Below are 112,770 nucleotides of genomic sequence, written 5' to 3'. Positions count from 1 at the left end.
AGGCCAGGCGGCGTGGTCAGGGTCTTGCCGGCCAGCGCCGTGTCCGGCCAGTCGAACAGGCGGGCGTGGACGTAGCGGGCCGGAAAGCGCGAGGTGAACCAGGCTGGCAACACGAAACGACCGTCGCCCCACAGCACCAGCGCCTCCCGGCTGCCCAGGTTGTGCCGCACACCCTGCAGGGCCAGGGCGCTCTTGCCGCCGACGTGCAGGCCGGGCACGCGCTGTTGCAGGAACTTCAGCGCACCGTAGACCCCGAACTCATCGTTCGGGAAGGCATAGACGCCATGGGCCAGGCGCACGAGCCACCCGCCGTCGGCATAGTGGGCGGCGAGCTGGGGCGACACCCCGAACTGGCTCAGGGTGGCAAGGTCGAACGGCGCCCCACGGGGGAGTCCCGCCTGCAGTCGCTTGATTACCTGGTGCCGAGAATTTCCATTCATGCTATAAAAATAACACAGAATCCAATCGACCCTAGAGCCATTGCAAGAACGTGCAGGGAAAGTAGCATAAGGTTTGATTTATCGCTCAGAATCTAATCGACCTGCGGCCCGAGCCAACCCGGCTCTGCCGGCCGCAACCCGCCCTCCTGATCGCGGTCTATGCTGGAGGGCAGGCCACGACCGGCCGCTCCGCGAGGTGAGGCACCACTGAAGCCGAGGCATATGAGCATGAGCACCAACACGCACAACGGGCGCTGGAGCCACCGGCTGGGCCGGGGGGCTGGCCGTGCCTGGCGTGGATACCTGCGCCGCGAGCAGCGTGTCGCCGGCTGGCTGGTGACGCGCGGGGTGCCCGCGGGCGCGGCGACGGCGGTGCTCTGGATCGTCAAGCTCGCCGTGCTCGGTGCGCTGCTCTACTCCGCGTTCTGGCTGGCCCTGCTGCTTGCCTTTGCGGTGACTGCTGCATGGCTCGTGCAGCACGACGACTCTGATCAAGAGGAACCGCAACCCGAGTGGAGGGAAGGCCCCAACGGCTTCGGGCTTTATGACAAGAGCGACTGGCGCATCGACCCGCATGTGACCGACGACGACTGAACGGCGGTCACTTCTTCGATACGGCGCTCATTGCCATACCAGCGCCACGCCCCCCAGCGCCCTTGGCGTCCGAGGTGGCGGTGGACAACCCCTGCACGATATTTCCCGTGCGAACGCCTGCCCAAGCCAATGCCATGACCCAAAACGTCGGCAGCACGATGAACATCATCGCCATGACGAAGTTGAGCAGCATGTCGCCAAAGGCGTTGTTCAAGCCGATCAGCGGATCGAAGTTCGTGTGCGGCCTGTCGGCGCCAAACCCCCAGCCGTAGAGCGCGTCCAGGATCGTGCTGTCGATCCAGCGCGCGAGCTGGAACCAGAAGTCCACGAAGAACAGCGCGAACTGGACGCAGCTCACCGTCACCACCGTCTTCAGGTCGTAGGTGCCGATCAGCAGCACCAGCGGGATGCAGATGACGAGCGCCATCTTGAGCATCGTCAGCACCATCGGCAGCGCCTGGCGCACCACGTCCATCGCCGGAAAGAAGCCCAGCGAGCCGACGGTCAGCCCCAGGTCGCTCGCGCCGCGCGTGACGATGTTCGGCAGCGTCTTGTCGATCTGGCCGCCGTAATCGGTGTAGACGGCGCCCTGGTTCATCTTCTGCTGCCGCGGTGAGACGACGGCGCGGATCACCGAGTCATTGACCTCGCTCTGCGACAGGAAGCCCACCCAGCGCCCGATGCGGGTCAGCAGGTCCGGGTCGACCTGTGCCAGCAGCCGGCTGCGCAGTCCCTGGCCGCCATCGGCCCACCACTGCCGGCAGGACGGATAGCCGCCGCCGCTGTCCACCTGTGCCAGCCCCGCATCGCGGGTCGCGTCGTAGGGCCAGGCCGTGCGTGGGGTCCTGGCGCGATAGGTGTCATAGAAGCCGGGCGTGTCGAGGAAGTAACTCGACCCGATCCAGGTGACGTCGTTCATCTGCTCGTCGGAGAGCGTCGGCCGGTTCATGAACAGCTTGGCGCGCGACGGCCCGTAGCAGTCGTGCGTGAAGTCGGCGACCTCCTGTGCCAGCACCGGATCGTCGATGCGCGTGGCATCCACATCCATGCGAATCTGACGCAGGTCCGTGCCGCAGGGAATCGCCGCCACCGCGGAGCCCGTCACGGCTTTCGACAGCGCGTGCATGAAGAACCACCACACCGGCACCAGCGCGCTCTGGTCGTTGAGCGCCGTGTAGACGTTGGACCAGCCCGTGTCGTTGGGCAGCGGGACACTGACCTGGCATTGCGCGGAGCGCGTGGTGTCGAACCTGATCGTGGCGAGATCCACCGGGATGAACGGGATGCCGGCGAACATGATGACCACGATCGCCACCCACACCCGGTTCTCGATGCGCATCGACGACAGCACGCCCTTGTTGCCTTCGTCCGCACCTTCGCTGCGGGCCTTGAGCCACTCCTGGATCACGATGGCCACGAACGGCAGCGCGAACACGCCGCTGGCCACGAGAATGCTCCAGATGCCGTTGTTGACCACCCAAGCCACCAGGGTCAGGTAATACTCCAGGTAGTCCGTGGTGTAGAGCGTCATGCCTGCCTCCCGGTCTCAGCCGTGCCGCAGCAGTTGGCTGGCTTCCAGCGCGACCACGGAGATCACGGCCGCGATCTCCGTGCGCAGCAGGCGCTGATGCGTCTCGCGGGACGGCTCCCGCCGCAACAGGCGCCGACGCATCCACCACCAGCCGTAAGCCGTCGCTCCGTAGAGGCACAGCCGCCACACGAAGAAGTGGCCGGCGTGCGCCTGCAGCCAGTGCTGCCAGCCCTCGACGCCGCCGACCACGTGGATGCCGGCGATGTTCACCGCCACCGCGGCGGCGACCACGAGCAAGGTCCACAGCAGCGCCACACCGACGCGGCGGTTGAACAGCCATGGCAGCCGCAGCCAGGCCAGCCGGCTCATGGCGTACCGCTCCGCGGCCTCTGGACTTCCCGCAGACGGTCGCGCGTGGTGTCGCCCTCGAAGACGCCGCGCGAACCGGCAGCGCGGGTGCTGTGGCGCTGGATGATCGCCATCGCCGAGTTGCCGGCCAGCGTGCGCCGCAGCTCCAGCTCAGTCTTGAGGTTGTTGATCTCCTGCTCCAGCGCGCTGTTCTCCTGGTCTACCGCCTGCACGGCCAGTTCGTTGGCGGCGACGTTCGGCTCCTTCTTGCCAGTGAGCAACGTGCGTTGCAGCAGCAGGGCCTTCTCCAGCACGCTGGACAGCGCCGCCTCCGACGCCAGGCGCTTGCCCAGCACGTCCTGGTCGGGTTCGTCACGCAGGGCCTCGATCACGCCGCGGGTGATCGGCAGCGAGCTGCTGCCGGCCGCGTCGAGATTGGCCAGCGTCGTCGGCCGGGTGCCCGTCACCAGTTCCTGCAGCGCCTGCAGCTTGGTCTCGTACTCTTCCTGGATCATTGGCGTCAGCCCGACGCCAGGCGTGGTCTGGGTCTTCGTGCAGTTTTCGCAGGTGCGCTGCTCGCGTTCGCCCAACACGCGGGTCGCCCAGTCCGCGGCCGCCTGGGGCGAGGACCAAGTTTGGCAGGTCAGGCGGTTGCCGCAGGCGCTGCGCGCGATCGACGAGGTATCGGTGGCGCTGCGCCCGTTGAGCAGGTTGTAGCCCGCGCGCGTCACATCGCCGACCACCTTGATCGAACTCTGACCGGAGCCGCCCGCGTTGCCGCCGCCGACCCATGGCACGCCGTTGTTCCCTTTGTTGGACTCGGCCTGCTCGATGGCGGAGACGGCATCGGTGCTGCTGACCGCATCCCGCAGCGCCATCCCTTCGGCGAGCTGGTCCCAGCCGGCCTGGCCTCCGGCCATGTCCGCCATGCGATTGGCGATGGCCCGGCAGGTCATCTTCGAGCGGTCGAAATCCAGGCGCGCCTGGAGGATGCCGTTGGTGAGCAGGTTGTACAGCCCCGGGTCGGCGCGCTGGATGATCAGGGCCGGCAGCGAGGCCACGGCGCTGGTGGCGTTCTGGATCACGTTGCTCATGATCGTCTGGAAGCCGTTGGTGATGCCGTTGAGCTGGTTCTGCAGCGTCGTGGTGATGCTCATGTCGCCGCAGATCAGGTTGCTGTTCCAGCCGACGCCGACGCCGATGCTCTGCATGTTGCCGGCACCACCCATCGACACGGCCCGGCCGCCGCCGATGCTGTAGAGCACGTCGTCGCCGATCACGCTGCCGCTGACGTTCACGCCATTGGGATCGATGCGGGTCTGCGCCCAGGCGACGCTGACGACCAGCGTGATGGCCGCCACGAGCAGCGTGGCCCGCAGGGGCGACTTCGCGCGGCGCAGGAAGTGACGGAGGGAGGCGGTCATCGTGGGTTCCTCACATGAAATCGACGCTGCCGAGGAAGACCTGGCCACGGCGCCGGCAGCAGGAGTACGGCCGCCACAAGGCCCAGGCGTAGTCGCCTTGCTGGGCCTGCACGCGGGTGCGGCTGTGCGGGAAAACCACGCAACTGTTCGAGAGCGTGGGCGTCAGCTCCTGCCACTTGCCCGTCGAGGCGTCGGTCTCCATCAGCGCGCCGGCCGGCCAGTAGCCGTCGCGGGCGTTGGCCAGCAGAGGCTGGTACACGTGAATCTGGTTGCGGCGCGTCACGATGTCGCCCGCGCGCTGCGCGACCACGGCGCCGCTCTTGTGGTCGTCGGTCTGGTGCAGGAAGCCACCGCGGGGATACACGTTGCCCCAGAGGTTCAGGCCGGTGCGCGTACCGATTTCGCGCCGGCCGGGGATGAGCGCTTCGGGGTAGAACGCTTCCGGGATGTTGTAGCGCCAGGCGATCGTGTCGAGCGTGCTCAGCAGATACGGCATGAAGGCCGTGCCAGCGCCTTCGCAGGTGTAGCCGGAGGCGCTGGCGAACTGGCTGAACACCAGCCCGGCCGGATGGCCGATGACATCGGCGTTCTTGAACTTGGCGAGGTTGTTCTCGTTGTCGTGATTGGTCGTGCCGTCACCGCCAGCCTTGGCGGTCGGGTTGGGCATGCTCATCGCTCTGACCTCCAGCCACGGGTTTTCGCCAGTGTTCGAGTAGCTCGACACCACCGCATCGGGGACGTAGTGGCGCACCTTGACGGAAGTGCGAACCGAGCAGCCGAAGGGCGTGCAGTACAGCCAGTAGCAGATACCGACCACGCGGTATTCGAGGCAGTCGGGGGACAGCGCCGACGAGACGATGGTGGCGGTGTCCAGGGCGAACGTCGACGTGGCCGTGCTCAGCAGCAGCGAGGCGACGGTGGCGCGCAGGCGCCGGCGTGCCAGCAGGAGGCTCATGGCTGCGTGCTCCGGTAGGCGTTGATGCGCGCGACGGCGCGGGGCACGTCGGGCTCGCCGTAGACCACGTAGCGTCGATCGACCACCACGGCGGGAATCTTGGCGATGCCCAGTCCCCAGGCATCCGCGACACCTTGGTAGGCGTGGCCGATGCGGCGTTGAAGGGCCTCGCCGCCGTCATGCAACCGCTGCCGCACCAGGGCTGCAGCCTGTTGCGGGTCGGCCGGTAGGTGCGCGGCGAGTTCGACCTCGATGCGCGTGGCCTGGTCCAGCTCGATGATCCGCACGCCGGCTGGAGCCTGCACCGGATGACGGCTGTCGGTGACGACGAGCACGTCGGCTGCTGCAGTCTGGGTAAACATGAACAGCACTGCCCACAGTCCGGGCGCAATGCTGATGGTCGGCAGCCGGGGCGAAGCCTTGAAGACGGGGGCCGGCATATCGGGCGTCCTTGGAGTCGATCAAAGTCACAGTCGACTTCAAGTGCCGATCTAGCGCGACAAAGAAACCGCATCCGGCCCCTGCCGGTTTCATACCCTATGCCGTTGTGAGCGTTGTGATTGCCTCCTGTCGGAGGCGGAGATCAGGTGCGGGACGCTGAGGTGCCCGCGAACCCAAGAAACGCATGCTGTAAGCGAATCGGCATCGACGGCTTGGAGCGTGCGTGTAGGCTCTGCCAAGTCCCGTCACTGATGTCGCTCGGGGCGAGGCGATCTACCGAGCGCGAAACTCTTCTCAAGTAAGCGTTGACGCCATCCGCGGATTCCGAAGGAACGCCGGCAAGAACGTACCCCACCATGAAGCCGATAGCATGGTTCTCGCCGTACTTCTCCTGGATGAATCGATCCATGCCCTCGACGACGTACTCTCGACACAAGTGAGTGTCCGACCCGGCGATTCGTTTGCATTCGATGATCGCGTGCGGATCATGCTCCTGCGTGCGCAAGAAAATTTCGACGAACGCCAGCGGGATGTCGGTACGTCCGTCTGGCAGCATCACGTTGCTTTTAGATCGCGATTCCGTGCCAGGCAGCACCATGATCTGCTTCCACGGGGAGTTCTTCAGCGCAATGCGCATCCCGTCCCGCAGGCGCTCGGTCATGATTACCTCTCCAGCGTTGGCATTCACGTCCTCGGCTGCGCATGCTCGCTGCCAACCTGCGGCCAGTGTCAGCAGAATGACCGCCACAACCTCGGGCTCAAGTTCAATGAACTCTCTGCCCAGTGCAGGAGGTGTCTCATAGGGGATCCTCAAACTTTGCCCCCTGAAAAGCTCTCCGCGACCACTGCATCGGCATCTTCCAGTGCCGCTATGCCCATCCAGTAGCGCCGCGCTGCTGGCTTGATGATCACGACTTCGTTGCGTCCGTGTACTCGCAATTCCCGCTCTGCACTGAGCGCGGTCGCAATCTTGACTTTCAGGCGCCTGCCGATACGTGCCAGTACTTCACCCAATTCGCCTTGTGGTGCCACGACGCTCACGCTCGCATTACCCGGCCCCTCTTCCAAGACAAAGCGCACGACGCGCAAGGCCGAACTGCTTGGCAAGTCGAGCACTTCGGCGCGCATGTGCCGCTTATTGCGAACGGAAAGCCAATCCTCGATAACGGACAGGAACGTCTTGGCATACGCCGTGACCTCAGTACGACTGTCCGATGGCTCCACGGATGATTCGCGGCCGGTTTCCCATTGCCACCCGGCGCGAAGGAGGCCGTCTCGAATGACAGTTCGGTCGGCATCGTTCAGTTCGTACAGATCGAAGACAGCTTCGTCCAGTTCAGCCCATCCCCTCTCGTCGGTGCCGTTGGCGCGCAGATTCTTCTCAATCTGCAGCAGGCGCTGGCCAGCCTCAGATTTCACTGCGCTCGTGAAATTAGGCACCGGTAGGAAGCTGAGGTCGCGAGCCAGCAGCTTCCTCTTGTAGATTCCAAACTCTGCAGCGGTCAGATAGAAGAACCATGTCGCAAAAGCAGAACTCAACACGGTGGCAAGCAAATGTGCCGTCCGCGTGTGCCCTCTCGGAAGAGACACTGCGAAGTATGAGTTCGTGAAGACGAGATCCCGCTCGGAGACGGCCGCCAAGACGCGTGGACTCCCCAGAAGCATTTCCTTCACGATGAGAAGCGGGGCTTGATATATCTCCCGCGATCGTGGCCATTGTGCCTTCGATTGGCTGAAAGTCGGCAAATCATCGGGAATGTTGAAGTGCTGCATGTCTTTGACTTGCAGTACATCCAATCCTTTTAGCGGGCGAGCATCGCGCGTCTGATTCTCTGGGGCCCCGCGAATCAATCCAACCTGGAAGGTAGTGTCGAGTAATGAGAGTTGCTCGCCCAGATTTCTGTGGGCCGAAGTCAAGTCATCCAGCAATAGGAGGTCACGGCGCCGGCCAACGGCTGCTGCCTTGAGCTTCAACGGCTGTTCTTGGATCTCGTCGAGTGTCAAAGTGATGACGTCACTCGGCGCCACCTCGAACGAATGAGTCCTTGCACCGCTGGGCGTCCACGGGATCTGAACGACCGTGACCTGATCCGTTCGCTGCTTCGGTCGATGACGGGCAAAGAGAACCACTGCGGGCATAGCCGCTGTCGCGAAGAGCCAACTGCACAAATTGGACAGATTTACCAAGGTGATCGGAGCCACGGCTCGCATCACATGCTGAGCTGCTGCCATGCCGGTGCCGCTGCGGCTGAAGAACGGCATCGCGCTAAGAATGATGCCGAAACGGGTCTTCTCATGTGAGAACTCCGCCGCTCGCAACACGAAATCCAAGCCTTCACCGCGCGGTTGCGCAGGTACGCCCGCAACCCTGGTCTTGCGCCGCGCTTCGGTTCCTGTCTGCCCCCTAAAGCTCCAAGGGGGATTGCCCACGATAAGGTCGAACTGCTTCAGCCCTGTCGGCGTCGCCAGCACGGCCTTGCCATCTCCATCACGTTCGACAGTACGAGCGTCACCGACGAGCAATGTCCTGCCGATCAATGGCTGGAACTTCAGGGACTGCGGTGGTTGCGGGTCAGGGTCCAGCTCAAGCGCAGCCAGGTACAGGCTGAACGCAGCGACGCGAATCGCGGCTTCGCTAATGTCTACGCCATACACCTGCCCGTAGAGCGTCGAGCGGATCAGCTCCCTCGTGGGCGGCTGACCTTGCGAGCGAAGATGAACCAAGCGCCGCAGCGCTTCGACCAGGAAGACACCGGAGCCGCACGTCAAATCCAGCACCGACTCCCGTCCAGATAGACCATCCATGACCTCATCGAGGACCAGCGAGACGACGGACAGTCGCGTGTAGTGCACGCCGTTTCGCAACGCTTCTGTGCGCTTTCCTCCAGTCTGCGGCTCAGCATGTGCAAACTGCTCGTAGATCGAGCTGATGAGCTCGACCGGAATCACGTCGAACTGGTAGGGGAAGAAGCTGAGTTGCCCGCTTTCAGGATCGACAGCCTCCAGGAACTCCGCAACCCGCGTCAAATGGTGAGCGGCTGGTGTCGTTTTCACCGACGAGGGCGGAAACATATCGCCGTTGAAGGTCTGGGCCAGCCATGCGAACAGCTTGCTGGTCGCTGGCCGGTCGCGCAGGATCGCCGGCAACGCCGTGCGGCCGCATACCCGCTTCAACCGCGCCGCACTGACGATCTCGCGGTCAATCAGGTACTGGGTGAAGATCACGCGCCCAATCAAGGCCTGCGCCGCATCGCGCGCGAGATTGCCTGCGACCAAATCGCGTTCGAGACATCCAAGGTCAGACAGGAGCTTCTGATCGACGCTGGTCTTGCGATCGATGGCCGGCACCTGGGCCCAGAATTGGCCCGTCTCGATCGCCAGTCGGCCGGCCAACTCGTCCAGTTCATGAAGCGAAGCTTCGATGTTCTCGAAACGCCGAATCAAATGTCTCTGGGCATCGCCTTCTTTCGCGGGTGTGCCGAAACCGTTGTACAGGTCGATACGCTGCGGCGAGATCACCCACAGCAACGGCGCGAACCCCTCGTTCCAGACCTCTCGTCGCCACTGGCTGACCAGATCGTCTGCAGGCGCGCTTTGCTCAAACTTGAAGTAGACGGTCAACGACGACGCGCTGCGCCACAATGCGTCCGGAACAAAAACGCGGCCGTGGCGCGAGGACTGCGCCTCAGCCCCCAACCGAAGGCCGGGCGCGGGTCGCCCGTCCGGCAGGTAGCCGGTTGCGGCGAGCACCTGTTCCAGCGTGGCAGTGTTCACGCCCTACTCCGGATAGCTTCGGGTGGAAACGGCAACGCTGCCTGGCTCGGCGTCGGGACGATCGGCAGCATGTGCTGCTGAAGCCGCATGATCAACGGATCGAGCGGGATCACGAGAGTCGGTTGGGCCGGCGCCGGCCCAACCCCCTCGGGGCCGATATCGCACAGGTTCGCCAAAGTGGGCGTCACGAACGCCACAGACCCGTTCAGCGCCAACGCGCCACTGGTGCTCAGCAACCGAAAAAGCGCGTCCACGCCGACGCTGACGGTGGCGATGTGCACGCCCAATGAGCTGACCAGCTCATTGGTAACGGCCAAGCCAAGGAGATCGGCGAAGGTGAATCGGGCAGCCTTCCCGGTCTTGGACGCCAAGTAGGGCACGGTCTTGCGCCAATGCCGCACCGTTTCGGCGGACACGCCAGTTAGCGTGCGCATCTGATCCTGAGTGTACTGGATGGCGGTGACGGCAGACATTCGCGTTGCTGGCAACTAGAAAATACGCACATTCTGCCATGTAAAGGTGTGCCTCTCAACAAATAAAGGCCGGTTCAGCCGCGTATCCCGCAAGCTTGCAAGCTTCCGAAATCGTGACCATCAGAACGCATCGCCAAGGTGGCAACCGGAACCGTTCATGGCAGTTCTTGTGGAGAGGGGCAAGAGGAACAGGCGCCCCCGGAGGGACGCCTGCGGACTACAGTAAGCCGGCTTCGGCGAACGAGTACGGGCTGCCCTTGCCGACGATGAAGTGATCCAGCACCCGGACATCGACGGTGGCCAGGGCGCTCTTCAACCGCTCGGTGATCGCACGATCAGCGGCCGAGGGCTCGGTGTTCCCCGAGGGGTGCTGATGCGCCAGGATCAGCGCCGAAGCGTTGAGCGCCAGCGCACGCTGGACAACCACCCTCGGATACACCGAAGTCTGGTCGACCGTGCCCTGGAACAGCGGCTCGAAGGAGAGCACCTGGTGCTGGTTGTCGAGAAACACGACGGCGAAGATTTCGTTCGGCTCCGCGACCAGTTTCAGGCGCAGGTAGTCGCGCACGGCGGCGGGACTGCCCAGCGCCGGACCGGCCTTGAACACGCGGTTCTCCAGCAGGGTAATGGCCTGCTGGATGATCCAGTCTTCGTGCTGGGCGGCGATCAGGGTGAGCGACTCCGGGCGGGAGTCGGCGATGACGAGAGACATGGCGAACCTCCAATGGATGAGATCGGAGGGCGCCTGCCCCTGGAGGGCAAACCCTCCTGGGGACGATGGGGATGGAACGGGTGACGAGCGGGCATCCACCACCGCGGATGCGGTGGCTGTTCGCGTCAAGGGATGCGATGCGAACGGGTTTCGATCAACGCGGACAAGCCGCGCCGCAGCCTTGAAGATCGATGGCTACCTGGGCATGTCACCGGCAACGCCGGCGGGCATGTCTGGGGAATGGGCGGGTTCGGCTGCGGTCGTGCTGCCGGCGGCAAGCAGGTCGATGGCCGACAGCAAGGCGTCGCCTTCGACGGGGCCGTGCAGCAGGAGGGTCTTGCCGGACTCGCGGTCGCGCAGTTGCAGGGCCGGCGTGGCCGCGATGCCCTGCTGTGCCGCTTCCGCCGCCTGGGCACGGATGACGGCATCGGGGCGATCGCTGTCGAGACAACCCTGCATGGCTGGTGTGAGGTCGGGATAGCGCAGGCCTTCCGGCAGGCCCTGGCCGTCGCCACGGGTGTTCGCGTAGAGCCAGGCCACGGCCTGCCAAAACGCGGCGTGTCCGCCCGTCTCGCCCGCGCACTCGGCCAAGCGCGCCCCGGCAGTCGCGGCCGGCTCGTGCATGGACAGCGGCAGGTGGTGCCACTGCCAGTTCACCTCGGGATGGGCGTCGATCCAGCGCTTGAGCGCGGGGAAGTAGGCCCGGCAGTACGGACACTCCAGGTCGGCGTACCCGACCACCGTGAAGCGCGCATCGGCACGGCCATACAGCCAGGGCGGGCCGGCCGGTTTCGGCACTTCGGACCCGGCGGCGACCAGGGACATGGACTCGGTTGCCGGATGCGGCGCGCGCAGCAACATCCACGAGGCCACCGCAATCGTCGCCACGATCAGCAGACCGATCCGGGGATGACGGCGGGCGAAGGAAGGCATGCGCATCGTGTCGCTCCCGTCAGGCCAACGTGTCCAGCGCCAGAGGTTCGATGCCCCGCGCACGGTCGATCTTCTCGGCCACGCGGAAGGCGGCATCCAGCTCGCTGATGCCGTGCTGCTGCATCAACTGGAAGCGTTCGGCCTTCTCCTCGGGCTCGGTCATCGCCATCGCCAGGTAGAGGCTGGGCGGCACAGCGCGGAACAGCACTTCCATCGACTTGGACAGGATGACGCCCTCGCTGAACTTGCCGGCCTCCTTGCGGGCCGAGAGCATCAGCGCCTTCTGCGAAGCGTTGAGTTCGCGGAAGCGCGCGATCTTTTCGACTTCATCGGGCGGCATCGACAGGCAGATCCACCACTCGATCATGTTGAGCATGGGCTCGGCCGCTTTCGGCAAGTCGTCCAGGTTCTGCGTGGCGAGCCAGAACCAGGCGCCGAGCTTGCGCCACATCTTGGTGATCTTGACCACGTAGGGCGCGAGCAGTGGGTTCCTCGTGATGATGTGGCCTTCGTCCGTCACGTTGATGATCGGGCGGCCCAGAAACTGGTCGCGCTCGGCGATGTTGTTGACGGTGTTGATGAGCGAGATGTAGGCGATCGAGAGCTGGGCGTTGTAGCCCTCGCGCGCGAAGGTGGCCAGGTCCACGATGGTGATGTCCGCCTCGGGCCACGGCGTGCCGGACCGGTCGAACATCTCGCCGTCCACGCCCTGGCAGAACATGTCCATGGCGTCGGCCATCTCCAGCAGCCGTGCGCGCCGCATCTCCGGCAGCGTGGCATCGCGGGCGCGCTCGCGCAGCGCGTCGCGCACATCGCGGGTCAGCACCGTGCGCTTCTCCGCTACGCAGTGCTGTGCCGCATCGAGAATGCACTGGCGGATCAGGCTGCGGTCGGCGCGGGTCATGCGCGCTTCTTCCTTGTCCTCGCCGCCGGTGATCATCAGTCGTGCGGTGATCTCCAGTTCGCCGAGCACGTCACGCTGCTCATCGCCTTCCACGGCCATGCCGGCATCGGTCTGGTCCTCGTCGAGCGCATCGGCGTCCAGCGTCTGTACCTGGCTCGGCGTATCGACCAGGCGCCAGGCATCGGCGAACGGGGCCAGACTGACGCCCGCACCCGGCGCGAGCTTCACCCGATGCACGGTGAGGCCCAACCGTGCCGCGAAGTCGCCGAACAGGCCGAAGCTGTTGCCCGCCTCGACGATGAACAGGCGCGGCCGATAGATCGCCGTCACCTGATTCAGGATATTGTTGAGCGTCGCGCTCTTGCCCGACCCCGTGGGGCCGAACAGGAACAGATGCGCGTTCATCTGCCGGTCGAGACGGTTCAACGGATCGAAGGTGATCGGGCCGCCGCCGCGGTTGAAGAACGTGATGCCCGGATGCCCCGTGCCCTGGCTGCGGCCCCAGACCGGCGCCAGGTTCGCCGCATGTTGCGCGAACATGAGCTGGGTGTACCACTGGCGCTTGTCGGCAGCCGGATCGAACACGCACGGCAGCCAGCGCAGATAGCTGTTCAGCGGCGCCACCTCGTCCTCTTCGCGTACCGGTTGCAGGCCGGCGTTGAGCATCACGTTGACGAGCTGCAGACCGCGCGCATCGAGCTGGGCCAGGTCGCGGCCGCGCAGGTAGAACGCCAGCGCGCCGCGGTAGAGCTTGTGCGCGCTGCCGATCAGGCCGCGCGCCTGCTGCACGTCCTGCCGGGTCTGCTCCGAGGCCAGGGTTTCGCCGACGGCCTTCCTGGCGAGGTGGTTGAGGTGCGCCTCCAATACGTCCTGGGGTGTGGCGACCAGCGTCAGGCACATCACCGTATCCTCGGGCATCTGGTCGAACAGCGCGTTCATGGCATCGCCGCCTTTGCGCGTCTCGCCCGTCAGATGGCCGGTCACGGGTGGCGTGCGCAGGCGATCCATCACGATCACCCGATGCGGCATGCTGTCAAAGAACCACAGGCCGTTGGGCACGTCCGAGCGCGGTTGGCCGAAGAACAGGCGCTGCGCGAAGTCGGTGCCGCTGGCGAGTTCGATCTCGCCCTCCTCCTGCTCTTCCGGGTAGCGGGTCAGCGCGTAGAAGCGTTCCCGATCTTCGGCAGTGGTGCCGAGCAAGGTCGGATTCGGGTTGAACCAGCGCAGCAGCCAGGCGTGGATGTCCGCCGCGCCGAGACGCCGAGCCTTCACGCCGGCATTCGCCAGCCCGCCGGCGAGGCGGTCGCAGATCGTGGTCAGCGCCTGCTCGGGCGACTGGCCACGCCGCGGGGTCGTGGCCGCGGACGTGCGGCGGTAGACCACCATGCGCACGCGCCGCACCTGGCCGCGCCACGGCAGGCGCGTCACCGTGGTGTCCTCAAACAGGCCACCCGGCTTGGCGATGGCCCGCAGGTGATGGGCGAAGAAGCGCAGGTAGAAGTCGCTGAACGCGCTGCCCTGCGCACGCGGCTGCAGATAGTTCGCCAGGGAGCGCAGATAGTTGTCCCAGTCGGCCTCGTCCTGGGCGTAGAGCTGCACTACCCAGGGGTTGTCGTCCAACTCGTCGAAGGAGTCCTGCAGGGCGTTCTCCAGCGCATCGCGCGCCTGCCACAGCCAGGCCATCTCGCGGCCCTCGGTGCCGACCGGCGCCAGTTCGAAGAAGGCCGCCACCGACTGGCCGTCTTCCAGCAACATGCACTTGCTGCCGGGCAGGTACTCGACCCAGGGCAGCAAGTCCGCGAACGACGGCGCGACGCCATAGAGCGCATCGTGGTCGGCCTGGGTGGCCGGTCTGCGCCGGCCCCGGCCGAGCGCGCTGCCCGGCTCGGCGACACCCTGTGCCGCCAAGGCCGTTACGTGCCGTGCCCAGGCATCATCGGTCGCATCCGCGGCGTCAACAGGCGATGCGTCGGACTTGCGTGACCACGGCAGCGACCAGGCCATCAATAGTCCTCCACGCGCTCGCCCGGCATCGCGTACTGCACGCGCTGGTAGAGCGGGAACACCGTGCTGTAGCCGGGCACCGGCACCGGGTCGGTGCCCGCCAGGTGCGGGAACACGTACATCACCAGGTCGGGGTTCGGCAGGCGGTGGAACTGGCGGTAAATCTCGTTCTGCGCGGTGCGGGTGTAGCGCGCCTGCACGCCGGGCGCCGCCTGCACATCGGCATCGGCCAGCGGCCGGCGCAGGCCCTGGCGCGCGTCGAGCAGTTGCCGCGCAGCTTGGCCCCCGCCTGCGCTGCCGCCGGTCTCCTGATGCCAGATGTCGAGCATGGTGCTGTCGCCGTGCGGCAGCAGCTTCTCCTTGCTGGTGGCGCAGCCGCCGAGCAGGGTGGCCGCCAGCAGCACGGCGGCCGCGTCAATCCAGATCCGAGGCATGGGCTTCTCCGGTGCGGTGGTGGACCCGACGCCCCTTGGCGTCGTAGTCGATGTCGAGCGGCTGCTCCAGGTGCACGGCCACTTTGGCGCCCGGCTGCACGTAGACCGCCGCGAAGGCCTGGCCGTAGAGCTTGTTGACCCAATCGGCCATGTCGCGCACGCCGCCCGCGAGGATGCGGCCCATCGCTTCGTTGCCGCTGATGCCGACGGTGCCCAGCGAGCCGTTGCTGTTGGCGACCACGGCCACGCTGCCGTTGTCGGACTTGATGAGCGAGGCCGCGCCGGCGCCGGCCGCGGTGATGAGCGCCTGGCTGCCCAGGTACTGCTGGGCGTTGCTGCGCCGCTCGCCGCTGACGCAGGGAATGCCGTAGGGGTCGCTGATCCAGCCCAGACCGCCTTGGATGCTGGCGCCGTTGTGCCCCGAGTTGCCGCCGCTGCTGCCGCCCTTGCTGCTGTCCTCCGGCACCGTGCGGATGGTGCCGTCCTGGAACACGAACGTGACCGAGCGGATTTGCCCGCGCACGCACGAGAGCGTCCAGTCGCCCGAGGCCGTGCCGCTGACCACGGCGCCGGCCACGTCGGGGATGTCGATGCCGTTGGCCGTGAGGTTGTCCGGGCCGATCAGCACCTTGAACGGATAGGGATCGTTGACGGTTCCATCGATTGGCACGCGCCCGATCAGCGCCGTCATGGCAATCGACCCCATGAGCGTCGAGTTCGACGGCACGGTGTAGACAGCCTTCGTGGATGCGCCCACCGCGCGGCTGCCGACGTCGGCGACGGATTCCACTGCGGCCGACAGGCTTTTCTGGGCCGGCCCGAAGCTCAGGGGAAAGCTCGGCTCCTTGCTGCTGTTCTTGGCGTCGACCTTGGCATCGTCGGGCTCGACCCACTGCGTGCTAGCGACGCCGCGGTTGAAGCGCTGGCCGTCACCCTCTTCGAGCCCCAGCCCGACGGGCAGATCGGACGGGCCACCCTTGCCGGAAAGGCCGTCCAGTTGCCGCTGCAGATCCTGCAGCAGCCCCTGGGTCTGCTGCCTGTCGCTGGCCACCTGATTGCGCTCCTGCTCCAGGCGGCTGCGCTCGCCTTCCAGCGCGCTCTGGATGCGTTGGTCGATCGCGCTTTCCCGCGCGCGCAGGCGCTCGTTCTCGGCCTTGTGCTGCTTGTTGTCGCCCAGCGCGCTCTGCAGCTCGGTGCGCAACTGCTTCACCTGGGCCACCAGCGTGGCGACGGTATCGCGCGGCGTGTCGCCAGCGATGCCCAGGGCTTTCATCTCCTCGGGCGTGAGCGTACTGGCCGCGCCCTTGGGAGCGGGCTGGCCGCCGGGCGCGCCGGAGAACAGCTTGATGCCGACGAACACCAGCAGCAGCGCCATCGGGATCAGCAGCCACTTGAGCAACGGATTACTTTTCATCGCGCGCTCCTCCGGTCGAGCCGGCCGCGGCGGCCGGCGGCAGGTTCACGCTGGCGTCGATCGGGCTCAGCGCCGGCAGCAGCGACTCGGCCAGGCCGTGGCCGCGCGTGACCAGGTAGAGCACCGTGGTGTCGGACGCGGTGCCGGCCGGCCCCAGGTTCGGATGCTGGAAGGTCGCCGCCACGAAGTTCCCCTGCAGGGCGCGCGGGTCGAGGTCGAGCCAGCGCGCCGAGGTATTGGTGAGTCGCACGGCCGTCACCCACTGGTCTTCCAGGCGCCACGCGGCCAGTGCCCGCGCGTGCACCGGCAACGTCGGCAGCAAGGTGTCCAGCGCGAGGCCGCGGCGCAGGTTTACGCGCCCGATGCCGGCGACCGGCTCGACGGTGCGCAGCGGCGCGTACAGGTTCTGTGCGGCATGGCGCGTCAGCACGACCGGTACCGGCGTTTCGCGCCGGGGAACGGATTTGCCCGCGGGCGCATCGGCCTGCTCGTCCGCGCCGCTTGCTGCACCGCCGCCGTAGCGCTTGGCGGGGGCTTCCGCATCCACGATGCGCACCGGCTCCAGCGGCGCCTGGCCGTCCTTCGCCGGCTCGGCGGCGATGTCGAGCAGGATCAGCGCGCCGGATTCCACGTCCTGCAGTTGCAGCCGCGTGGGCGGAATCGGCTCGCTCGCCCGCAGGTAGATCGCGCCGCCCGCACTCTGCACGCGCAGGTGATCGCCAACGCTGGCCGGCACGCCGACGCGCACATTGCGGTCGATGAAGACCACGCGCTCCTGGCCGACCACCAGCGGCACCGGCAGGGGCAGCCGCTCCCAGCGCAGGATTTCCACGGCTTGGCTGGCCGGCACGAAACCGAGGATCAGCAGGACGCCGGCCAGGGCCGACAAGGCAACGGACTTCATGGAGAGTCTCCCTGCAGGTGGCCGGAGGCGTTGGCGGGCGCGCCGGCCTGGGTCGGCGTCGGCGGCGGTTCGATGCGCTGTGGTGCGCCGGCGTAGCAGTCCAGCGCCAGGCCGAAGGGGTTGCGCTCGGGGTCGATGTCCAGCCGGACGACCTTGATGGGGTAGCGCACCAGGGCGCGCTTGACTTGCTCGGAGCCGTAGTACTCGTCCGCGCTCACGTCGAGCATGACGATCCAATCGCGGTCGGAGACCATCTTGACGCGCGAGGCCGGATCATCGCCGTAGCCGCGGCCGGGAATCTCGTAGATGCCGCGCACGCGCTGACGCAGCTCGCCACTGGCGCGTCGGTACTCGTAGTCCTGTTGCAGGAAGGCCCGGCAGCTCGGCGTCAGGTAGGCCGACAGCGCGCGTAGGTTGCGCGGATAGTCTTCCTCGCCGTTCGTGGGCCAGCGCTGCACCTGCTGCCAGATGTAGAACGAGAAGGCATACACGCTCTCGGGCGGCACGTCCCACCACTTGCGCGTGCTGCCCGAGCGCAAGTCCGGCGGCACATGGATGGTGAGACTCTTCGGCGCACTCCACCAGCCGAAGCCGAGCAGCAGCGCTACCACGAACAACGCGCCGGCCCCCAGGCGCAGCGTCTTCACGTGCGCCTGCAGGTGCGCAACCTCGTTCTTGAAACGGCTCATGGCGCACCTCGATCGGCGTTGCGCCGGGTCGTCCAGTAGCCCGAGCGGGTGATGAGGCGCTGCCCGCCCAGGAGTGCCGCCAGCGCCGGATACCGCAGGGCCAGCCGCCACTGGAGCTGCCGGTACAGCCAGGTGTCGGGCCGGCCGCGCTTCTGCGCGCGCAGGAAGCCGCCGCCGACGAAGACGCCCAGCGCGATACCGGCGACGATCAGCGTCGGCACCATGGCGATGCTGTGCGTGAGCCAGGCCAGCGGCAGGCCGAGCGCGAATCCGGCTGCGGCCGACAGGCCGGTGCAGATCCACAACTCGTCGGCGGTCAGCCCGCGCACGACCACCGGCTGGCGGTTCAGCCGGTGCGGCAGGAAGGTCACCAGCGTGTCTTGCGGGGTCTCCGAAGGGACGGCCATCGCTTGCCGCCCTCACAGCACGCCGGTGGCCTTGGTGAGCAGCCAGATGCCGACCACCAGGAGGATCGCGCCCACGGCGACCGTCAGGCCGAACTGTCCCCAGGTGGCGCGGCCGGTGTGGATCTCCGAGTAGCGGGTGTAGGCGTGATAGCAGACACCGACGAACATCGAGGCGACCACGAGCAGCGCGATCAGCAGCACGATGTCGTAGCCGTAGTTCTGCAAGGTCTGCAGGATGCCGCTGCCCTGGCCGCGCGAAGGGTCCTCCATGGTCGGCAGGCCCTGCGCGAAGGCCGACAGCGGCAGGCCCGCGAGCGCCAGCGGCAGCAGCGGTGCGACGATGCGGGACGGAATGCGATGGGATGTCGTTGGCGTGTTCATGGCGTATGGCCCTTCGTGACGGTCAGGAGAGGAGGAAGAACGTCAGCACCAGGTACATCGCCACGAAGCGCACGACGACGGCGAGGAACTGACGTTCGGTGATGCGGTGCTCGGCCCAGCCGACGTAGGCGGTGCGCATGGCCCACACGCCCCACAGCAGCAACACGGCGAACACGAAGCCCAGCACCACGGCAGCGACGGCCGAAGGCGCAAAGCCGCCGTTGGCCTGGAAGGCGGCGACCTGATCGGCAGAGGGCGTCATGGCGATGGCGCCTCGTCGTCGGCGCGGTCGTGGCGGACGTAATCGCCGGCCAACGGGACGGGATCGCGCGGCTGGGCGCGCTGGGGCACGAGGTAGTCCTGCAGGCCGGCGCGAACGCGCTTCAGGTCTGCGCGCAGCCGGGCGTAGTCGAAGTGGTAGCGGGCGCGTTCCTGGGGAGCGGTACTGGCGGCGTGCTCGGCGATGCGGTCGATCAGGTCGAGTTGGCGGGCGAGCGCAGCGAGCTGCTCACGCTCAGGAGCGTCGTCGGCAATGGCGGGCTGCAGGGCCGAGAGCGACACGGCCAGCAGCACGACCAGCGAAGGCCATGCGGATGCGCGGCGGTTGGTCTGTCCCATCGTGCCATTCCTTCCAGCTAAGGCAATGGCGTGATGGTGTGGAAGAGCGGATGTCCATGCTGCAAAGAATCGGAACCGGTGCCGTACCGGATTCCCGGTCTCACCTCCATATGTCAGGCCCGAAGCTTCACGTCATGACTGGCTGCGTCTACATGCTGAGCCCGGGTGAGATATGAGGCCGTCAAGTCCGATGAAATCCGCTCAAACCAGGTCCAATCGGGCTAATTCGGCTGTTCAAGTGGGCCGGTTGATGTAATATCTCAACATTGCCCGTACTCCGCCCCACCCTGTGATGGAAGCTCATGTCATGTCAGATCGCTGGTTGTCGGTCGAGGAGATCGCAGAGTATCTCGGCGTCAGCAAGGACACCGTCTATGCATGGATCAGCAAGCGGAACATGCCGGCTCACCGTATCGGCCGGCTGTGGAAATTCAAGACCGAAGAAGTGGATGAATGGGCCCGTTCTGGAGGGGCGGCGGATGCCGAGAGCAAGGGCAAGGAATGAGGTACTGGTTTGCCATGGGTTTCGCCTACTTCGTTCAAGTATCGAAGTGGAAGCAGGAGATTTGATGTGACAACGATTTCTTGTGTGGATTTGTTCTGCGGAGCGGGCGGGCTGACGCACGGCTTCGTGCTGGAGGGGCTGCCCGTGGTTGCCGGTATCGATCTGGACCCGGCCTGCCGCTTTCCCTATGAAGCCAACAACCAGGCCCGATTCGTCGAACGTGACATCAGCAAGGTCACCGCGTCTGAACTGAAAGCGCTGTTCGGCGACGCCGACTTGACGATTCTCGCGGGCTGCGCACCGTGCCAACCTTTCTCGACCTACGCACAGCGCTACGAACTCGACGGAAAGGATGGCAAGTGGGGCTTGCTGTATGAGTTCGCGCGTCTCGCCAAAGGCGCCAAGCCCGATGTCATCACGATGGAAAACGTCCCTACCGTCGCGAAGCACGAAGTGTTTCATGACTTTGTCGATACGCTGAAACGGCTCGGCTACAACGTTTGGTTTGATGTCGTGGACAGCTCCCGCTATGGCGTGCCGCAGATGCGGCGACGCATGGTGCTGCTGGCATCAAAACATGGTGACATCACGATGATCGAACCGACCCACGAAAAACCGAAGACGGTTCGTCAAGCCATTGGCCGCTTGCGCCCATTGAGTGCTGGTGAAGCGGCTCCGAGGGACAAATTGCACGTCACTTCGACGCTATCGGAAAAGAATCTCAAACGGATCAAGGTATCGAAACCCGGTGGCACCTGGCGCGATTGGCCGGATGATCTGGTCGCCGACTGTCACCGCGCCGAGAGCGGACGCACCTACCCGGGCGTCTACGGCCGCATGGAGTGGGACAAACCCGCCCCGACCATGACCACGCAATGCTACGGCTTTGGCAATGGCCGTTTCGGGCACCCAGAACAGGACCGAGCCATCTCGTTGAGGGAGGCAGCGATCCTCCAGAGCTTTCCACGCGACTACGCGTTCGTGCCGGATGACGGCGAAGTGAGCTTCAAGGTTCTCGGGCGGCTCATCGGCAACGCGGTTCCCGTCGATCTCGGTCGTGCCATCGCGCGCAGCATCAACACGCATATCGCATCGGTCACGGCCCGATGACGAGCTGACGAGGGCTTCCGATGTCGCGCATTCAGCCCTCGTCCCCCGAGACCAGTCGCCGCATGGCGAAGGTTCGGCAGAAGGGAACCGATGCCGAGATCGCATTGCGAAGAGAGCTTTACCGAAGGGGCCTGCGTTACCGGATCGACTACGAGGTCCTGAAGAAACCTCGCCGCGTCGCAGACGTGGCATTTCCGGGTTTGAGGATCGCCGTCTTCGTCGACGGGTGCTTCTGGCACGGGTGCCCCGAGCATGCCACCTGGCCGAAGCAGAACGCCGAGTTCTGGCGGCAGAAGATCGAGACGAATCGCCTCAGGGACGCCGACACGAATTCGAGGCTTCTCGAAGTCGGTTGGACGGTACTGCGATTCTGGGAACACGAGTCCCCGATCGAAGCCACGGAAACCGTCGCACAGGCGGTCGCCATGGCGAGAGCGAAGCACTGCACATCGCCTGCTGGCGCGCACAAGAAGAACTGAACAGGAAGATGGCAGACTGCATGGAAATCTCGAACGATCAGAAGCACCACACCTACCGTACCCGTCCGGAGCCCGGCCAGCTGGTCGAGGTTCGCCGGCGCCAGTGGGTCGTGGCGGATGTCGCCTCCTCGAAATTGGAATCGGCTTCGGCGTCGCAGAACTGCGTGACGCTTTCTTCCATCGACGAGGACGGCCTCGGCGAAGAACTGGAAGTCATCTGGGAGATCGAACCCGGCGCACAAGTCATCGAGCGTGCGGGCCTGCCTTCCATTACCGGGCAAGACCACTCCGACACGCTCGAAGCCTTCCTGGATGCGGTGCGATGGGGCGCCGCCACCAATGCAGACCGAGGGTTTCTGCAGGCACCGTTCCGCAGTGGCGTCAGCATCGAGGACTTTCAGCTCGATCCTTTGGTGCGCGCCATCGACATGGCGCGCGTCAACCTGCTCATCGCCGACGACGTCGGCTTGGGCAAGACCATCGAGGCGGGGCTGGTGATCCAGGAGATGCTGCTCCGGCACCGTGCCCGCACCGTCTTGATCATCTGTCCTGCATCCCTTCAGGAGAAATGGCGCATCGAGATGCTGGAGAAGTTCGGCCTCGACTTCCGCGTGGTCGACACTGCCTACATCAAGCAATTGCGGCGCGAACGCGGCATCCACGCCAATCCGTGGACATCTCATCCGCGCCTCATCGCCTCGATGGACTGGGTCAAGAGTGGCGAGGGGCTGCGCGCCATGCGCGATGTCCTGCCGCCCCATGCCGGCCATCCGCGCAAGTTCGATCTACTGGTCGTCGACGAAGCGCACAACATCGCCCCCGCCGCCGGCGCGCATTACGCCCTCGAGAGTCAGCGGACCCGCTTCATCCGCGCGATCAGCCCGCATTTCCAGCATCGCCTGTTCCTGACCGCAACGCCGCACAACGGCTACACCGAGTCGTTCACCTCACTGCTGGAGTTGCTGGACGATCAACGCTTCGCCCGGAACATCCTCCCCGACGAGAAGCAGCTGAGCCAGGTGATGATTCGTCGCCTGAAGAGCGATCTCGTCGATGCTGACGGCAAGCCCCTGTATGCCCAGCGAAAGCTCCAGGCGCTGGCGGTCCCACACACGGACGAGGAACGGGAGATCCACCAGAAGCTGAACGATTACTGTGCCAGCCGCGAAAAAGACGCGGAGAAGACCGGCAGCACATTCGGCACTTCGTTCGTCAATCAACTGCTCAAGAAGCGCCTCTTCTCGTCGCCCGCCGCGTTCGCTTCCACGCTCGAGAAGCACGTCGCCTCGCTGTCGAATGGCGCCAAGCCCAAGGGTCGAGATGCCATGGCCGAGCGCATCCTGCGCAAAGCCATCCTGAAAGCAGACGAGGATTACGCCAACGACCAGGAAGTCGAGAATGCTCAATCGGAGGCCGTCGAGGAGGCATCACGCCGTTCCCAACCGCTTACGCAAGAGCAACAACGGATTCTGGCCGACTTGAGGCAATGGGCACAGCGCGCCAAGAACCAGACCGACTCCAAGGCCAGAGCCATCCTAGATTGGCTCTCAGCCAATCTGAAACCGGGAGGTCAGTGGAATGACCGCCGGGTGATCCTGTTCACCGAATACCGCACCACCCACCAGTGGATGCACGAGATCCTCGCCAGCCATGGTTTCGGTGGCGAACGACTCGGTCTGCTCCACGGAGGACTCACTCAGGATGAGCGGGAGCCCATCAAGGCAGCCTTCCAGGCATCTCCCAAGGATTCCCCCGTCCGCATCCTGCTCGCCACGGATGCGGCCTCCGAAGGTATCGACCTGCAGAACCACTGCAATTGCCTCATCCACCTGGAGATCCCCTACAACCCCAACGTGATGGAGCAGCGCAACGGGCGTATCGACCGTCACGGACAACGCGAGAAAGAGGTGCTGATCTGGCACCCCGTCGACGGCGGTGACAAAAGCCATGCATCGGTCGGTGGCCATGGTGACGACATTCTGCGTGCGCTGCGCAAACTGGAGTCGATGCGCGCCGACATGGGCAGCGTCAATCCGGTCATCGCGCCCCAGATGTCCGGGCTCATCGAAGGCTCGCTGAAGGATCTGGACACCCGCCTCGCGGAGGCCAAGATTGCCAAGGCCAGGCGCTTCGTGCGCGCCGAACGCGAGCTGAAAGAGCGCGTCGCCAAGCTCCATGAACGACTCCTCGCCACCCAGCAGGATTTTCACCTCACGCCCGATCACATCCAGATGGCGGTGAAGACTGGTCTCGCGCTAGCGGGCCGCCCCCCGTTGGAACCCGTCGCCCTCGCAGATGCACCCCAAGGCAGCGCATTCAGGATGCCACCCCTATCGGGATCATGGGCGCGCTGTCTGGAGGGCCTGCGTCACCCGCATACCCAGCAGATACGCCCCATCACCTTTGACCACGCTGTGGCCAAGGGGCGAGACGATGTCGTGTTGGTCCACCTGAATCATCGACTGGTGCAGATGTGCCTGAGGCTGTTGCGCGCCGAGGTCTGGGCGCAGGATGACGTGAAGAAACTCCATCGCGTCACCGTGCGCACATTACCGGATGGCAGCATCGAGGGCCCGGCTGTGGTCGTCATCTCGCGGCTGGTCATCACCGGTGGCAACCACCATCGCCTTCACGAGGAACTGACCGTCTCGGGCGGCTATCTGCGCGATCAGTCGTTCCGGCGCGAAGAGGGTGTCACGCGTGTCCAGCAGTGGCTGGACGAGGCGCAGCCAGTCACTGCGAGCGATTCGCTACTCGATGCCATTCGGGTGCGCTTCGATCGCGCCCAGCCCGCCATCCTGCAAGCGGTCGACGCCCGCTCGAAGGATCGACTCAAGTTTCTGGCCAATACTCTGCAGACCCGCAAGCAACAAGAGATGGATGACATCGGTACCGTGCTCGACGAGTTGGAGAAGGCTATCCAGAGCGAGTTGAAGAAAGACCAACAGCCCGAGCAGCTTTCGCTGTTCACCGAGGACGAGCGCACTCAGCTCAGACGCGATACCGCCGCGCTGGAGGCACGCCTCGCGCGCATCCCGGCCGAGCGCATCCAAGAGGTCCAGGCCATCGAAACCCGCTATTCCAAGCTCGACGATCGCACTTTCCCTGTTGCCGTCGTCTTCTTGGTTCCCGAGTCAGCCATGCAAGGGGATGCAGCATGAGCAATCACGACCTGCACCACGACTGGCTGGCGCTCATCGAGATCTCCGGCCCGTTCCTCGCCGTTCCCGTTCTCAAGGAAGCCTTTCCCCAAGGTCTGGAAGAACTCGACGGAACCAAGCGCAAACGGCTGCGTCAGGCCTACGAGGAATGGCGCGAGGCGCTGGAGACGGACGATCCGCAGTTTGCCGAATTGCACGCTGCGTGGATTGATGAGGTGTTGGCGCGCGGGCTGGAACTCGACGAGGATGGCAAAGGCGACGTTCTGAAGCGCGCCGACTGGTGCGCGGCCGAACTGAATGTGAGCCTGCCAGAACACGGCGTGACGCTGTCCCCGGACCTCGCCGTCATCGACGAGCAACGGGCCGACAAGCCGCAGATGCTCATCCACACTTACGGACAGGATGTCGATCTCGATGCCACTCTGAAGCTGGACGGATGGGCCGCCACCCCGGCCGATCGCATGGTTCAGTTGTGCCGCGCCACCGGCTGCCGCCTCGGGCTGGTGACCAATGGCGAGCGCTGGATGCTGGTCGACGCCCCAGTTGGTGCCGTCACCACCTTTGCCAGCTGGTACGCCCGCATCTGGAGTCAGGAACCCATCACCCTGCAAGCCTTCGTGCACCTGCTGGGTATTCGTCGCTTCTTCGTCGATGAAACCGAGCAACTGCCGGCACTGTTCGACCGCTCGCTGAAATATCAGGACGAAGTCACCGACGCCCTCGGTGAGCAGGTGCGGCGCGCCGTCGAAGTGCTGATCCAGGCCCTCGACAAAGCCGACCAGGACCGCGACCGCGAGTTGCTGCGCGACGTGAAAGAGCCGGTGCTCTACGAAGCCGCGCTGACGGTGATGATGCGGCTGGTGTTCCTGCTTTCCGCCGAGGAACGCGGCTTGCTGTTGCTCGGAGACGAGCGCTACGAGGCCAACTATGCGCTCTCGACCCTGCGCATGCAGTTGCGCAAGGAATCCGAGGAGATCCTCGAACGCCGCTGGGATGCCTGGTCGCGCCTGCTGGCGATCTTCCGTGCCGTATTTGGTGGCATCGAACACGAGAACCTGCGCCTTCCAGCGCTGGGCGGCTCGCTGTTCGACCCGGATCGTTTTCCCTTCCTCGAGGGCCGCGCCAAGGGCTCCGACTGGCGCACCGACCCGGCCAAGCCGCTGCCGATCGACAACCGCACCGTGCTGCTGTTGCTCGAAGCCATCCAGCAGTTTCAGGGCAGGACATTGTCCTACCGTGCGCTGGACGTCGAACAGATCGGTTACGTCTACGAGGGCCTGCTGGAACGCACCGTCAAGCGCACCGCCGAGGTCACGCTGGAACTGGATGGGACCAAGAATGCCAAAGCCCCCTGGGTCAAGTTGGCCGAGTTGGAATCCGCCCGCCTCGACGGTGCCGAACGCCTTGCCGAACTGCTCCAGGAGCGCTCCGGCAGTTCTGCCAGCCGCGTGCGCAACGATCTGGTAAAGCCTGTCGACGATACGCTCGCCGACCGTCTGCTGGCCGCCTGCCATGGGGACACCAACCTCCGTAATCGCATCAAGCCTTTTGCCTACCTGGTACGCACCGATCCATGGGGTTATCCGCTGGTCTACCCCGCCGGGGCCTTCATCGTCACCACCGGCTCTGACCGTCGCGAGACTGGCACCCACTACACCCCAAAATCGCTGACCGAGACCATCGTCACCGAGACGTTGACGCCGATAGCGTACGTAGGGCCATCCGAAGGTACCCCGCGTGAGCAGTGGGTGTTGAAGTCACCCGCCGAACTGCTGGACCTGAAGATCTGCGACCCTGCCATGGGCTCAGGCGCCTTCCTGGTGCAGGCCTGCCGCTGGCTGGCCGATCGCCTGGTCGAGGCCTGGTCACTGGCTGAAGGCAGTGGAAATCCGGTGAGCGTGGATGGCGAAGTCCTGGATGTGCCGCACACCAAGGAGCCTCTGCCCCGCGACACCGAGGCACGCACCGTGATCGCCCGCCGCCTCATCGCCGAGCGCTGCCTCTACGGCGTGGACCTAAATCCGCTGGCGGTCGAACTCGCCAAGCTCTCCATCTGGCTGGTGACGCTGGCCAAGGGGAGGCCGTTCGGCTTTCTGGACCACAACCTACGTTGTGGCGACAGCCTGCTCGGTATTCATCGGCTGGATCAGCTCACCGAACTCACCATGACGCCGACCGGGAAAGGTCAGCAACGCCTGTTCGGGCAGAACATCGAACAAGCCGTGCGCGAGGCGATCGAATTGCGGCAAGCGCTGCGCCAGATGCCCATCCGGGACATCCGTGACGTCGAGGCTATGGCGCGACTGGATGCCGATGCACGCCAGAAGCTCGACGTGCCGGAGCGCATCGCCGATGCGTTCATCGCCGAAGTGCTTTCTTCGGGAGGGAATGCCAACGTCCTGTCCAGTACCGTCGGCACGCTCGCGATTCACGCCGGGCAGGCCGTCGATGGTAAGCGCGACGCGATAGAAACCATGATTCGGCGAGCGCACAACGCATTGAGCGCCGATCTCCCTCCTGAAAAGACAAGACGTTTGCCGTTCCATTGGCCACTGGAATTTCCAGAGGTCTTTGCGAGATCGCTCTCCGGATTCGATGCTCTCGTCGGCAACCCGCCGTTCCTGGGCAACCGCCTCTGGAAAAGCGCAATGGGTGACAAGCTGCAATGGCAGTGCCAGATGGTCTTGGGTGCATCTCCGGGCAAGATCGACTTGTGCGTGGTCTTCCATCGTCGTGCCGTCGACCTGCTGCGAACCGATGGCTGTTATGGGCTGCTCGCGACCAGCAACATCGCCGAGGGTAGTGCCATCGATGTCGGCCTCGGTGTAGTGGTTCAGAACGGCATGATCTATTTCGCCAAGAAAGGCATGCCTTGGCCCGGCACGGCAGCCGTGGTGGTTGCCATCGTTGGTTTCATCAAGGGCGAATGGCCGGCCGAATGCGATGCCGATGGCCGGAAGTGTGCTCGCATCGGACCGAGGCTGGAGCCAGAAGCCTCGGATGTCTGGGCCCCACAAACCCTGCCGGATGCACTCTTTGCTTTCGAAGGTGTAAACAACAGCAAAGGTCTGGCATTCGTCATCACGCCGGACAGCCCCTGGTTTGAGCGACTCCAGAATGAACCGGACAGCCTGCTCCGTCCTTACATCACAGGTGACGACATCACGAGCTCGGCGCTCAATCGCATCGGTCGATGGGCGCTGGATATCGGTGATCGCAGTTTGGACGAGATCGCCAGACGATGGCCGATCGCCCATCGCTTCATCGTCGAAGAAGTGCAACCGACTCGCACGGTCGCCGCTCTCAAGAGTTACAAAGGTTTGATCGATCGTTGGTGGCAATTCTGGAACCACCGCGCCGACCTGATGCGGCGCATACGGCAGCGCGGAAATTTCATCGGCTACTCAAAGAACACAAAGTACCCGGTTGGCATGCTCGCTCCGTCCGATTGGATCTACACGAACAAGGTACTTCTGATCGGAATGGAGCGGGATGACCTCTATGCCATCTCGCTAAGCACAGGCTTTCGTGCGTGGCTCGAACGATTCAGCGGTGGGAATCTGGGCGAGACGCTATCGCTTTCCATCAGCGAGTCGGTCGCCAAGTACCCAGTTCCGAGCAGTGAAGTCTCCCGGGCGGGCATCGATGCGGCAAAGCGTTTCAACGACTTGGCGGTTGCATTCGGCGCTGCGCACGAATGCGGGTTGACCGACGTCATGAACGCCATCCATACCCCTGGCGAGGAGGATGCAACGATCGTCGAGCTGCGGCAGTTACTGGTCGTAATCGATAACGAGGTGACAGCGGCCTATGGGTGGGATGACCTTGAGATCGTCTACGACTTCCGTGAGATCGATGGAGGCTCCGCCAATGATCCTTGGCGTTGGTCTTTGTCGAGCGACCTTACCGCTGACCTCCTTGGACGGCTGACCGCACTCAATCGTGAACGCTTCGAAGCAGCTGCGAGTAGCAGCAGCGGCGCGTCCACAACAACAAAGTCCAAACGCGGACGCAGACCGAAGGCGGCCTCTCCCGCCACCCTCGACGGGCTGTTCGGTGAGGGAGAGCTATGAGCGACAAATACAGAATGACGGTCGACCTGAACGTGCTCGACCACCTCGGGATCAACCTCTACAGCAACATCGCCGCCGTTCTGACCGAGGCCGTCGCGAACGCCTGGGATGCCGACGCCGAGACCGTCGACATCAAGATCGATTCGGACGGCAACCGGATCGAGATCCTCGATGACGGTATCGGTATGTCGGTCGATGACATGAACGGCAAGTACCTGCGGGTCGGTTATCGACGGCGAGATGAAGATCTCGAGCATGGCAAGACGACTGCCAAGGGCCGACCGGTGATGGGCCGCAAAGGGCTGGGAAAACTCTCGCTGTTCTCGATTGCTAACGTCATCGAAGTCGAGTCAGCCAGAGATGGCTCAGCTCATGGCCTCCGCATGACCGTGGACGGAATCCACGAATCGGTTCAGAAGAGGGAGCCCTTCTACAGCCCCGAGTCCCTGCCCGCCGATCAGATCGCGGTAACCAAGGGAACACGAATCGTTCTGCGCGATATCAAGCGCCAGCGGCTCGGTCGTGGTGCGCTGGCTCTTCGCAAGCGCCTGGCGCGCCGCTTCTCTGTGATCGGGGAGGCCCACGGGTTCAAGATCGATCTCGATGGGCAGCCCATCACACCCTCCGATCGTGGCGACCTGCCGATGGTGCAGTTCCTCTGGCAGTTCGGTGACGACGCACTCGACCTGAGTCCCGCCGGTCAGCTCCTGGAGAAGGAATCGCTTCCGAACCGCTTCGATGCTTGGGATACAGGGTGGAAGGTCAGTGGCTGGATCGGCACGGCTAGGTTCCCCAAACAACTGGATAGTGAGGATGCCGGCAATCTGAATGGCATCGTCGTGTTCGCCCGTGGCCGCCTGTTTCACGAGAACATCCTCGACAAACTGAACGACGGGCGGCTCTACACGAAGTACCTCACCGGGCAGATCGAGGCCGATTTCCTAGACGCCGACGACGCACCAGACATCGCGACCAGCGATCGGCAGCGCGTGCAGGAGGATGACCCCCGATATGGGCAGCTGATCGCTTTCCTGAAATCACGTCTTACGCAAGTCGAGAAGCGCTGGACGGAATGGCGCAAGAAGCACGAGGTCGAGAAAGCGAAGGAAACATCGCCCGCCCTCGCCGAGTGGCTCGATACGCTCCCCGAGGGATACAAAAAGAGCGCGGAGACGCTGATCGCCAAACTCAGTGCGCTGCCGGTCGATGAGGAAGAGGATCGGAAGCTCATGTACCGGCACGGCATCCTGGCATTCGAGCGCATGAAGCTGCGCGGCTCGACCGAGGAGTTTGTGACGAGCATCGAGAGTGCCGACAGGCTGCTGGCCGTGCTCGCCGACAGAGACTCGCTTGAGGCATCCCTCTACCGGGACATCGTCAAATCGCGTCTGGATGCCATCCGGGATTTCCAGACCATCATCGATGAGGACGCAAAGGAACGGGTGCTCCAGAAGTACCTGTTCGATCACCTCTGGTTATTGGACCCGGCATGGGAGCGTGCCACGGGCAGCCCGATCATGGAATCGCGCCTGACGACGGAAGGCGTGCTGATCGAAGACATGACCGAGAAAGAGCGCCTGGGCCGCGTCGACATCGCCTATCGCACCAATGCGGGCAAGCACGTCATCGTCGAGCTCAAGAAGGTCGGCCGCAAGATGGGATTGCTCGAACTGGTGGAGCAAGGTCAGACCTACGTCGACAAGCTGAAAAAGATCCTGCGCGAGCAAAACGATGTCAGCCCCAATATCGAGGTGATCTTCGTCCTTGGCAAGACCGTCAACGAAGAGGCATCGAACCCCGACCGCCTCAAGTCATCGATGACATCGATCTCACCGGGCAGCCGCATCGTCCATTACGACACCTTGATTCGGGGCGCTCAAGAGGCGTATTCGGCATACATCGAGAAGAGCAAGTCACTCGACAAGCTCGAAAAGATCGTGGACAGGATTTGAGGTGACCAAGGTATGACGAAAACTTCCAACGCATGGATCGCCATCGATCATGGCCTCGGCACCGACCACAGGCTCGCGCCCTATATCTTGGTTCTGAAGGGTGAGCGTTCTCTCTATCAGGCCATCGAGGAGGACGACTGGGTTCTGGTCCTGAACCCCGTTGGTAGCATCACCCGTGTCGGGCGTGTGCTGCGGGTTCGTTCCGATCTCGAAACCACCACGCTCTATTTCGACCGACTGCTGTCGATCACAGACCCCGTCTCGATCGGCCTCACTGCACTCACGCCACCGTCTTCGAGCAGCATCGGTCGGGTCCAGTGGACCGATTTCGTCGAAGCCCTGCCCAAGGCATTGCACAAGACCATCGCCGAAGTGCCGACGGTCGGTTCCGATCCCAGATCTCCCCAGCATCAGCAGGAACTCGCCTACATCCGCGAACTGCTGCAACTGGCCGTGATGGACGACTTGCTCGGCCCGGCTGGCGGCCCTCATGAGCGCATCGTCGACATGGGTGTGCGGGATCGCTATCTGGTGGGCAAGCTCGCCCCGCGTGAGGCGGCACAGGGTGGCATCGAAGGGCTCGAAGGGCCACTGGCGAACGACGAGGTCGAAGAGCCCACCGACCCGAAGGCGCCCGGCCAGCATGAACCCGGTGCGGAGTTCGGCACGGCGACGGGGCGTGTCGAGCCCGAGTCTGACGCCGCCGATGAGATCGACGCTGCCAGCAATCAATCGTTGGTACCGAGCAGCCTGGGCATGACCTTCTGTGTGGATGGTGACGCCGAACGGATCGAAATCGAGGTGCGCTGGGGTCGCTACGAGCGCAGCGATGAGCACGAGATCTTCCGCATCCGCAAGAACAAGGAGACCGGCGCCGAGGAGCAGACCAAGGCCAAGGTCTGGCAACGCATCCCTTGTGGCGGCAAGCTGGTGCTGCCGCTCACCGAAGGCGTGATCCCTCATCAGGCGCCGGACAAGACCTATCCCGAAGTGCGGGTGCAGGGCTCCGTGCGCGCCAAGAACGCGAATGGCGATCGCTTGGTGACGCTGTTCCTGGTCAACGCACAGGAAGAACCCGAGACCAACCGCGATACCGCCTGGGTCTTCCAGCCGGAGCTGATCGTGCGTTCGGAAGCTGAAGCACCCAAGCGCGCAATCTTCCGCCGCCGGCCTGTGCTGGATGCGGACGGTATGGACCCGGAGCGTGAATCGCTGGAGATGATCTACCGCAACCGGGTGGAGTTCGCGGTGGGGCACGGCGTCGCCGTCCATGCCGAAGCGGCGGATGACGTGACGCTGGCCACCGAGGTGCGCATCACTGTCATGCCGCAGTACGAGGTGCAGGTCACCGAGACACCGGGGCTGGACCCCGCCGACCGGCCGGCGATGAAGGAAATGGTGAGCAGTGGCCTGCTCGACATGCAGCGCCTCGCCACACTGGACATCGATCCGCTGGTCGACGCCCTCAACCTGTTGACCAAGGATTACGCCGCGTGGATCGATGAGCAGCGTGCTCGGGTCGGCATCGACGTGCTTGGCTACGACGCGCAGTCGCAACAGGCAATGGATCGATGCCAGGAGATCCACACTCGCCTGCAGCAGGGTATCGATACGCTGAAGAGCGACGCGAATGCCCTGGCGGCCTTCCGTTTCGCCAACCGGGCAATGGCCACGCAGCGCGTGCGTAGCCAATACGCCCTCGAAATCCGGCGTGGCAAGGACGTCACCGTCGAGCAGTTCGACGTACTGAAGAACCGCAGCTGGCGCCCGTTCCAGTTGGCTTTCCTGCTGCTGTCGATCCCATCGCTGGCCGACCCGACGCACCCGGATCGTGTGCAACCGGTCGAAGCCTATGCCGATCTGCTGTGGTTCCCTACCGGCGGTGGCAAGACGGAGGCGTACCTAGGTGTAGCCGCCTTCACCATGGCCATTCGGCGCATGCAGGGCAACCTGGGCGGCTACGACGGCTCGCGCGGTCTGGCCGTGATCATGCGTTACACCCTGCGCCTGCTGACGCTGCAGCAGTTTCAGCGTGCCACGGCACTGATCTGTGCGATGGAGGTGCTGCGTCGCGAGGCGCTGGCCAAGGGTGACGAATCGCTCGGCATCGAACCCTTCACCATCGGACTGTGGGTGGGCAACAAGGTGACCCCTGGCACGACCGAGGACAGTCATCGGGCCATCGAGGACATCCGCAATCCCGGTAAGTACAACGCCGGCGCGGCGTCTCCTGCGCAACTGACCAGTTGCCCTTGGTGTGGCTCGGAAGTCGCCCCAGGGCGCGACGTGGAGGTCGACAAGGGGCGTGGGCGCACCTTCGTCTACTGCGGCGACAAGAAGGGCCGTTGCGACTTCTCGAAAGGCAAGTCCAGCAAGCTCCCGCACGCGGGCATTCCGGTACTGGTCGTGGACGAGGAGATCTACCACCGTCCCCCGACGATGATGATCGCCACCGTGGACAAGTTCGCCATGATGGCGTGGCGGGGCCAAGTGCGCACGCTGTTCGGTCGGGTCGGCCAGGAATGCGAGCGGCACGGCCTGCTATGGCAAGGCGCGGACTGCCATGGTAACCACCAGGCCGGAAAGGGGCTCGCTGCCACCAAGGTCAAGAACATCAGCCCGATCCGACCGCCGGACCTGATCATCCAGGACGAGTTTCATCTGATCAGCGGGCCGCTCGGCACCATGGTTGGCCTGTACGAGACGGCCGTGGACGAGCTGTGCGGCTGGAAGCTCGGCGAACATATGGTCAAGCCGAAGATCATCGCGTCGACCGCCACGGTGCGTAAGGCCCGCGAGCAGGTGAACAACGTCTTCATGCGGCGTGTGTCGGTGTTCCCGCCGCACGGGCTGGACGTGGAAGACAACTATTTCTCGGTCCAGCGACCGATCGAGGACAAGCCGGGACGGCGCTACCTCGGGGTCTGCTCTCCCGGAAGTTCACGACCTGCGATGCTGATCCGCGTCTACACGGCGTTCCTGACTGCTGCTCAGGCACTGTTCGATCACTTCGGCGAGCCAGCAGATCCGTACATGACCATGGTCGGCTACTTCAACTCGCTGCGCGAGCTGGGGGGCATGAAGCGCTTGGCCGAGGACGACGTGCAGACGCGTTCCTACCGGGTGCAGATGAGCATGGTCGAGCGGCCCGCGTTGGCGCAACGCAGCGTCAGCAACATCCGCGAGCTGACCTCACGGGTCTCCAGCCAAGACATCCCGAAGTACCTCGACAACCTCGAGGTGAAGTTCAAGTCCGAGTTCGATGCCGCAGCCGGCAAGTACGTGACCAAGTGGCAAGAGGGCGACACCCGGGCGATCGATGTGGTGCTGGCCACCAACATGCTGTCGGTGGGGGTCGACGTCAATCGGCTGGGACTGATGGCGGTCAACGGCCAGCCCAAAGGCACGGCGGAGTACATCCAGGCCACCAGCCGAGTGGGTCGTTCCTTCCCCGGCTTGGTCTGCACAGTGCTCACCTGGGCACGACCACGAGATCTCTCGCACTACGAAACCTTCGAGCATTACCACGCCACTTTCTACAAGCACGTCGAAGCGCAGTCGGTGACGCCGTTCTCGCCGCGCGCGATGGACCGTGGCCTGACCGGCTCGCTGCTGAGCCTGATGCGTCTGGAGAACGATGTTTTCAGCCCCAACGAGGGGGCAGGCAAGTTGGACAAGTCAGACCAGACCGAGATCACCGATGCCATCGATGTGCTCGTCAGACGAGCCTGGAATGTCAGCGAGCTGTCCAGCACCAAGGGCCTGGCCGAACAGGAACTCAAGGAGCGCGCAGATGAGTGGGCCAAGGAAGTAGGCAAAGGTGGCCGCATCCTGGCCTATGAGAAGCGCGGCCCCGAGAAGGACAAGACAGTTGCATTGATCAGGTCACCGGGCATCCAGGCCTGGGACAACTGGACCGTACCAATGTCGATGCGCGAAGTGGAGCCCGGCGTGCGTTTGATCATGAATACAAGCCACATCACGGACGACCACGATTGGAAGCCTCGTCCCGCGACGAAGGATGAGGACTGAACATGACGACGAGTAATAAGACTCCAGTCGGAGAAGTAAGACCCAGCCAGTTGCTCTGGACCTACGGGCCAGGGGCGTTGATCGATCTGCCGAGCCTGTCCGTCGTGACGCTTGGCATCGACCGATGGGAAAAGGACCGCTGCCAACCGATCCAGGAAGCCAGACTGCTGGCCGCCGTTCGGAAGGTGCTTGGAGCACAGGTCGAGAACTTGCGGATGCCGCCGTTCCAGAAAAGCGAGCTCGTCGATGTCTGGTCGGCCGAGGCCAACATCGGCGTTCCCGTCCGGCCATTCCCGCGCTGGATGCGCTGCGTGAAATGCGGCCTGCTGTCCCCCTTCGATGCCGGACTGTTCGAGATCAAGGAGAACCGCTTCAGGCCCGAGCGAACCCGGTTCGTCCACAAAGGATGTCGGGGTTCGAAGGGCGATCAACCCGCCAAGGACGCCGATGCCGTACCGGCACGTTTCCTGTTGGCCTGTCGCGATGGTCACCTCGACGACTTCCCTTGGCACTACTTCGTCCACGGTGGAAACAGTTCATGCAAGGGCACGCTACGCTTCTTCGAGAGCGGCGCCTCGCTGCAGACGGAGAATCTATGGGCGAAATGCGATACGTGTGGTGCGTCGAGGAGCATGGCCCACGCCTTCGGCAAGGCCGGAAAAGAGAATCTGCCGGGTTGCCGAGGACGACATCCCCACCTCGACCACTTCGACAACGAATGTGACGAGGAAGCGCGGGCGGTTCTGTTGGGCGCCACGAACAGTTGGTTCCCAATCACACTTTCGGCGCTCGCGATTCCCCAGACCAAGGACCCACTCAGTCAACTGATCCAGGATGGCTGGGAGTTCTTTGAAGAGCTGGAGTCCGAAGCGGAAGTGTTGGTGACGGCGAAGACGCTTAAAAAGACCGGAGCGCTGCCAGGGATCGACAAATATCCTGCGGCGTCGATCTGGTCGGCTATCGAGGCGCACCGTAGCGGTGGCGGACAGGAGGTCGTGGGTGAGGCCGATATCAAGGGCCCCGAATGGGACGTGCTGACAGAAGCGAATCCGCCCACGGACTACCCGCACTTCATGAGCAAGAAGGTCGGCACGCCACCGGCTTTTGCGAAGCACATCGGCAGAGTGCTGCTTCTGGAGCGACTGCGAGAGGTCAATGCCTTGCTCGGTTTTACTCGGGTGGAGGCGCCCGAAGAAACTGGCGACCCGAACGAACGGCCCCAGATGGCCAACCTCTCACGAAGCAAACCGGATTGGGTTCCCGCGAACCAGGTACATGGTGAGGGTATCTTCATCCAGTTCGATGAACCGGCGCTCGTCGCTTGGGAAGCACTACCTGCCGTCGCGCAGGTCGACAAGATGCTCCGGGGCGGCCACAGGGGATGGCGCAATTCACGTCATCTCGATCCTGACGAGGGCTACCCCGGCATTCGCTACGCCCTGCTCCACACGCTATCGCACTTGCTGATTCGTGAGCTGGCGTTGGAGTGCGGCTACAACGCAGCGAGTATCCGCGAGCGAATCTATGCCGACACCTCGGGCGAGAGTCCGCAGGCCGGTATCCTCATCTACACGGCAGCGGCGGACTCCGATGGAACGCTGGGCGGTCTCGTCGATCTCGGCAAGCCGGAGAATCTGGGTCGCCTATTGGAACAAGCCTTGAATCGCTCGAAGATCTGCTCCTCTGACCCGCTTTGCTCCGAGCACGATCCCGAGAAAGATCGCTCACTTCATGCTGCGGCGTGCCACGCTTGTAGCCTGGTGGCCGAGACCTCCTGCGAGCGCGGCAATCGCTACCTGGATCGGTCATTGCTGGTTCCGACCCTGGAACGTATCGACGCGGCTTTCTTCAAGGGCTTGTGACATGGAGAGGCTCTTGGACGCCGTCGCAGCTGTGGTCTGTCTGGTCTCTCCTGAGAAGGTACAGGCCATAGCTAGCCGGATTCGTCGGACCGATGCCAGCAAAGCAGCCGGTGCGCTGTCGGGCGTGGTCAGCACCCCCGTTGCTGCTGAGGTTGTGGATCAGCTCATCGATGCTTGGCGAGCCAGTGAGGTCAGCGCCGATGAGCTTGCATCGATGCTGCTCGCCGCCGGCCATGTTTTCACCAAGGCTACGAATCAACAATCCACCGAACTCGTGTGGACGGGACCGACGACACCCTTCGTCTCGGCTCGACGAACCGAGCAGACGCTACTGCAGGTCATCAACGCCGCTGAGCAGACCCTGTTCATCACCAGCTTCGTGGCCTACAACGTCTCGACCATCGTCAAGGCGCTGAATGCGGCAAGTGATCGCGGAGTGGTCATCTCCATGCTGCTCGAATTGTCTCAGGACCACGGCGGCAGCATCTCGTTTGACGCGATTGGCAAGATGAGCACGCTGGTCTCCGCTGCGAGGCTTTATTCCTGGCGAGACAAAGCCGCCCCGTTCTCTGACGGGCGCGTTCACGCCAAAGTCGCCGTTGCCGATGGCAAGATGTGTTTCATCACCAGCGCCAACCTGACCGGCCACGCGATGGAGCAGAACATGGAGGCCGGTGTGCTTCTCACCGGCGGGCAGATTCCCAAGCTGCTACTAGACCATTTGCAGGCGCTGGTAGACACGAAGACGGTTTCACCCGTCTGAATCGCTACTTCGAAATCCATCTGCCTGCCGAAACGAATGCGTCCTGCCGGATCAGTCCCAGACGACTTCGCAGCCGAGATATTCCCGAAGGACGATTTTCACGGTCAGCCCATTGGCTTGGCTGGTATGGAAGCGATAGTTTCCTTCTTGCACGGCCAACCATCCCTCGGTGAAAGTGTCGGTGCCCGCCACAAGCAGCCTCTGCATCGCACGGCTCCCGACTTCCGGCCAGACATCGAACGCGTCGTCATCGCTTTCGAATGCGGTGCGCTCTTTTTCCGTCATGAGCGACAGCGGCTTGAATCCGAGGCGTGATGGTTCGTGGAGTTGTGGCTCGTTGAGTTCGAATGCGGCATGACATCGAGCCAATTTGAGGATGACGCGACTCACGCGGTCGTTTTCGGCTGCCCAGACAGGGCCTTCTGCACCATCTGTGCGTGCCCGCTGCAATCGGGTCAACAGCGAGGAGTTCGCACGCAAGATACGGCCAATCTTGGCCCTGTGCAGTTTTTCGGGTGCGATGTCCCCGGCGATGACACATTCGAGCAAACAGGCCAGATATTCTTCCTCGAGTGAAAGGCCGTTGTTGCATTCACGGCACGCCGGAGCCGCCATGAGATTCTCTGGATACGGCTCATCCAAGAGAACTTTCGACGGGACGTGATCGATGGTTTCGCTTGGCCCGCCGCAATGCACGCAGAACCCATTGTTTCTGTCGTCGCCGTAGCATCGCAGCTGCTGCATCTGGCCTGCCTCCGAAGCTGTAGGTGCGAGTCGCGCCGCGTGCCTTGGGCAACCCCTGCTGATTTCAGATGGTACAGCACTCGACGAAAGCACAAGGAGAAACTAGCGGAACCAGTGAAATTAGTGCCGTGACAAGCACTTGCGGCTGATTTTGTCCGGCGAAATTAGCGACAGAATCCCCCGGTCAGTTCGCAGCCCAGCCGGTACACGCGCAACAGTGCGCCCGGCGCACCGCTGCGCGTTCGCCCCACTGAACCGGCGTGAGTGACGCTCCTGGGTGTTTCACAAGTACTTCTTGAACGTCGCCGCCGCGATGCACACCGCCACGCCGAGCAGTGCGGCGCTGGGCAGCAGGATCAGCAGCGGGTTCACGCTGACCGGCAGTGCCAGGTAAGTCACCCACGGCAGCACGGCCAGCGGGATCAGGCTGGCCCTGGCGCGGTGATAGATGAACCCCGATTCGCGTCCCGCGCCGAAGCGGCGGATGTCCCGGCGCACCAGGCCGTCCACCAGTCCGACGAAGGCGGTCATCAGGAACAACGGCAGGGTCAGGCACAGCACCAGCAGCCGCACGAGGAAGACCAGCGTCGTGTAGGCCGCCGCGATCAGGTAGCTCTCCACGTTCACGTAGACCAAGCCGATGTAGTAGCGGAAATCCTTGGTCGGGCGATGGCTGCCGGCGCCGGCCTGCGCCGAGGCGTCGCGTATCCAGTCCAGCAGACCGCTCTTCACGAACAGCCAGTCGTAGCCCAGTTCGACCAGCCGGTGCGCGGTGCGCCCCGGCTCCTGCACCAGCGCGCTGCGCGTGAAATGCGTGGAGAGCTGATCCAGCTCGTAGTGCAGCATGCCCTGCGCGTGGCGCCAGCCCTGCTCGGGCCAGAAGAAGTGCATGCCGACGCATTCGATCAGGATGCACAGCAGCAGCGCGCCGCACAGCACGCCGAAGAAGCGGAACGGCAGCGTGACCAGGCCGGCGATCAGCCCCTGCTGTCGTTGCTGCTGGCGCTGGGCAGCGACGGCCGGATCGCTCATGCTTCGGCCTCTTCAGCGGCGGCCATCCGCTTGAAGTCGTCCAGCAGGTCGTCGGGCAGCGCCTTGTCCTGCAGGCCGGGGATGCCTTGGTTCTCCCACCAGTCTCCTGCCTCGACGTAGTGCTGCCGCATGTAGCCGGCCAGCTCCTGCAGATCCTTCGGCATGGCTTCGTCGGGGTCGGGTGCCGGCAGCGGCATGCGGACTTTCCAGAGGTTGCCGCCCTCGATCAGCGCGAAGCACTGCCCCTTCGGTAGCGCCACCACATGCGCGGGCTCGATCAACGGCACGCTGGTCGTGCTGATGCGGTCCTGCGTGTTGGACGTGAACGCGGTATTGCCGTGCGGGTCGGAGCTGTCGGTGGCGCCGCTCATCAGTGCCGTGGCGTACACCTCGACCTTGGGCAGTTGTCGCGTCAGCAGCTCGGCGGTGGCGGTCTCGCGCACGCGCAGCATGAACAGGTTGTTGAAGTTGCCGACCACCTGGCCGGCCTTGGCACGGTTGCCGATGCGCGCCTCGATGTCGCTCAAGGTCTGCGTGTAGGCCGTCACCTGTACGCCGGCACCGCCGCCCTTGTTGACCATCGGAATGAACTCGTCGCCCATGAGTTCATTGAATTCGTCGGCGTGGACGTTGATCGGAATCTTGGCGCTCACCGCGGCGCCGGGCAGCCCGTCATCGATGCCGAACTTGTAGATGTGGCCGGCCACCGAGACCAGGTCGCTGAACATCGAGTTGCCCACCGCTGCCGCGACTTCGGCGTCGGACAGCGCATCCAGCCCCACGTAGACCACCGCGCGCTTGCGGATGACCTGCATCCAGTCGAAGATCGGCCGCGGGTCGGACAGGTCGGAATAGTTCGGTGCGAGCAGTTGCGCGATCTTGCCGGTGGTGAGCTTCTCCAGCAGCGGCAGCAGCGAAGCGACGATCTTGTCGAAGTACGTCCGGTCGTAGCGCACGGCGCTGCGCAGGCCGTCGAGCACCGGGTCATAGATGCGCACCTGGGACAGGTACTGTTCGAGGGCCACCACGCGCTTCTCGCGCCCGATCATGTTGCGCGGGATGTTCTTCTCGTTGAGCTTGCCTTCGAGCTGGACGATGACCTCCCAGGCCTTCGGCTCGTTCTTGGCGAAGTAGTGCTGGGCGTACTCGATGAACAGCGCGTCGATGTTGATGACGTGGCGCTGGATCAGCAGGTAGTCCGGACGCTGCCCCAGCTCGACCAGGGCGCGCGCGATGATGTTGACGAAGCGCCAGGCGAACTCGCGGAACGCCGCGCTGTTGCCCTCGCCCGAGAGCTGTCCGGCGATGCGCGTGGCCACCTCGGAGATCCGCCCGAACCGGCCCACGGCGTTGTAGCGCGCCGAGATGTCGGGCCAGCCCAGATGGAACACGTAGAACTCGCCTTCGCGCCCGGCGCGCTTGGCCTCGACGTACATGCGCTTCAACAGGTCGGCGTCGCCCTTGGGGTCGAAGACGATCACCACCTCGTGCTCGCCGCGGACCTTGCGGCGGATGTCCTGGGTGATGAACAGCTCGGCCAGCCGCGTCTTGCCCACGCGCGTGGTGCCCAGCACCAGGGAGTGGCCGACGCGCTCGCCCAGCGGCAGCGTGACGTCGACCTCGTGCGGCTCGATGCCATGCAGGCGTGGCAGTCCGCCGACCGGCGGCAGCGGTCGCGCCGGGTTGAGCGGGCTGTCCCAGGCCAGCGCGCGCGCCAGTGTCGAGACGGGAAACGGCGCGAACTCAAGCCGCTCCTCCAGCCGCCGGGCGGCCCGGTAGATCGCCGTCGGCTCGACATAGCGGCGGAACCCCGGCCGGTAGGTCTGCATCAGCCGGTGCGTGTGCCGCTGCTCCCAGCGAAAGCCTCGGCCGACGAACAGCCGCTGTTGGCTCACCGGCACGTCGCGGCTGGTCATCACGTAGCGCGGCAGGCGGCGGATGTTGCGGCGATAGCGCAGGATCGCCCAGGCATCGCGCAGGCGAATCGCGCCGAAGATCAGGAAGGCCAGTGCCGAGCCCAGGCCGAGCAGCGGGTTCAGCGCGAGCGACCACGGTGCCACCAGGCACAGAATCGCGGCGCCGGTGCAGACCGCCACGGTATGAAGCTCCACCGCTGGCCGCAGCAGAACCTCGACCGCATGCGGTTGGGCCATTTGCGCACCTACTGCTCGACGCCGGTGGACGTGATGAGCACCGGGTAGTGGCGCAGGCCCAGGCGCTGGGCCAGGTCGTCGCCGGAGGCCGGCGAGAGGCTCAGGCCGGGAGCCAGGCTGCGCAGCGCCGTCAGCGCGGCCATCGACTCCACGTTGACCACCAGGCCCACGGCCTGCAGCTCGCGCAGCGCGGTCTGCCGCTGCCGCAGCCAGGCGCGCGAACGCTCGTCGTCGCCGATCAGGAACAGCGCCGTCAGGCCCGGCGCCCGGTTGACGCGGCGCTGCACCTCGCCCGGCGACAGTTGCGTCGAGCGCACCGGCAGCATGGCGGCTTCGGCGTCGGCCGCATTGCCCACGCGAGGGGCCGGCATCGGGGCCGGCGGTGTGGCCTGATCCGGCTGAGGATTCAGCGACTGGTAGTACGGCAGCGCGGAGTCGCCGCCGCGGTCTTCGACGACGATCAGCGGCCCGGAGACGGTCTGGGCGAAGATGGTGGTCGTGGACAGCAGCCCGATGGCGGCGATGAGGACGGTGTGGTTCATGGCGTGGTGGCCTGGAGAGTTGGAACGGGAACGCCGGGGTCGAGTACGCGGGTCAGGTGCCGATGCACACTGCGCCGGTATCGCGCCGCGGGTGCCCCGCCGGCGGGCCGGTGGTAGCGGCCGATGGCAAGCAGCCAGTCCTCGCCCGGCGTGTGCTGTTCGCGCAGGATTTCCGCAGCGATGGCGAGGTTGCGGTACGGGTCCAGCAGCTCGCAGGGCTGCGTGTAGCGATGCGTGTGGTAGCCGAGATTGACCTGGCCGAGGCCGGCGTCGATGCGATTGGCCGGCGTGTGGGCGAGCGCACGGTGCAGCCCCGCGCAGGCCTCGACGCGGGTGGCGTAGCGCTGTGGCGAGCCGGCGACGTTGAGCGTCCACGGCCAGGGGATCAGGCGCCCGCGCAGCATGGCGCCGCTCTCCTGCAAGGCCACCGCGTACAGCACGGCCGCCGGCACGTCTGCACGATGCGCCGCCAGTTGATAGGCCGGCGGCGGCACTTCCCGCGCCAGGGCGGCCAGCGCCCAGCCGACGGTGGTGAGCAGCAGCGCGGCGCTGGTGCAGCGGATGGCGACGCGGGACGGCCGGTGCTCCCGGCCCGGAGCACCTATTGCCGCTGCCATTGGCCGTTCACCTCGCGCACCACGGCCGGCAGATCGCCGGGCAGGCCGAGCGACAGCCAGCGTCCCGCATCGTGGTTGAGCGTGATGGTGCGGGCGCGCACCCTGGCCGGGTCGATGCCCGCCTGGGTGGCCCACTGCCGGATGCGCGCGTCGTCCTGACGGCTGCCGACCATGTAGAGATCGAAGGCCGTGCCGGCCGCCTGCAACTGCTGCACGCGCTGCGCGCACGGTGCGCAGTCGGCCTTGACGAAGACCGCCAGGCGCCCGGAGCCGGTGTTGCCGGCACCCTGCGCCTTGGCGCCGGGCAGGCTCACGCGCGGCTGGCCGGGAAACAGGCGCTGCCACGCCGCGTCGTAGGCGCGCTGGTAGGCCAGCGTCTTGCCGACGCGCTGGGCCTCGGCCTGCACCTGCAACTCCGCGTAGCGCCTGCGCTCCTCGTCGCTGCGGGCCTCGATGCCCAGCGCCGTGAGCGGATCGAGCTGGGGCGAATAGACCCCGAGCGGCCCCTGCATCAGTTGGCGGTAACGTGCCCACTCCTCGGGCTGAAGCCCCCACTCCCGCGCCTGCCTCTCGTCGAGCGCGGCATCAGCGCCCGGCTGCACCTGGGCGGGCACCATGCGCGAGTTCGTCACCGGGGCCGGCTGGGCGGATGCGCCGAAAGCGGCGAACAGAACGACGGTAGCGAGCAACGGCCGCAGGTTCATGGTCAGCCTCCGCCGAGCCGCCTCAAGGAGGCTGAAGCCCCCTCGGGGGGCTGCGAACGAAGTGAGCGTGGGGGTCATGGCACCTCCTACGGCACCGCAACGCGCTGCGTCTGGCCGTTCACCTGGAACACGCCGGCCTGCGCCTCGATGGACTGCAGTTGCCAGCCGCCCTCGGCATCGCCCTGGCGCAGCAGCCGGGCGCCCGCAAGCGAGGCCGCGGCGGTGGAGGTGATCGACAGAAAGCGCTCGCCGCCACGCAGCTCCACGCCCAGCACCCGGAACGGCGGCTCCGGCACCTTGGGCTTCGTCGCAACCGGAATGCGCGGGCGAGCGGCGGATGCCACCTGCCGGGCCTTCTCCAGGCGGGTTTCGATTGCGTTCACGCGCGCCTGCAGCGTCTGCAGGTCGATGGCCAGAGCCTTCGCCTCATCGGCCTCTTCGAGACGCGTCATCCGTTTGTCCAGCGCCTGCCGCGCGGTGGCGAATTCGGCCTGGCTGATCGGCGCCGGCCGGCGCTTGTCCGCATCGGCCTGTTGTTCGAGATCGGCCACGCGCAGGCCCAGCGCGTTGACCTGCGCATCCTGTGCGCTGCCCTGGGTCTGTTCGGCGAGCCGCGACAGGCCGACGCTGTTGATGAGTGCCACGGCACTGATGAGCAGTAGCCAGAAGGCTGCGGCGATCTTGAGCCAGCGCGTGCGGGAATGGCGCTCGGATGGCGCTTGGGGAAAGGTCATGGCTGCATCTCCTCGGGCCGGTCGGCGTCCGGCACGGGCGTGGCGGTGCCGGGCGGGTCAGCGGAAAGGAAGGTGGGAGCACCGTGCCGGCTGAAGCAGACCTGGCGCCTCAAGTCATCGACCGACAGCTCCCAGGCCGGGCCGGCAAGGGTCAGCAAGGCATCGCGCAGCATCAGCGGGCCCAGGCGCAGGTGTGCGGCAGGCAGCGGCAGCGCGTAGAGCGCGGCGGCCTCGGCCGCATCGCAGAGCCGGTAGCCCGAGCGCAGGAGCACATGGCGCATGGCATCGCCCACGCTGGCATCGAGCATGGGCGGAATCGAGACCTCCACCGCCTGCTGCAAGAGATCACGCTGCGCGGGCTCCGGCACCAGCTCGACCAGGGTGTAGCGGCCGTAGCGGGCCACCGGAACGAAACCTGGCTCCGGCGCGACGGCGGTTGGCGATGCGGCCGGCACCGCTGGCACAGACGGCGTGGCGGTCGTGGCGCAGCCGGCGGCCAGGACGGAGCTGGCTATCGCGCCGTAGATTGTGGGAGGGCTACGAAAACGGGCGAACAGTCGCATGGTTCGGCTCCCCAGAATGTGGAGCCGTCACCATCGCTGCCGTGACGAGCGCTGGCAGCAAACAAAGGGAACTGGACGCCGACCGATTAGTGCGGTGGGTCAAGAAATCGTTGCCCTGGACAGGTACCTACGTGGCAGCGACTTTCAGCAATACCTTCGTGAATGCTTCTGGTGCAAGGAGGAACGATTGGAAGCCATCAGCCCACACCGCCGCTTTGCCACGGGCATCCACAGTCCAGCCGTCGTCCGCTTTGAAGCGTGCTTCAGCGACGTTTACCAGATCGATGCCTAGTTCATGGAACAGCGCGATGTCACGATCTTCCAACTCGAAATGGATGGTGCTGTAGAAGTCCAGCGCCTCTCGCCCCCAATAGCCGACGTAGAGAATCGGCACGTCGGGTCTGGCACGCCGGGCAGCCTTCAGGAACGTGTTCAGATGGAGATCCGCTAGCCCGCTGCCTAGCACCAGAATCAGGTCTGCCTCCATGGCCTCCCGGTTGAGCGCCGAGTAGTAGAACGCATAGGGCGACTGCTGAAGGCGGCCGAGTTTGTCCAATCCGGTGATGATCGCGCCCCGCTCGACGTGGGTGCCATCCATCCTGTCAACGCCCGAGCCATTGAATCTGGCTTGCCGACGTGCCACGGCCTTGTCATCGAACCAAACGATGTCACCGATCTGATGCTCGCCGGGCACGGAGAATCCCATATGGACTGATCCGTGTAGATGGAACAAGGCCGGCTTGCCCCACTCCGCCCAGAAAGCCTTTCCGTCGAAGTCCGAGTGATCGCCATGTCGCTGCGTAAAGCCGGTGAAGTAGCGCCCTTGGGTCGCCTGGGCGACGAAATCATCGTAGTTGGTCGTGTACACGCGAGGGACGTACTGCTGCTCCAGCACCTCGAAGAACGCAGACAAGGGATTCAATGGTAGGGCTGGGTTGTCGCAGACTTCCGAGACCTTCGCATAGATGAAATCAAGCATCGCGCTGCAGGCGGCCTTGAGTGCTTGCTCAGGGTGCGTCACAGCGGTGCCCAGGAACGGATACATCACGGGTAGGAACTTGGGAACCGCGCCTTGCTTTGCGCGCAACTGGCTGAGTTCGTGCATGACGTGATAGATGCGCTCAAAGTGGGCTTCGGCCTCGCTGGCATAGTAGGTGCGCAACTTGTCTCGAATGTCGAAATAGACCTCCGTTCCTCCCACATGGGCACAGTATTTGTCGGCCTTGATGGCGTCATCGATAAGATTCCCGAATCCAATCGTAGCGGGGATGCCCAGCTCCACCGAGGCTCCGGCCCCCATCACGACCAATGCCCTCTGCTTACCGTTCTTGTTCATTACCCGCCTCATAAAGAGATCGAAGATAACCTAACAGAAGGCAGCCCCGAAGGGCCGTGGAAAGAAGCCGGCGACCCCGAGGGGCCGCCGGCATGAGCACATGGATCAGACCGTGACAAGCTGCCGTGCCAGTGCCACCTCCACCGAGTCGCCGTCCTGATTCAGGACATCGAGCCCGGACTCCGGCACGTCGCCCGACGTGCTTTGCGACACCATGATCTTCCGGGCCATCAACCCCAGGCAGGTCATCTGCGAGGAGTTGGCGTAGCCGAGGTAGATCACGCGCACCGGCTGCTTCTGGCCGATGCGCCATGAGCGCCGCGCGGCCTGCTGCAACGAATACACGTTGTAGCCCGACTGGAGGAACACGATGGTCGGGAACTCCAGCAGGTCCAGGCCGGTTTTCACCAACTCGGGATTGGTGATGAGCACGTCGATGCCACGGTCCAACTGCTCGGCGATCCAGTCCTCGCGGCGGGAGGCATCCACGCTCGCGCGCAGTACCGCCACCTTGAAGCCTTCCTGCTCCAGCAGCACCTTCAAACGCGACGTGGTGTCGCGCGTGCCGGTGTAGACCGAATAGACCAGGGTCTTGCGACCTTCTGCCTTCTCTTGCTTGCAGATCTCGATCAGCTCGCGCTCCTTGGGCATCACCTCCAGCTCGTTGAACTGAGCCGGAACGAACGCCAAGGTGTTGCGCGTGCGCGGATGCACCACTGTCTCCGACCGGAAGCAGCAGTCCGGCCAGGCCAGCAGCACGTTGAGGACTACACCGAGCAGCGTCGTGTCGCGCTTCGCCAGGGCCTGCTTCAGCTCCTGGGTCAGCCGACCCGCCAGATCGCGGTAGGCCGCGGCTTGCGCCGTGTCCATCGCGACTTCGCGGAACTCCTCGTCGTAGGGCGGCAGCACGTTGCCACCGATGTCCTTCAGCTTGAGGAAGACTGTGAACGGCAGGACGCAACGCAGCACGCCCTTGGGACCGAACCCCGGCGCCTTGACCGTTCGCACCGATACCTTGGTGCCCTTGGCCGTCTTGTGCGCCGTGCCGGTGCTCTCGGAATAGATGTCCTTGAGCACGCCGTGATCGCGCATGAACGCCATCGCGGCCGAGGTCATGCTGCCGCTCTTGGTCGGCCGGTAGCCGTCTTCTATCATCCGCCCCGGCAGGGCTCGGAACAGCAGGTGGAACAGGTCGTCGCCGTAGCCGCCCATCAGTGTGCCGGTGAGCAATAGCGTCTTGCGCGCCTTGGCCGCCAACACCCCCATGGCCTGGCCCTGAGCGGAGCCGCCGTTCTTGTACTCGTGCGCCTCGTCGGCGATGAGCAGGTCGAACGTGCCTTGGGGAAGCTGCCTCTTGATGAACTCGGAAGGCTGGTAGCCGCCCTCGCCGAAGCCGAACTCCATGTTGGCCATCGCGCGTTCCATGCGATGGGCTTGCCGGTCCGAGAAGACCAGCTCGCCGTTGCCATCCATCAGGTTGATGAACTCGTGGATGTTGTCCCCGAGCATCGACGCAAGGAAAGCGTCGCCGAACTTCTGCATCAGCTTCTGCGCGGTGACTTCCCCGATGGTTGGAATACGCTTCAGCGCCTTGAGCACGGTCGAGGACTGGTCGCTGGCGGACAGGCCTCTGGGACGGATCAAGGACCACAGCGGTGCATGGCAGTGGCTGCACTTGCGGCGGGACTCTTCGGCTTCGAGTTCGACCGGGTTGATCGGCTCGCCGTCGAGGTCGGTGATGACATGCCCGCAATCCGGGCAGCCCCCCACGTCGCCGTGAGGAGTGCGCCGTCGAACGAAGACAGGTTTCCAGTGGAACCCCATCCGCATCCGCACGCGGCCCAGGACGAAGAACTCCTGGCCCTGGGCCGGCACGCCCAACTGCTCGCGCAGTTTCAGCAGCTTGACCAGCGTGTCCGGGCCATTGAGCACCCAGACCTTGGCACCGGCCACCGTCTCCTGGATTTCGCGCCGCCACTTGTAGACCAGGTGGGGTGGCGAGAGCACCAGGGTGCGGCGGTAGCCTTCGGCGTTGAGCACGGCGGCGGTGGCAATACCCACCGTCGTCTTGCCGCAGCCCATCTCGCCGTTGACGATCGCGGCGCGTTCGCCGCGGTCGACCAGCAGCTCGGTGACGGCATGGACCACATCGGCTTGCGCGGGGAACAGCTTGCGCTTAAGCGCGGCGAGGATAAGTTGCCGATGCACCCGCACCTGGCCGGTGTAGACCGGCGGATTGGCACGGTTGAGCGAATCGAGCAACTCGTCGCCGAACTCCGTTACGAAGTCCTGCAGGCTGAGCGTGAGGGGTGAAGCGGCCGCTTCGAGCAGGTCGCCCTGCACAGCGGTTTCGGGAACGGTTTCGAGATCGAGGGACATGGTGATGCTCCAAGGCAATGGGGCATGTCACCTCCCTCACGGGGCGGTGACATGCCCCTGGGTGGGAAGAATGAAGCGGCGCGAGACCGCGGGATGCGGATCAGTATTCGCTGGGCAGCAGCAGCGTGGTGACGCTGCGATCCCATTCAGTGATGATCCAGAGCTTCAGGTCGCGCGTGACCTGGTAGGACGAGAACAGACGATCCTCACCGGACTTCAGCGCGGCGTCGTTCTGCCGTCGATCGCTGTCGTCCAGGTCGCCCCAATCGCCATGAAGATGGCGGCGCAGGTACGGCGAGGGGTTGAGCCGGCCCTGTCGGACCAGCTCGTCGACGCCGGCGGTCATGACCACCTGCCCTGGCGAAAAGCGTGCTTGTGACGCGAGGTTGAGGACTGCGAGTGCCATGGTGGTTTCTCCTTCTGGAAGAAGGGGCCACGGCACCCCATCGGGGCAACGTGACCCCGGTGGGTGGATGAAAGCGACGGCGAACCGTCAGGGAACAGCGATCAGCGGATGGTCAGCACTTCGCCCCACGTAGGCGAGCCCAGCGTCAAGTCCCATGCACGAATGACCGGCACGAACTTGTCGGTGAGGATGCGCGTCTCGGCCACGGAGCCGTCGTCGCGTTCGGTGTATTCCGTCTGGAGGGTCTTCTCCTTGTGGGTATCACCTTTGACGACGAGCACGCGCCCGCTCTTGGACTTCACTACGCCAGAGATCGCGCCTGCGGCCAAGGCCAAGGCGAGATGCCAGTGCGACAAGGCCCGCGCGGGCGGACGCAGCGATTGCTGCGCGGCGCCCAGGTGCGTATCGAGCGCCGGCCAGAGACCTTGCAGCCGGCCGACTTCATCGGCGAACTGCTCGGGCTCCATCGTCACGCGATAGAAGTGCTCCGGCTCGGCCGGGCTGGCAGGGACGGTGTACGGCAGGAACGGCCATTCGAGCGGCAGCTCCTCGGCTTCGGCGTCGCCCTGTCCGATCTGCAGCAGCAGACCACGCACGGCCTTGACCGACTCCGACGCCTGGTCGCGCTGACGAATCCTGCGGCCGAAGATCACCACCTGCTTGAACTGCGTTTCCACCGCACGGTAGATGCGTAGGTCGGCGAAGTGGCGCGTCAGCCATCCGACCAGCTCGGGGTCGAGCACGTAGGACGGCACGATGAAGATCAGCACGCCGTCGTACTGCAGCAGCGGCAGCGCGCGCTGATAGAAGAGCTTTTCCAGCCGCGCACGGCCCTGGCCCTGATAGCCGATGTTGCCGTTCACGTCCTTGCTCAGGTCGCCATACGGCGGGTTCAGCCACAGCAGCCCGAAGGACTGGCGCGAGATCAGTGTGTCCATCAGGTCACCGTGGATGCAGCGATCGACCAGTTGCCGTGCGTGGCGGGCACGCTCAGCGTCGTACTCGACGGCGAAGGCCTGGACCTGCTCGCGCCCGAGGGCGTGGGCGGCTTCGGCAATCGCCACGCCTTCGCCGGCGCAGGGATCGAGGATGGACATGGAGCCGGGAGACGGCGCCAGTGCGGACAAGGCCCGCTCCAGCGTCGGCTCGTCGGTGGGGAAGTAGCCGTTACGGATGAAATTGCGCGCCAGGCGCGGAAACATGAGTGCCATGGATTTCTCCTGATGATGGATGAGGGAAGGCGGGCACGCGCGGCGCGCATGCCCGTGGGGATGGCTCACGCCACACGCCGAAGCGGTGCGTTCGCGGCCAGTTCGTACTGCGTGGCGCCAAGGGTGCCGTTGCGGATCAGCTCGCCCAACGCCTTCGTCAGCGCCGGGACATCGAGGGCCAGCCGATGGCCTTCCAGCGGCCCGAGGGCCAAGGGAAGACCGGTCAGCATCCGCCGTGTCTGCAACAGCTCCAGCACGGTGTCGCGCCAGTGGTCGAGCAGTGGCAGCGGGCAGGTGTCCTGCACCAGCGTCCACAGCCGGTCGAGCCGGTGAGCGGAATCCCTGGGCAGAAGCGCCAGCGCGCTGGCGTTGGCCTTGTCTGGCTTCACGCAGCGACGATCGAACAGCCACACGTTCGTCAGCGAACCGAACAGCGTTCGCCGATAGGCGCGGGTGATGCGCTTTTCCAGGTTCTCGACGTTGCCGACGAAGACCGAGATGGATGCGCCCTGCTCGGTGATGACGTGGAACTGATCCAGTCCCTGTTCATCCCGGCCGAGGGTCAGGCGGGCGAGGAACTCCTGAACGGCGGTGTCGCGCGCCCAGATCGAGAGAAAGACGAGATTGCCCTGCTCGTCACCGACGCAACCGTCGGCCATGAGGTCGGGGCATTCGTCGATGCGGTACAGCGGTTTCGCGGAAGAAGGTGCAGGCATGGTGATGTCCTCTTGGAAATGAAGGAGCAACCACAGCCCGCGGGGCCGTGCTCGCCCCGGTTGGGTGAAGGAAGATGCGTGCCGCTAGACAGCGCGCCCCGCGTGGAAGCGGTGAACCCGCTCGCGCCACTCGGGGCTTTGCACCGGCGCCATGTCGAGATAGCGCAGCGGGCACGAGTAGTAGTACGGATGCACGGACTCATCGAGGGACTTGTAGCCCCAATCGCCGCCCGAGCTTTCCAGCAGATGGCAGCCGATGTAGCAGACGGACTCACCGGCCACGAGGCCCATGACGCCCGCCTGCCTGGCGGTGACGCGAACCACGGTCCACAGAACGTCGCCGTCCAGCGTGTGGTCGATGACTTCGCAGCAAGCGTGTTCGGACGCCTGCGGAGCGATCAGCTCGCGGATCAACTGATCGCGCGTCTGACGAACGAAGGTCCAGCCCATGAGGGTCTCCTTGAAGCAAAGGCCGGAGCCCTCCCCGTCGGGGGAGAACCCCGGCGGGTGGCGGAATGCCGCGTAAGGCGGCGGATGGATCAGGCAGCTTTGAGGTGCCAGTCCTGGGACAACGGAGCGAACTCGTAGCCCAGCTTGTCGAGACGGTCGCGCTGCTGACGCAGCACACGACGATCCACGGTCGCATCGAGCTTCACGGTCTCGCCCAGGGGCCACAAGGCACCGAACAGCGCCGCGTCGTCTGCCTCGGCCGAGGCCGCAGCGGACACGGGAGCCGGTTCGCTGCCGAACGGCGTGGTATCGACCAGGGGATCACGCGGACTGCGCGGCTTCGCCTTCGGCTTGGCCGGGGGCGTTGCCGGCACGGGCGCCTGCGCCTCCTCGTCGACCGGATCGACTTCCTGCGGACTCAGCCGGCGGGCTTCGTCGCGGCTCAGGGCGTCGATGTTGGACAGTGTCATCCCGCCCAGATGGGCGCGGATCTCGATGACCATGCGGCCGTTGGCGTTGTACGTGGAGGGGCGAATCTCGACGATGACGAAATCACCGTCGTACTTGCCCTCGCGGTACTGATCGAGTTCGGCGTTCTTCACGACGAACTCGCCGATCGAGGTCGCCAGGCGGCCGACGTTGAAGTCGCCGTTCCTGCCGTGGATGGTCTTGATGGCCAGTTGGCCGGGGATGGTGATCATGAAGGTCTCCTGCTGACGAAGAGAAGACAAGGCCCCGGGGATGGGGCCTTGCGGATCAGAACGACTCGGCAACGGCCAATGCGGGGGCATCGGCAGCGTCGTCGGCAGCATCGGCGTCGGGCTTGGAAGGCTCCGGTGCCGAGGCTTGCTGCGCGGCGGGCGCGTCGGACGTCACAGGGACTTCCGGGTCGCGCTCGTCGGTCTCGGTCGGCTTGGGTTCGGCCTTGTAGACGAGCTTGCCGTCGACCTTGATCCAACTGACGAACAGCAGGCGGGCCTTGAGGCTCACCCCCTGCTCGCCGGCACGCTTGCCCTTGGAGTAGGTGAAGGTGTCGGCCCACAGGTCGCCCAGGCGGAAGCCGATCATCACCTTCTTCTCGGCGTCGACCGCCTGAATGCAGCGGCGCACCAGGTGCTGCGCTTCCGAACCCGATACGCGCGTGTCGAAACGCACATACGAGACGTCATCGCTGGGACCGTTCAGAGCCGCGATGTCGCAGGCCAGGAACGCATCGCCTTTCTTGGGCTTCACTTCGCGGATGCGATTGAGATACCCGAGGCCGGTGATGTGCAGATCGAAGTAGGACTTTTCGGTGGAAGTGGTCATGGTGAATCTCCTGAGAACAATGAGGCGGAGACACACCCGACCCAAGGCGGGGAAGGTGTGGAACCCCCGCGTGGGTTGATGGAACAGCTTGGTGGCATCGCCATCGAGAACCGATGGCCGTTCGCGCATGGATGCCGGTGCGAACTGGGGTGATCAACGCGGTCGGAACCGCATCGCAGCCTTGAAGATCGTGGCTGCCTGGGCATGTCGCTGACGGACGTCAGCGGAACATGGGCGGAAGCGTGGCGCCGGGGCGGCGCGCATGCGAGCGGTAATTGGCACTCGCGGCTGTCCGCATTGCCGGGAAGAAAGAGGCCCCCGGAGCGGGGGCCAGGGATGGGCGGTCAGTTACCGCTGGGCGCGGAAGGAACCGCCTGCAGCGACAGGTGTGTCGCGGTGGCGGACACGTCGAGATCGTCCTCGCTGTGCAGGATGCACGCAAACACGCCCTCCTTCGGATCGAAGAACTCGCCAAAGTCATCGCCGCCGAACTCGGCGCGCGCCAGCTCCCACCAGTCATCGAACGCATCGACATCCGGGTTGCAGCCAGCGGCATAGGCGATGGTCTTCTGGCGACCATCGGGTCGGCGCTCGCCGCGCTCGGCCAGGAAGTACACGCCCTGATCCTTGACCAGGATGACGCGGCATTGATTCGCCACCGCTTCGGCGAGCACGGGCCGCAGCTCCGTGCCTTTGAATCGAACAGTCATGGGTGTGATCTCCAGGGATGCAGGAAGAGAGGCTTCCCGCCGCGAAGGCGGGAAGCTGCTGGGAGATCAGTGCCGGACAGCCTTGCGACCCGACAACAGGCACTGCACTCGGATGCGGCGCCAGCTCCCGTCGTCGATCAGCCGTTCCAGCGTCTCGCCGAGGGTGTCGAAGAACACCTCATCGACCCGTTCAATCAGCTCGCCGTCGCGGCGCAGCTCCACCGCGTAGAGGTCGAGGCCACGCTCATACAGCACGGTGACGCAACCCTGGAACTTCATCGTGGCGACGGTGAAGCCGATGGCCGGCGGCGTGCGGATGATGTCGGCGGGCAGCGGATCGACCCAGGTGATGTCCCGCGCACCGGCATCCACCAGCATGTGGGTGATGCGCCGGAAGCCGTCGGGAGCGGGCAACTGCTCCAGTTGGTCGATCAGTTCCTGCAGCTCGGGGCAGCGCGGCTCGGGGATCGGCAGCTTCGCCGGTGCGGAACCGAGCACGAACCGCTTCACCGTGTAGGGCTGGCCGTCGGCGGTGAACTCGGTCTGCTCCTCGGGCGTGTCCGCCCGCTGACCGTCGAAGCGGCGTCTGACATAGGGTTCGACCTGCACCTTGGCGCCCTCGTCGGGCACCTCGGTCACGAGCGTTCGATCGAGCACCGCGAACTCGGCTCGTCCCGTCTTGACGACGATGGCCTCGTCGGTGGTGGCGATGACCTTGCCCTCGAAAGGCTTCGGGTCAATGTGAAAGCCCAGCGTCGAAACCTTGGGCTGGCCGTCGAAGATGTTGAACTTGAACGAACGGACGTTGGAAGGCACATGACCGACAACGAGCGTCGGCATCTGTGCGCGGATGGCTTGGGTATCCATGGGGAGACTCCTTGTGGCAACCAAGGGACTCCCGCCCGCAAGGGAGGTCTGTCCCTTGAGGGTGAGGTGGATGGACGCGGGTGCGCCCGGAGAACGAAACAACCAGCACGGCGAACCGCGCCGCAGTCTCGAAGGTCTCGACTGCCTGGGCATGCTGCCGGCAACGCCAGCGAACATGCGGCCAGCGTGCGGCACATGGCGGCGGCCGTCCGCCTGGAATCGGCAACGCGCCGGCACCGCGTTCCGCGGAAAAGAAGAGCCCCGCACGGGGCTCAAGAGGGGGTTACTCGTCGTCGTAGAGCGTCAGTCCGTCCAGCACGGGCGCGCCGGCATCGAACACCAACATGCGAACGTCGGCGAGCGCAGCCAGGTGCAACACTTCCACGAGGGACTCCGGCATGCCCTTGGCCCGGTGCTCCTGCCGCAGTTCTTCGGCGGTGATGCCCTCGACCTGCTGCACGTTCGCATCCGTCCAGGGCGTGGCGATCAGCTTCACGCCGACCGCCGGGCTGTAGGGAATGCGGAAGGCCACGAACAGAAAACCGCTCGGCGTGGCGATGTCCGCCAGTTCGGCGAGGAAGCGGCCGGCCTCCTCGGTGATGTGCGCCGAACTGATTTCCCAAGCACGGCTGTAGAACCCGGTCTCGAAGCGCAGGCGGCGTACCACCTCGCGCGCGGCTTCCTCGGAGTAGGTGTCGCCGACGTGCAGCGGCTTGCCGGCTTCTTCGGCCATGACGGCGTAGACGAGGTTTCGGGCGATGCCGTGGCTGGGGCACTGCGCGTCCAGCTCGGGCGGCACGTTCTGGCCCTCGGTGATCAGCGCGAAGTCGTCGCAGAAGACGCAGGCATGGCGCTCGACCTGGCTGTCCGGCAGGTGCGACTGCGAGACGTGCAGCGGCAGATAGCTCAGCGGGCAGTCGTCGTCGTAGGAAATCGCCAGCAGCCGTTGCACGGACAGGCCATCGTAGCCGCGGACGAAGGGATTGTTGGAATGGGACATGGGATTCCTCCAGCAGAGGATGGCCGAGGCAATCCCCTGCCGGGGATTGAACCCCAGCGAGTGGATGAAGTGGCAGCCGGTCAACCGGCCGCGGCGTCGGGCCGTGGTGGCGGGCGGTGCAGGTCAGTGGAAGATGCTGATTCGGGACATGGCCGCTCCTGCGAAAAGAAGGAGGGACATGGCCCCGAACGGGGACGCATGTCCCTCGTGGGGTGGGATGAAAGGACGGTGGGTTGCCAGGCGCGGCTCACCAGCCGTTGTAGTGCAGCGTGAGGTCGGCGATGACCTGGCGCCGTTCCAGATCGAGGCCGCCGAAGTCGGACAGCCCCTCGAAGCCGCAACGCTTGAGCATCGCGCCGCCCTCGCGGGAGTTGTAGAAGCTCACCATCGCGGACAGGAACATGCGTTGACCGCTGCTCAGCACGCCCAGGGCGTCGTTGAGCATCAGCATGTTGGGCCGCAGGTCCCACTTGGTGGTGGCACGCTGCAGACCTTCGCGTGTGCCGTCGCCGAACCACTCGTGGCCGGCGATCTGCGCGCCGCGCTTCCAGGCCTCGAAGAAGGCCTGCGGTGCAGCGTCGAAGTGCGCCTGTTCCAGCGCCATCTGATCGAGCACGTCTTCGGGTAAAGACAGATTCATGAGAGAACTCCTTGAAGGGTGGGAATCAGGGGTGAGCGCGCTGTGTCCAGGCATGGGTATCCAGGGCGCGCTGTGCTGCGAGGTGGGTCGGGAAATACTCGACGGACTCCCGCGATACCGGGCCTTCGTCGTCTTGCGTGCCGATGTAGTGGCCGGCCGCGCTGCGCAGCACCTGTAGCGGCAAACGCTTGCCGGTCCAGGCCAGCGCCAGCGCACCACTGCGCACTGCGGTTGCAGAGGAAGATGCAGAAGGTTCAGACATGCCGTGCTCCTTGGTGGGTCGGGGAGCACGCATCCCGTAGAGGATGGAGTTCCCCTCGGGTGGTTGAGAAAAGTGCATCGTCGCCAGGCCGGCGAGCGTCCGCGGTGGGCGATGCGAAGCGGACTGGATCGGTCAACGCGGCGAACCGCGTTGCAGTCTTGAAGACCGAGACTGCCAGGGCATGCCGCTGACGACTGTCAGCAACGCATGGCGTGAGGATGGGCGCGAAGCATGGCTGCCGTCGCAGGGAAAACCGAATCGCGGACGGCCCGCTTTAAGGCAGGCCCGCGTCACGGGACAAGGCAAGGACCAGGGCGCCGAAGGCCACGCGGGCCTTCGGCTGGAGAGGAAGGAAAACCACCTGTGGGCTGCGTCAGCGCAGGCCGTCGTCAAAGCCGTTCGCTGCGTCAGCAATCGCACCCGGCCCGTTTCGTGGCTGGGGCCGGAAACCTCTGGCGTGCATCCACACACAAAGGGAGCCCGTTGTTCCGCCGGCGGGCACCGGCACGGAATACCCTCGGCCCAAGGGGCCTCCTCACGGCTCGCACGGCGGCAAGGCGTCAGGAAGCCCCTCGTGGCCGAGGCAAGGCACACCGATCAAGGGAATGGCGGCGGGCGCGATTCGTGGAGCAATGACCTTCTCGCCCCGTCGCCCGATGGCGGGCAGACGGGGCGCGCACACCGTTGCAGAAGGAGACGCGCGCTTTGGAGTCCCGCGCGGTGCGGGACGTTTGCCTCGCCGCCAGTGAAGTGGCCGGCGCGGCAGGGGGGAAGCGAGGATCAGGACGCCTTGGAGGCAGCGCGCCGCTTGCGCGGTGCGCTGCGCCGGCCCGTCGGGGACTCGATCGGCAACGTGCCCTTGCAGTCCGGGTAGCGCGAACAGGACCAAAACGCGCCGCTCTTGCCCGTGCGCTGCTGCATCGGTGCGCCGCACTGCGGGCAGGCCGGCGCCGGCGGCAGCTTGAGCGAGAGCGTCGCGCCGCGGTACTGCTGCACGAGCTGACCGACCCACACGGACTGCTTCTCGATGAAGGTGTCCAGCGCCATCTGGCCGGCCTCGATCATGTCGAGCGCCTGCTCCCACACCGCCGTGGTGCCGGGGTCGGCGATGGCCGAGGGCACCGCGTCGATGAGCGTGAATGCCGCGTCGGAAGCGCGGACGGCGCGGCCTTTCTTGACCAGGTAGCCGCGACCGATCAGACCGTTGATGATGTTGGCGCGTGTCGCCTCGGTGCCGATGCCGGTGGTATCTCGCAGCTTCTGTTTCAGCCGCGGGTCGGTCACGAACTTGGCGACGGTCTTCATGGCCTTGATCAGCTCGCCCTGCGTGTAGGGTTTGGGCGGCAGCGTCTTCAGCGCCTTGAGATCTACCTTCCCGACCGGGCAGGACAGGCCCGCATGCAGGGCGGGCAGAATCTGGCTGCGCAGCGCATCCTCGCCATCGGCATCGTCCGGTGCCGGCGATGCCAGCACCTCGCGCCAGCCGGTGACGGCGATCTGCTTGCCCACGGCCGCCAGCGACTGACTGCCGCACGAGAACTGCGACACCGTCCGGTCGAACTCATGGTGCGGGAGGAACTGCGCGAGGTAATGGGCGCGGATCAGTCGGTAGACGGCCAGTTCCTTCTCGTTCATGGCCGACAGGTTGGCGGGCTCCAGCGTCGGGATGATGCCGTGGTGAGCCGACACCTTGCCGTCGTTCCATGCACGCGAGCGCTGTTGGCGATCCAGGCGCTCGATCAGCGGCCGCAGGCTGGGGTCGGTCTTGACCAGGCTGTCGAGTACGGTCGGTACCTCGGCCAGCATGCTCTCGGGCAGGTAGCCCGAATCCGAGCGCGGATACGTTGTCGCCTTGTGCGTCTCGTACAGCGCCTGGGCAATGTCCAGCGTCTCCTGCACGTCAAGGCCCAACTGCTTGGAGCACACCTCCTGCAGCGTGCCCAGGTCGAACGGCAGCGGCGGCCCTTCGCGCATGCGCTCCGTCTCGACCGACACCACCTGGGCGCTGCCGGCGGCGCGCATGCGGTCGGCGGCCTGCTGGGCGACCGGCTGTTGCAAGCAACGGCCAGCATCGTCAATACAACCCTGCGGCGACGTCCAACTTGCGATGAAGGATTGGCCGGCATGGGACAGCGTGACCTCGATCGCCCAGAACGGCACTGAGACGAAACGTGCGATCTCGCGATCACGATCCACCACCAACTTCAGCGTCGGCGTCTGCACGCGCCCCACCGACAGCACGCCGGTATAGCCGGCCTGGCGCCCCAGCAGTGTGAACAAGCGGCTCAGGTTCATCCCAATCAGCCAGTCGGCGCGCGATCGGGCGAGTGCGGAGAAATACAGCGGCAGCGTCTCGGCGGACGGCTTGAGCGCACCCAGCGCTTTGCGGATCGACGCATCGTTAAGCGCCGACAGCCACAGGCGCTGAATCGGCCCGTGGTAGCCGCACAGGTCGATGATCTCGCGGGCGATCATCTCGCCCTCGCGGTCGGCGTCGGTCGCTATCACCAGCTCGCCCGCCTTGGCGACGAGCTGCTGCACGACCTTGAATTGCGCCGCGGTCGCCACCTTGGGCTCGACACGCCAACGCTCAGGAAGAATAGGCAGTTGCTCGATGGCCCAGCGCTTGTATTGCTCACCATAGCCTTCGGGCGGAACCGCCTCCACCAGATGACCGATGCACCAGGTCACGACGACACCCGCGCCGCTGTAGCAGCCATTGCCGCGTTGGCCGGCGCCCAGCACACGGGCGATGTCCTTGCCCTGGGACGGCTTCTCGCACAGAAACACGCGCATGAAGCCTCCTTGGAAATGTGCGGTTCATCGGATGGGCGTCAGCTTGGCGGGGCCAGGAGATGCCGGCAGCAAGGAAGCCGATTGATGCAGCCACCGCTTTGTGATCGGCAGGCGGTCCGTTGCCGCAACGGTGCGCATGGACCGCAGGAGCTGGCACAGCAAGAGCGTCGTTTCGGGAGGGCGGCTGGAACGCCGTGGACGACCTTGGAGCTATCCCCTGGGGATAGCTCGCTGGTGCATCGCGGGCGTATGACGGTTGCTACAGCCGCCCTCGGGGGAACGGCGATGAGCGAATTACTGTCCGCCGGCCGGCTTGGCGCTGAGCGCCACCGACTCGATGCGGTACGGCAGGATGCCCACGCGCCGCGCCTCGACCTTGAACGTCACGCGCTCATTCTCGTCGGCGTCCTCCCATTCGTCGCGCACGGTGCGGCCCTCGACCAGTACCCGCATACCTTTCTGGTACAGCGTCTTCCAGTGCTCGGCGTCGCGGTGCCACAGCTCCACGGGCGCCCAGAAGCCGCCGCGATCTTCGTACTCGCCGTCCTTCTTCGGGATCGGGTTGTCGAAGTAGACGTTCAGGCGCAGCAGCCGGCGTGGCTCGTCGTTGCCGTTCGGAAATTCGCGGTAGTCCGGCGCAGAACCGATGTTGCCCTCGCCGACGAAGTGCGTGCTCATGGTGACTCCTTGGTGGTGGGTGGAACGGACGCGGTATGCCCGTGGACGCGCCGCAGGTAAGCCGCTTCGGCCTGCGCGGCCTTGTTGGCGCATTCCAGGGCTTGGCGAGCGATGCTGTGGGTCAGGCTGATCTGCATGTTCAGCACGATGCGCTGCAGTTCGATCGCGTACAGCTCGTCGATCAGCGAGGCCGGCGTCGCGGGGTTGGCCAGCAGGGCCTCCCACAACGCCACGCCCATGGAGGAACGGTCGAGGTTGCGCCAGCGCAGGAAGGTCGTCCCTGCGCCAGTGGCCTGCTGGGCCAGTTGCACGTCGAGCAGACTGAAGGGATAGGCGCGCGCCTGGGGCAGCACGCGCCGCTGCGCCAGGCCAATCACGTCGTCGCGCAGCGCTGCGCACTGGCTGGCCCAGGTCTCCAGACTCCCCTTACCCTTAAAGGGCTGTAAAAGGCCTTTTAGGTAGCCTGCGTGTTCCAGCCGCTGGAAGTCCGCCTGTTCCAGCGCCACGAAGCGCGTGGAGTGGCTGATGGGGGGCGATGCTGTCATGCGCCAGCACCCTCATTGCCCGCCGCACCATCGGCTGCGCCACCCGTGGGAGCCGGCGTATCGGGCTCGATGGCGGACGCTGCAGGCGGCGTGCCGGGCTTGGTCGTCCGCCGCGCGATCGGTGGCGCAAAGCGCGAGCGGCGCGTGCCTTCCAGCACGTCCTGCGGCAGCTCGCCGAACTTCTCCAGCGCCGCTCGCGCCGCGGCGTTCTTCGCCGCGAAGTCGTCGCGCGTCGTGCCCGAGTAGCGGTACTGCTGGGCCAGTGAGAACAGGCTGCGCAGCGCGTGCGCACCATCATTGAGCCAGCGCTCCAAGGTGCTGCGGTCGATCAGCGCCGTGTGATGCGCCAGGATGAGTTTGCGTGCCAGGTCGTCGTAGTCGGCCAGCAGGTACACCGCCATGAAGCCGAGCTGGGCGTTCACGAACAGCGGCAGCTTCACCGGCTGCACGTTCATGTTCTCGCCCAGCGACAGCGCCGCTGGCACGTCGGCCAAGGCCTGATCCACCTGTTCGCGCAGGGTCTGCAGGCGTGTCTTGGTGTCGGCGAGCTTGTCCTCGATCCGCAACATCCACCAGTCCGAGTACGGGTCGTCCTGCTCGGCGCCGCGCTTCATCTTGTTCATGGCGCCGATGAAGCCGTTGAGACCGATGATGCCGGGGCGCCCCTCGGTCGGCGCGCGGCCGTGCCAGATGCGCGATGCGTGGTGCGTGTGCAGCGTCAGCGACATCGCGCTGCGCAGCGATCCGAGATTCAGTTGCAGGGGTTCTGTGCGTTCGTTGGCCATGGGAGCGACTCGCGGTGAAGGGGCGAGTCGCCAGCATCGGCATCGGCCGGAAGGCCGTCAGTCAACAAACCGCAGCCCATGCGCGCCCGGTTTGTTCCGCACGGAAGGCTGTGTGTGCCGGCTATCCCCTGGGGATAGCTCGGCGGAGTCGTTCGCGGCTCGCGCGGAGGTGAGACCGCGTCGCGGGGCTATGCCTCGCGAGGTCGGTACCAGGCGGCCCGTTGCCCCTCCACCTCACGGTAGCGAAGCTCGAACAGGCGGCACTCGTGCACCACCTGCCGCCAACTGCTGCAGCCGTACTTGGCTGGAAGCTGCTCGGGATGCCGGTCCGCGATCCAGCGGCCAGCGGCGGCGATGGGTGTCCAGCCCTCGACGGCCAACTGCGCGGCGGCCTCGCGCAGCGCACGAACGATGCCGGCGGCCGGCCAGTCCACCGTGCCGTCCGGCGCGATGCCATTGACCACCAGGTCGTGGAACACATCCGACTGGACGAATTCCGCTGTCAGGCGCCGCGCCTGATCCATGTGCTCGGCCCAGCCGCGCAGCTGCTCGAAGTATTGATCGATGCGCGTGTAGGCGGAACCGAGTTCGTCCTGTGCAGCGCGGCACCCGTCCACGGTCCATAGATCGTGCTGATCGATGAAGTGGTGCACCAAGGTGTTGCGCAGCGATACCAGGTCTTTGAGGTCGGCTTGGGTGTTGGCGTAGTCCTGCGCAGACAGGCTCAGTTGCACGCGCGTGCGAAAGGAAATCACGTCGCCGGGAAGATCGTCGTCGCGTTCCTCGCCGCCATTTCCATCGGTGACGACATACGAACCAAACAGTTGTCCGACCAACGTGCCCAGGGTCTTGGTCGCGGCATCTTCAATCCGCGCTGCGCGAATGGCCTCCAGCGAATGCGCCGGGCCTGAAATCTCGTGGTGGGCCACGATGGCTTTCATGAGGCGCTCGTATTGTTGAAGGCGCAACAGGCATCTGCCCAGCAAGCGCTGAACGTCTCGCTGTAGTGGTTGCAGTGCGTTTGTGGCGGGGGAAGTTGTCATGTCCATCGTCGGCCGGGCTCGTGCGTGGCTGTCCTCGTCTGATTCACAGGCGACAGTTTCGCCTGTCATTCGGCGGGCAACAATCGAGCGCGGCGGAAAGATGTCTGTTCCAGCTATCCCCTGGGGATAGTCAGCATCAGCGATCACGCAAGGCTTCTCGGAGCTGAGCCAGGTAGGCTCGTGCGACCTCGGGGTCAGCCGCACGGGATGCCGGCGGTGACGAGGGCGCAGGTGGCGGGGGCGCTGGCGGCGTCGATGCACTTTCTCCAGCCCAGGCCTTGAACTCCCCGCGGATCGCCTTCTGGATGATGCCAAACAGGTAGCCGGCCGGGTTGCGTACCGCGCTGTTGTGGCAGCGTGCGGACCACTCGTCGAGAACGGCCTGCCTCTGCGCCTCGTCCACCTGCTTCAGCGCCACCAGCGCGCCGGCCTGCTGCTCGTCCTTCAAGCGCAGGAAACGCTCGGGCAGCCGCAGGTTCTGCAAGGCCCTCGCGCGCGGTACTGTACGTACTTCATTTATACGATCATTACGTACTGTACGGTCCTCCTTCGGAATCCGAAGAGAGCCGTCCGGCGCGGGTTTCGGCCCTGCTTCGGATTCCGAAGACGGGCGCGCAGCATTCCGAAGCAGGGCTTCCTGGCCTTCTTCGGATTCGTGGTCGGCACCCTCCTGTGGATAACCTGGCGTCGTCCAGCCATGCCGCGCCATGCGCTGCGCCAGCACCTGCAAGCGGGTCGGCAGCGTGCGGCCGCTGAGCAGCGGGTCTTCGGCAATCTCCTTGAGCGTGTTCATGCCCACGATCTGTACCGCCTTGGCGGCATGGGTCAGCGCCTGACTGACCAGGCCGAGGTAGTCGGCATCGAGCTGCATCGCCTCGAAGGGCGACAGCGGTTCGTCGTGCAGCACGTAGAGGTTGCCTTGAATGCGGCCGGTCTTCGGGTCGCGCCGCCGCCGCACCAGGCTGAGCCAGCGTGTCAGCCGCAACAGCGTCAGGGCGCGCGCCACGGTCTCGTGCGAGGCTTGTGCCGCGCAGGGCATCGAGGCCAAGTAAGGGCGCAATTGGTCGTAGGTGGGAAAGGCGGTCACGCCGTCGTCGTTGAGCTGCAGGCGGAACACCTGCCAGGCGTTGCGCTCCAGCGGCGTCAGACGTCGGTCGAGGAACAGCCTGCGCGGCACGCTCTCATGGCGGTTGCCGCTGTAGAGGAAACCATCGGCGGCCGGCGCCGTTCCCTGCGCCGGCTGCAGGTGCTGCAGGGCCTCGTCGAAGAGCGCGGACAGCGCGACGGGGCCTTCGCGCCGTGGTACGCCACCCGTGCTCATGGCCTACACCAGCCCCTGGTCGATCCAGTTTCGTATTGCCGCCCACACCACCGACATCGGCAGGCTCAGCGCCTCGGCCAGGTCCATGGTCAGCGCCAGCATCGCCATGTCGTCGGACAGGGCGATATGGCGCTTGGTGACGCCGGCCTTCCAGCGCTCCCACAAGGCCACGTCCTGCGCCTCATCGAGCACCGGATGCCGGCCCTTGCGCTTGGGCAGCCCGAGGATGTCACGGCGCAGCGCCACTTCCTGATGCGTGAGGCCGTAGAACTTGCTGACCATCTCCGTGCTCGCCCCCAGGCGCAGCATGCGGTCCACCGTGGCGATCTCCCGCTCCACGTCGTGCACCTGGCTCAGAAGCCGCTTCAATACCTCCCGGTTCACCGACACCGAACACCACGACACCGTGGCATTCACCAGCATGCTCACGAGTTCGGGGTGCTTCAGCGCATCCAGCTCCTCCTCGCCGAAGCCCATGGCCTTGCAGCGGCGCAACTGGCCGTTGCGCAGGTCATGCAGGGCCTGGGCGATCACGGCCTGGTTGAGCGGGTGCGGTGCCGACATACGGGAGCCTCCTGCGCTCAGGAATCCTGGCTCGCTACGCCGGCTTCCAGATCCAGCAGCCGGCGCGCCAGGCGCAGCAGACGGAACAGCTTCACCAGCGCAGCATCGCTCAGGCGTGTGGCCGAGCCGCCGTGGCCATGCAGCAGCGCCGCCAGCTCGTCGGCCAGCCGCGCGCGGTCCAAGCCGTTCGCGGCGGGCGGCGCCGCACTCAGCGTATGCAGCAGGGTGAGCACCGCCCGCGCGAACGCCGGCAGCGCTTTCGCCTGACCCATGGCCGGCGCCACGCAGACGAAGCCGATGCCGCCGTCGCTGGCCTCGATGTGGTCGGCTACCGCCGCATCCCCGGCGATCTCGCGCGCGAACTGCGCGATGTGCACGCGCAGGCGATCCGGCGCGTCCAGCCCCGGCTCGATGTACCAGACGTCCGAGATGGGATAGAGCCCGCCGGCCTGCACGGGGATCGCACGCAGCGCATCGGCCTCGAAGTCGGGCAGCTTGTCGCCGAGCTGGTCCGCGACCATCCGTTGGATGGACTGCAGACGCTCGGTGGTCGGTGCCGGCGTCACGATGTGCCCTTGCAGGCGCTCGTCGCGTTGCCCGTGCTGTTCCTCCGGTGCTTCGGGCGATGCAGGCGGCGTCGCTGCTGGCGCCGGAGGCGCGACCGGCGTGGTGTCGCGCGGCACAGACGAGGCGCGTGGCTGCCGAGGCGCGGAGACCGGCGAGGGCGGTGCAGCAGGCACGACAGGCGCCGCCGGTTCGCTGGTCAGCGCACGCTGGCGGCTTTCGCTGTCGTTTATCTCCAGCGCCAGGGTGTCGTAGTCCGCCTCCAGCAGCTCGGCCATCTGGCCCACCAGCTCGTCCTGCACCCGCTGCGGCGAGAAGTCGTCCGGCTGTGTGTCGAACTGCGTCAGCACGTCCTGAAACAAGGTGGCGAAGTCCACGGCCACGGTGCGGCCCAGCGCACGCCGCTCCCAGGTGCGCTCGCACGCCTTGCGCAGCACTGCGAGCCGGTCCACCTGATGCCGGCCCAATCCGCCGTACAACAACGTCGGGATCGCCGGCAGCAGATAGCGCACCGCATCGTTCATGCGGCTGATGTGCGACTGCGGCACCGGATAGCCGTCGGCAGTCAGCCGCCGCGCGAGTTCGCTCTGCGACAGCGCCTGGCCGCTTTCCTGCTCGTAGAACTCGCGCGCCTTCTCGATGCCCAACGCCCGCTCGATGAAGGTCAGCCCGCCGCGCAGCTCGTTCTCGGCCAGATGCCCGGTCAGCGCCACGATTTCGCCGCGCGCCGGCCACGGGCGGAACAGGCACGCAATGCGGAAGAAGCGTTCCTCCTTGGTCTCGCTCCACAACTCGCGCAGGATCGCGAGCCGCGTGTTGCCGCCGTTGCGAATGATGTAGTGCACCTCGCCCGGCCTGCGCGTGATCGCGGGGGGCGCGTCCAGCCCGCGTTCGCGGATGGACGCCTTGATCTCCGCATAGGCCGGGTTGCGCGTCACGCGCGGGTCGTGGTCGTAGGGCCGCAACTGGTCCAGCGTCACCACCATCGGCGTGTCGGCGATGGGGTCGCTCAAGGTCGCGGCCGAAGGGCCGCTGCGCTCGAAGCCGGTGGCCAGCAGCTTGGCAGCCATGTCCTGCGGCGTCAGCTCAGCCACGGCCGTTCTCCTGCGCCTGCCGGTCGGCGCGGCGAAGCTGCGCGCGGGCATTGCGGTCGGCACAGTGGTCGCTCGCAGTCGAGCTGGTGTAGATCGACGCGCAGCCTGGTTTCGTGAATTTCAGGTGCCCGCCGGACGTGCGCACCACGCGCCAGCCTTCGCCCAGCGCAAACTCGATCAGCGCGCGCAGCCGTTCACGGCCGCGCGCCAGTTCATGCGCGCTCGCCATGGCCGGCCCCTCCCGCATCGGCGCGGCCGGTGACCAGCGCGAAGCGCTCCCGCCACGCGGGGAACAGCTCACCGGCCAGCGTGCGCATGGTGTCCAGCGCCGCGGGCGCCGTGCGCCCAGTCGGCTGCCGGTACTCCACCCGATGTACCGGCAATCCTCGTGTCGCAGCGCGCGGATAGGCTTCGATGGCCGGCACGTCGGTGTCCAGCACCTGTACGCCGGCCTGTTCCTGGAACACCTGTCGCAGCGCCTGCTGGACCAGCCGCGCGTTCGACGACACCGGATGCACACGGTTGATGATCAGGCGCAGCGGCGGCGGCTCGATGCCCAGGTGCCGATACGGCGCGATGTCCTCGATCAGTTGCAGGGTGCCGCGGCGCAGCTCGCGCGCCGCGAGGATTTCCGGCGTCACCGGCGACAGCGCCAGGTCGGACGCCAGCACCGCCATCTCCAGCAGCACGCTGCGCGCGCCCTGGGTGTCGATCAGCAGCAAGTCGTAGTGCGTGCGGAAGACGGGAAGCAGATGGCGCAGTCGCAGGCGCCCATCCGGAGCGTGCAGCAGCAGCGTGTTCAGTTCGCCGCGGTCGTCGTTGGAGAGCACCAGGTCCAGGCCCGCGATCGCGGTGCGCGACACCAGTTGCTCGATGCGCCGCTCGTTGAAGGCCAGCATCTCGTAGATGCCGCCGGGCGCGCGCACGTCCAGCGTGAAGTAGCTCGACAGCGTGGGCTGCACGTCCAGGTCCAGCAGCAGCACGCGCAGCCCGGCATCGGCGATGAAGCCGCCCAGGTTGGCCGCCGTCGTGGTCTTGCCCACGCCGCCCTTGGTCGAAATGATGGACACCACTTGCATGAGCTTCTCCTCGTCGAATGGCATGAACCGAGAAGAAGCGTCAGGCGCGTTCTTTGAGGCGATCAGCGATCCACTGTTCGATCTCCACCGAGTCCCAGCCCACCGCGCGCACGCCCAGGCGCAGCGCCTTGGGGAACTTGCCTTCCTTCATCAGGCTGTAGATGTGCGCGCGCTTGAAGCCGGTCTTGGCTTCGACCTCGGCGCGGCGCAGGATGCGGTGTTCGATCGGTGCTGCCGTGGCGGCGGTCTGCGAAGACATGAGGGTCACTCCTTAACGCTCAGTGGCGCTGATTGGCGTGACTCGAATTAAGAACGCCGCGTTGAAGAAAGACACCGCAAATGCGGTATTCGCGACCGCAGATACGGTCTGGCATCGCTCAGGAAGTTGTGCTCTGCAAATTGCGCCGAGCCAGTGCGAACTTGGCCTGCAGGGTGCGTTCGGTGATGCCCATCGCGTTGCCGTGGTGCGCCACCATCGCGCTGATGATGGCCTCCTGCGTCAGGAAGCTGGAATACGGCATGCCGCTGGGCGACTTGCCCAGCAGCAGCGTCAGTAACCCGCCAACGATGTTCAGGTAGGTCGATTCGCTGCGCTGCCCCGGCGTGTTCGCACGCTCCGCGTCGGCCGCGCAGGCGGCGTGCGTTCTGAGCAGCGCCTCATGCTCGGCGCGCAGCGTCTCATGCACGCCCAAGTGTTCCGCCAGCCGCGCCTTGATCGCTTCCCGCTCGACCAGCAATGCGCCCACTGTGTCCAAGCTGATCGCCGGGTGAAGCGCACGCTCGATCTCATCGAACAGAAACGCCGGTTTCTCGCCGGGGTAGTAGTGCGCCATCCAGGCTTTCAGATCGACGTGCCGCACCGTCAGCGACGAGTCGTCCATCGCCAGGCCTTGCGTGTCCCGCCCCAAGCCCTCCTTGCCATACGGCATCTCGCCGTGAGCCAGCGCATCGAAGATTCTTTCGGCGTTCAACCGCAGCATCGGCCAGCGCGGAAACTCCATTGCCTCCGGCAGAGGCCGCTGTCCCAAGGTCGCCAGGATGCGCCGCTCGAAGCGCAGCAATCCGCTCCAGCGGATTGCCGCCTCGATCGGGCGGTAGTAGGTCTTGGCGCCATCGGCCAGGCTGCTCGACTTCGGCATATCGCGCGCCTCCATTCGTCATCGCACCGAGTCCACGCCGCGCACCCGCCGTACCGGCGGCGTGCGTGGCGGTCCAGGAATCTCCGGGCGAAACGAGCAGGTGGCGAAGCGGCGAAGACCGTGGCATCGTTGATGCCGCCGGTTTCGTTGCGAGATGCGCGCCTTGCCGCGCATGGCGCCATCACTCACAATTCGCAAGCCGCGAAACACGCTGTCACCAGCGTCATTCGCGGGCACCATGCTTGACCCGGATAACCAGGCCAAAGTCTTTGCAGGGAAAGAGGCCCAGTAAAGCGCGATCAGCTCAACAGGCCAGAGCCGATGCGCATACGGCAAGCACTGTTGCGCCGCGCGTCTTCGCTGTGACGCGCCACGATGGGCATGCGAAGTTGCTCGCAGGATGCCAACGGCAAGCGCGAGCAACGCCTGAGTGCAGCGCGCCCGTGCACCGCCAATGGAATCCCGCTGTGGCAAAACAGGTCTGGCGCTTTGACCAAAATGGAATCGGTCAACCCGCCTGAAGCAGCCTCATGCGAGCCGTTGCGTATCCAACGGCATATGGCCGACACGCTGAGCACGGTCGATGAAGTGGCGCAGCGGCTCCGACATCGCGCCCTCGGGATGTAGCAGGTAGGTCGTCAACGCCGCCGAATCTTCGTCCAGCGGCCGGACGATCACGTCCGCCTGCCGGCATGCCACCGCGTGGGCCGCGGTGGAAAATCCCACGCCATAGCCGGCCGCCACCAGGGCCAGCATCAACGAGTGGGTCGTCACGTACTCGGCCACGACCGGCGGTGTCTCCACCAGGCGCAGCAGGCGCTCGCATTGCCGGCTGCACTCCTGACAAGCCTGCGGGTGGCACAGCACCAGCGGGTAGCCCACCACCTCGTCCAGCGGTACCCGCTTGTGCGCCAGCAAGGGGTGCCGCGCCGGAATGGCCACCACCAGTGGATCTTGCCACACCGGCCTGGCGACCACCCCGGCCTCCATCTCGTCGGCCATCGCAAAGGCCGCGTCGTACAGGTCGTTGCTCAGCCCGCCCACCACCTGCGACAGCGGCGCCTCGAACAGCCGGATGCCCACCTCCGGCGCCTCCTCGCGGCACAGCGCGAGCAGCGCCGACAGCCGGGCCCGCCCGACGCCGCCGGCCAAGGCGATGCGCAGGGTGCCTCGGTGTCCCGCCGCCACCGCCTGCGCCTTGGTCTGGGCTTGCTCAAAGGCCAGCATTACGCGCCGGGCCTCCTCCAGGAACACCTGCCCGGCCGGGGTCAGGCGCACCCCGCGCGGCGTGCGCTCCAGCAGCGTCACGCCCAGGTCCGCCTCCAGTTGGCGGATCGTTCGCGACAGGGGCGACTGCTCCACATGCAGCCGTCGCGCCGCCCGGCCAAAGTGCAATTCCTCAGCCACGGCGATGAAGCAGCGAAGATGGCGTAAGTTCATGTGCTCGGCACACCGGCTGATTTACCAGCCTTGCGGACGCAGCATCGTCTTCGCGGCCCCGGTTCGCAGGAACGCCTGCGTCATATTGCTTGGCCGCCCGCCCTGGCATGGCAGCAGCAAACACTGGCCATCAGCATTCAGTGTCCGGCTGTGTGCGCCGGCCAGCTCCGCGCGTGTCGGCGACGGGCCTGCTCCCGACAGACATGAGTGCTTCGACGCGATTCAATCGAAGGAGGTGCGTTCTGCCGTGCAGACTTCTACCTGTAGTTTGGAACTGTCAGGTTTCCGGGGGAACGTCACAATTCCAAAACCCTGAGTAGTACGGGCAATCGAGGGGACTTTAAGCCGCCGAAGGTCTATGAAGCGCTGGGCACCATCAACACTTGCCCGCTGCCTTCAGCAGCGCATTGCACGACCTACCAGCCGCAGGCTTGCCTCCCTTGCCGACCTCGGAGCAGATCGCATCGGACACGGCGCGCCCGAGCTGTGACACCGAGCCAGTGACGTAGCAGGAGTATTGCTTGCCGGTGTTCGTCTTGACCGTGTAGCTCGCTTTTACACCGTCATCTACGCGATCAGCGATGGTGAACGAGCCCTTGGCCAAGCCGAGGGCCTGGGCAGTGTTTCGCTCGATGGCGTCATCGCTGACCGCAAACGAGGCGCAGCCAGAGGACAGGACAACGAATGCGGCCGCCGAGGCCAGCGCAAGCCTCTTCTTCATGGGTGCGTTCCTTTTTCAGAGTTGTTGATATGCACGAGGAATGTCCCAGAGCTGCTGTGATCATTCAACCCTACCGCGGTAGGGTTTCGCTCGATGGAGTCGATACTCCATAATTTCTGATCTTCAAGTTGGGAGAATGTGCACAGAAGAACTGGCGCCGCCAGCACGGCTTCAGTGACGTGGCCAAGGTGACTACCGGGGTCAGATTCAAAGATGCTATCGAGGTGAACACAGACGATCGGGCCGCCGCTTGATCAACTTCCTGAACACCAGATTTGACAATGGCTCATCATTCGAAAGAAGACATGGGGGAAAGAAAATGCGTTCGCATGCTCTGGCTGACGAGCGAATGCCCACCCGAAGCAAGTTGTCCGCTCTCTGGGCGAGCGTGATGTTCTGCTACGTGTACGGCGACTACTTCGAACTCTATGTTCCCGGCAAGCTGCAGGAGATGCTGGAGGGCAAGATGGCGCTGGGGACCGTCACGCAGGGAATGCTGTTCGGCACGGCGAGCCTGATGGCCGTGCCCGGCCTCATGATCTTTCTCTCGCTCGTCTTGCCGGCCATGGCCGCCCGCTGGCTCAACATTGGTGCCGGCCTGTTCTATGCCGCCATCATGCTGCTGATCCTTCTCGGCGGCGCTTGGGCTTTCTACATGCTCTTTGCCGCGATCGAGATTGCGCTCACCTTGCTCGTGGTCGGATATGCGTGGCGTTGGCCGCGCACGCCGGAGCCATCGGCCTGATGCGCCGCTGCAGGCGGCCGTCGCCGGGCGCGAATCGCAGATTGCAGCAAGATCCATTTCCTCGCGGGCATTTCATCAACACGGACGAGAGTCGCATGATGACCCATCGCAAGATCAGCAGATTGGCCGGCCTGTTGTACCTCGTCGTGGTTGTCACGGGCATGTTCAGCCTTGCTTATGTCCCTTCGCAGATCAATGTCGCGGACGATTTCCAGGCAACGGCGCGCAACATCGTTTCGTCCGAACCGTTGTTCCGTTATGGCATTGCCAGTTTCATGGTCATGCAGGTCGCCTTTCTGTTGTTGCCGCTGGCGCTCTTTCAACTCTTTCGTGATGTCGACCGCTCCGCGGCAGCGCTCATGGTGACCTTCGCGGTCGTGAGCGTGCCGATCGGACTGGCCAGCCTGGCGAACCGGCTCGACGCGCTGTCGCTGCTGACCAATCCCTATTTCGGCCAGGCCCTCGCGCCCGCGCCCTTGCAGGCCGCCGCGAAGGCGTCTCTCGGTGCTTACGGCACGGGCCTGCTCATCACCAAGCTGTTCTGGGGACTCTGGCTGCTCCCGTTAGGCTACCTGGTCGTGAAGTCCGGCTTCCTGCCGAAGCTCCTTGGCGTATTCCTGATGCTGGGTTTCCTTGGCTACATGGTCAACGTATTCGGGGAACTTCTCGTTCCGAACTACACCCTGACGCTGGTTTCGAACTATGCGGGCCTGCCCGCCGCCATCGGCGAGATCGGCACCTGTTTGTGGCTTCTGCTGGTGGGCGCCCGCGAACCGGATCGCAGTACGGCCCGGTAGCGCGTCTCGTACACGCTGATCTTCATCTATCGGTTTAGTGAGCCATGAGTAGCATCGATATGGAATATAGAGTTGGGCTGCCCGCATGATTACGCCACGCTGGTTGCCGATGCTTTTTGCCGGGGCACTCCTGTTGCCTGGAGAGGCTTTTGCCTTTGGCGTGGTTCTGCAATACGAAGGCGAGGTCGATGACCGGGTTGCTTACTTTGCCGATGTCAGAACGATTTTGAATCGGACGCCGCCAGATCAGGTCATGGGCCCGACAGAAATCAGGGAAATCGCTGTTACGGCCGTATATGAGAACGCAAACAAGCCTGAGTTCGTGCATATGAAATTGCAGTTCCAGTGTTCGAACGCCTTTTCGATGGACATGGCCAGCCGCAAGATCACCGAAAACAAGAACAAGGTCCGGCCTGATAATGTCGTTACCTTTCGCATCGGACCGGGCAGTTACAAGCTAAGGCGTTCCGATCTGAAAACCGAAGCCGTGGCTGCCAGCGACTGGAAAACCTCCAGCGCGCCGATGCTCTCGAAAGCCGGGACGATTGCCTGCAACGACATCGAATTCGATAAGGCCTTGCACGCCGCCATCAAGGGCGGCACCTTCGATTTCGAGGGCTTTGGCAAGCGCATCGGCAAGCTGGGTCTGCCGGAAGATATGCTGCTCATCGGCGCAACTTTGCCGTCTGAATTCCTGGACTTCGCCTGGGATAGCTTCTGGTGGGACAAGGTTCTTGCCAAGAAACGTCCCGACCCGAGCGGTAAATGGGCTCAGACGCTTTCTGAAGCCGACAGGCAGGCGGCGATCGAAAAGCTCAAGCGGAAACAGCAGGAACTGGAGTCCGGCACTGCATCGATTCGAGCCGGTCTGCTGGAGAGCATCAAGAAGACCAATGCGGAAATGAAGGCCGATCTCGAAGTCGCCAAGAACGCCGGCAAACATCCGGATGGCTCGAAAATGAACAAGCACGAGGCCAAACTGGCGGCGGTCTTTATCGGCCAGCCCGAACAGAAAGTCGTCGACATCATGGGCAACCCCGATGATTTCAACCAGACCGCCGACGCGCGCTTCCTGCGCTACAGCGCCTGGTGGGAACAGCAGGGTGTCACGGTTTACGGTGCGCAGGGCGTCATCGGCGGGGACCCAGGCGGTTATGCCGAATGCTTCGCCGAATTCAGCGTGCGGCCCGACGCCAGTGGCGAATGGCGGGTGGACGATATCGTCGTCCGTGGAGACTACGAGGGAACGGGGTCGCGCGAAATCCGGCTCGTTTGCAACGACGCCATCAGGCCCAAGCGCTGATACAACCCAACACCATGCGGTACCGGATGCAGTGACCATCCTTGCTTGTCACTGCGGTTTCGAACAATGAAAGGCAACTGGAAAATGATGAAAACAGTGATTTTGGCCACCACGCTCATGGTTGCGACCGTCCCCTGCCACGCCAAGACTGAAGTCCAGGGGGAATCTTTCGATGTGTTGGGCTCCGTGATGGAGACCAACGTGAAGGAAATCAATGCTGCGAACATCATGACTTCCAACAAGGAAGAGGCGATCCGATACCGCGAGAAGATCATCGCCGGGTGGTGGGAATTCATGCAGGTCAACTCGAAAGCCAAGCCGGGCGAGTACTGCGCGGCGACGTTCCTGCGCGCCAAACTCGCCAAGCGCGCCAAAGGCGAGCGCAAGGACGGCTTTTCCGACGGCATGGCGGTCACCCTGTTCGGCCCCGGGGGGAATTATCGAGGCGCGCTGCTCGGGTTCTCGCCACTGGGCAAGGACCACGCCTTCCCGAAATTGAAGAGCCGGCAGCCGGTCAAGGTCACCTTGAAACAAGGCGATGTGGCCCCGGTGACGCTAAATGCGATCTACATGGAAGTGAGCCCTACCGCGCCGCCGCTGATCGTCTTCGCCGTGCCGAGCATCGAGGCGCTGATGGGCGGCATGGAAGACACCTGGCGTTTTGAGGTCGTCTACGAGGGCAAGTCGATTGCCGACATTGAGTGGCACGACGGACTCAAGGCACGCGATGAACTGAAGCAGTGTTTGGCTGGTAAGTCCTTCGATGACAAAAGGCATTTACGATTCTGACCATTGCGATGATGCCGCCCAGTGAACATTCCGCCGTGGTTGTGGATGACCATCCACTGGTCGCGCGCGGCATCGCGGACTTTCTGCGCACGCATGGCGGGTTTGCGCGCACTGATGCGATTTGCCGGGCTGACGACCTCTGGGCGCACATCGGGCAATTCGGAGCGCCGACACTGGCTATGATCGATTTCTGGCTGCCGGAGGGTACGGCGTTGCCGATGCTGGCACGGTTTCGGGACGAGTATCCAGCAACTCGACTGCTGGTGATCAGCGGGGACGGCGATCCTGTGATCCGTGACAAGGTACGCCGGTTGGCCGTCGATGGTTTTGTGCTGAAGCACGCCGACCCCGCAGTTTTTGTGCTGGCCGTCGCTGCGGTACTGCGCGGCGATGCATGGTTCGACGACACTTCGGTTGTCGCCCAGGCGACCGACGAAGCGCGCAGTCTGCCGTTGAGCCCCGCCGAGTTGGGCCTGACGCCACGCCAGGGGGAGGTCCTCGCCCTGATGCTCAAGGGCCTGCCCAACAAGCGGGTTGCGCAACAGCTCTCGCTGACCGAACAAACCGTCAAGGAGCATGTGAGCGGTATCCTGGAACGGCTGGGAGCACGCAGTCGCGTCGAGTTGATCACGCGGCTGCGGGGAAAGCGGATCGATGTCTGAGCGGGTCGAGGAGCGGCCGGCCGAAGCAGGCAAGGAGCTCGGCTACGCCGACATCAGCACGGCCGGCCGGGTGGGGCTGTTTGACGTGGCTTTCGCCCGGATCAACTACGGCTTCGGGGCGATGGTCGTTGTCAGCCTGCCCTTCATCGCCTGGTATATCCACCTCGGTCAGAACCCACTCGGGCTTGTGTTGTGGGCGGCCTGGTATTTCGTCGGGCTGCTGGTGGTTCGCTGGCAGTATCGGCGCTACCACCGCGAGCGCGCCGAAGGCGAGCCCGCGGCGATCCTGCGCCGCTGGTCGCCGCGGATTCACGGCATGGCGCTGGTTTACGGCAGCAGCATGGCCGTTCCGCCGTTACTGACGGCCCACCACGCCACGTTCGAATTTCAACTGCTCTATCTGGTGACGATCGCGGCCATCGTCGCTGGCAATTCCGTGCATTCATCGCCGGTGCTGTCGGTGTTCCGCTGCTTTTTCCTGACCGGCTGGGGAAGCGTGACGCTGCTGGTGCCATACAGCTTTCCGGGTTACTGGTATTACGTGATGCCGCTGACCCTGATCTATATCCGCACGATGCTCAAGCATTCGGCGATCTCGCATCGCTTCTTCGTGCAAAACATCGCGCTGAAGGAAGAAGGCGCGCGACTGGCCGAGAACTTCCGCCGGGCCAAGGAAGAGGCGGAAAAGGCGCTGTATAACAAGAACCTGTTCCTGACCACGGCCAGCCACGACCTGCGCCAGCCGGTGCATGCCATGGGCTTCCTGGTCGAATCGATTTCGCGAAGCAATCGCGACCCGGCGCTCGACGCCGCCCTGGCGGACCTGCGGGAAAGCGTGCGTTCGGCCACGCAGATGTTCAACGCCCTGCTCGACCTGTCCCGGATCGAGAGCGGCCGGGTGCAGATCAAGACCGAAGCCGTCGATCTGGCCGCGGTGATCGCCAACGTCGCGACCATCTTTCGCGAGGAGGCGCGCAATCGCGGCCTGGAATTGCGCGTGCATCTGCCGGCGGAGGGGGCGATGGCCGTCGCCGATGGGACGCTGCTGCGCCAGTCGCTGAGCAACCTGCTGCACAACGCCCTGCGCTACACGCGCCAAGGAGGCATCCTGCTGGCCGTTCGTCGACGGGGCGGCGGCTGGCGATGCGAAGTCTGGGATACCGGTATCGGAATCGCCACGCGCGACGGTGCCGACATCTTTTCGCCCTTTTTCCGCAACGAGCACGCCTGGGATATCGACAGTGCCGGCCACGGGCTGGGGCTGGCCGTCGTCGCCCGCTGCTGCGCCATGATGGGCGCGAAGCACGGATTCCGCTCCCGCGAGGGCAAGGGTTCGTGTTTCTGGATTCGTCTCGATGCGGCGAAGAAAGTGGGGCATCCCGCCCTCGCTGGGCTGACCGCCTCGACCTTGCCCCAGGCGGTGCCGCATTGGTCGGGCGCTTGCCTCGTGGTCGATGACGATCCTTTGGTGCGCAGCGCCTGGCAAACCTTGATGCAATCCTGGGGTCTGCAGGTCGCCTGCGCCGAATCGGGCGGGCAGGCTTTGCGCCTCCTCGAATCCGGCTTCAAACCGGATGTCGTGTTCTGCGACCAGCGGCTGCGCTCGGGCGAGAGCGGTTTCGAGCTGTTGTGCGAATTGCTTGAACGCCTGCCCGATGCGAGCGGGGCCATGATCAGCGGCGAACTGGATTCCCCGGAATTGGCGGAGGCGGAAGAGCAAGGCTATCTCGTGCTGCGCAAACCGGTGGAGCCAACGGAGCTGCAGGCCGTGCTTGGCCACTGGCTCTTGTCGTCTGAGGGTGGGGAGCCTGATTTCCATCAATTCACTTAATGAGCGCAATGTAGAGATGGATCACTGGAACGCGTCGACCGGCCGACAACAACAGGAACAGAGAGGCCGCCATGGAGCTGAGACTATTGCGTTACTTCGTGGCGGTGGCCGAGGAATTGCACTTCGGCCGCGCCGCCGAGCGGCTGAACATCGAGCAGTCACCGCTTTCGCGTGCGATGCGCAACCTGGAGAGCCAGCTTGGCGTGCAGTTGTTCGACCGGAGCACACGCCTGACGCGGCTGACCTGGGCCGGCCAGGTGTTCCTCGTCGAATGCCGGCGTGTGCAGGCCACCGTGGAGCAGGCAGTCAAGAGCGCCAAGGCGGCGGCACAGGGCTACCAGGGCCATCTGCGCATCGCAATCTGCGACAGCCTGGCGCAGCCCCGTATCGCCACCTTGCTGGCACGCAGCCGCGAGGATGAGCCCGAGCTGGAGATTCGCGTCTTCGAGCTGCCGTTCGCGCAGCAGCTCAAGATGCTGCACAACGATCTGCTGGACATCGGCTTTGCGTTGTCAAACGCGGTGCATGATGGCCTCGTCGCCGAGCCGGTGTGGACCGATCCGCTGTCGGTGATCGTGCCCACACGCCATCCCTTGCTGGCACACGTGCAGGTGCCGCTGGCCGAAGCCCTGAAGTTCCCGCTGGTTCTGTGCCATCCCGAATCGGGATCGGGCTGCCGCCATCAGATTCAAGCGCTGCTGCAGGACGCAGGCACGCCGCTCAAGCTGGTCGATGAAGTGACCAGCCTGGGCGTGATGCTGACCCTGGTCGGTGCCGGCTACGGCATCGGCTTCGCCATCGCCTCGCAGGTGCAGACGCTACAGCGCCCGGACATCTCCATTCGTCCCTTGGCCGGCAGCCCACCGGTGCTCTCTACCTACCTGCTGCGCCGCCGGGGCGAACCCTCGGAGCCCATGAAGCGGTTCATCGAGCGGGCGAAAGGCGGGCGGGACCGGGCCTGTCGATGATGAGTCAATCCTTTGAGGACGCAGCTCACCTGTCCGTAGCGGCCTGTGGCGTGATGTGCCAGTGGACAGATAGACTTCGGTATGAAATCCGATGCTCTGGCTGTTGATGGATGTGCTTGGCTCGCTTTGGATCACCCGCAACGGCCTGCGTTGACCAGGCCGAAGACTTGAGTCCACAGTCGAGTCCATTCCGTGACGCTTGGATCGGAAAAAACGTTCGTAATAAACGAGTTAGCGACCGGGTGCTGTTCCCTTCACCCGCTCCACTCCCCGATCCCGCGATTTGCGAACTGTCTCGAACCATGGCGGATCCGATCGGTGCACGGCTGATGATCCTGGGTTGGCGCGAGCGGCTCGCCCTGCCGGCGCTGGGCATCGCGCGGCTCAAGGCCAAGCTCGATACCGGGGCGCGCAGCAGCTCGTTGCATGTCGACACACTGGAAACCTTCCGGCGCGACGGCGAGGTGTGGCTGCGCTTCTCGCTGCATCCCGGGCGACGTACGCCGGTGGTGCACGCCGAGGCCCGCGCGCTGGACCGGCGCATGGTCACCGACACTGGCGGGCGCCGCTCCGAGCGCTGGTTCATCCGCAGCGAGGTGGAGCTGGCGGGTGAGCGCTTCAGCATTGACATCAACCTCACCGATCGCCGCCATATGCTGTTTCCGTTGTTGCTCGGGCGCACCGCGCTGGCCGGGCGTTTCGTCGTCGATCCCTCGCTTTCCTATACCCAATCCTCGCCGTGGCCGACCGCCGCCACGGGCGTCGCGAGCCCTGCATGAAGATCGCCATCCTGTCGCGCAATACCCGCCTGTATTCGACCAAGCGGCTGGTCGAGGCGGCCCGCGAGCGCGGCCACGTGGTGCGAGTGCTCGATCCGCTGCGCTGCTACGTGCGCATCGCGCCCGGCGCGGTGGCGATCCGCTACAACGGCAAGCCGCTGCGCGACATCGACGCGGTGATCCCGCGCATCGGCACCTCCACCACGTTCTACGGCACCGCGGTGCTGCGCCAGCTGGAGATGATGGGCGTGTACACGCCCAACCCGTCCGACGCGGTGCTGCGTGCGCGCGACAAGCTGCGCTGCCTGCAGATCCTCGCCGCGCAGGGCATCGACATGCCGGTCACCGTGTTCGGCGACAACCCGGACGACAGCGCCGACGTGCTGGCCCTGCTCGGCGAGCCGCCGCACGTGATCAAGCTCAACGAGGGCAGCCAGGGCACCGGCGTGGTGCTGGCGGAGAAGCGCAGCGGCTCGCAGAGCGTGATCGAGGCGTTCCGCGGGCTGTACGCGAACTTCCTGGTGCAGGAGTTCATCGGCGAGGCGAACGGCAGCGACATCCGCTGCTTCGTGGTCGGCCGGAAGGTGGTCGCCGCGATGCAGCGCGAGGCCAGCCCGGGCGATTTTCGCGCCAACCTGCACCGCGGCGGCAGCGCGGTGGCGGCGAACCTGAGCGCCGGGGAGAAGCGCCTCGCGGTCAAGGCGGCCGCCGCGCTGGGCCTGGGCATCGCCGGCGTCGACCTGCTGCGCTCCAAGCGCGGCCCGCTGCTGCTGGAGGTCAACGCCTCGCCCGGCCTGGAAGGCATCGAGGCCGCCTCCGGCGTCGACGTGGCCGGCGCGATCGTGGGCCATCTCGAACGGCATGTGACCCGACGCGGCGGTTAACCGGCATCTAACCTGCGAGCCGCTATAAGGTCCGCGTTGTCTGTCGGCGGGTGAGCCCGTGACGGACGGCAGGTGATGGTAGCGGGGCAGTTGTTTGGGCCCAGGTGGGCGACGCCGAGTCGTGCATCTGGGCCTTTTTCTTGGAGAACCCGGGAAGAAAGCCACTTCCTGTGGTTTTCTTCCATCGCAAGTCCGGTACACGCCCGGACTTGCTCACGCGAATCAGGCACGGTGTGCCCGTCCGCGTCCGGGCATCGGGCAACTGCTCCTGCGTTGCCTCAACTCGGGCATCCATGCCCTCGCCATGGCCGGGCTGAGAGGTTGGAAAATCACTACCTCTCAGCGCGCCGCGTTCACGCAAGCTTGTTAAGCTGGCAATCCCCACCGGCCCGGCGCCGGTTGTGCAGGAGTGGCACATGCGCGTACTGGTAATCGAAGACAACAGCGACATCGCCACCAACATCGGCGATTACCTGGAAGACCGCGGCAACGTGGTCGATTTCGCCGGCGACGGCGTGACCGGGCTGCACCTGGCGGTGGTGCACGATTTCGACGTGATCGTGCTGGACCTCACCCTGCCCGGCATGGACGGCCTGGAAGTGGCGCGCAAGCTGCGCCACGAGGCGCACAAGCAGACGCCGATTCTCATGCTCACCGCGCGCGATGCGCTGGAGCAGAAGCTGACCGGCTTCGAATCCGGCGCCGACGATTACATGACCAAGCCGTTCGCGCTGCAGGAACTGGCCGCGCGACTGGAGGTGCTCTCGCGCCGCGGCAAGGGCCCGCAGAGCCGCGTGCTGAAGGTCGCCGACCTCACCTTCAACCTCGACACGCTCACCGTGAATCGCGAGGGCAAGTCGATCCAGCTCAACCCGATCGGCCTGAAGCTGCTGCAGGCGCTGATGGAGGCCAGCCCCTCGGTGGTGACCCGGCAGGACCTGGAGCAGCGCGTGTGGGGCGAGGAGCTGCCCGATTCCGATTCGCTGCGCGTGCACATCCACGGCCTGCGCGCGGCGATCGACAAGCCGTTCGGCAAGCCGCTGATCCACACGCGGCACGGCATTGGCTACCGCATGGTCGAGCCGGATGCAGTCCAGGCGTAAGCTTCGTTACCGCCTGATCGTCTCCTTCGCGCTGTTCGGCTTCGGCCTCAGCGCGTTGTTTGCCGTGGCCTCGCTGTACGTGCGCGCCAAGGTGGAGGATCAGCTGGTGGTGTCGGCGCTGCAACACGACGTGGACCAGGCGGTCGACAAGGTGATCGCCCACCCCGACCAGCCCGCCAGCTCGGAGCTGATCGATGCCTGGATGTGGAGCGATCGCACCATCTACAAGGCGCCGCTGGATTGGCAAACCCTGTCCACCGGCGTCTACGACATGAACGACGTGGACGAGCAGGGTCGCCCGCGCCACTACAAGCTGGCGGTGCGGCGCAAGGACGGCATCATCGGTTTCGTGCGCTATGACGTGAGTCGCGAAGAGCTGGGCAAGCGCCAACTGATCACCGCGCTGGTGCTCGTGGTGTTCCTGTTCAGCGTGCTCTCGCTGGCGATCGGCGTATGGCTTTCGCGCAAGGTGCTGAAGCCGGTCAGCGAACTGGCCAACCGCCTGCGCGACTTCCGCCGCGCAGGCAAGGCGGAGCCGCTGGCGCCGCATTTCGCCGACGACGAGGTGGGCGAGCTGGCGCATGCGCTGGACGAATATTCGGCGCGGCTCACCGCGATGGTCGAGCGCGACCGCGAGTTCAACTCCGACGTCAGCCACGAATTGCGCACGCCGCTGGCGGTGATTGCCAGCACCACCGAGCTGCTGCAGGGTTCGCCCGACCTCACGCCCAAGCTGGCCGAGCGACTCAAGCGCATCGAGCGCGCCTCGCGCCAGGCCACCGAGCTGATCGAGGCGCTGCTGTTGCTGTCGCGCGCCGAGCGACGCGGGCCCACGCGCGGCGAGACCACCGAGGTGGGCAAGGTCGCCACCGACGTGATCGAGAGTCAGCGCCCGCAGATGCGCGGCAAGCCGCTGACGATCGAACTGGAAGTGCGCAGTGCGGTCAGCGTCAACGCGCCGGCCTCGGTGCTGGCGGTGGCGCTGACCAACCTGATCGGCAATGCGATCAAGTACACGCTCGAGGGCAGCGTGCAGGTGGTGGTCGGCGACGGCGGCGTCGAGGTGATCGACACCGGCCCCGGGATCAAGCCGGAGGAAGCCGAGCGCCTGTTCCAGCGCGGCGTGCGCGGCGAGGGCGCCGGCGGCAGCGGCGCGGGCCTGGGTCTGGCGATCGTGCGCCGCCTGTGCGAACTGTACGGCTGGGACGTGGCGATGCGCCCGCGCACCGACACCAACGGCGCGATCGCCAGCATCACGTTCTCGTAGTCGAAGCCTGCGATTCCCGTGCCGCGGCTCAGGACGTGGCGGTGTCGAACAGGTCCGTCTGGGCCTGGTAACTGTCGCGGTCGACGAAACCGGCGAGCCCCACGCCGACCAGGCGGTAGCGCGTGGTCGCCGGGCGTTCCACGCGCTCGCGCAAGGTGCAGGCGATCTCGCCCAGCTCGTGGGCCGAGCGCGGTCGCTGCGGCGGCGTGAGGCTGCGGGTGAGCGTGTGGAAGTCGGCCGTTTTCAGCTTCAGCACCACGGTGCGGGCGACGCGTTCGCGTTCGCGCTGGTAGCCGCTCCACGCCTTGTCGGCCAGGCGGCGGATGTGCGGCTCCAGCTCGTCCAGCGGCAAGTCGTGCTCGAAGGTGTCCTCGGCCGAGATCTGCAGGGTCGGGCGCTCCGGTTGCACCGGATGCTCGTCGATGCCGTGGGCCAGCTCATGCAGGCGCCGGCCCCAGCGGCCGAAGCGCTGTTCCAGCTCGGCGGCGGCGCGTTCGCGCAGCTCGCCCACGGTGGCGATGCCCAGGGCGGCGAGCTTGCCCTCCATCACCTTGCCCACGCCGGGCAGGCGGCCCACCGGCAGCGGCGTGAGGAAGTCCAGGATCTGGCGTGGGCGGATCACGCACAGGCCATCGGGCTTGTTCCAGTCCGAGGCGATCTTGGCCAGGAACTTGTTCGGCGCCACGCCGGCGGAGGCGGTCAGTGCGGTCTCTGCGCGGATCGCCGCGCGGATCGCCTCGGCGGTGGCGGTGGCCGAAGGCAGGGCGGTCTTGGTGGTGGTGACGTCGAGGTAGGCCTCGTCCAGCGACAGCGGCTCGATCAGGTCGGTGTGGCGGGCGAAGATCTCGCGGATCTGTCGCGACACCGCCTTGTAGCGCACGAAATCCGGCGGCACGAACACCAGCTGCGGGCACAGGCGTTCGGCGCTGACCGCCGGCATCGCCGAGCGCACGCCGAACACGCGCGCCTCGTAGCTGGCCGCGCACACCACCGAACGCGCGCCGCGCCAAGCCACCGCCACCGGCTTGCCGCGCAACGAGGGATCGTCGCGCTGCTCCACCGAGGCGTAGAACGCATCCATGTCGATGTGCAGGATTTTCCGCGGGGCGGACATTCTGGGGATCGCGGCCTGGCGTGGCGGAGGAACCCGCTCATTGTACGCAGCGTGGATGCGGCCTTCAGCGCCAGAACGGGATGACGTACTCGTTGATGGCGTCCCGCGACTTGTCGCGGCTTGCGGCAGCCGGTGCCCGCATCACGCGCAGTTCGTGCCGTCCCGGCGCCAGCGCGCGCACGTCGATCATCGCCACCAGCGCCGGTCGTCGCGTGCGCGCATCGCTGCCCGTCTGGTAGCGCAGCGCTTGCAGCGGCTGGCCGTCCAGCGTCACCGCGTGCAGCTCGCCCAGGCAGTCGAGGGTGTGTTCGGCGCGCACCTTCGCTTCGGTCATGTCGAGTGCCGCCGCGCACTGTCGTTGCACGGCGGCGCCATCGCGGTCGGGCTGATAAGGAACCACCAGCTGGAGGTAGGGGGTGTCGATCACCGTGCTCTGGATGTAAGGCACGGCCGGGTCGTGCGCCAGGTCGCGCTGATCGTCGTAGTGCGCGGCGTTCATGGCGCGGCTGTCGTTGGCGAGGTAAGGGAAGGCAGCGTAGTTGCCCAGCCGGTAGGGTGATTTGGCGGGGAACAGCGTCATCGCCGCGCCGATCGCCACCGGCATGACGATCAACCAGAGCATGACCACGGAGCGCACTTCGCCGACGCGACTGGAAACCAGCAGCCACACATATTGGGAGCGACCGATGCCGACCCGGGCATAGACGCGGAAGATCCGCTCCAGCGCGCGCCGCTGCCAGCCGGTGGCAGACAGCGCGTTGCCGAACCGGAGATCGACCAGGTGTGCGGCCAGGAAGGGAAGCGTGAGCACGCCGACCACGGCGAGGATCGGCAGGACGACATCGAGATTCACGCCGAGCACCCGCTGCAGCGTGCCGGTGATGGCGAATGCGACGCTGACGACGAGGCTGACCACCAGCATCAGGCAGCCCAGCATCACGCCCATCGCGAACACCACGGTGGCCTGGTTGTCGGCCCGCTCGATGACTACGGTGGCCGGCGCCAGGCGCTGTTGTTCGAGGGCTCGCCGCACCGGGCCCATGCGCAGGTGCTTCCAGCGCACGCCGTCGGGGAACACCGAACGCAGACCGACCAGGGCGATCCAGCGGGCACGCAGGATCAGATGCAGGGTGAAGGTGATCGCCAGGATCAGCGCAGCCGACTTCAGATAGACGAACAAGGTGGTCAGCATCGCCACCCAGCCCTGCTCGAAGCGCGGCACCAGCGCAAAGAAGCGATCGTCCAGCCAGCCGGGCAGTTGCAGCATGGCGAACACCGCCACGCCGGAGATCAGCAACTCGACCTCCCAGGTCGGGGTGGTGTGGCCGGGCAGCGCATCGGCGTCTTGCACGGTTTCGGTCGGCAGATCGTTGGCGGTCATGAAGCGGGGTTCCCGGTGAGTGGCTTCAGGGGCCTGGCGAGGCGAGCGCGGCGCGCCGCAGCGCGGGGTGGTCGGCGAGCAGGTGTGCGAAGCGTTCGGCGGCGCGCGGTTGCGCGGCGAGGAACAGCGACGGTTCGATCAGCTCCAGTTCCATCAGCATGAAACGCCCGCCGCTGACCACGCCATCCACCCGCGCATACGCCGGCACGTCGTGGCCCGCGGCGGCGACCGCGGCCAGGGCGCGCTCGGCGGCGGCGCGCGTGGCGGCATCCGGCGTGGCCGCTTCGCTGCGTCCGCCGTGCTCGTCCTGCACGCGGTAGTCGCCCGCGGCGGGGCGCTTGATGACGGCGTGGCTGTACTCGCCGCCGAAATACAGCAGCGACCATTCGCCGGCGCTGGCGATTTCGGGAAGGTAGGGCTGCACCAGGTATTCCATCGCGGTCGGCAACTGCGCCACGGCCGCCGCGAATGCGGCGTCGCCGACCTCGCCGCGCAGCGTCTGCCACGCGCCGCCGCTGATCGTCGGCTTGACCACCACCGACGCGTCGGGCATCGACGCCAGCACGCGCGCTAGCTCGCCGCCGTGCGCCAGCCGGGTCGGGATGGTCGCCACGCCGAGGCGGGCGAGTTCGAACAGGTAGCGCTTGTCGCTGTTCCAGCGCAGCAGGCGGCTGTCGTTCACCGTGGCGATGCCGAGCCGGTCGAGGCGATCCAGCCATTGCCCGAACGCCGCGTGGTGCTGGTGGTAATCCCAGATCGTGCGGATCAGCACCAGGTCGAACGCCGACCAGTCGACCTGCGCGTCGTTCCACACGCACACCGTCGGCGGTGCGCCGAGTTGCGCCAGCGTGGCGGCGAGATGCGCGTCGTCCGGGTCGATCCAGGCGCGCGCGGCACAGGTGGCGAGGGCGAGTCGGGCGGGGCGATCGGGCAACGGCATCGGTGCAATCTAGCAGCGCTGGGCGGCGTTGCGCGCGGTCCCGTGCCAGAGGGGACTGGTGAAAGCGTCCCCGACAATGGCAAGGTAGCCGGCGTGCTGACCGAACCCGCCAATGCTTATGCCCGCCGCCTGAACACCTGGGACGCCGCGATGATCGTCATCGGCGGCGTGATCGGTGCGGGCATCTTCCTCACCCCGTCGACGGTGGCGCGGCATACGTCATCGGGCGCCGAACTGCTGATCCTGTGGGCGATCGGCGGCGGACTCACCCTGGCCGGCGTGCTGTGCTACGCCGAGCTGGGTGCGCGGCGGCCCCAGGCCGGCGGCATCTACGTCTACCTGCGCGAGGCGTTCGGCCTGATGCCGGCGTTCCTGTTCGGCTGGACCATGGCGCTGATCAACTACCCGGGCAGCGTGGCGGCGGTCGCGACGATGTTCGCCGAGTACCTGTGCAGTGCGCTGGGGCTCGATGGGCCGGCGTTCGTGAAGCCGGTGGCGGTGGGCGCGATCGTGTTCATCGTCGGCATCAACCTGTTCGGCATCCGCGCCGGCGCGTGGCTGCAGAACGTGTTCACCGTGCTCAAGCTGCTGGCGATCGTGCTGCTGGTGATCACCGGCCTGGTGCTGGCGCACGAACATCTGGGCGTGGCGCTGATCGGCCAGCCGGCCACGCCGGCCTCGCCGTGGGCGTTCGCCGGTGCGTTGTTGCCGGTGCTGTTTTCCTACGGCGGCTTCCACTACCTCAACGACCTCGCCGGTGAAGTGCGCAATCCCCAGCGCACGCTGCCGCGCGCGCTGGGCATGGGCATGACCGGCGTGGTGATCTGCTATCTGCTGGCCAACTACGCCTATCTCGCCGGGCTGGGGCATGCCGGCCTCGCCGCCAGTGACGCGCCGGCGGCGGACCTGCTGCGCCGCCTGTTCGGCGAGCGCGGCGCCACCGTGATCGCGGTCGGCATCGCCTGTTCCACCTTCGGCTATTGCGCGATCGCGGTGGCCGGCGGCGCGCGCGTGTTGCAGACGATGGGCGCCGACGGGGTGTTCTTCCGCGCCGCCGGGCGGGTCGATCCGCGCACCCGCGCGCCGCAGGTGGCGCTGGCCGTGCTCGGGGCATGGGCGGTGGTGCTGACACTGTCCGGCACCTTCGGCCAGTTGCTCAACTACACCACGGTCGGCGAGTGGCTGGGCCACGTGTTCGGCATCGGCACGCTGTTCTGGTACCGCAAGCATTTCATCGACGAGCCGGCGCCGTACCGGGTGCCGTTCTATCCGCTGCTGCCGCTGATCTTCGTCGTCACCGTGTTCGGCGTGATCGTGGCCAGCGCGATCCACGCCCCGCGCGACGCCGGCATGAGCCTGGTGATCATCGCGCTGGGCGTGCCGGTGTACTACGGCTGGCAGCGCTGGGTGCGCCGGCATCCGCTGGCGTAGGCTGGCGGCGAGCTGCTGCCGGCGGGGACGCCGATGAACGTGCGTGTGTGGATTGCCTGCTTCGGTCTGGCCTTGCTGGGCGCCGGCCATGCCGAGGGCGCGGATGCGGCGCGCCGCGAGGTGGTCGGCACCATCCGGCTGGAACAGGTGCGACGGGTGGGCGGCGTCGAGTACGCCGCCGACGGCGTGGCGCAGCGCCGCTACACCTTCGCGCCGGCAGCGCGGCCGTCGATCGTGCTCGTGCCGCGCAGCGGGACATGGGACTGGTCGGATCAGGGCGAGCTGCACTTGCGCGTGCAGAACGCGATGCCGTGGGCGGTCACGTTCGATGTGGAGATCGACAGCGCCGGCCAGCGCCTGCAGGCACGCGTGGGCTTGCCGCCGGGGCCGGCGCAGACGCTGGTGGTGCCGCTGCGCGCCAGCTCGCCGCGCGCGCAGGGCATGCAGGTTGGCCCGTCGCTGCCGTTCGACGAGGGCGGCCACCGGATACTGCTGGCGACCACCGTGCGCGGCGCGCTGGACCGGCGTCACGTGTACGCCATCTGCCTCGGCATCCCCTCGCCGCAAGCGGCACAGACGCTGCTGCTCGGCGGCATCGGCACGCTGTCGGGCGAGATCGGCCTGCATGCGGCGTATGCAGGCATCGTCGATCGCTACGGCCAATCCACGCGCGCGCAGTGGCCGCAGAAGATCGACTCCGATGCCGCGTTGCGGGCGGCGGTGCGGGTCGATGCGGGAAGCGTGGCCCCGGCCGCCGATGCCTACGGTGGCCAGGCGGGCCCCGCGCTGGATCGCACCGGCTGGTTCCACGCGCAAAAGCAGGGCAGCCGCTGGTGGCTGGTGACGCCCGATGGCCATGCGTTCTTCTCGCTGGGCGTCAATGCGGTCAACGCCGATGGCGGGCGCAGCTACGTGGAGGGCCGCGAGTTCATGTTCGCCAGCCTGCCGCCCGATCGCGGCGCATGGGCGGCCTTTTACGGACGCAGCGACAGCCGGCGCCCGGGCGAGGGCGCCAGCCAGGGCATCGCGTACAACCACGGCCGCTGGTTCGATTTCTACGCAGCCAATCTCCATCGGATCGACGGCAGCGACTGGCTGGCCGTCTGGCGCAAACGCGCGCTGGATCGGTTGCAGGCCTGGGGCTTCAACACCATCGGCAACTGGAGCGATGTCACGCTGGGCGCCGCGCATCGTCTGCCGTACACGCGCTCGATCAACATCGCCGGCGACTATGCCAGCGTCGCCAGCGGCTACGACTACTGGGGCCGCATGCCCGATCCGTTCGACCCTCGCTTCGCCGCCGCCACCGAGGCGGCGGTGGCGAAGGCCAGCGTGGGTGTGGCCGACGATCCGTGGCTGCTCGGCTACTTCGCCGACAACGAACTGGCCTGGGCCGGCGAGGGGCCGCAGGGACGCTGGGGACTGGCCTTGGGCACGCTCGCCGGCGACGCGCACAGCCCGTCCAAGCGGGCCTTCATCGCGATGCTGCGCCAGCAGTACGCCACGCCGCACGCGCTGGGCGAAGCCTGGGGCATCGCGCTGCGCTCATGGGATGCGCTGCAGGCCACCGGCTACGCGGCACCCGCGCCGAACGAGGCGCATCCCGCGCTCGCCCGCGACTACGGCCACTGGCTGCGCCGCTACGCCGACACCTATTTCCGCACCGTGGCCGCGGCGATCCGTCGTCACGATCCGCATCACCTGTTCCTGGGCGGACGTTTCGCGGTGTACACGCCCGAGGCGGTCGCCGCCTGCGCCCATTATTGCGACGTGGTCAGCTTCAACGCCTATGCCGACCTGCCGCAGCATCACGTCGACATGGCGCTGATGCGGACGCTGGATCGCCCGGTGCTGCTCAGCGAGTTCCATTTCGGCTCGAACGACCGCGGCCCGTTCGGTGCGGGCGTGGTACCGGTGGCCGACGAGGCCGCACGCGGCGTGGCCTACGCGCGCTATCTCGCCGCTGCCACGGCGAACCCGTGGGTGGTCGGCGCACACTGGTTCGAGTACGCCGACCAGCCGCTCACCGGCCGCCTGCTCGACGGCGAGAACAGCCACATCGGCCTGGTCGGCATCACCGACATTCCGTTCGGCGGCTTCGTGCAGGCGGTGCGCGAGGCCAATCGCCGCGCACGCTCCCGAACAGTCGCTGAACCGTGATCGCGGTGCGATCGGCTATGCTGGGGAACCACGCAGCCGGCATGTGGTCGGCTGAACTCGTGACCTCAATTCATCCGGAACCGCCACCATGAACCTGCCTCGTCTCACGCTCGCTGCCGCGCTCGCCCTCGCCACCGGTTTGTCCGTCGTTCCCGCCCAGAGCGCGCACGCCCAGAGCGCGCCGGCCGCCGGCGAGCTGGGTGGCAGCCCGGTGGCCGGCGTGTGCATGCTCTCGCGTGAAGCGGTGTTCGCCCAGTCCAAGGTCGGCAAGGCCGCCAGTGAGCGGCTGGGCCAGTTGGCCGAGCAGGCACGCAACACGCTGTCGAACCAGCGCAAGCCGCTGGATACGGATATCCAGAGCTTCCAGCAGAAGGCCTCCACGCTCACCGAGGATCAGCGCAAGCAGCAGGGTGCGGCCTTGCAGCAGCGCATGCAGACCTTCCAGTCGCAGGCCAGCGAGCAGAACGAGCGCATCCAGCTCACCCGCGCCAAGGTGATGCAGCGGATCGGCCAGGAGGCGCAGCCGGTGGTCGCCGCCAGCTACACCAAGCACCGTTGCGGCTTGCTGCTCAACCGCGACGCGGTGCTGGGCGGCAACACCACCAACGACCTGACCAGTGACGTCGTGCAGGGCCTGGACGCCAAGCTCACCACGATCAGCTTCAATCTCGAACCGCTGCCGGCCCAGGGCGCCTCGAACGGCGGTGCGAAGTAAGCGACCCCGGCCATCGGGACCGGCGGCAGGACCGCCGGCTTCTCGTCGCCCATGCACGGAACCACGATGAACCAGTCCAGCTTTTATCCCGTCGGCACCCCGGGCCTGCCCTGGGGCGAGGCCGAACGCGAGGCATGGCGCTCGCGCCAGCGCGTGCAGCGCAGCTACGCGGATGACGTGCTGCGCCGGATCGACGCGCTGCGCGCACGGTGGGAGGTGTCGCAGTACGGCGAACTGGATTATCCCGGCGCCCGCTATCCGCTGTTCGCCCTGCGCAGCAGCGGCTGGCGCGAGGAGCTGCCGGTGATGCTGGTTACCGGTGGCGTGCACGGCTACGAAACCAGCGGCGTGCATGGTGCGCTGCAGTTCGCCGAGCAGCACGCGGCAGACGTCGCCGGCCGGGCCAACTTGCTGGTGGTGCCGTGTGTGAGCCCGTGGGGTTACGAGCGCATCCAGCGCTGGAACGCCGCGGCACTCGATCCCAACCGCTCGTTTTACGCGGACAGCCCGGCGCAGGAAGCGGCCGCGCTGATGGCGCTGGTCGCGCCGCTGCGCCACCGCGTGGCGACGCACATCGACCTGCACGAAACCACCGACAGCGACGAGAACGAGTTCCGCCCGGCACTGGCGGCACGCGACGGCAAGCCGTTCGAACCAGGCACGATTCCCGATGGCTTCTACCTGTGCGCCGACAGCGCGCGGTCGCAGCCGGCGTTCCAGCAGGCGGTCATCGCCGCGGTGGCCGCGGTCACCCACATCGCGCCGGCCGATCCCGACGGCACCATCATCGGTTCGCCGGTGGTGGCGCACGGCGTGATCGAATACGACTACGGCCGGCTTGGCCTGTGCGCCGGCATTACCGACGCCCCGTACCGGACCACTACCGAGGTCTACCCCGACAGCCCGCGCGCCACGCCCGCGCAATGCAACGCGGCGCAGGTGGCGGCGGTGGCGGCGGCAATCGACTTCGCGCTGGCGCATCCGGCCGGCTGACGCGGATCGGCCGGCATGTCGCTGAAGTCCGATTTCGAACTCACCGCGCGCTACAACCAGTGGATGAACGTGCGTCTGTATGTCGCCGCCGCGCAGCTGGACGAGGCGCAGTGGCATGCCGATCGCGGCGCTTTCTTCGGCTCGATCGCCGCCACGCTGGAGCACATCCTGGCTGCCGACATCCACTGGCTGAAGCGTTTCGCCGCCGCATGGCCGTCGCTGGCATCGCTCGACCCGGTGCGCGCGCTGCCGCTGCCGCCGCTGGTTCGCGGCATCACGTTCCCCGAGCTGGCCCGTCTGCGCCATGATCGGGAGCTGGTGGATGCGGCGCTGATCGCGTTCACCCGCGAAGCCACCGACACGCTGTACGAGCAGTCGCTGCGCTACGTGAACAGTGCCGGCGAATCCCACGCCAAGCCGTGCGGCCTGGTGCTGCGCCATGTGTTCAACCACCAGACCCACCATCGCGGCCAGGTCACGACCTTGTTCAGCCAGTTCGGCATCGATGTCGGCGTGACCGATCTCTCCGCGCTGATTCCCGAATTGTGAGATCTGACCGCATACGCAGCGGTGGCGTGCCGGTCCCCGTGCTAGCATCGGCCACCGAAGGGGAGTAGCTCCCGATCGCTGTCGCCGTCATGACGGGCCTCGCGCCCCGGTGCAGCAGCAAATGGCACAGCCATTTGCGAGCAAGACCTTCGCCGTCCCACGGCGAAGGTGCGTCCGCAAAAGATGCCTCCGCCGCCGTGGTCCTTCCAGCCCGCCGGAGACGTTCACCCGCCCCCGATACCCAGCGAGCACCATGGTCGTTGCGCGTGCACCTCATCGTGCGGCGTGGCCTGGCCCGGTATCTCCGCTTCCCGTTCTGCCGATCGTTGCAGCCTGCCCCGCGTGCCATCGGATCGGGCGCATGCCCTTCTTCGTCATTTCCGAGAACCCTTCCATGGAACAACTGGCCAACCCCGAAATCTGGATTGCCCTCGCCACACTCACCGCACTCGAGCTGGTGCTGGGCATCGACAACATCATTTTCATCTCGATCCTGGCCGGCAAGCTGCCGCCGGAACGACGCGACAAGGCCCGGCGCCTGGGCATCATGCTGGCGGCCGTGTCGCGGCTGGGCCTGCTGATGGCGATCGCCTGGATCGTCGGACTCACCGCGCCGCTGTTCGAGCTGTTCGGCCACGCCTTCTCGTGGCGCGACCTGATCCTGATCGGCGGCGGATTGTTCCTGATCGGCAAGGCCACCCACGAGATCCACCAGAAACTGGAGGGCGCCACCGAACACGTCGGCACGGGGGCGGTCACGGCCACGGCGACCTTCGGCGGCGTGATCATGCAGATCATGCTGCTGGACATCGTGTTTTCGCTGGACTCGATCATCACCGCGGTGGGCATGGTCGACCAGCGCTGGGTGATGGTCGCCGCGATCCTTGCCTCGATCGTGTTCATGCTGATGTTCGCCAGGCCGCTGGGTGAATTCGTCGAGCGTCACCCCACGGTCAAGGTGCTGGCGCTGAGCTTCCTGATCATGATCGGCCTGGTGCTGATGGCGGACGGTTTCGGCCAGCACATCCCGAAGGGCTACATCTACGCCGCGATGGCTTTCTCGGTGTTCGTGGAGCTGATCAACCTGGCGATCCGCCGGCGCACGCAGCGCCAGGTGGCGCCGGTGTCGCTGCACGAAAAGTACGCGCCAGGCGAGTAGCGGCACCGGGCACGAAAAAACCCGCAGAGGGGAGTCTGCGGGTTGGGGGATCCGTCTGCGTTTGGTGCGGAGGAGGAGGGGGAGCCTCGCCGCACGATGGGATGGATGTCTCACGACATGGGCAATAATGTACTCGACGGTTTGTTAATGGAGTGTAACTGGCCTGGCAGTCACGTCGCGCGCGGGACTTCCCGCGCGTGGCCCGGGCCGAAGCGCTGTCCGGCTGCACGGCGCGGTGCTGTCCGCGGACAATCATTCGCCTCCACGCCGACGGGAAAAATTCAATATAAGTCATTTACTTGCGTCTTCATCCGCACTTGGCACGGCGATTGCTCCAGGGACAGCACAGGGACTTGCTTCCATCGGAGAACGCGTCATGAAATTCGAATCCATCTTCCTGACCATGCTGTTCGTCGCTTGCTCCAGCGTCTGCGTGCTGGTGATGGGCGCCATGCTGACCGCCAGCCCGTCGTCGGCGCAATTGGCCAAGGTCCGTCGCGCCGCGCCCGCGGTCGCCGTACAGGTCGATTGCGCAACGCCAACCGCGGTGGAAACGTGCGGCGCACCCGAGGCCTGAGTCGCCTTGTCCGGGATGACATGGGGCGACCAGGCGCCTAGGCTGCGAGACCCGTACCCCATGGGTTGAGTCGATGTCCGACCCGATTGCACGACCGGCGCCGCGAAAGGCAAGCCAATTCGTCAGGATGCTCGCCGGGATGGCGGGTTTCGCCGCCTTCGTGGCCCACGCCGCCGCACCGCCGCCGCGGGTGTCGCTGGCCGATGGCTGGGTCGAAGGCCGCCGTGCGCAGGCCGATGCGGTGGCGCTGGAGGTATTCCAGGGCATTCCCTACGCCGCGCCGCCGCTCGGCGATCTGCGCTGGAAGCCGCCGCAACCTGCCTCCGCGTGGAACGACGTGCGCGAGGCGAAACGCTTCGGCCCGCGCTGCATGCAGCTGCCGCTGTTCGGCGACATGCGGTTCCGCTCCGCCGGCATGAGCGAAGACTGTCTCTACCTCAACGTGTGGAAGCCTGCGGGCGCGACCACCAAGCTGCCGGTGCTGGTGTATTTCTTCGGCGGCGGCTTCGTTGCCGGCGACGGCTCGGAACCGCGCTACGACGGCGCCAGCCTGGCCAGCCGCGGCATCGTCACGGTCACGGTGAACTATCGCCTGGGCGTGTTCGGCTTCTTCGCCACGCCCGCACTCGCCACCGAGTCGCCGCAGCACGCGGCGGGCAACTACGGTCTGCTCGACCAGGTCGCCGCGCTGCGCTGGGTGCGCGACAACATCGCCGCTTTCGGCGGTGATCCGGCGCAGGTGACGATCGCTGGCGAGTCGGCCGGTTCGATCGCGGTGAGTGCCTTGATGGCCTCGCCGCTTTCGCGCGGGCTGTTTGCGCGCGCGATCGGCGAAAGCGGCGCCCTGATCGCGCCGATCGCGCCGGTGCCGCTGGCGACGATGGAGCGCCGCGGCGAGGCGTTCGCACGGAAGCTGGGCGCCGGCACGCTGGCCGCGTTGCGCGCGCTGCCGGCGGACCGCCTGCTGCAGGCCACGCGCGAGCAGCACGGCGATGCCGACGTCAATCTCGACGGCTGGTTCCTGCGCGAGTCACCCGCGGCCAGCATGGCCCGCGGCGAGCAGGCACAGGTGCCGCTGCTGCTGGGGAGCAATTCGCAGGAGGGTTACTACACCGCGATCCTGAAGGACCAGCCGCCGACCCCGGCCCATTACCGCACGGCGCTGCAACGGCTGTTCGGCGCGCAGGCGGCGCGCGCACTGACGCTGTACCCCGGCGCGGACACGACGCAGGTGAAATCTTCCGCCACGGCGCTGGCCGGCGACATGTTCATCGCGCACACCACCTGGCGCTGGATGGATCTGCAGCGACGCCACGGCGGCGCGCCGGTGTACTTCTACTACTTCGATCAGCCGCGTCCGGCCAAGGTGCATCCGGCGGCGGGCGAAAGCCCGGATCCCGGCGCGGTGCACAGCGCCGGGATCGAGTACGCGCTGGGCAACCTGGCGGGCAATCCGGTCTATGCGTGGACGGCTGCCGACCGCGCCGCGTCCGCCATGATGGAAGGCTACTTCGCACGGTTCATCAAGACCGGCGATCCCAACGGCGCGGGCCTGCCGCCCTGGCCCGCGGTGCGCGAATCCGATGGCGGGCTGCTGCGTCAGGTGATTGCGGCGCATTGCCGCACCGAGGCCGATCGCGGAGCGGCGCGGCAGGCGTTCCTGCAGGCTTACTTCGCCACACACGCGGACCCGTTGTAGCGGATCTCGCGGTGTCCACCCATGGCTTTAGTCATGGGTGCGTGGCGGAGGCTTTGGGTAGGATCGGGGCTCCCCCCACGTCGAGCGGACCTTGATGAAGCCCACCCTTTCCCTGGCGATGACGATCGCGTTGACCAGTTCCATGGCGGCCTATGCCGACACCGCGGCGGACAAGCAGCACGCAGGCACGCACGCGTCACACGCGGCCGCTGCCGATGTCCGTGCCAATCCGTTCTTCGCCGAAAGCACGCTGCCGCTGCACTACCCCGCGTTCGACAGGATCAAGGACAGCGACTACGCGCCTGCGTTCGACCGCGGCATGGCCGAGCAGCTGCGTGAAGTGGCGGCGATCAGCGCCAACCCTGCTGCGCCGACCTTCGACAACACCATCATCGCGCTGGAGAAATCCGGCCAGGTGCTGGAGCGCACCTCGACCGTGTTCTTCAGCGTGTCCGGGGTCGAGAACAACGATGCGCTGAAGAAGCTGCAGGCCGAGTACGCGCCGAAGCTGGCCGCGCACCGCGACGCGATCGCGCTGGACCCGGCGCTGTTCGCGCGTATCCAGAAGCTGTACGACACGCGCGACAGCCTCGGCCTGGATGCGCAGGGCGTGCGCCTGATCGAGCGCTACCACACCGATTTCGTGCGCGCCGGCGCCAAGCTGTCCGACGCCGACAAGGCGCACCTGAAGCAGATCAACGGCGAGCTCGCCAAGCTCGGCACCAGGTTCACCCAGAACGTGCTGGCCGAGGTCAACGATTCGGCACTGGTGGTGGACAGCCGCGCCGAACTGGCCGGCCTCACCGATGCCCAGATCGAAGCCGCGGCGGCCGCCGCCAAGGCGAAGGGGCTGGACGGCAAGTACGTGATCGCCCTGCTCAACACCACCGGCCAGCCGCCGCTGGCGCAGCTGGAAAACCGCGCGTTGCGCGAGCGCCTGTACAAGGCCTCGATCACGCGCGGCAGCCGTGGCAACGCGTACGACAACACCGCGATCGTGTCGCAGGTGATGAAACTGCGTGCGGAGAAGGCGGGCATGCTCGGCTATCCGACCTGGGCTGCCTACGTGCTGGCCGACCAGACCGCGAAGACGCCGGAGGCGGTCAACGCCATGCTCGGCAAGCTGGCGCCGCCGGCGGTCGCCAACGCCAGGCGCGAAGGCGCCGCGTTGCAGGCGATGATCGACAGGGAGCAGGCGGCCAAGGGCCAGCCCACGTTCGCGCTGCAGCCGTGGGACTGGGCCTACTACACGGAGAAGGTCCGGGCCGACAAGTACAACTTCGACGAGAGCCAGCTCAAGCCCTATTTCGAGATGAAGAACGTGCTGGAGAACGGCGTGTTCTACGCCGCCGGCCAGCTCTACGGACTCAAGTTCAAGCAGCGCACCGACCTGCCGGTCTACAACCCCGACGTGCTGGTGTACGACGTCTACAACGAAGACGGCAGCCAGCTGGCGATCTTCCTGGCCGACATGTATGCCCGCCCGTCCAAGCGCGGCGGCGCCTGGATGAACTCCTACGTGGACCAGTCCGCGCTGACCGGCAACCTGCCGGTGGTGGCCAACCACCTCAACATCACCAAGCCGACCAGCGGCCCGACCCTGCTGACCTGGGACGAGGTGACCACGGCATTCCACGAGTTCGGCCACGCGCTGCACGGCATGTTCTCCAACGTGAAGTACCCGCGCTTCAGCGGTACCAGCGTGCCGCGCGACTTCGTCGAGTTCCCCTCGCAGGTGAACGAGATGTGGGCCGACTGGCCCAGCGTGCTGGCCAACTATGCGAAGCACTACCAGACCGGCGCGCCGATGCCGAAGGAACTGCTGGACAAGGTGCTGGCCACCTCGAAGTTCAACCAGGGCTTCGCCACCACCGAATACCTCGGCGCGGCGATGCTCGACCAGAGCTGGCACCAGCTCGGCGCGGACAAGATCCCCGACGCGGACGGCGTGATGGCGTTCGAGGCGGCCGCGCTGAAGGCCAACGGTACCGATTACGCGCCGGTGCCGCCACGCTACCGCACGCCGTACTTCAGCCACATCATGGGCGGCTATGCGGCCGGCTACTACGCCTACATCTGGTCCGAGGTGCTGGATGCGAACACGGTGGAGTGGATCAAGAGCCACGGCGGCCTGACCCGCACCAACGGCGACCGTTTCCGGCAGACGCTGCTGTCGCAGGGCGGCAGCAAGGATGCGCTGCAGCTGTTCCGCGATTTCGCCGGCCACGAGCCGCGCATCGAACCGCTGCTGGAGCGTCGCGGGCTGGACGGCAGCGCCGAGTGATCCGCATCGCCTGAGCGCGGCATGACGAAGCCGCCCGGAGCGATCCGGGCGGCTTTTTCGTGGGGCCGCGTCCGAAACTGCGGCGGCATGCGTGGCCGATTCAGATGCGGACTGTTACGGTGGCCGCACGATGTGCCGACCCGCGAGGATTGCCGCCCCGTATGTCCGCTGCCGCCCGTCATCCCGACAAGACGCTGCGCCTGGCGACGCTGCGCGCCATGGGTGCGCTGGATACGCGCGCCGAACCGCTGTTCGATGCGCTCGTGCGCAGCGCCGCGGCGGCGAGCGGGCGGGCGCTGGCGCTGATCGTGCTGGTCGATGCCGACGGCCACGGGCTTGCCGTGCATGCGCCGGCGCCGGATATCGACGAGCCGAGCGTGCTGCGGGTGCTGGCCAAGGCGAGTTCCGGCGTGCTGGAGATTCCCGACGCGCGGGTCGATCCGCGCTGCGCCGACGACCCGCTGGTTGTCGGCGCGGCGGGCATCCGTTGCTTCGTCGCCGTGCCGATCAGGCGGGGCGAGAGCGCGAAAGCGGGCGCGTTGTGCGTGCTCGATCGCGCGCCGGGTACGCTCGACGAGCGACAACACGAGACGCTGCGGCAACTGGCCCGCGCGGTGGCGCAGGCGCTGGAGACGCGGCCGGTCGCGCGCCGGAACAACCTCGTGCCGGTCGGCGCGGCGCCATCGTTGCAGCCGCCGCTGGAGTCGGCCGGCGAGACGGAACGGAAGCGGCGCGCCAACGAGGCGCTGCTCGAACGCACCGGGCGCCTGCTCGACGCCGGCGGCTGGGAGCTGGACCTGGCCACCAACGCGATCACCTGGTCGGACCAGACCTGCCGCCTGCACGACGTGCCGCCGGGTTTCCACCCGAGCCTGGAAGAAGCGGTGAGCTTCTACGATGCGGTGGCGCGGCCGGTGATCGACGCGGCCGTGCGCAAGAGCATCGACACCGGCGAGGGATGGGATCTGCAGCTGCCGCTGACCACCGCCACCGGCCGGAAGATCTGGGTGCGTGCGGTCGGCATCTTGGAATGCGCCGAGGATGGCACTCCGCAGCGGCTGGTCGGCGCATTCCAGGACATCACCCTGCAGCGGCGCGCGATCTTGGCGCTGGAGGCCAGCGACCGCCGCTACCGCAAGCTGTTCCAGTACAGTCCCGGCCTGATCTGCACGCACGACCACGAGGGCGTGCTGCTGTCGGTGAACCCGGCGGCGGCCAGATCGCTGGGCTATTCGGTGGGCGAGATGATCGGCCGCCCGCTGACCGATTTCATGCGGCCCGAGCGGCGCCCGTACTTCGCCGAATACCTGTTGCGCCTCATGCGCGAGGACAGCGACGCGGGCATGCTCCAGGTGGTCGCCAAGGACGGCAGCGAACACGTCTGGCAGTACCACAACGTGCTCGACGACGATGTCGACGATCCCTACGTGCTCGGCCATGCGCTGGACGTCACCGAGCGCTTCCGCCAGGAGAGCCAGTTGCGCGAGTGGTCGATCCACGACGCGCTGACCGGCTGCTTCAATCGCCGCTACCTGGCCGAGCTGACCGCCGGACCGGCCGCGGGCTGGGGCTGCATCGTGTTCGACCTGGACCATTTCAAGCAGGTCAACGACACCCATGGCCACGCGCGCGGCGACGAAGTGCTGGTGGCCATGGCGAAGTTCCTGCGCGGCCACGTGCGACCGCAGGATGCGGTGATCCGCCTCGGCGGCGACGAGTTCCTGGTGTTGCTGCGCGGCGCCGGCGAGGAGCTCACGCAAGGCGTGGTCGATCGACTCGAGGCCGATCGCGCCGCTGCGCCGATCGGCTTCACCATGGGCGCGACCACGGTCGTGCCGGGCGCCTCGCTGGAAGCCGGCCTGGGCGAAGCCGACCGGCGCCTGTACAAGGCGCGCGAAGGCCGGCCGAAGCGGGCGCCATGACGCCGTCCGGGCGCAGGCCGCCGGCGGGCGGCGATGGACACGATCCGCACCCCGCGCATCCGCGCCACACCGGGCTGATGCGCTGGTTGCTGCTGTTCGCGGGCGGCGTGGCGTTGTTGCTGGGGCTGATCGGCCTGATGTTGCCGGTGATGCCGACCGTGCCGTTCCTGCTGGTGACCGCCGCGTGCTGGTCGCGCGCCTCGCCGCGCTGGCATCGCTGGCTGCTTTCGCTGCCCCGACTGGGCCCGGCGATCGCGCACTGGGAGCGCGAACGCAGCATTTCGCGGCGAACCCGCTGGCTGGCGCTCGGTCTGGTCACGCTGTCGATGGCCGGCACGATCTGGTGGTTCCGCGGACACGCCTGGTTGCCGTGGCTGCTGGTCGCGCTGGTCGTGCTGCTGTGGCTGCTGATCCTGCGCCTGCCGGTGACGCCGGACGAAGGCGGCGCGAGCCTGCAGCAGACTGGCGAGTGAGAGGCTGCCGGCCGTGCGCTCCGCGGCGAGGTCAACCGTGCGGGTGAATCAGGGCGCGCCGAGCGCGGCCGTCATCACCGTTCCTCCACCGCATTTGAGATAAGGCGAGGCACCCAGCCACTTGGCATCGGGATAGTAGGAGAACACGTACTGGCCGCCCTTGAGCGCGTCGATCAACGGCCGCGCGATCGCGTTGCGCACCGCCGGGCAGCCGTGGCTGCGGCCGATGCGGCCCTGCTGGCGGGCCAGCGCCGGGTTGACGTAGGCCGCGCCGTGGATCACCAGCGCGCGCTCCAGCGCGTGGTCGTTGGTGCCCGGTTCGAGGCCTTCCATGCGCAGCGAGTAGCCGTTGCGGCCGGCGTAGGTGCCCAGCGTGCGGAACAGGCCCAGGCTCGATTGCCGGCTTTCCGGCGTGTTGGAGAACCTGCTCGCCAGGTTCTCGCCGGTGTTGCGCCCGTGCGCCACCAGTTCCTGATACAGCAGCTTGCGCCGGGTCAGGTCGAACACCCACAGCCGCGGCTCGGTCGAAGGCTTCGAATAGTCGATCACCGCCAGCCGATCGGATGGCGGCTGGCCCTGCGCGGCGGCGCATTCGGTGGCGGCCAGCGCCAGCCCGATCACCTTGGGGTTCGCCTGCGGCGCGAGCTGGCTGAGCGCGTCCTGCAGCGACGGCGTGGCGGCGTGCGCCGCGGCGAGGCTGCTGGCAAGAAGCACGGTCAGGCTGGCGACGGGACGCAGGAATCGGCTCATCGGAACGGCTGGGTGGGGGCGGGCATGCGGTCGTCGATGCTAACAGCCCCTTGTTAAGAACCCGTCGGGCGGCAGCTGCTTGCGCGCGCAGGTGGCTGTGCTATGACAGGGCGGTCTTCCTTGCGCAGGGCCGTGCCGTGCCGTCCAGATTTTTCCGTGTCGTCCGGGGCATCGCCCTGCTGGGCCTGCTGCTGGGAACGGCGCTGCACGCGCAACAGCCTGCGCCCGAGCCGCCGCCGGGGCCGGTGGCCGAGCAGATCCGCGAACGCATCGAGCAGTGGCGCGCGGCGCATGCCGATGCCGCCGCGGCCCAGGCGCCCGGCAACGCGGTGGCGGCGTTCTACGAACAGAACCGCTTCGCGCCGGCATGGACGCAAGCGGGCAATCTCGACCAGTTGCTGGCCGCGCTGCGCGACGTGGCTGGCGACGGCCTCGACCCGGAGGACTATGCGCTGACCGAACTGCGGCGCCGGCGCGTCGTGCTCACCGACCCGCAGGCCACGGCGCAGCAGCGCGCGCAGTTCGACCTGCTGGCCACCGATGCCTGCTTCGCCGCGCTGCTGCACCTGTATCGCGGCAAGGTCGATCCGGCCACGCTGGACACGCACTGGAACTTCGACCCGCGCCAGCTCGACCAGGCGCGGGGCCTGCAGGCGGTGCGCGAGGCGCTGGCGCAGGGCACGCTCGGCGAGCTGTTCGCGCGGGCGCGGCCGCAGCACCCGTACTACGCCCAGCTGCGTGCGGCGCTGGCGAAGCTGCGCGAGGTGGCGGCGCAAGGCGGCTGGCCCGTGATCGCGAACGGCCCCACGCTTAAGCCGGGCAGCCGCGATGCGCGCGTGCCGGCGCTGCGCCGGCGCCTGCAACTGGCTGGCCATGCGCTGGGCGATGCCGCGGACGACCTGTACGACCCGGCGCTGGAGGCCGCGCTGGAACAGTTCCAGCGCGAACAGTACCTGGCCGCGGACGGCCACCTGGGCAAGGCCACCCTGGCCGCGCTGAACGTGCCGGTCGCCGCGCGCATCGAGCAGCTGCGCGCGAACCTGGAGCGTGCACGCTGGCTGCTGCACCAGCTGCAGGGCGATTTCGTGGTGGTCGACATCGCCGGCTACCGGGTCACCTACTACAAGGACGGCAAGCCGGTGTGGCGCTCACGCGTGCAGGTGGGCAAGCCGTACCGCAGCACGCCGGTGTTCAAGTCGGCGATCACCTACCTCACGCTCAACCCCACCTGGACGGTGCCGCCGACCATCCTGAAGAACGACATCCTGCCCAAGCTGCGCAGGAACCGGGGCTACCTCGCCGCCAACCGCATCCGCGTGCTGGACGGCCAGGGCCGCGAGCTGGCGCCCGCCAGCGTGGACTGGGCCAACCCGCGCGGCATCGTGCTGCGCCAGGACGCCGGCCCGGGCAATTCGCTGGGGCGGCTGGTGATCCGCTTCCCGAACGAGTACGCGGTGTACATGCACGACACCCCGCACCAGGAACTGTTCGCCAGCGAGCGGCGCACCTTCAGCTCCGGCTGCATCCGGGTGGAACGCCCGCGCGAGCTGGCCGAGCTGCTGCTGGACGATCCTGCGCGCTGGAACCGCACGGAGATCGACCGCGCGATCGACACGCTGCAGACGCAGACCGTAATGCTGCCCAAGCCGGTGCCGCTGCTGCTGGCGTACTGGACGGTGGACCTGCGCGGGGACGGCCGCGTCGGCTTCCGCCCGGACGTGTACCGGCGCGACCCGCCATTGCTCGCCGCGCTGGCGCGCCCGCGCGTGTCGCCGTGGCTGCCGGCAGCCTCGGCGCCCTGAAAAAAAAAGCCGCGCCGGCGGGGGTGCCGGACGCGGCCAAGGTCTGAACCGATCCACTGCCAGTGCATCGGGCGCCGGCGGCGGAGGTCCGCGGCGGCCGGGGCAGTGTGCCGGGCCTGCGTCTCACCGGGCGGGATTGCCCTGATCCCGGTCAGGGCGCGCGGGTGCGGCGGCGGGCACCATCGCGCCGGGCGGATGTGCCGCCCGCAACCCTGGAGATCGTACCGATGCTGTTCCAAGTGAAGGATTTTGCCGGTGACACCGGCGCCATCGCCGCCATCCTGCGTGCGCTCGACGCCAACGCGAAAGTCACCGGTGATCCCGCCGCGGGACAGATCGAGGTGGCCGCCCAGCTCACCTCCGGCCAGGTGATCACGGCCCTGCAGCAGGCCGGCTACGAGGCCGCCCGCGTGTCCGAGCCGCGGCAGATCCACGTCAGCGGCAGCAGCACCTGCTGCGGCAGCTGCTCATGAGCCGCTGACGTCCTCGCCGCGCGGCCGCATGCGCGGCTTGCGCGGCCCCGGCGCGGATTGCCAGCCCTGCGCCGCGTCGATCGCGTCGATCCAGCCGGCGCGCGCGGCGGGGAACGCGTCGGCGTAGGGCACGTACGGCTTGATGTCGAGGATCGGCGTGCCGTCCAGCAGATCCACCCCGCGCACGCGCAAAGCGCCTTCCTCCACCGTCACCAGCTCCACCGCCGACAGCCCGATCGCGTTCGGCCGGTGCGGCGAGCGCGTGGCCAGCACGCTGCGCTTGCCGCCGCCGCGCGGCGGGCGCACCTCGGCCTTCCAGCCCTCGCTGCGGTGGAAGGCGAACAGCAGCCAGATCCGCTCGAAACCGGCCAGGTCGCGATACGCCGCCGTGGGGAAACCCGCGACGAACTCGACCACCGCCTCGGCCGCCGCCTGCGTCTCGGTGCCTTCGACCACGGTGGCCTGGTGCGGCGCGTCGATGCGCTGCGCATACGGCGAACGCACGAACGCGATCGGGTCACAGGACAATTCGTCGGAGGTATCGGCGCGGGTGTTCATTGCGGCATTATCCCTCCTCGCCCCGCCTTCCCCGCCGAGGACGCCATGAAATATCTCGTGATGATCTATTGCGACGACCGCCTGCTGGACGCGCTGCCCGAAGGCGAGTTCGACAGCCGCATGAAAAGCTGTTTCGGCAAGGCCGACGCGTTGCGCGCGGAGGGGCAGCTGCTCGACTCGCAGCAACTGGAAGCGCCGGAAACCGCACGCACCGTGCGCGTGCGCAACGGCCGCACCAGCGTGGTCGACGGCCCGTTCGCCGAGACCAAGGAATACCTGGGCGGCTTCAACCTGATCGAGGCGGCCGACATGGACGAGGCGGTGCGCATCGCGCAGTCCTTCCCGTGGTCGCAGACCGGCGCCATCGAAATCCGTCCGGTGCGCGACATGGATGCGGTGCGCACGCGGGTCGGCGCCTGATGCTGCGACTGGTCGGCTTCGACGGCGACGACACGCTGTGGCACAGCGAGGGCTACTACCGCCAGGCCGGCGAGGCGTTCGCGGCGATCATGGCGCGCTACGTGGACGTGGCCGACCGCGAGGTGCACGCGCGCATGCTGGCCACCGAGCAGCGCAACCTCAAGCTGTTCGGCTACGGCGCCAAGGGCATGGCGCTGTCGATGGTGGAGACCGCCATCGCGGTCTCGGACGGGCGCATCGGCGTGGCCGACATCCACGCGCTGATCGAGCTGGGCAAGGGCGTGCTGCAGCATCCGGTGGAACTGCTGCCGGGCATCCGCGCCGCGGTCGAGGAAGTGGCCGCGAAGTACGAGGTGGTGCTGATCACCAAGGGCGACCTGTTCCACCAGGAGAAGAAGGTGGCGCAGTCCGGCCTGGCCGATTTGTTCCGCCGCATCGAAATCGTTTCGGAGAAGGACGCCGTCACCTACCACCGCGTGCTGGGCGAATTCGATCTGCAGCCGGCGCAGTTCGCGATGGTCGGCAACTCGCTGCGCTCGGATATCGAGCCGGTGCTGCGCCTGGGCGGCTGGGGCGTGCACATGCCCTACCACGTGACCTGGGCGCATGAACTGGAAAACGGCCTGGCCGCCGACGAGCCGCGCATGCTCACGGTGGATGCGCCCGCGGCCATCCCCGCCGCGGTGGAACGCCTGCGCGCGCTGGCTGCCGCGGCGCAGGGCGCGCAGCACCAGCCGGCCCGGCCCGCCTAATCGTCGAAACCGGTGTAGTCGTCGGGAAAGATCGGCGTGCCGTCCGCCTCCAGCCCGGTCATGTCGGCCAGCGCTTTCGCCGCGGCGGCTTCGGCCACCTCCTTGTCGCGGAAGCTGCGGTTTTCGCAGATCGCGTAGTACACCGGAAAGCCGTGGCCGCGTGGGGTGATCGCCAGCCACGCCGCGTAGCGCGAGCCTTCCAGGGTGGCGCCGGAACGGGCCAGGTAGTCGTCGAACGCGCGCTCGGCCATGGTCGTCGGTTCCGCTCGGAAAGCGTGCATTGTATCGGCTGGGTGCGGGGTCGCTGCCGATGCCGGCGCTTCCCGCGCCTCAGCGCTTGCGCGTGCCGTTCGCGGCGCGGAGCTGGTCGATGCTCAACGCTTCGCTTTCGCCCGGTGGCGGCAGGCCGATCTTCGCGCAGAAGGCGATGAAGCGCGGATCGTCGCGCAGGTTCAGGATGAGCGGATCGGTCGGCAGGAACAGCAGATCGTCGGTCGAGGCACGCTGCAACCATTCCACGGCGTGGGAGGCATCGCCGCGCAGGGCATGGATCTGCGCGATCAGGTACGGATCGGCGTTCGCCGCGGCCTCGCTGGCCAGGGCGTTCGCCAGCGCGGCGTCCGCGGCGGTGCGATCCGGCCCGATCTGGGCCGCCAGCGCCGTGTACAGGTCGCGGTGCTCCGACGGCATTTGCCGCGCGCTGCGCATCGCCTTGCCCGTGTCGCCACGCGCCAGGGCGACCGTCATGTGCAGGAACGCGGACGAGTAGCGCCACCGCGGGTTCGTCTGCGGCAGGCTTTCGACGGTGCCAAGGTACTTCTCCGCTTCGTCCAGCCGACCGGATGCCAGCAACAGCTTCGCGTACTGCTGGTAATTGATGATGTAGAGCGGTTCGATCGAAAGGAGATGCTGCCGCGACCGGATCGCTTCGCCCAGTTTCCCGACCTGGGCAAACACATAACCGCAGCCATTGAGGACGGTCCCGTCCTCGGGCGCCAGTTGCACGGCGCGACGGCATTCGGCCTGGGCGCCGCGGTGGTCGAAGCGGTAGACCATCAGATAGGCACGGGCCGCATGCGCCGCCCCCAGCCCGGGCGCCAGTTGCAATGCCTGATCCGCCGCGCGCGCCGCCTCGTTCATGTGTTCACGGGCTGCCTCGGCGGGCTCGTCCGAGAACGTGGCGACGGTGCTCAGCGACCCCGACAGGTGCGCCCAGGCCATCGCATAGCCCGGGTCGAGTTGCACAGCCCTGGTCATGTATTCGGAGGCCTGGCGGAAATCCTCGTCGTGCCAATGCTTCAAGCCCTGCAGATAGGCGTTGTAGGCATCGATGCTGCCGCTCGGCGGCCGGTCGTCGTGCGTCACGGATTCGCCGGGCGGCAGCAGCTTCACCTGCAGGGCGCCGATGACAGCGGACGCGATCTCGTCCTGCAGGGCGAACAGGTTCCGGTACGGGCGGTCGTAGTGCTCGGCCCACAGCGTGCTGCCGTCGGCGGCCCTGGTCAGCGCGGCGTTGATGCGCACGATGTCGCCCACGTGCTGCACGCTGCCGCTCAGCAGATAGGACACGCCCAGCTTGTGGCCGATGGTGCGGCTGTCGTCCTTGCTGTCGCGGAACTGGAAAGCGGAATCGCGACCGATCACCCTCAGCCCGCCGGAGCGGGACAGGGCGTTGATCAGGCTTTCCGACAAGCCGTCGGAAAAGAACTGCTGTGCCTTGTCGTTGCTGGCGTTGACCAGCGGCAGCACGGCGATGCTGCGCTCCGCCGCCGGCTTCGGCGCGGGCGGCGTACGCGGCCACCATCTCCAGCCGGCGAAGGCGGTCAGCGCCAGCAGCGGCAGCAACCACAGCAGGGTACGCGCCATGGCGTACCGGTCGCTGGCACGCCGCCGCATGGCCGGAGGCATCGTCGGCGCCTGCGACGCGGGTGCCGGCCTGGCTGGCAGCGGCGCGCCGGGCGCGGGTTCGGGGAGGTCGAAGCGGTAGCCCACGCCATGCACGGTGTGCAGGTAGCGCGCGGCTTGCGCGTTTTCGCCGAGCGCCTGTCGCAGCAGGGTCATCACCCGGTTCAGTACGCCCGGGGTGATGTGGCGGTGGCCCCAGACGGCATCGAGGATCTCGTCGCGGGTGAAGACCCGGCCGGGCGCGCCGGCGAGCAGCGCCAGCACGGCGAACGCCTTGGGCTCCAGCGGCTGCTCGATGCCGTCGTGCAACAGCCGCCGGCCTGCGAAGTCGATCTCGGATTCGCCGAAGGCAAGCGGAGCTGGCGTTGACGGGTCCATGACGTCCTGTGGCGGGTGGCGCACGTGGGTGGACGAAAACCGGCGCGGCGGGTGGCCCCTAATGTTTTCCCAAGGAATCCAAGCAAAGTCCAGTCTTTCCCGAGCGGCCGCCTCAAGACCTGCCGCGCCGCATCTCCGAAGCTGGGCGCGCCGGTCTTCGCCGGCATGCCATCGGGGAGCTCGCCATGAACCGCCGTATCCGTTTCGTCGCCGCCCTGTTCGCGGCCTTCGCCACAGCGGCCTTCGCCCAGCAAGGCCCGACGACGCTGCCGTCGGTCGGGGTCACCCGGTTCGCCACCGACTGCGTGCCGCTGCGCCTGCCCGCCCAGCGTCAGGTCGGCGAATGGGCCGGCCTGCACAACTTCGGCCAGGTCTATGCCGCGCGCGAGCGGCTGATGGCCCGGATCGGCCGCGCCTGCCGGCGGCACGGCGTCAGCCGCGTGCAGGTCGTGGTTCGGCAGGGCGAGCCAGGCGTCGTCGCCATCGCGCTGCAAACCCGCTGAGAAGGGTTCCTCTTTGCTGTCATCCATGCCACACACAAGGAGATACGCATGAACCGCAAGTACCAGCCATGTGCACTGGCCATCGTGGCCATGCTGTCCACCCATGCCTACGCCCAGCACTACGGCGCGTGGGGCAATGCGGTGCCCGCCCCGGGGATCAACAGCGCAGCTGCCGAAGGCTGCCCGATCGAATCGCCGGACGGGCGGAACCTGTATTTCATGTCCACCCGCAATGGCGGCCTGGACAACTGGCGCGCGACCTGGAATGCCCCGATGCACAGCTGGGACCACGTCACCAACCTGGGTGAGCCGGCGAATTCGCCCACCGCCGCCGACTACTGCCCCACGCCGCTGCCTGGCAAGTGGCTGCTGTTCGTCAGCTCGCGGCAGAACTCCGAGGACTGCGCCGGCTGCAAGGCGATGCCACCGCCGCCCGCCGGCAGCCCGCCGGCCGGCGACATCTTCCTGACCCGTGAAAACCCCGCGCACGGCTTCGGCACGCCGGTGGATCTGGGCGGCTACGCGGACGGCGGCCCGAATACGAAGGGTTCGGAATACAGCCCGTCGGTGGTGGAAACCGCCGAAGGTACCTTCCTGTACTTCTCCAGCGACGGCTATCCGGACAGCAAGAGCCATGACATCTACATGAGCCGCATGCGCGCGGACGGCAGCTTCGGGCCCGGGGTGCGCGTGGCCGAGCTGAGCAGCGACGCCGCCGACCTGATGCCGAACGTGCGCCGGGACGGGCTGGAAATCGTGTTCAGCAGCAACCGCGCCAGCGCCGATCCGCGCAACCAGGACATCTGGTATGCCACGCGCCGGAACACCCACTCGCCGTGGACCGTGCGCGGCCCGATCGAGAACACCGCGGTCAACACGCCGGACGGTGCGGAAACGCGCGCCACGCTGTCCGGCGACGGCACCCGCCTGTATTTCGGCCGCAAGCACTTCACCCAGGTGCCGGCCGACCCGGGCGACGTTTACGTCAGCACGCGGGTCAAGTTGAACGAGGGGCACGGGCATCGGCGCGGCCACCACCATCACGGCCGCGGCGGGGCCATGCATCCGCGGTGGTGAGGTGCGCTGCAGGCACCGGCCGGTTGCGCCGATGCCGTCGCGGTGCGCGCGAGGCAAGGCGGCAAGCGAACGCGTCCGACCCTGGCCGCAGGCCCCGGTCGGGGGCATGCCGTGCATCGCGTGGCCTGCTTGCCGCATCATGGCGCGATGACTGCCGAACCCTCGCCGCCGCGCATCGTGCTGGACACCAACGTGTGCCTGGACATCTTCCTGTTCGGCGACGCGCAATCCGCCGCGCTGCACGTGGCGATGCAGCGCGGCACGATCGAGGCGGTGACGCGCGCCGATTGCCGCGAGGAATGGCTGCGCGTGCTGCATTACCCGCAGCTGCCGGTCACCGACGCCGCCCGACCGGGGATCGAGGCGGCGTTCGATGCGCTGGTGCGCTGCCTGCCGGACGAACTGGCCACCGCCGCCGTGCCATTGCCGCGCTGCGCCGATCCGGACGACCAGAAGTTCCTGGAACTGGCGCAGGCGTCGGGCGCGCGCTGGCTGGTCAGCAAGGACAACGAGCTGCTCAAGCTGGCCCCGCGCTGCAAGCGCGACGCGCTGTTCTGGATCGGCCTGCCGCAGGCCTGGTCGCTGCGCCACGCTTGACGGGCGCATCACCCGGGTCCGTGCTGTACTGGGTCGTCCTCCGCGGAGACTCGCCATGCTCACCCCACACGCCATCGACTGTCCGTATTGCGGCGAGTCCATCGGCATCCTGCTCGACACCTCGATCCCCAGCCAGCAGTACATCGAGGATTGCCAGGTGTGTTGTCGCCCGATCACGCTGAGCGTGGAGGTGGACGAGGACGGCGTGGCGCGGGTGCACGTATCCGGCGAGAACGACGCCTGAGCGCTCTCCTACATGATGCCGATGCCTTGCGCCTGCAGCGCGGCGCAGGTGGCCGCATCGCTGGCCGGCGTGACCGGGCGGGAGAGCTCCCACAGCAGGTGCGTGCGAAAGCCCAGCGCCACGGCGTCCTGCGCGGTCCACAGCACGCACACGTCGCGCGCCAGCCCGCACACCACCACCTCGTCCACGCCACGCTCGCGCAGCCAGCCGGCCAGCCCGGTGCTGGGGCGCGTGCCGTGCGGGCCGTGGTTTTCGCGAAAGCCGCTGTAGGAATCCACGCCCGGGTCGCTGCCCTTGCGGAGCACCGCGTCCAGCGCCGACCAGTCCACCAGCGGATGCAGCGCGGCACCCGGCGTGCCCTGCACACAGTGATCCGGCCACAACGTCTGCGCATGGCCGTGCAGGGTGATCCCGTCGAACGGCGCATGACCCGGATGCGAGCTGGCGAACGAGACGTGCCCGCGCGGATGCCAGTCCTGCGTGGCCACCACATGGCGAAAGCGGCGTGCGCGCAGCAGCGCGTCGATGCCCTCGATGATCGCGTCGCCCTCGTGGCAGGCCAGCGCGCCACCGGGCATGAAGTCGGGCTGCACGTCGACCACGATCAGGGCCGTCGTGGCGGAAACGGCGTGACTCATGCAGACTGCTCCGGACGAGTGGAGCCGTGCAGTCTAGCGTGCGCGTGCGGCAGGTTGGCACGCTCGCGGCATCCGAAGGGGAACGAGAGCAGTGCATTACGACCAGTCATGGATGGGCAGCGGCATCATCGGCGGCCTGCAGGCCGGTGCGATCTCGGCGGCGGCGGGGTTGCTGTTGTTCCTGGCGCTGCACTGGCTGGGCCGCCGCCACGGCTGGAGCGCCGCGCGCAAGATCGGCTGGGCGTTCCTGCTGGCCTGCGTGCTCACCGTCAGCGGCGACCTGTGGGACATGTTCTATCTCAACTACGCCAACCTGCAGTCGATCGCCCTGCTGCAAGCGGTGTTGGCCGGCATGCACGATCCCGAACACCTCGGCCTGCGTGTGCTGTGCGAGTTGCTGGGCGTGGCGCTGGGCATCGGCGCGGGTTGGCTGCTCAGCGGCGGCGCGGCGCGCCACGAATCGTCCTGATCCCCTACAGCAGAGGGTCGAACAGCCGCGCCACGTGCATGGCCACGCGGCGCAGGAACGGCGCGCGGAGGTATTCCTCCTCGCCGATCGCCAGCGCGCGGGCGAAGTCCCTGGAGAGCATCGCCTCCACTTCGCCGGCGAACGCCCGGTCGACGACCAGTGCGCCGACTTCGAAGTTGAGCCGGAACGAGCGGCTGTCCAGATTCAGGCTGCCGATCGCGGCGGCATCGTCGTCGATCAGCAGCGCCTTCTGGTGCAGGAAGCCCGGCTGGTAGCGGAACATGCCGATGCCGGCGCGCACCGCGTGGTAGGCGTGCAGGGTGGAGGCGAGGAACACGGTGTGGTGATCCGGTCGCGACGGGATCAGCACGCGCACGTCGACCCCGCGCAGCACGGCCAGCTGCAGCGCCGAACGCACTGCCGTGTCGGGCACGAAGTACGGCGTGCTCAGCCACAGCCGCCGGCGCGCGGCGTGAATTGCCGCGGTGAAGAACAGCGAGCCGGTTTCCAGGGGGTCGGCCGGCCCGGCCGCCACCACCAGCGCGCTGGCATGGCCTTCGTCCTGCGGCGCGTCCAGCAGCGGCGGCAGCTGCCCGGTGATCCATTGCCAGTCGTCGGCGAACACCCGCTGCAGGTCGGCCACCGCCGGCCCGCGCAGTTCCAGCATGGTGTCGCGCCATGGCGACAGCGGCGGCTTGCGGCCCAGGTATTCGTCGCCCGCGTTGAGGCCGCCGACGAAACCGCGCGCGCCGTCCACCACCACGATCTTGCGATGGTTGCGGAAATTGAGCTGGAAGCGGTTGCGCAGACGATGCGTGGCGAAGCGGTGGATCGCCACGCCGCCTTCACGCAGCGCCTGCACGTAGCGGCGCGGCAGCGCATGGCTGCCGACGCCGTCGAACAGCACGCACACCTGCACGCCGGCGGCCGCGCGCTCGAGCAGCACCTGCTGCAGGCGCCGGCCCAGCGCGTCGTCGTGGATCACGAAGAACTGCACCAGCAGGCAGTGTTCGGCGGATGCCATCGCGGCCAGCATCGCCGCGAAGGTGCTTTCACCGTCGATCAGCAGGCGCAGCCGATGGCCGCTGCGAAACGGTCGCCGCTGCAGCGCGCTGATTGCTGCAAAGCGCGCGCAGGCCGGGTCGACGACGCTGGCCTCCGCGCTCGCCGGCAACGCCTGCGATGTCGGCGTGCCGTGGCCGGCGTGGTAGCCGAAGAACCGGCTGGAGCCCAGGTAGAGATACGGCAGCAAGGTCACGTAGGGCAGCAGCAACAGGCCGAGCATCCAGCCGATTGCGCCCTGCGGCGTGCGTGCGTGGCGGATCGCATGCAGGGCCGACAGCGCGCCGAGCAGATGCAGCGCGACGATGCTGGCGGGGAGGGCGCTGGCGGTCATGGTGACGGCCGCGCCGGTTCAGCCGGCCAGGATCTGGTCGGCCAGGCTGCGGGCCTGCTGGCGGATCTCCGGCATCGCGGTGGATTCCCACAAGCTGCCGCGCCGCAAGCTGCCGATGGCGAACAGATGCGGCCACGGCTGGCCGTCGTGATGCAGGCGGCCGTCGGGGCTGGCGACCAGGCCGAGGCCGAGCGGGTCGCCGGTGACGTGGGCATTGGTGAGCAACTGGCGCACCAGTCGATGACGGCTGTGCCGCACGTCGGTGGCCAGGCCGGTGGTCTGGATCGCCAGCTCGGCGTGCAGCACCTCGCTGTGCCCGGCGTGCCCGAACTGCAGCTGCAGGCCCTGATCGCTCGGCTCGGCAGCCTGCAGGCGGCCGCGCCGGCGCTGCAGGCGACCTTGCTGTTCGAGCGCGACGATCGCCTCGTGCACCTGCGGCGGCATGCGATGGCGCGCGCGTTCCCACGCCCAGCGGGCATGCCGCATGAAGCGTGCGCGCTGCTCGGGTGGCAGCTCGCCCCACAGGCCAGGCAGGTGCGGGCGCAGACTGTCGACGACGGTGCGCCACTCGGTGCCAGGCGACGCGATCGCCTCCCGCAGCAGATGCATCCAGCGGCGGATCTCCGGTCCGTCGCGCATGGCATCCACCAGCTCGGCGCTGTCGCCGGCAGGCGTGCCGGCGTGGGCCAGGTGCGCCTCGGGCAGCAGGCCGTGGCGCGAGGTGGCGACGAAGGCGGTGTGCGGCCAGCGCGCGGAGAGTTCCAGCAACACGTCGACCGCCGTGAGCCCCAGGCCGATCAACGCCACGGTGCGCGGTGGCGGCACCGCGTCGAGCTGCGCCAGCCACGGCCACGGGTCGACGATGTAGCGACCGCTGTCCAGCGCCGCCGCGCTCACGGCCTTCAGCGGCTGCGGCGGCAGTGCGCCCAGCGCCAGCACGGCGGCATCGGCGCGGTGGCTGCGTTCGCCGTGGATCACGGTGACGCCATCGCGTTCGGGCACCAGCGCATCGACCTCGAACGGCACCACGTTGACGTGATGACGACCACGCGCCTGGCCCTGCTGCAGCGCGCGGGCCACCTCGGCTTCCAGGTAGTCGCCGTAGCGCCGGCGCGGCAGGAAATCGGTGCCGCCGATCGCCGGGTCGTCGCGCTGCACGAAATCCAGAAAGCCCTGCGGCTTGCCGGCGAACATGCCCATCGACGCAGCGCGCACGTTCAGCAGGTGGCGCTCGGAGCCGGTGCCGTAGGCCACGCCACGCACCGATTCGCCGGCACCGGTGAACCAGTCCAGTTGCAGCGGCTGCGGCGGCTCGCGCTCCAGCAGCTCGCTGAGCAGGCTGGCGGCCGCGGCGCCGCCGCCGATGATGGCGACCCGTCGAAACATGCGGTTTCCCTGTTCCCCTGACGTGATGCCGGTCAGGCCGGCCAGTGCCCGGCCACGGCGCAGTCGGTGGTCCGTGCGGTCCACGGCCCGGCCGGCGCGGTCTGCTCGTACGCCTGATAGTGATTCAGTTCGCCGCCGTAGACGTGCAGGGTGAGCGCGGTCTCGTGCTGGGACAGGTTGCGGCAGCGGTGCACGTGGTTGGGGTCGCCCTCGAACCAGATGCCGTCGCCGGGGCCGAGCCAGTCGCGGCCCAGCGCGCGCAAGTCGCCCGAATCGGGGTCGCGGCGCCACGACTGCACTTCCAGCGCCCCGACCAGGGTCAGCTCCAGCCCCCACAGCCCGGCATGGTCGTGCACCGGCGTGCAATGGTTCGCCGGCCACGCCATTACCAGCATGCTGACCGGCGGCTGGTTGCGTTGCACCAGTTGCCAGCGACCGAGGCCTTGCCCGCGCCGCGGCAGGCGCGCCAGCCGCGTGGCGATCGCCGCGCTGTCGCGGTGCACCAGCTGCCCCAGTTCGCGCGCCATCGAAGCCAGGTCCGGGTGGGCCACGCTTGCGTGCTCCAGCGCAATCTCGCGCAACAGCTTCAAGGTTCGCCGTGGTCTGCCCATGCGGGCCTCCCAGCAGAATGAAGGGGCGCCAGTGGATCACGCCCCCGGTTAAAGTGGCGTAAGCCGGCCGCGCTGACGGGCTCCTCGGACCGATCGGGCTGAGCGCAGCCGCGCAGCGGCGAAGTCGAAGCCTCGCCGCACGCCGCTCTTCGACACCGCCGCTGCGCGACCACGCTCACAGAGATCGGTGCCTGGCGACCGCCGCGATCAGCCGCGCAACGTGAACGTGACCGGCACGCTGGCCCAGGCGCGTACCGCGTGCCCGTTGACGATCGCGGGCTGGAAGCGCCAGTGCGCCAGGACCTGTTCGCGGGCGCTGCGATCGAGCTCCGCGTGGCCGCTGCCGCGCATCACGGTGACCTCCAGCGGCTGCCCGGTTTCATCCACCAGCACGCGCAGTACCACCGTGCCCTGCAGGTGCTGGCGCAGGGCATTGCCCGGGTAGACGACCGGGTTGGCCACGTAGGCGAGGCTGGCCTCGATCGGAGCGACGGGGAGTGCCGGCACGCCACGGTCCTGCGCCGGCGCCGACGGGGCTTCGGCCACCGGGGCGGGCGTCTGGCCCTCGGCGACCGGCAGCGGCGACGCGTCGACCGTCACGGGGTGGGGCGCCACATGCGGCGTGGGGAGCACGTGCGGCAGCGGCTCGAGTTCCACGGGCGGCGGTGCGAGCGGCTGCGGCGGTGGCGGGATCAGGCGTACCAACGCCGCCGGAGCGTGCGTGGGCAGGGTCGGCAGCGATACCGGCAACGGTCGCGTGGCGATCAGGAGCACGGCATGGTTCTGTGCAATGGCCCGGGTGGTGTCTCTTTTTCACATCTCCCAT

At 66.5% G+C, this 112,770-nt stretch carries 108 protein-coding genes (1 of these 108 only partly in view); 41 read left to right on the top strand and 67 right to left on the bottom strand.

Features of this window, described 5'->3' with window-relative positions:
• On the bottom strand, positions 1-440 hold the 5' portion of the coding sequence (locus B1991_RS11185; protein ID WP_136258766.1) for a type IV toxin-antitoxin system AbiEi family antitoxin domain-containing protein. The gene continues 319 nt to the left of window position 1, outside the view; 440 of the gene's 759 nt are visible here — the first part of the coding sequence; its start codon is at positions 438-440; the stop codon falls past the left edge of the window.
• Positions 441-668: 228 nt separating this feature from the next.
• Here B1991_RS11185 and B1991_RS11180 point away from each other — a divergent pair, with 228 nt between their 5' ends.
• Positions 669-1,034, top strand: coding sequence for a DUF3742 family protein (locus B1991_RS11180; protein WP_023083159.1), 366 nt, complete (start codon positions 669-671; stop codon positions 1,032-1,034).
• 7 nt (positions 1,035-1,041) lie between these two features.
• On the opposite strand, the gene B1991_RS11175 is transcribed toward B1991_RS11180, so the two are convergent.
• The 19 genes from B1991_RS11175 to B1991_RS11085 form a co-directional block, all read right to left on the bottom strand.
• The gene (locus tag B1991_RS11175; protein WP_023115033.1) at positions 1,042-2,565 is read right to left on the bottom strand and encodes a conjugal transfer protein TraG N-terminal domain-containing protein; all 1,524 of its coding nucleotides are present in this window, start codon (positions 2,563-2,565) and stop codon (positions 1,042-1,044) included.
• A gap of 15 nt (positions 2,566-2,580) precedes the next feature.
• A complete protein-coding gene (locus B1991_RS11170) occupies positions 2,581-2,934 on the bottom strand; it encodes a hypothetical protein (RefSeq protein ID WP_023121123.1) in 354 nt (117 codons plus the stop codon).
• Positions 2,931-4,337, bottom strand: coding sequence for an integrating conjugative element protein (locus tag B1991_RS11165; protein ID WP_136258765.1), 1,407 nt, complete (start codon positions 4,335-4,337; stop codon positions 2,931-2,933). The genes B1991_RS11170 and B1991_RS11165 overlap by 4 nt, the downstream gene beginning before the upstream one ends.
• A 10-nt stretch (positions 4,338-4,347) precedes the next feature.
• Complete coding sequence (locus B1991_RS11160; protein WP_017244840.1) at positions 4,348-5,292, bottom strand: TIGR03756 family integrating conjugative element protein; 945 nt, start codon at positions 5,290-5,292, stop codon at positions 4,348-4,350.
• Complete coding sequence (locus tag B1991_RS11155) at positions 5,289-5,732, bottom strand: TIGR03757 family integrating conjugative element protein (RefSeq protein ID WP_016446147.1); 444 nt, start codon at positions 5,730-5,732, stop codon at positions 5,289-5,291. The genes B1991_RS11160 and B1991_RS11155 overlap by 4 nt, the downstream gene beginning before the upstream one ends.
• A 143-nt stretch (positions 5,733-5,875) precedes the next feature.
• Complete coding sequence (locus B1991_RS11150; protein WP_013721898.1) at positions 5,876-6,394, bottom strand: hypothetical protein; 519 nt, start codon at positions 6,392-6,394, stop codon at positions 5,876-5,878.
• Between the two features lie 149 nt (positions 6,395-6,543).
• Positions 6,544-9,507, bottom strand: coding sequence for an HsdM family class I SAM-dependent methyltransferase (locus B1991_RS11145; protein ID WP_003292121.1), 2,964 nt, complete (start codon positions 9,505-9,507; stop codon positions 6,544-6,546).
• Entirely contained in the window at positions 9,504-9,980 is a 477-nt protein-coding gene (locus B1991_RS11140) for a MerR family transcriptional regulator (RefSeq protein ID WP_003292122.1), read from the bottom strand. The genes B1991_RS11145 and B1991_RS11140 overlap by 4 nt, the downstream gene beginning before the upstream one ends.
• A gap of 217 nt (positions 9,981-10,197) precedes the next feature.
• Complete coding sequence (radC, locus tag B1991_RS11135; RefSeq protein WP_023657710.1) at positions 10,198-10,692, bottom strand: RadC family protein; 495 nt, start codon at positions 10,690-10,692, stop codon at positions 10,198-10,200.
• 195 nt (positions 10,693-10,887) lie between these two features.
• On the bottom strand, positions 10,888-11,631 hold the full coding sequence (locus B1991_RS11130) for a DsbA family protein (protein WP_023657711.1): 744 nt from the start codon (positions 11,629-11,631) through the stop codon (positions 10,888-10,890).
• A gap of 13 nt (positions 11,632-11,644) precedes the next feature.
• Complete coding sequence (locus B1991_RS11125) at positions 11,645-14,533, bottom strand: conjugative transfer ATPase (RefSeq protein ID WP_136258764.1); 2,889 nt, start codon at positions 14,531-14,533, stop codon at positions 11,645-11,647.
• Positions 14,533-14,967: a TIGR03751 family conjugal transfer lipoprotein gene (locus B1991_RS11120; protein WP_023083166.1), complete on the bottom strand. Its 435-nt coding sequence runs from the start codon at positions 14,965-14,967 to the stop codon at positions 14,533-14,535. The genes B1991_RS11125 and B1991_RS11120 overlap by 1 nt, the downstream gene beginning before the upstream one ends.
• Positions 14,948-16,381, bottom strand: a complete 1,434-nt coding sequence (locus B1991_RS11115; protein WP_011805408.1) for a TIGR03752 family integrating conjugative element protein — start codon at positions 16,379-16,381, stop codon at positions 14,948-14,950. The genes B1991_RS11120 and B1991_RS11115 overlap by 20 nt, the downstream gene beginning before the upstream one ends.
• Positions 16,371-17,285: a TIGR03749 family integrating conjugative element protein gene (locus B1991_RS11110; protein WP_011805409.1), complete on the bottom strand. Its 915-nt coding sequence runs from the start codon at positions 17,283-17,285 to the stop codon at positions 16,371-16,373. The genes B1991_RS11115 and B1991_RS11110 overlap by 11 nt, the downstream gene beginning before the upstream one ends.
• A complete protein-coding gene (locus tag B1991_RS11105; RefSeq protein ID WP_011805410.1) occupies positions 17,282-17,974 on the bottom strand; it encodes a PFL_4703 family integrating conjugative element protein in 693 nt (230 codons plus the stop codon). Before B1991_RS11105 ends, B1991_RS11110 begins: the two co-directional genes overlap by 4 nt.
• Positions 17,971-18,381: a TIGR03750 family conjugal transfer protein gene (locus B1991_RS11100; RefSeq protein WP_011805411.1), complete on the bottom strand. Its 411-nt coding sequence runs from the start codon at positions 18,379-18,381 to the stop codon at positions 17,971-17,973. Before B1991_RS11100 ends, B1991_RS11105 begins: the two co-directional genes overlap by 4 nt.
• A 12-nt stretch (positions 18,382-18,393) precedes the next feature.
• Positions 18,394-18,762, bottom strand: a complete 369-nt coding sequence (locus B1991_RS11095) for a TIGR03745 family integrating conjugative element membrane protein (protein WP_011805412.1) — start codon at positions 18,760-18,762, stop codon at positions 18,394-18,396.
• Positions 18,763-18,784: 22 nt separating this feature from the next.
• Entirely contained in the window at positions 18,785-19,024 is a 240-nt protein-coding gene (locus B1991_RS11090) for a TIGR03758 family integrating conjugative element protein (RefSeq protein ID WP_003294214.1), read from the bottom strand.
• Positions 19,021-19,380: an integrative conjugative element protein, RAQPRD family gene (locus B1991_RS11085; protein WP_011805413.1), complete on the bottom strand. Its 360-nt coding sequence runs from the start codon at positions 19,378-19,380 to the stop codon at positions 19,021-19,023. Before B1991_RS11085 ends, B1991_RS11090 begins: the two co-directional genes overlap by 4 nt.
• Before the next feature lie 307 nt (positions 19,381-19,687).
• Between B1991_RS11085 and mads1 the strand changes: the two genes are divergently transcribed.
• The 9 genes from mads1 (at position 19,688) to drmC (ending at position 37,317) form a co-directional block, all read left to right on the top strand.
• On the top strand, positions 19,688-19,885 hold the full coding sequence (mads1, locus tag B1991_RS11080; protein ID WP_177325798.1) for a methylation-associated defense system helix-turn-helix domain-containing protein MAD1: 198 nt from the start codon (positions 19,688-19,690) through the stop codon (positions 19,883-19,885).
• A 66-nt stretch (positions 19,886-19,951) separates the two neighbouring features.
• Positions 19,952-20,995: a DNA cytosine methyltransferase gene (locus B1991_RS11075; RefSeq protein WP_023657714.1), complete on the top strand. Its 1,044-nt coding sequence runs from the start codon at positions 19,952-19,954 to the stop codon at positions 20,993-20,995.
• A 20-nt stretch (positions 20,996-21,015) separates the two neighbouring features.
• Positions 21,016-21,474 (top strand): very short patch repair endonuclease, encoded by a 459-nt coding sequence (locus tag B1991_RS11070; RefSeq protein WP_011805416.1) that lies wholly within the window; start codon positions 21,016-21,018, stop codon positions 21,472-21,474.
• A 20-nt stretch (positions 21,475-21,494) separates the two neighbouring features.
• On the top strand, positions 21,495-24,635 hold the full coding sequence (gene drmD / locus B1991_RS11065) for a DISARM system SNF2-like helicase DrmD (RefSeq protein ID WP_136258763.1): 3,141 nt from the start codon (positions 21,495-21,497) through the stop codon (positions 24,633-24,635).
• Positions 24,632-28,708: an Eco57I restriction-modification methylase domain-containing protein gene (locus tag B1991_RS18855; RefSeq protein ID WP_196696644.1), complete on the top strand. Its 4,077-nt coding sequence runs from the start codon at positions 24,632-24,634 to the stop codon at positions 28,706-28,708. The genes drmD and B1991_RS18855 overlap by 4 nt, the downstream gene beginning before the upstream one ends.
• Before the next feature lie 14 nt (positions 28,709-28,722).
• Positions 28,723-30,660 carry a BbrUII/HgiDII family restriction enzyme gene (locus B1991_RS11055; RefSeq protein WP_210772121.1) on the top strand — a complete coding sequence of 646 codons (1,938 nt, stop codon included), beginning with the start codon at positions 28,723-28,725 and terminating at the stop codon, positions 30,658-30,660.
• Between the two features lie 12 nt (positions 30,661-30,672).
• Positions 30,673-34,692, top strand: a complete 4,020-nt coding sequence (gene drmA / locus B1991_RS11050; RefSeq protein WP_023657717.1) for a DISARM system helicase DrmA — start codon at positions 30,673-30,675, stop codon at positions 34,690-34,692.
• Positions 34,693-34,694: 2 nt separating this feature from the next.
• Positions 34,695-36,554, top strand: coding sequence for a DUF1998 domain-containing protein (gene drmB, locus B1991_RS11045; protein ID WP_023657718.1), 1,860 nt, complete (start codon positions 34,695-34,697; stop codon positions 36,552-36,554).
• 13 nt (positions 36,555-36,567) lie between these two features.
• Positions 36,568-37,317 (top strand): DISARM system phospholipase D-like protein DrmC, encoded by a 750-nt coding sequence (gene drmC, locus B1991_RS11040; RefSeq protein WP_223194972.1) that lies wholly within the window; start codon positions 36,568-36,570, stop codon positions 37,315-37,317.
• 51 nt (positions 37,318-37,368) lie between these two features.
• On the opposite strand, the gene B1991_RS11035 is transcribed toward drmC, so the two are convergent.
• From B1991_RS11035 to B1991_RS10855, 35 genes are all read right to left on the bottom strand, one after another.
• Complete coding sequence (locus B1991_RS11035; protein ID WP_136258762.1) at positions 37,369-38,061, bottom strand: hypothetical protein; 693 nt, start codon at positions 38,059-38,061, stop codon at positions 37,369-37,371.
• Between the two features lie 282 nt (positions 38,062-38,343).
• On the bottom strand, positions 38,344-39,093 hold the full coding sequence (locus B1991_RS11030) for a TIGR03747 family integrating conjugative element membrane protein (protein ID WP_011805425.1): 750 nt from the start codon (positions 39,091-39,093) through the stop codon (positions 38,344-38,346).
• Positions 39,090-41,246, bottom strand: a complete 2,157-nt coding sequence (gene traD, locus B1991_RS11025; RefSeq protein ID WP_011805426.1) for a type IV conjugative transfer system coupling protein TraD — start codon at positions 41,244-41,246, stop codon at positions 39,090-39,092. The genes B1991_RS11030 and traD overlap by 4 nt, the downstream gene beginning before the upstream one ends.
• Positions 41,247-41,254: 8 nt before the next feature.
• Positions 41,255-41,788 (bottom strand): integrating conjugative element protein, encoded by a 534-nt coding sequence (locus B1991_RS11020; protein WP_023657720.1) that lies wholly within the window; start codon positions 41,786-41,788, stop codon positions 41,255-41,257.
• Complete coding sequence (locus B1991_RS11015) at positions 41,785-42,405, bottom strand: lysozyme family protein (RefSeq protein ID WP_013982131.1); 621 nt, start codon at positions 42,403-42,405, stop codon at positions 41,785-41,787. The genes B1991_RS11020 and B1991_RS11015 overlap by 4 nt, the downstream gene beginning before the upstream one ends.
• On the bottom strand, positions 42,390-43,109 hold the full coding sequence (locus B1991_RS11010) for a TIGR03759 family integrating conjugative element protein (RefSeq protein ID WP_016851990.1): 720 nt from the start codon (positions 43,107-43,109) through the stop codon (positions 42,390-42,392). The genes B1991_RS11015 and B1991_RS11010 overlap by 16 nt, the downstream gene beginning before the upstream one ends.
• 86 nt (positions 43,110-43,195) lie before the next feature.
• Positions 43,196-43,843, bottom strand: a complete 648-nt coding sequence (locus B1991_RS11005; protein ID WP_023657722.1) for a hypothetical protein — start codon at positions 43,841-43,843, stop codon at positions 43,196-43,198.
• The gene (gene pilL2 / locus B1991_RS11000) at positions 43,840-44,406 is read right to left on the bottom strand and encodes a PFGI-1 class ICE element type IV pilus protein PilL2 (protein ID WP_023657723.1); all 567 of its coding nucleotides are present in this window, start codon (positions 44,404-44,406) and stop codon (positions 43,840-43,842) included. The genes B1991_RS11005 and pilL2 overlap by 4 nt, the downstream gene beginning before the upstream one ends.
• Positions 44,407-44,533: 127 nt before the next feature.
• Positions 44,534-45,742, bottom strand: a complete 1,209-nt coding sequence (locus tag B1991_RS10995) for an SIR2 family protein (protein WP_023657724.1) — start codon at positions 45,740-45,742, stop codon at positions 44,534-44,536.
• 105 nt (positions 45,743-45,847) lie between these two features.
• Positions 45,848-48,121 carry a helicase-related protein gene (locus B1991_RS10990; RefSeq protein ID WP_136258761.1) on the bottom strand — a complete coding sequence of 758 codons (2,274 nt, stop codon included), beginning with the start codon at positions 48,119-48,121 and terminating at the stop codon, positions 45,848-45,850.
• A gap of 100 nt (positions 48,122-48,221) precedes the next feature.
• Positions 48,222-48,527 (bottom strand): hypothetical protein, encoded by a 306-nt coding sequence (locus tag B1991_RS10985; protein WP_023124349.1) that lies wholly within the window; start codon positions 48,525-48,527, stop codon positions 48,222-48,224.
• 101 nt (positions 48,528-48,628) lie between these two features.
• Complete coding sequence (locus tag B1991_RS10980) at positions 48,629-49,738, bottom strand: DUF6094 domain-containing protein (protein WP_031754999.1); 1,110 nt, start codon at positions 49,736-49,738, stop codon at positions 48,629-48,631.
• A 65-nt stretch (positions 49,739-49,803) separates the two neighbouring features.
• Positions 49,804-50,454, bottom strand: a complete 651-nt coding sequence (locus tag B1991_RS10975) for a hypothetical protein (RefSeq protein ID WP_034031706.1) — start codon at positions 50,452-50,454, stop codon at positions 49,804-49,806.
• An 84-nt stretch (positions 50,455-50,538) separates the two neighbouring features.
• On the bottom strand, positions 50,539-50,904 hold the full coding sequence (locus B1991_RS10970) for a hypothetical protein (RefSeq protein WP_023434578.1): 366 nt from the start codon (positions 50,902-50,904) through the stop codon (positions 50,539-50,541).
• Positions 50,905-50,993: 89 nt separating this feature from the next.
• Complete coding sequence (locus tag B1991_RS10965) at positions 50,994-51,605, bottom strand: DUF3275 family protein (protein WP_053461227.1); 612 nt, start codon at positions 51,603-51,605, stop codon at positions 50,994-50,996.
• A 55-nt stretch (positions 51,606-51,660) separates the two neighbouring features.
• Positions 51,661-52,341, bottom strand: coding sequence for an STY4534 family ICE replication protein (locus B1991_RS10960; RefSeq protein ID WP_425466675.1), 681 nt, complete (start codon positions 52,339-52,341; stop codon positions 51,661-51,663).
• Between the two features lie 215 nt (positions 52,342-52,556).
• The gene (locus B1991_RS10955; RefSeq protein WP_023124353.1) at positions 52,557-52,922 is read right to left on the bottom strand and encodes a DUF3085 domain-containing protein; all 366 of its coding nucleotides are present in this window, start codon (positions 52,920-52,922) and stop codon (positions 52,557-52,559) included.
• A 66-nt stretch (positions 52,923-52,988) separates the two neighbouring features.
• Entirely contained in the window at positions 52,989-53,789 is an 801-nt protein-coding gene (locus B1991_RS10950; RefSeq protein ID WP_136258760.1) for a GTPase, read from the bottom strand.
• Between the two features lie 283 nt (positions 53,790-54,072).
• Positions 54,073-54,789 carry a DUF5983 family protein gene (locus B1991_RS10945; protein ID WP_136258759.1) on the bottom strand — a complete coding sequence of 239 codons (717 nt, stop codon included), beginning with the start codon at positions 54,787-54,789 and terminating at the stop codon, positions 54,073-54,075.
• 247 nt (positions 54,790-55,036) lie between these two features.
• A complete protein-coding gene (locus B1991_RS10940; protein ID WP_003141051.1) occupies positions 55,037-55,429 on the bottom strand; it encodes a hypothetical protein in 393 nt (130 codons plus the stop codon).
• 25 nt (positions 55,430-55,454) lie between these two features.
• Positions 55,455-55,691: a hypothetical protein gene (locus B1991_RS10935; protein WP_010792170.1), complete on the bottom strand. Its 237-nt coding sequence runs from the start codon at positions 55,689-55,691 to the stop codon at positions 55,455-55,457.
• 780 nt (positions 55,692-56,471) lie between these two features.
• Positions 56,472-58,487 (bottom strand): DNA topoisomerase III, encoded by a 2,016-nt coding sequence (locus tag B1991_RS10925; protein ID WP_136258757.1) that lies wholly within the window; start codon positions 58,485-58,487, stop codon positions 56,472-56,474.
• 294 nt (positions 58,488-58,781) lie between these two features.
• The gene (locus tag B1991_RS10920) at positions 58,782-59,165 is read right to left on the bottom strand and encodes a single-stranded DNA-binding protein (RefSeq protein ID WP_004362284.1); all 384 of its coding nucleotides are present in this window, start codon (positions 59,163-59,165) and stop codon (positions 58,782-58,784) included.
• Positions 59,162-59,710 carry a DUF3158 family protein gene (locus B1991_RS10915; protein WP_004362273.1) on the bottom strand — a complete coding sequence of 183 codons (549 nt, stop codon included), beginning with the start codon at positions 59,708-59,710 and terminating at the stop codon, positions 59,162-59,164. Before B1991_RS10915 ends, B1991_RS10920 begins: the two co-directional genes overlap by 4 nt.
• Complete coding sequence (locus B1991_RS10910; RefSeq protein WP_136258756.1) at positions 59,707-60,495, bottom strand: PFL_4669 family integrating conjugative element protein; 789 nt, start codon at positions 60,493-60,495, stop codon at positions 59,707-59,709. The genes B1991_RS10915 and B1991_RS10910 overlap by 4 nt, the downstream gene beginning before the upstream one ends.
• Before the next feature lie 188 nt (positions 60,496-60,683).
• On the bottom strand, positions 60,684-61,436 hold the full coding sequence (locus B1991_RS10905) for an OST-HTH/LOTUS domain-containing protein (RefSeq protein WP_168709623.1): 753 nt from the start codon (positions 61,434-61,436) through the stop codon (positions 60,684-60,686).
• Positions 61,437-61,674: 238 nt separating this feature from the next.
• Entirely contained in the window at positions 61,675-62,859 is a 1,185-nt protein-coding gene (locus B1991_RS10900) for an STY4528 family pathogenicity island replication protein (RefSeq protein WP_136258754.1), read from the bottom strand.
• Positions 62,860-62,862: 3 nt separating this feature from the next.
• Positions 62,863-63,423, bottom strand: a complete 561-nt coding sequence (locus B1991_RS10895; protein WP_136258753.1) for a DUF2857 domain-containing protein — start codon at positions 63,421-63,423, stop codon at positions 62,863-62,865.
• A 17-nt stretch (positions 63,424-63,440) separates the two neighbouring features.
• Complete coding sequence (locus B1991_RS10890) at positions 63,441-65,081, bottom strand: ParB family protein (RefSeq protein WP_136258752.1); 1,641 nt, start codon at positions 65,079-65,081, stop codon at positions 63,441-63,443.
• Positions 65,074-65,310 (bottom strand): type II toxin-antitoxin system HicA family toxin, encoded by a 237-nt coding sequence (locus tag B1991_RS10885; protein ID WP_136258751.1) that lies wholly within the window; start codon positions 65,308-65,310, stop codon positions 65,074-65,076. The genes B1991_RS10890 and B1991_RS10885 overlap by 8 nt, the downstream gene beginning before the upstream one ends.
• On the bottom strand, positions 65,294-66,160 hold the full coding sequence (locus B1991_RS10880; RefSeq protein WP_136258750.1) for a ParA family protein: 867 nt from the start codon (positions 66,158-66,160) through the stop codon (positions 65,294-65,296). The genes B1991_RS10885 and B1991_RS10880 overlap by 17 nt, the downstream gene beginning before the upstream one ends.
• Before the next feature lie 40 nt (positions 66,161-66,200).
• Entirely contained in the window at positions 66,201-66,419 is a 219-nt protein-coding gene (locus B1991_RS10875; protein WP_136258749.1) for an AlpA family transcriptional regulator, read from the bottom strand.
• Between the two features lie 118 nt (positions 66,420-66,537).
• A complete protein-coding gene (locus B1991_RS10870; RefSeq protein ID WP_168709622.1) occupies positions 66,538-67,299 on the bottom strand; it encodes an ATP-binding protein in 762 nt (253 codons plus the stop codon).
• Between the two features lie 528 nt (positions 67,300-67,827).
• Positions 67,828-68,739: a LysR family transcriptional regulator gene (locus B1991_RS10860; protein ID WP_136258747.1), complete on the bottom strand. Its 912-nt coding sequence runs from the start codon at positions 68,737-68,739 to the stop codon at positions 67,828-67,830.
• A gap of 376 nt (positions 68,740-69,115) precedes the next feature.
• The gene (locus tag B1991_RS10855) at positions 69,116-69,460 is read right to left on the bottom strand and encodes a hypothetical protein (RefSeq protein ID WP_210772120.1); all 345 of its coding nucleotides are present in this window, start codon (positions 69,458-69,460) and stop codon (positions 69,116-69,118) included.
• Between the two features lie 250 nt (positions 69,461-69,710).
• Here B1991_RS10855 and B1991_RS10850 point away from each other — a divergent pair, with 250 nt between their 5' ends.
• The 11 genes from B1991_RS10850 to B1991_RS10800 all read left to right on the top strand — a co-directional run bounded on the left by B1991_RS10850 (position 69,711) and on the right by B1991_RS10800 (position 80,588).
• Positions 69,711-70,205 carry a DUF6326 family protein gene (locus B1991_RS10850; RefSeq protein WP_246031139.1) on the top strand — a complete coding sequence of 165 codons (495 nt, stop codon included), beginning with the start codon at positions 69,711-69,713 and terminating at the stop codon, positions 70,203-70,205.
• A 95-nt stretch (positions 70,206-70,300) separates the two neighbouring features.
• Complete coding sequence (locus B1991_RS10845) at positions 70,301-71,002, top strand: DUF4386 domain-containing protein (protein ID WP_136258746.1); 702 nt, start codon at positions 70,301-70,303, stop codon at positions 71,000-71,002.
• 85 nt (positions 71,003-71,087) lie between these two features.
• A complete protein-coding gene (locus B1991_RS10840) occupies positions 71,088-72,305 on the top strand; it encodes a hypothetical protein (protein WP_136258745.1) in 1,218 nt (405 codons plus the stop codon).
• Positions 72,306-72,371: 66 nt separating this feature from the next.
• Complete coding sequence (locus tag B1991_RS10835) at positions 72,372-73,094, top strand: hypothetical protein (RefSeq protein WP_136258744.1); 723 nt, start codon at positions 72,372-72,374, stop codon at positions 73,092-73,094.
• A gap of 8 nt (positions 73,095-73,102) precedes the next feature.
• Entirely contained in the window at positions 73,103-73,756 is a 654-nt protein-coding gene (locus tag B1991_RS10830) for a LuxR C-terminal-related transcriptional regulator (RefSeq protein WP_210772119.1), read from the top strand.
• Positions 73,749-75,587: an ATP-binding response regulator gene (locus tag B1991_RS10825; RefSeq protein WP_136258743.1), complete on the top strand. Its 1,839-nt coding sequence runs from the start codon at positions 73,749-73,751 to the stop codon at positions 75,585-75,587. Before B1991_RS10830 ends, B1991_RS10825 begins: the two co-directional genes overlap by 8 nt.
• 71 nt (positions 75,588-75,658) lie before the next feature.
• Positions 75,659-76,555 carry a LysR family transcriptional regulator gene (locus B1991_RS10820; RefSeq protein ID WP_136258742.1) on the top strand — a complete coding sequence of 299 codons (897 nt, stop codon included), beginning with the start codon at positions 75,659-75,661 and terminating at the stop codon, positions 76,553-76,555.
• A gap of 302 nt (positions 76,556-76,857) precedes the next feature.
• Complete coding sequence (locus tag B1991_RS10815; protein ID WP_136258741.1) at positions 76,858-77,334, top strand: ATP-dependent zinc protease family protein; 477 nt, start codon at positions 76,858-76,860, stop codon at positions 77,332-77,334.
• Positions 77,331-78,218 (top strand): 30S ribosomal protein S6--L-glutamate ligase, encoded by an 888-nt coding sequence (rimK, locus tag B1991_RS10810; RefSeq protein WP_136258740.1) that lies wholly within the window; start codon positions 77,331-77,333, stop codon positions 78,216-78,218. Before B1991_RS10815 ends, rimK begins: the two co-directional genes overlap by 4 nt.
• A gap of 416 nt (positions 78,219-78,634) precedes the next feature.
• Entirely contained in the window at positions 78,635-79,321 is a 687-nt protein-coding gene (locus B1991_RS10805) for a response regulator transcription factor (RefSeq protein WP_136258739.1), read from the top strand.
• Positions 79,305-80,588, top strand: coding sequence for a sensor histidine kinase (locus B1991_RS10800; protein ID WP_136258738.1), 1,284 nt, complete (start codon positions 79,305-79,307; stop codon positions 80,586-80,588). The genes B1991_RS10805 and B1991_RS10800 overlap by 17 nt, the downstream gene beginning before the upstream one ends.
• A 28-nt stretch (positions 80,589-80,616) precedes the next feature.
• On the opposite strand, the gene dinB is transcribed toward B1991_RS10800, so the two are convergent.
• The 3 genes from dinB to B1991_RS10785 all read right to left on the bottom strand — a co-directional run bounded on the left by dinB (position 80,617) and on the right by B1991_RS10785 (position 84,023).
• On the bottom strand, positions 80,617-81,702 hold the full coding sequence (gene dinB / locus B1991_RS10795) for a DNA polymerase IV (RefSeq protein ID WP_136258737.1): 1,086 nt from the start codon (positions 81,700-81,702) through the stop codon (positions 80,617-80,619).
• Positions 81,703-81,766: 64 nt separating this feature from the next.
• A complete protein-coding gene (locus B1991_RS10790; protein WP_136258736.1) occupies positions 81,767-83,083 on the bottom strand; it encodes a hypothetical protein in 1,317 nt (438 codons plus the stop codon).
• A 25-nt stretch (positions 83,084-83,108) separates the two neighbouring features.
• Positions 83,109-84,023, bottom strand: a complete 915-nt coding sequence (locus B1991_RS10785; protein WP_136258735.1) for an ATP-grasp domain-containing protein — start codon at positions 84,021-84,023, stop codon at positions 83,109-83,111.
• Positions 84,024-84,116: 93 nt separating this feature from the next.
• Between B1991_RS10785 and B1991_RS10780 the strand changes: the two genes are divergently transcribed.
• The 11 genes from B1991_RS10780 to B1991_RS10730 all read left to right on the top strand — a co-directional run bounded on the left by B1991_RS10780 (position 84,117) and on the right by B1991_RS10730 (position 97,985).
• Positions 84,117-85,454: an APC family permease gene (locus B1991_RS10780; RefSeq protein ID WP_136258734.1), complete on the top strand. Its 1,338-nt coding sequence runs from the start codon at positions 84,117-84,119 to the stop codon at positions 85,452-85,454.
• A gap of 33 nt (positions 85,455-85,487) precedes the next feature.
• A complete protein-coding gene (locus B1991_RS10775) occupies positions 85,488-87,614 on the top strand; it encodes a beta-galactosidase (RefSeq protein WP_136258733.1) in 2,127 nt (708 codons plus the stop codon).
• Positions 87,615-87,702: 88 nt separating this feature from the next.
• A complete protein-coding gene (locus B1991_RS10770; protein ID WP_136258732.1) occupies positions 87,703-88,329 on the top strand; it encodes an OmpH/Skp family outer membrane protein in 627 nt (208 codons plus the stop codon).
• Between the two features lie 66 nt (positions 88,330-88,395).
• Complete coding sequence (locus B1991_RS10765) at positions 88,396-89,322, top strand: M14 family metallopeptidase (RefSeq protein ID WP_136258731.1); 927 nt, start codon at positions 88,396-88,398, stop codon at positions 89,320-89,322.
• A 15-nt stretch (positions 89,323-89,337) separates the two neighbouring features.
• The gene (locus B1991_RS10760) at positions 89,338-89,871 is read left to right on the top strand and encodes a DinB family protein (protein ID WP_136258730.1); all 534 of its coding nucleotides are present in this window, start codon (positions 89,338-89,340) and stop codon (positions 89,869-89,871) included.
• A gap of 394 nt (positions 89,872-90,265) precedes the next feature.
• Positions 90,266-91,030, top strand: coding sequence for a TerC family protein (locus tag B1991_RS10755; RefSeq protein ID WP_136258852.1), 765 nt, complete (start codon positions 90,266-90,268; stop codon positions 91,028-91,030).
• A gap of 376 nt (positions 91,031-91,406) precedes the next feature.
• Complete coding sequence (locus B1991_RS10750) at positions 91,407-91,607, top strand: hypothetical protein (RefSeq protein WP_136258729.1); 201 nt, start codon at positions 91,407-91,409, stop codon at positions 91,605-91,607.
• A gap of 139 nt (positions 91,608-91,746) precedes the next feature.
• Positions 91,747-93,306, top strand: coding sequence for a carboxylesterase/lipase family protein (locus B1991_RS10745; RefSeq protein WP_246031138.1), 1,560 nt, complete (start codon positions 91,747-91,749; stop codon positions 93,304-93,306).
• A gap of 142 nt (positions 93,307-93,448) precedes the next feature.
• Positions 93,449-95,590 carry a M3 family metallopeptidase gene (locus tag B1991_RS10740; RefSeq protein ID WP_425466679.1) on the top strand — a complete coding sequence of 714 codons (2,142 nt, stop codon included), beginning with the start codon at positions 93,449-93,451 and terminating at the stop codon, positions 95,588-95,590.
• Positions 95,591-95,751: 161 nt separating this feature from the next.
• Entirely contained in the window at positions 95,752-97,512 is a 1,761-nt protein-coding gene (locus B1991_RS10735) for a sensor domain-containing diguanylate cyclase (RefSeq protein ID WP_246031137.1), read from the top strand.
• The gene (locus tag B1991_RS10730) at positions 97,509-97,985 is read left to right on the top strand and encodes a YbaN family protein (protein ID WP_246031136.1); all 477 of its coding nucleotides are present in this window, start codon (positions 97,509-97,511) and stop codon (positions 97,983-97,985) included. Before B1991_RS10735 ends, B1991_RS10730 begins: the two co-directional genes overlap by 4 nt.
• A gap of 48 nt (positions 97,986-98,033) precedes the next feature.
• On the opposite strand, the gene B1991_RS10725 is transcribed toward B1991_RS10730, so the two are convergent.
• Entirely contained in the window at positions 98,034-98,735 is a 702-nt protein-coding gene (locus B1991_RS10725; RefSeq protein ID WP_136258726.1) for a murein L,D-transpeptidase catalytic domain family protein, read from the bottom strand.
• A 137-nt stretch (positions 98,736-98,872) separates the two neighbouring features.
• On the opposite strand from B1991_RS10725, the gene B1991_RS10720 reads away from it, so the two are divergent.
• Together B1991_RS10720 and B1991_RS10715 are read left to right on the top strand one after the other, a co-directional pair.
• Positions 98,873-100,537, top strand: coding sequence for a L,D-transpeptidase family protein (locus tag B1991_RS10720; RefSeq protein WP_246031135.1), 1,665 nt, complete (start codon positions 98,873-98,875; stop codon positions 100,535-100,537).
• 227 nt (positions 100,538-100,764) lie between these two features.
• Positions 100,765-101,010 (top strand): hypothetical protein, encoded by a 246-nt coding sequence (locus B1991_RS10715; RefSeq protein ID WP_136258725.1) that lies wholly within the window; start codon positions 100,765-100,767, stop codon positions 101,008-101,010.
• On the opposite strand, the gene tsaA is transcribed toward B1991_RS10715, so the two are convergent.
• Positions 101,005-101,568, bottom strand: coding sequence for a tRNA (N6-threonylcarbamoyladenosine(37)-N6)-methyltransferase TrmO (gene tsaA, locus B1991_RS10710; RefSeq protein ID WP_136258724.1), 564 nt, complete (start codon positions 101,566-101,568; stop codon positions 101,005-101,007). The genes B1991_RS10715 and tsaA overlap by 6 nt on opposite strands.
• A gap of 45 nt (positions 101,569-101,613) precedes the next feature.
• On the opposite strand from tsaA, the gene B1991_RS10705 reads away from it, so the two are divergent.
• Positions 101,614-101,988 carry a YciI family protein gene (locus B1991_RS10705; RefSeq protein ID WP_136258723.1) on the top strand — a complete coding sequence of 125 codons (375 nt, stop codon included), beginning with the start codon at positions 101,614-101,616 and terminating at the stop codon, positions 101,986-101,988.
• Positions 101,988-102,740, top strand: a complete 753-nt coding sequence (locus B1991_RS10700) for an HAD family hydrolase (protein WP_136258722.1) — start codon at positions 101,988-101,990, stop codon at positions 102,738-102,740. Before B1991_RS10705 ends, B1991_RS10700 begins: the two co-directional genes overlap by 1 nt.
• On the opposite strand, the gene B1991_RS10695 is transcribed toward B1991_RS10700, so the two are convergent.
• Both B1991_RS10695 and B1991_RS10690 read right to left on the bottom strand, forming a co-directional pair.
• The gene (locus B1991_RS10695) at positions 102,737-102,991 is read right to left on the bottom strand and encodes a hypothetical protein (protein ID WP_136258721.1); all 255 of its coding nucleotides are present in this window, start codon (positions 102,989-102,991) and stop codon (positions 102,737-102,739) included. The genes B1991_RS10700 and B1991_RS10695 overlap by 4 nt on opposite strands.
• A gap of 79 nt (positions 102,992-103,070) precedes the next feature.
• On the bottom strand, positions 103,071-105,023 hold the full coding sequence (locus tag B1991_RS10690) for a winged helix-turn-helix domain-containing protein (RefSeq protein WP_136258720.1): 1,953 nt from the start codon (positions 105,021-105,023) through the stop codon (positions 103,071-103,073).
• A gap of 185 nt (positions 105,024-105,208) precedes the next feature.
• Here B1991_RS10690 and B1991_RS10685 point away from each other — a divergent pair, with 185 nt between their 5' ends.
• The 4 genes from B1991_RS10685 (at position 105,209) to B1991_RS10670 (ending at position 107,444) form a co-directional block, all read left to right on the top strand.
• Positions 105,209-105,526 carry a hypothetical protein gene (locus tag B1991_RS10685; protein WP_136258719.1) on the top strand — a complete coding sequence of 106 codons (318 nt, stop codon included), beginning with the start codon at positions 105,209-105,211 and terminating at the stop codon, positions 105,524-105,526.
• A gap of 48 nt (positions 105,527-105,574) precedes the next feature.
• Positions 105,575-106,603 (top strand): PD40 domain-containing protein, encoded by a 1,029-nt coding sequence (locus B1991_RS10680; protein WP_136258718.1) that lies wholly within the window; start codon positions 105,575-105,577, stop codon positions 106,601-106,603.
• 147 nt (positions 106,604-106,750) lie between these two features.
• Positions 106,751-107,200 carry a putative toxin-antitoxin system toxin component, PIN family gene (locus B1991_RS10675; protein ID WP_136258717.1) on the top strand — a complete coding sequence of 150 codons (450 nt, stop codon included), beginning with the start codon at positions 106,751-106,753 and terminating at the stop codon, positions 107,198-107,200.
• Positions 107,201-107,255: 55 nt separating this feature from the next.
• The gene (locus B1991_RS10670) at positions 107,256-107,444 is read left to right on the top strand and encodes a CPXCG motif-containing cysteine-rich protein (protein ID WP_136258716.1); all 189 of its coding nucleotides are present in this window, start codon (positions 107,256-107,258) and stop codon (positions 107,442-107,444) included.
• 8 nt (positions 107,445-107,452) lie between these two features.
• Here B1991_RS10670 and pncA read toward each other — a convergent pair whose 3' ends face one another.
• Positions 107,453-108,082, bottom strand: coding sequence for a bifunctional nicotinamidase/pyrazinamidase (gene pncA / locus B1991_RS10665; RefSeq protein ID WP_136258715.1), 630 nt, complete (start codon positions 108,080-108,082; stop codon positions 107,453-107,455).
• 91 nt (positions 108,083-108,173) lie between these two features.
• Here pncA and B1991_RS10660 point away from each other — a divergent pair, with 91 nt between their 5' ends.
• Positions 108,174-108,551, top strand: coding sequence for a hypothetical protein (locus tag B1991_RS10660; protein WP_136258714.1), 378 nt, complete (start codon positions 108,174-108,176; stop codon positions 108,549-108,551).
• Between the two features lie 4 nt (positions 108,552-108,555).
• Here the strand turns inward: B1991_RS10660 and cls are convergent, their stop codons facing one another.
• The 4 genes from cls to B1991_RS10640 all read right to left on the bottom strand — a co-directional run bounded on the left by cls (position 108,556) and on the right by B1991_RS10640 (position 112,718).
• Positions 108,556-109,947: a cardiolipin synthase gene (cls, locus tag B1991_RS10655; RefSeq protein WP_136258713.1), complete on the bottom strand. Its 1,392-nt coding sequence runs from the start codon at positions 109,945-109,947 to the stop codon at positions 108,556-108,558.
• Between the two features lie 18 nt (positions 109,948-109,965).
• On the bottom strand, positions 109,966-111,333 hold the full coding sequence (locus tag B1991_RS10650; protein WP_136258712.1) for an FAD/NAD(P)-binding protein: 1,368 nt from the start codon (positions 111,331-111,333) through the stop codon (positions 109,966-109,968).
• 32 nt (positions 111,334-111,365) lie between these two features.
• Positions 111,366-111,944, bottom strand: a complete 579-nt coding sequence (locus tag B1991_RS10645) for a cysteine dioxygenase (RefSeq protein ID WP_136258711.1) — start codon at positions 111,942-111,944, stop codon at positions 111,366-111,368.
• 207 nt (positions 111,945-112,151) lie between these two features.
• On the bottom strand, positions 112,152-112,718 hold the full coding sequence (locus B1991_RS10640) for an energy transducer TonB (protein ID WP_246031134.1): 567 nt from the start codon (positions 112,716-112,718) through the stop codon (positions 112,152-112,154).
• Between the last annotated feature and the right edge of the window lie 52 nt (positions 112,719-112,770).

Source organism: Rhodanobacter lindaniclasticus, assembly GCF_004799035.1.
Taxonomy (GTDB): Bacteria; Pseudomonadota; Gammaproteobacteria; order Xanthomonadales; family Rhodanobacteraceae; genus Rhodanobacter; species Rhodanobacter lindaniclasticus.
Note: the sequence above shows the minus strand (reverse complement) of the source record. Positions and strands in the feature narration are given on the sequence as shown.

Excerpts from the sequence above, each read along its gene's own strand:
- B1991_RS11180 (WP_023083159.1), top strand. The coding sequence starts at position 669 with ATGAGCACCAACACGCACAACGGGCGCTGGAGCCACCGGCTGGGCCGG.
- B1991_RS11175 (WP_023115033.1), bottom strand. The coding sequence starts at position 2,565 with ATGACGCTCTACACCACGGACTACCTGGAGTATTACCTGACCCTGGTG.
- B1991_RS11170 (WP_023121123.1), bottom strand. The coding sequence starts at position 2,934 with ATGAGCCGGCTGGCCTGGCTGCGGCTGCCATGGCTGTTCAACCGCCGC.
- B1991_RS11165 (WP_136258765.1), bottom strand. The coding sequence starts at position 4,337 with ATGACCGCCTCCCTCCGTCACTTCCTGCGCCGCGCGAAGTCGCCCCTG.
- B1991_RS11160 (WP_017244840.1), bottom strand. The coding sequence starts at position 5,292 with ATGAGCCTCCTGCTGGCACGCCGGCGCCTGCGCGCCACCGTCGCCTCG.
- B1991_RS11155 (WP_016446147.1), bottom strand. The coding sequence starts at position 5,732 with ATGCCGGCCCCCGTCTTCAAGGCTTCGCCCCGGCTGCCGACCATCAGC.
- B1991_RS11150 (WP_013721898.1), bottom strand. The coding sequence starts at position 6,394 with ATGACCGAGCGCCTGCGGGACGGGATGCGCATTGCGCTGAAGAACTCC.
- B1991_RS11140 (WP_003292122.1), bottom strand. The coding sequence starts at position 9,980 with ATGTCTGCCGTCACCGCCATCCAGTACACTCAGGATCAGATGCGCACG.
- radC (WP_023657710.1), bottom strand. The coding sequence starts at position 10,692 with ATGTCTCTCGTCATCGCCGACTCCCGCCCGGAGTCGCTCACCCTGATC.
- B1991_RS11130 (WP_023657711.1), bottom strand. The coding sequence starts at position 11,631 with ATGCGCATGCCTTCCTTCGCCCGCCGTCATCCCCGGATCGGTCTGCTG.
- B1991_RS11125 (WP_136258764.1), bottom strand. The coding sequence starts at position 14,533 with ATGGCCTGGTCGCTGCCGTGGTCACGCAAGTCCGACGCATCGCCTGTT.
- B1991_RS11120 (WP_023083166.1), bottom strand. The coding sequence starts at position 14,967 with ATGCCTCGGATCTGGATTGACGCGGCCGCCGTGCTGCTGGCGGCCACC.
- B1991_RS11115 (WP_011805408.1), bottom strand. The coding sequence starts at position 16,381 with ATGAAAAGTAATCCGTTGCTCAAGTGGCTGCTGATCCCGATGGCGCTG.
- B1991_RS11110 (WP_011805409.1), bottom strand. The coding sequence starts at position 17,285 with ATGAAGTCCGTTGCCTTGTCGGCCCTGGCCGGCGTCCTGCTGATCCTC.
- B1991_RS11105 (WP_011805410.1), bottom strand. The coding sequence starts at position 17,974 with ATGAGCCGTTTCAAGAACGAGGTTGCGCACCTGCAGGCGCACGTGAAG.
- B1991_RS11100 (WP_011805411.1), bottom strand. The coding sequence starts at position 18,381 with ATGGCCGTCCCTTCGGAGACCCCGCAAGACACGCTGGTGACCTTCCTG.
- B1991_RS11095 (WP_011805412.1), bottom strand. The coding sequence starts at position 18,762 with ATGAACACGCCAACGACATCCCATCGCATTCCGTCCCGCATCGTCGCA.
- B1991_RS11090 (WP_003294214.1), bottom strand. The coding sequence starts at position 19,024 with ATGACGCCCTCTGCCGATCAGGTCGCCGCCTTCCAGGCCAACGGCGGC.
- B1991_RS11085 (WP_011805413.1), bottom strand. The coding sequence starts at position 19,380 with ATGGGACAGACCAACCGCCGCGCATCCGCATGGCCTTCGCTGGTCGTG.
- mads1 (WP_177325798.1), top strand. The coding sequence starts at position 19,688 with ATGTCAGATCGCTGGTTGTCGGTCGAGGAGATCGCAGAGTATCTCGGC.
- B1991_RS11070 (WP_011805416.1), top strand. The coding sequence starts at position 21,016 with ATGTCGCGCATTCAGCCCTCGTCCCCCGAGACCAGTCGCCGCATGGCG.
- drmD (WP_136258763.1), top strand. The coding sequence starts at position 21,495 with ATGGAAATCTCGAACGATCAGAAGCACCACACCTACCGTACCCGTCCG.
- B1991_RS18855 (WP_196696644.1), top strand. The coding sequence starts at position 24,632 with ATGAGCAATCACGACCTGCACCACGACTGGCTGGCGCTCATCGAGATC.
- B1991_RS11055 (WP_210772121.1), top strand. The coding sequence starts at position 28,723 with ATGACGGTCGACCTGAACGTGCTCGACCACCTCGGGATCAACCTCTAC.
- drmA (WP_023657717.1), top strand. The coding sequence starts at position 30,673 with ATGACGAAAACTTCCAACGCATGGATCGCCATCGATCATGGCCTCGGC.
- drmB (WP_023657718.1), top strand. The coding sequence starts at position 34,695 with ATGACGACGAGTAATAAGACTCCAGTCGGAGAAGTAAGACCCAGCCAG.
- B1991_RS11035 (WP_136258762.1), bottom strand. The coding sequence starts at position 38,061 with ATGCAGCAGCTGCGATGCTACGGCGACGACAGAAACAATGGGTTCTGC.
- B1991_RS11030 (WP_011805425.1), bottom strand. The coding sequence starts at position 39,093 with ATGAGCGATCCGGCCGTCGCTGCCCAGCGCCAGCAGCAACGACAGCAG.
- traD (WP_011805426.1), bottom strand. The coding sequence starts at position 41,246 with ATGGCCCAACCGCATGCGGTCGAGGTTCTGCTGCGGCCAGCGGTGGAG.
- B1991_RS11020 (WP_023657720.1), bottom strand. The coding sequence starts at position 41,788 with ATGAACCACACCGTCCTCATCGCCGCCATCGGGCTGCTGTCCACGACC.
- B1991_RS11015 (WP_013982131.1), bottom strand. The coding sequence starts at position 42,405 with ATGGCAGCGGCAATAGGTGCTCCGGGCCGGGAGCACCGGCCGTCCCGC.
- B1991_RS11010 (WP_016851990.1), bottom strand. The coding sequence starts at position 43,109 with ATGAACCTGCGGCCGTTGCTCGCTACCGTCGTTCTGTTCGCCGCTTTC.
- B1991_RS11005 (WP_023657722.1), bottom strand. The coding sequence starts at position 43,843 with ATGACCTTTCCCCAAGCGCCATCCGAGCGCCATTCCCGCACGCGCTGG.
- pilL2 (WP_023657723.1), bottom strand. The coding sequence starts at position 44,406 with ATGCGACTGTTCGCCCGTTTTCGTAGCCCTCCCACAATCTACGGCGCG.
- B1991_RS10995 (WP_023657724.1), bottom strand. The coding sequence starts at position 45,742 with ATGAACAAGAACGGTAAGCAGAGGGCATTGGTCGTGATGGGGGCCGGA.
- B1991_RS10990 (WP_136258761.1), bottom strand. The coding sequence starts at position 48,121 with ATGTCCCTCGATCTCGAAACCGTTCCCGAAACCGCTGTGCAGGGCGAC.
- B1991_RS10985 (WP_023124349.1), bottom strand. The coding sequence starts at position 48,527 with ATGGCACTCGCAGTCCTCAACCTCGCGTCACAAGCACGCTTTTCGCCA.
- B1991_RS10980 (WP_031754999.1), bottom strand. The coding sequence starts at position 49,738 with ATGGCACTCATGTTTCCGCGCCTGGCGCGCAATTTCATCCGTAACGGC.
- B1991_RS10975 (WP_034031706.1), bottom strand. The coding sequence starts at position 50,454 with ATGCCTGCACCTTCTTCCGCGAAACCGCTGTACCGCATCGACGAATGC.
- B1991_RS10970 (WP_023434578.1), bottom strand. The coding sequence starts at position 50,904 with ATGGGCTGGACCTTCGTTCGTCAGACGCGCGATCAGTTGATCCGCGAG.
- B1991_RS10965 (WP_053461227.1), bottom strand. The coding sequence starts at position 51,605 with ATGATCACCATCCCCGGCCAACTGGCCATCAAGACCATCCACGGCAGG.
- B1991_RS10960 (WP_425466675.1), bottom strand. The coding sequence starts at position 52,341 with ATGCGCGAACGGCCATCGGTTCTCGATGGCGATGCCACCAAGCTGTTC.
- B1991_RS10955 (WP_023124353.1), bottom strand. The coding sequence starts at position 52,922 with ATGACTGTTCGATTCAAAGGCACGGAGCTGCGGCCCGTGCTCGCCGAA.
- B1991_RS10950 (WP_136258760.1), bottom strand. The coding sequence starts at position 53,789 with ATGGATACCCAAGCCATCCGCGCACAGATGCCGACGCTCGTTGTCGGT.
- B1991_RS10945 (WP_136258759.1), bottom strand. The coding sequence starts at position 54,789 with ATGTCCCATTCCAACAATCCCTTCGTCCGCGGCTACGATGGCCTGTCC.
- B1991_RS10940 (WP_003141051.1), bottom strand. The coding sequence starts at position 55,429 with ATGAATCTGTCTTTACCCGAAGACGTGCTCGATCAGATGGCGCTGGAA.
- B1991_RS10935 (WP_010792170.1), bottom strand. The coding sequence starts at position 55,691 with ATGTCTGAACCTTCTGCATCTTCCTCTGCAACCGCAGTGCGCAGTGGT.
- B1991_RS10925 (WP_136258757.1), bottom strand. The coding sequence starts at position 58,487 with ATGCGCGTGTTTCTGTGCGAGAAGCCGTCCCAGGGCAAGGACATCGCC.
- B1991_RS10920 (WP_004362284.1), bottom strand. The coding sequence starts at position 59,165 with ATGAGCACGCACTTCGTCGGCGAGGGCAACATCGGTTCTGCGCCGGAC.
- B1991_RS10915 (WP_004362273.1), bottom strand. The coding sequence starts at position 59,710 with ATGACAGCATCGCCCCCCATCAGCCACTCCACGCGCTTCGTGGCGCTG.
- B1991_RS10910 (WP_136258756.1), bottom strand. The coding sequence starts at position 60,495 with ATGGCCAACGAACGCACAGAACCCCTGCAACTGAATCTCGGATCGCTG.
- B1991_RS10905 (WP_168709623.1), bottom strand. The coding sequence starts at position 61,436 with ATGAAAGCCATCGTGGCCCACCACGAGATTTCAGGCCCGGCGCATTCG.
- B1991_RS10900 (WP_136258754.1), bottom strand. The coding sequence starts at position 62,859 with ATGAGCACGGGTGGCGTACCACGGCGCGAAGGCCCCGTCGCGCTGTCC.
- B1991_RS10895 (WP_136258753.1), bottom strand. The coding sequence starts at position 63,423 with ATGTCGGCACCGCACCCGCTCAACCAGGCCGTGATCGCCCAGGCCCTG.
- B1991_RS10885 (WP_136258751.1), bottom strand. The coding sequence starts at position 65,310 with ATGGCGAGCGCGCATGAACTGGCGCGCGGCCGTGAACGGCTGCGCGCG.
- B1991_RS10880 (WP_136258750.1), bottom strand. The coding sequence starts at position 66,160 with ATGCAAGTGGTGTCCATCATTTCGACCAAGGGCGGCGTGGGCAAGACC.
- B1991_RS10875 (WP_136258749.1), bottom strand. The coding sequence starts at position 66,419 with ATGTCTTCGCAGACCGCCGCCACGGCAGCACCGATCGAACACCGCATC.
- B1991_RS10870 (WP_168709622.1), bottom strand. The coding sequence starts at position 67,299 with ATGCCGAAGTCGAGCAGCCTGGCCGATGGCGCCAAGACCTACTACCGC.
- B1991_RS10860 (WP_136258747.1), bottom strand. The coding sequence starts at position 68,739 with ATGAACTTACGCCATCTTCGCTGCTTCATCGCCGTGGCTGAGGAATTG.
- B1991_RS10855 (WP_210772120.1), bottom strand. The coding sequence starts at position 69,460 with ATGAAGAAGAGGCTTGCGCTGGCCTCGGCGGCCGCATTCGTTGTCCTG.
- B1991_RS10845 (WP_136258746.1), top strand. The coding sequence starts at position 70,301 with ATGATGACCCATCGCAAGATCAGCAGATTGGCCGGCCTGTTGTACCTC.
- B1991_RS10840 (WP_136258745.1), top strand. The coding sequence starts at position 71,088 with ATGATTACGCCACGCTGGTTGCCGATGCTTTTTGCCGGGGCACTCCTG.
- B1991_RS10835 (WP_136258744.1), top strand. The coding sequence starts at position 72,372 with ATGAAAGGCAACTGGAAAATGATGAAAACAGTGATTTTGGCCACCACG.
- B1991_RS10830 (WP_210772119.1), top strand. The coding sequence starts at position 73,103 with ATGATGCCGCCCAGTGAACATTCCGCCGTGGTTGTGGATGACCATCCA.
- B1991_RS10825 (WP_136258743.1), top strand. The coding sequence starts at position 73,749 with ATGTCTGAGCGGGTCGAGGAGCGGCCGGCCGAAGCAGGCAAGGAGCTC.
- B1991_RS10820 (WP_136258742.1), top strand. The coding sequence starts at position 75,659 with ATGGAGCTGAGACTATTGCGTTACTTCGTGGCGGTGGCCGAGGAATTG.
- B1991_RS10815 (WP_136258741.1), top strand. The coding sequence starts at position 76,858 with ATGGCGGATCCGATCGGTGCACGGCTGATGATCCTGGGTTGGCGCGAG.
- rimK (WP_136258740.1), top strand. The coding sequence starts at position 77,331 with ATGAAGATCGCCATCCTGTCGCGCAATACCCGCCTGTATTCGACCAAG.
- B1991_RS10805 (WP_136258739.1), top strand. The coding sequence starts at position 78,635 with ATGCGCGTACTGGTAATCGAAGACAACAGCGACATCGCCACCAACATC.
- B1991_RS10800 (WP_136258738.1), top strand. The coding sequence starts at position 79,305 with ATGCAGTCCAGGCGTAAGCTTCGTTACCGCCTGATCGTCTCCTTCGCG.
- dinB (WP_136258737.1), bottom strand. The coding sequence starts at position 81,702 with ATGTCCGCCCCGCGGAAAATCCTGCACATCGACATGGATGCGTTCTAC.
- B1991_RS10790 (WP_136258736.1), bottom strand. The coding sequence starts at position 83,083 with ATGACCGCCAACGATCTGCCGACCGAAACCGTGCAAGACGCCGATGCG.
- B1991_RS10785 (WP_136258735.1), bottom strand. The coding sequence starts at position 84,023 with ATGCCGTTGCCCGATCGCCCCGCCCGACTCGCCCTCGCCACCTGTGCC.
- B1991_RS10775 (WP_136258733.1), top strand. The coding sequence starts at position 85,488 with ATGAACGTGCGTGTGTGGATTGCCTGCTTCGGTCTGGCCTTGCTGGGC.
- B1991_RS10770 (WP_136258732.1), top strand. The coding sequence starts at position 87,703 with ATGAACCTGCCTCGTCTCACGCTCGCTGCCGCGCTCGCCCTCGCCACC.
- B1991_RS10765 (WP_136258731.1), top strand. The coding sequence starts at position 88,396 with ATGAACCAGTCCAGCTTTTATCCCGTCGGCACCCCGGGCCTGCCCTGG.
- B1991_RS10760 (WP_136258730.1), top strand. The coding sequence starts at position 89,338 with ATGTCGCTGAAGTCCGATTTCGAACTCACCGCGCGCTACAACCAGTGG.
- B1991_RS10755 (WP_136258852.1), top strand. The coding sequence starts at position 90,266 with ATGGAACAACTGGCCAACCCCGAAATCTGGATTGCCCTCGCCACACTC.
- B1991_RS10750 (WP_136258729.1), top strand. The coding sequence starts at position 91,407 with ATGAAATTCGAATCCATCTTCCTGACCATGCTGTTCGTCGCTTGCTCC.
- B1991_RS10745 (WP_246031138.1), top strand. The coding sequence starts at position 91,747 with ATGGCGGGTTTCGCCGCCTTCGTGGCCCACGCCGCCGCACCGCCGCCG.
- B1991_RS10740 (WP_425466679.1), top strand. The coding sequence starts at position 93,449 with ATGGCGGCCTATGCCGACACCGCGGCGGACAAGCAGCACGCAGGCACG.
- B1991_RS10735 (WP_246031137.1), top strand. The coding sequence starts at position 95,752 with ATGTCCGCTGCCGCCCGTCATCCCGACAAGACGCTGCGCCTGGCGACG.
- B1991_RS10730 (WP_246031136.1), top strand. The coding sequence starts at position 97,509 with ATGACGCCGTCCGGGCGCAGGCCGCCGGCGGGCGGCGATGGACACGAT.
- B1991_RS10725 (WP_136258726.1), bottom strand. The coding sequence starts at position 98,735 with ATGAGCCGATTCCTGCGTCCCGTCGCCAGCCTGACCGTGCTTCTTGCC.
- B1991_RS10715 (WP_136258725.1), top strand. The coding sequence starts at position 100,765 with ATGCTGTTCCAAGTGAAGGATTTTGCCGGTGACACCGGCGCCATCGCC.
- tsaA (WP_136258724.1), bottom strand. The coding sequence starts at position 101,568 with ATGAACACCCGCGCCGATACCTCCGACGAATTGTCCTGTGACCCGATC.
- B1991_RS10705 (WP_136258723.1), top strand. The coding sequence starts at position 101,614 with ATGAAATATCTCGTGATGATCTATTGCGACGACCGCCTGCTGGACGCG.
- B1991_RS10700 (WP_136258722.1), top strand. The coding sequence starts at position 101,988 with ATGCTGCGACTGGTCGGCTTCGACGGCGACGACACGCTGTGGCACAGC.
- B1991_RS10695 (WP_136258721.1), bottom strand. The coding sequence starts at position 102,991 with ATGGCCGAGCGCGCGTTCGACGACTACCTGGCCCGTTCCGGCGCCACC.
- B1991_RS10690 (WP_136258720.1), bottom strand. The coding sequence starts at position 105,023 with ATGGACCCGTCAACGCCAGCTCCGCTTGCCTTCGGCGAATCCGAGATC.
- B1991_RS10685 (WP_136258719.1), top strand. The coding sequence starts at position 105,209 with ATGAACCGCCGTATCCGTTTCGTCGCCGCCCTGTTCGCGGCCTTCGCC.
- B1991_RS10680 (WP_136258718.1), top strand. The coding sequence starts at position 105,575 with ATGAACCGCAAGTACCAGCCATGTGCACTGGCCATCGTGGCCATGCTG.
- B1991_RS10675 (WP_136258717.1), top strand. The coding sequence starts at position 106,751 with ATGACTGCCGAACCCTCGCCGCCGCGCATCGTGCTGGACACCAACGTG.
- B1991_RS10670 (WP_136258716.1), top strand. The coding sequence starts at position 107,256 with ATGCTCACCCCACACGCCATCGACTGTCCGTATTGCGGCGAGTCCATC.
- pncA (WP_136258715.1), bottom strand. The coding sequence starts at position 108,082 with ATGAGTCACGCCGTTTCCGCCACGACGGCCCTGATCGTGGTCGACGTG.
- cls (WP_136258713.1), bottom strand. The coding sequence starts at position 109,947 with ATGACCGCCAGCGCCCTCCCCGCCAGCATCGTCGCGCTGCATCTGCTC.
- B1991_RS10650 (WP_136258712.1), bottom strand. The coding sequence starts at position 111,333 with ATGTTTCGACGGGTCGCCATCATCGGCGGCGGCGCCGCGGCCGCCAGC.
- B1991_RS10645 (WP_136258711.1), bottom strand. The coding sequence starts at position 111,944 with ATGGGCAGACCACGGCGAACCTTGAAGCTGTTGCGCGAGATTGCGCTG.